The sequence below is a fragment of the Kosakonia sp. LAM2021 genome, assembly GCF_016620385.1.
Classification (GTDB): domain Bacteria; phylum Pseudomonadota; class Gammaproteobacteria; order Enterobacterales; family Enterobacteriaceae; genus Kosakonia; species Kosakonia sacchari.
Genome location: NZ_JAENHT010000004.1, coordinates 1 through 113,101, shown reverse-complemented (window position 1 = coordinate 113,101; position 113,101 = coordinate 1). Strand labels below are relative to the sequence as shown.

General features: G+C 52.2%; 112 protein-coding genes, 1 other RNA gene, 3 pseudogenes and 1 other annotated feature (1 of these 117 cut by a window edge). Of the genes and pseudogenes, 52 read left to right on the top strand and 64 right to left on the bottom strand.

Annotated elements, in window-relative coordinates; genetic code table 11:
• The 3 genes in view from sufC to sufA are tightly spaced (at most 17 nt apart) and all read right to left on the bottom strand, a layout consistent with a single transcriptional unit that may run on beyond the window.
• A protein-coding gene (gene sufC / locus JKP81_RS11305; RefSeq protein ID WP_017456578.1) for a Fe-S cluster assembly ATPase SufC crosses the window boundary here: on the bottom strand, positions 1 to 251 show its beginning. The gene continues 496 nt to the left of window position 1, outside the view; 251 of the gene's 747 nt are visible here — the first part of the coding sequence; its start codon is at positions 249 to 251; its stop codon lies beyond the left edge, outside the window.
• A gap of 17 nt (positions 252 to 268) precedes the next feature.
• Entirely contained in the window at positions 269 to 1,756 is a 1,488-nt protein-coding gene (sufB, locus tag JKP81_RS11300) for a Fe-S cluster assembly protein SufB (RefSeq protein ID WP_200551807.1), read from the bottom strand.
• 8 nt (positions 1,757 to 1,764) lie between these two features.
• A complete protein-coding gene (gene sufA, locus JKP81_RS11295) occupies positions 1,765 to 2,121 on the bottom strand; it encodes a Fe-S cluster assembly scaffold SufA (RefSeq protein ID WP_065368654.1) in 357 nt (118 codons plus the stop codon).
• A gap of 448 nt (positions 2,122 to 2,569) precedes the next feature.
• Here sufA and JKP81_RS11290 point away from each other — a divergent pair, with 448 nt between their 5' ends.
• The 3 genes from JKP81_RS11290 to JKP81_RS11280 all read left to right on the top strand — a co-directional run bounded on the left by JKP81_RS11290 (position 2,570) and on the right by JKP81_RS11280 (position 5,096).
• The gene (locus tag JKP81_RS11290) at positions 2,570 to 2,758 is read left to right on the top strand and encodes an Ecr family regulatory small membrane protein (protein ID WP_017456575.1); all 189 of its coding nucleotides are present in this window, start codon (positions 2,570 to 2,572) and stop codon (positions 2,756 to 2,758) included.
• Between the two features lie 159 nt (positions 2,759 to 2,917).
• The gene (locus JKP81_RS11285; RefSeq protein ID WP_200551806.1) at positions 2,918 to 3,709 is read left to right on the top strand and encodes an alpha/beta fold hydrolase; all 792 of its coding nucleotides are present in this window, start codon (positions 2,918 to 2,920) and stop codon (positions 3,707 to 3,709) included.
• A 646-nt stretch (positions 3,710 to 4,355) separates the two neighbouring features.
• Positions 4,356 to 5,096, top strand: a complete 741-nt coding sequence (locus JKP81_RS11280; RefSeq protein WP_200551805.1) for an EAL domain-containing protein — start codon at positions 4,356 to 4,358, stop codon at positions 5,094 to 5,096.
• Positions 5,097 to 5,161: 65 nt separating this feature from the next.
• Here JKP81_RS11280 and JKP81_RS11275 read toward each other — a convergent pair whose 3' ends face one another.
• The 4 genes from JKP81_RS11275 to JKP81_RS11260 all read right to left on the bottom strand — a co-directional run bounded on the left by JKP81_RS11275 (position 5,162) and on the right by JKP81_RS11260 (position 10,173).
• Positions 5,162 to 5,512: a hypothetical protein gene (locus JKP81_RS11275; RefSeq protein ID WP_234455609.1), complete on the bottom strand. Its 351-nt coding sequence runs from the start codon at positions 5,510 to 5,512 to the stop codon at positions 5,162 to 5,164.
• Positions 5,513 to 5,583: 71 nt separating this feature from the next.
• Positions 5,584 to 6,501, bottom strand: coding sequence for a kdo(2)-lipid IV(A) palmitoleoyltransferase (gene lpxP / locus JKP81_RS11270; RefSeq protein ID WP_175272412.1), 918 nt, complete (start codon positions 6,499 to 6,501; stop codon positions 5,584 to 5,586).
• A gap of 208 nt (positions 6,502 to 6,709) precedes the next feature.
• Positions 6,710 to 7,120, bottom strand: a complete 411-nt coding sequence (menI, locus tag JKP81_RS11265) for a 1,4-dihydroxy-2-naphthoyl-CoA hydrolase (protein ID WP_200551803.1) — start codon at positions 7,118 to 7,120, stop codon at positions 6,710 to 6,712.
• Positions 7,117 to 10,173, bottom strand: coding sequence for an FAD-binding and (Fe-S)-binding domain-containing protein (locus tag JKP81_RS11260; RefSeq protein WP_200551802.1), 3,057 nt, complete (start codon positions 10,171 to 10,173; stop codon positions 7,117 to 7,119). The genes menI and JKP81_RS11260 overlap by 4 nt, the downstream gene beginning before the upstream one ends.
• A 208-nt stretch (positions 10,174 to 10,381) precedes the next feature.
• On the opposite strand from JKP81_RS11260, the gene ydiK reads away from it, so the two are divergent.
• Both ydiK and rprA read left to right on the top strand, forming a co-directional pair.
• Positions 10,382 to 11,482, top strand: a complete 1,101-nt coding sequence (gene ydiK, locus JKP81_RS11255; RefSeq protein ID WP_200551801.1) for an AI-2E family transporter YdiK — start codon at positions 10,382 to 10,384, stop codon at positions 11,480 to 11,482.
• 199 nt (positions 11,483 to 11,681) lie between these two features.
• Positions 11,682 to 11,789: antisense sRNA RprA (rprA, locus tag JKP81_RS11250), an RNA gene on the top strand.
• A 19-nt stretch (positions 11,790 to 11,808) separates the two neighbouring features.
• On the opposite strand, the gene JKP81_RS11245 is transcribed toward rprA, so the two are convergent.
• The 5 genes from JKP81_RS11245 to ppsA all read right to left on the bottom strand — a co-directional run bounded on the left by JKP81_RS11245 (position 11,809) and on the right by ppsA (position 18,975).
• Positions 11,809 to 12,015, bottom strand: coding sequence for a hypothetical protein (locus JKP81_RS11245; protein WP_200551800.1), 207 nt, complete (start codon positions 12,013 to 12,015; stop codon positions 11,809 to 11,811).
• Positions 12,016 to 12,134: 119 nt separating this feature from the next.
• Positions 12,135 to 12,341: a hypothetical protein gene (locus JKP81_RS11240; RefSeq protein ID WP_200551799.1), complete on the bottom strand. Its 207-nt coding sequence runs from the start codon at positions 12,339 to 12,341 to the stop codon at positions 12,135 to 12,137.
• A gap of 259 nt (positions 12,342 to 12,600) precedes the next feature.
• Positions 12,601 to 14,973, bottom strand: coding sequence for a glycoside hydrolase family 3 N-terminal domain-containing protein (locus JKP81_RS11235; protein WP_200551798.1), 2,373 nt, complete (start codon positions 14,971 to 14,973; stop codon positions 12,601 to 12,603).
• Positions 14,970 to 16,379 (bottom strand): MFS transporter, encoded by a 1,410-nt coding sequence (locus JKP81_RS11230; RefSeq protein WP_200551797.1) that lies wholly within the window; start codon positions 16,377 to 16,379, stop codon positions 14,970 to 14,972. The genes JKP81_RS11235 and JKP81_RS11230 overlap by 4 nt, the downstream gene beginning before the upstream one ends.
• 217 nt (positions 16,380 to 16,596) lie before the next feature.
• Positions 16,597 to 18,975, bottom strand: a complete 2,379-nt coding sequence (gene ppsA, locus JKP81_RS11225) for a phosphoenolpyruvate synthase (RefSeq protein WP_200551796.1) — start codon at positions 18,973 to 18,975, stop codon at positions 16,597 to 16,599.
• Between the two features lie 331 nt (positions 18,976 to 19,306).
• Between ppsA and JKP81_RS11220 the strand changes: the two genes are divergently transcribed.
• From JKP81_RS11220 to hemP, 3 genes are all read left to right on the top strand, one after another.
• The gene (locus tag JKP81_RS11220; RefSeq protein ID WP_016496328.1) at positions 19,307 to 20,140 is read left to right on the top strand and encodes a pyruvate, water dikinase regulatory protein; all 834 of its coding nucleotides are present in this window, start codon (positions 19,307 to 19,309) and stop codon (positions 20,138 to 20,140) included.
• 154 nt (positions 20,141 to 20,294) lie between these two features.
• Positions 20,295 to 21,341, top strand: a complete 1,047-nt coding sequence (gene aroH, locus JKP81_RS11215) for a 3-deoxy-7-phosphoheptulonate synthase AroH (protein WP_200551795.1) — start codon at positions 20,295 to 20,297, stop codon at positions 21,339 to 21,341.
• A gap of 142 nt (positions 21,342 to 21,483) precedes the next feature.
• A complete protein-coding gene (hemP, locus tag JKP81_RS11210; protein WP_200551794.1) occupies positions 21,484 to 21,675 on the top strand; it encodes a hemin uptake protein HemP in 192 nt (63 codons plus the stop codon).
• Positions 21,676 to 21,682: 7 nt separating this feature from the next.
• On the opposite strand, the gene selO is transcribed toward hemP, so the two are convergent.
• The 15 genes from selO to fumD form a co-directional block, all read right to left on the bottom strand.
• Positions 21,683 to 23,125: a protein adenylyltransferase SelO gene (gene selO / locus JKP81_RS11205; RefSeq protein ID WP_200551793.1), complete on the bottom strand. Its 1,443-nt coding sequence runs from the start codon at positions 23,123 to 23,125 to the stop codon at positions 21,683 to 21,685.
• A 61-nt stretch (positions 23,126 to 23,186) separates the two neighbouring features.
• On the bottom strand, positions 23,187 to 23,900 hold the full coding sequence (locus JKP81_RS11200) for an EAL domain-containing protein (RefSeq protein ID WP_200551792.1): 714 nt from the start codon (positions 23,898 to 23,900) through the stop codon (positions 23,187 to 23,189).
• A 254-nt stretch (positions 23,901 to 24,154) separates the two neighbouring features.
• Positions 24,155 to 24,619, bottom strand: a complete 465-nt coding sequence (locus JKP81_RS11195) for a C40 family peptidase (RefSeq protein ID WP_200551791.1) — start codon at positions 24,617 to 24,619, stop codon at positions 24,155 to 24,157.
• Positions 24,620 to 24,697: 78 nt separating this feature from the next.
• Positions 24,698 to 25,447 carry a vitamin B12 ABC transporter ATP-binding protein BtuD gene (btuD, locus tag JKP81_RS11190; protein WP_200551790.1) on the bottom strand — a complete coding sequence of 250 codons (750 nt, stop codon included), beginning with the start codon at positions 25,445 to 25,447 and terminating at the stop codon, positions 24,698 to 24,700.
• Positions 25,447 to 25,998 carry a glutathione peroxidase gene (locus JKP81_RS11185; RefSeq protein WP_200551789.1) on the bottom strand — a complete coding sequence of 184 codons (552 nt, stop codon included), beginning with the start codon at positions 25,996 to 25,998 and terminating at the stop codon, positions 25,447 to 25,449. The genes btuD and JKP81_RS11185 overlap by 1 nt, the downstream gene beginning before the upstream one ends.
• Positions 25,999 to 26,032: 34 nt before the next feature.
• Complete coding sequence (btuC, locus tag JKP81_RS11180) at positions 26,033 to 27,013, bottom strand: vitamin B12 ABC transporter permease BtuC (RefSeq protein ID WP_200551788.1); 981 nt, start codon at positions 27,011 to 27,013, stop codon at positions 26,033 to 26,035.
• A gap of 100 nt (positions 27,014 to 27,113) precedes the next feature.
• Positions 27,114 to 27,413, bottom strand: coding sequence for an integration host factor subunit alpha (gene ihfA / locus JKP81_RS11175; protein WP_006820203.1), 300 nt, complete (start codon positions 27,411 to 27,413; stop codon positions 27,114 to 27,116).
• A gap of 4 nt (positions 27,414 to 27,417) precedes the next feature.
• Positions 27,418 to 29,805, bottom strand: coding sequence for a phenylalanine--tRNA ligase subunit beta (pheT, locus tag JKP81_RS11170; RefSeq protein ID WP_200551787.1), 2,388 nt, complete (start codon positions 29,803 to 29,805; stop codon positions 27,418 to 27,420).
• Positions 29,806 to 29,819: 14 nt separating this feature from the next.
• Positions 29,820 to 30,803 (bottom strand): phenylalanine--tRNA ligase subunit alpha, encoded by a 984-nt coding sequence (pheS, locus tag JKP81_RS11165; RefSeq protein WP_200551786.1) that lies wholly within the window; start codon positions 30,801 to 30,803, stop codon positions 29,820 to 29,822.
• Positions 30,804 to 30,842: 39 nt separating this feature from the next.
• Positions 30,843 to 30,967 (bottom strand) — a sequence feature (Phe leader region).
• Positions 30,918 to 30,962, bottom strand: coding sequence for a pheST operon leader peptide PheM (pheM, locus tag JKP81_RS11160; RefSeq protein WP_001386830.1), 45 nt, complete (start codon positions 30,960 to 30,962; stop codon positions 30,918 to 30,920). Its footprint overlaps the feature before it by 45 nt.
• 119 nt (positions 30,968 to 31,086) lie before the next feature.
• Positions 31,087 to 31,443 carry a 50S ribosomal protein L20 gene (gene rplT, locus JKP81_RS11155; RefSeq protein WP_013366084.1) on the bottom strand — a complete coding sequence of 119 codons (357 nt, stop codon included), beginning with the start codon at positions 31,441 to 31,443 and terminating at the stop codon, positions 31,087 to 31,089.
• 49 nt (positions 31,444 to 31,492) lie between these two features.
• Complete coding sequence (gene rpmI / locus JKP81_RS11150) at positions 31,493 to 31,690, bottom strand: 50S ribosomal protein L35 (protein ID WP_001124225.1); 198 nt, start codon at positions 31,688 to 31,690, stop codon at positions 31,493 to 31,495.
• Between the two features lie 92 nt (positions 31,691 to 31,782).
• Positions 31,783 to 32,325 (bottom strand): translation initiation factor IF-3, encoded by a 543-nt coding sequence (gene infC, locus JKP81_RS11145; RefSeq protein WP_071908164.1) that lies wholly within the window; start codon positions 32,323 to 32,325, stop codon positions 31,783 to 31,785.
• A gap of 3 nt (positions 32,326 to 32,328) precedes the next feature.
• Positions 32,329 to 34,257: a threonine--tRNA ligase gene (gene thrS / locus JKP81_RS11140; protein WP_200551785.1), complete on the bottom strand. Its 1,929-nt coding sequence runs from the start codon at positions 34,255 to 34,257 to the stop codon at positions 32,329 to 32,331.
• A 592-nt stretch (positions 34,258 to 34,849) separates the two neighbouring features.
• Positions 34,850 to 35,062: a fumarate hydratase FumD gene (gene fumD / locus JKP81_RS11135; RefSeq protein WP_200551784.1), complete on the bottom strand. Its 213-nt coding sequence runs from the start codon at positions 35,060 to 35,062 to the stop codon at positions 34,850 to 34,852.
• A gap of 278 nt (positions 35,063 to 35,340) precedes the next feature.
• On the opposite strand from fumD, the gene JKP81_RS11130 reads away from it, so the two are divergent.
• The gene (locus tag JKP81_RS11130; RefSeq protein ID WP_200551783.1) at positions 35,341 to 36,786 is read left to right on the top strand and encodes a flagellin; all 1,446 of its coding nucleotides are present in this window, start codon (positions 35,341 to 35,343) and stop codon (positions 36,784 to 36,786) included.
• Positions 36,787 to 36,950: 164 nt separating this feature from the next.
• On the opposite strand, the gene JKP81_RS11125 is transcribed toward JKP81_RS11130, so the two are convergent.
• On the bottom strand, positions 36,951 to 37,166 hold the full coding sequence (locus JKP81_RS11125) for a hypothetical protein (protein WP_017456549.1): 216 nt from the start codon (positions 37,164 to 37,166) through the stop codon (positions 36,951 to 36,953).
• 265 nt (positions 37,167 to 37,431) lie between these two features.
• A complete protein-coding gene (locus tag JKP81_RS11120) occupies positions 37,432 to 38,187 on the bottom strand; it encodes a YdiY family protein (protein WP_200551782.1) in 756 nt (251 codons plus the stop codon).
• Between the two features lie 291 nt (positions 38,188 to 38,478).
• Here JKP81_RS11120 and pfkB point away from each other — a divergent pair, with 291 nt between their 5' ends.
• The 3 genes from pfkB to JKP81_RS11105 all read left to right on the top strand — a co-directional run bounded on the left by pfkB (position 38,479) and on the right by JKP81_RS11105 (position 40,776).
• Positions 38,479 to 39,411 carry a 6-phosphofructokinase II gene (gene pfkB, locus JKP81_RS11115; protein ID WP_200551781.1) on the top strand — a complete coding sequence of 311 codons (933 nt, stop codon included), beginning with the start codon at positions 38,479 to 38,481 and terminating at the stop codon, positions 39,409 to 39,411.
• Between the two features lie 109 nt (positions 39,412 to 39,520).
• On the top strand, positions 39,521 to 39,811 hold the full coding sequence (gene ghoS / locus JKP81_RS11110) for a type V toxin-antitoxin system endoribonuclease antitoxin GhoS (RefSeq protein ID WP_200551780.1): 291 nt from the start codon (positions 39,521 to 39,523) through the stop codon (positions 39,809 to 39,811).
• A gap of 104 nt (positions 39,812 to 39,915) precedes the next feature.
• Positions 39,916 to 40,776 carry a fructosamine kinase family protein gene (locus tag JKP81_RS11105; RefSeq protein WP_200551779.1) on the top strand — a complete coding sequence of 287 codons (861 nt, stop codon included), beginning with the start codon at positions 39,916 to 39,918 and terminating at the stop codon, positions 40,774 to 40,776.
• A 44-nt stretch (positions 40,777 to 40,820) separates the two neighbouring features.
• Here JKP81_RS11105 and JKP81_RS11100 read toward each other — a convergent pair whose 3' ends face one another.
• Positions 40,821 to 41,357 carry a YniB family protein gene (locus JKP81_RS11100; RefSeq protein WP_200551984.1) on the bottom strand — a complete coding sequence of 179 codons (537 nt, stop codon included), beginning with the start codon at positions 41,355 to 41,357 and terminating at the stop codon, positions 40,821 to 40,823.
• Positions 41,358 to 41,501: 144 nt separating this feature from the next.
• Between JKP81_RS11100 and hxpB the strand changes: the two genes are divergently transcribed.
• The 4 genes from hxpB to JKP81_RS11080 all read left to right on the top strand — a co-directional run bounded on the left by hxpB (position 41,502) and on the right by JKP81_RS11080 (position 45,289).
• A complete protein-coding gene (gene hxpB, locus JKP81_RS11095) occupies positions 41,502 to 42,170 on the top strand; it encodes a hexitol phosphatase HxpB (protein ID WP_200551778.1) in 669 nt (222 codons plus the stop codon).
• A gap of 147 nt (positions 42,171 to 42,317) precedes the next feature.
• A complete protein-coding gene (gene kduD, locus JKP81_RS11090) occupies positions 42,318 to 43,079 on the top strand; it encodes a 2-dehydro-3-deoxy-D-gluconate 5-dehydrogenase KduD (RefSeq protein WP_200551777.1) in 762 nt (253 codons plus the stop codon).
• Between the two features lie 97 nt (positions 43,080 to 43,176).
• Positions 43,177 to 43,767 (top strand): metal-dependent hydrolase, encoded by a 591-nt coding sequence (locus JKP81_RS11085; RefSeq protein WP_200551776.1) that lies wholly within the window; start codon positions 43,177 to 43,179, stop codon positions 43,765 to 43,767.
• A gap of 130 nt (positions 43,768 to 43,897) precedes the next feature.
• Positions 43,898 to 45,289: an L-cystine transporter gene (locus JKP81_RS11080; protein ID WP_200551775.1), complete on the top strand. Its 1,392-nt coding sequence runs from the start codon at positions 43,898 to 43,900 to the stop codon at positions 45,287 to 45,289.
• 84 nt (positions 45,290 to 45,373) lie between these two features.
• On the opposite strand, the gene cedA is transcribed toward JKP81_RS11080, so the two are convergent.
• Complete coding sequence (gene cedA / locus JKP81_RS11075) at positions 45,374 to 45,616, bottom strand: cell division activator CedA (protein WP_200551774.1); 243 nt, start codon at positions 45,614 to 45,616, stop codon at positions 45,374 to 45,376.
• A 215-nt stretch (positions 45,617 to 45,831) separates the two neighbouring features.
• Between cedA and katE the strand changes: the two genes are divergently transcribed.
• The gene (katE, locus tag JKP81_RS11070) at positions 45,832 to 48,087 is read left to right on the top strand and encodes a catalase HPII (RefSeq protein WP_200551773.1); all 2,256 of its coding nucleotides are present in this window, start codon (positions 45,832 to 45,834) and stop codon (positions 48,085 to 48,087) included.
• A gap of 68 nt (positions 48,088 to 48,155) precedes the next feature.
• On the opposite strand, the gene osmE is transcribed toward katE, so the two are convergent.
• Positions 48,156 to 48,494, bottom strand: coding sequence for an osmotically-inducible lipoprotein OsmE (gene osmE, locus JKP81_RS11065; protein ID WP_017456537.1), 339 nt, complete (start codon positions 48,492 to 48,494; stop codon positions 48,156 to 48,158).
• Between the two features lie 253 nt (positions 48,495 to 48,747).
• On the opposite strand from osmE, the gene nadE reads away from it, so the two are divergent.
• Together nadE and cho are read left to right on the top strand one after the other, a co-directional pair.
• Positions 48,748 to 49,578, top strand: coding sequence for an ammonia-dependent NAD(+) synthetase (gene nadE, locus JKP81_RS11060; protein WP_200551772.1), 831 nt, complete (start codon positions 48,748 to 48,750; stop codon positions 49,576 to 49,578).
• 82 nt (positions 49,579 to 49,660) lie between these two features.
• Positions 49,661 to 50,524: an excinuclease Cho gene (gene cho / locus JKP81_RS11055; protein WP_200551771.1), complete on the top strand. Its 864-nt coding sequence runs from the start codon at positions 49,661 to 49,663 to the stop codon at positions 50,522 to 50,524.
• Here cho and ves read toward each other — a convergent pair.
• The 7 genes from ves to JKP81_RS11020 form a co-directional block, all read right to left on the bottom strand.
• A complete protein-coding gene (gene ves, locus JKP81_RS11050) occupies positions 50,521 to 51,078 on the bottom strand; it encodes an environmental stress-induced protein Ves (RefSeq protein ID WP_200551770.1) in 558 nt (185 codons plus the stop codon). The two genes, cho and ves, sit on opposite strands and share 4 nt — an antisense overlap.
• Before the next feature lie 309 nt (positions 51,079 to 51,387).
• On the bottom strand, positions 51,388 to 51,867 hold the full coding sequence (spy, locus tag JKP81_RS11045; protein ID WP_200551769.1) for an ATP-independent periplasmic protein-refolding chaperone Spy: 480 nt from the start codon (positions 51,865 to 51,867) through the stop codon (positions 51,388 to 51,390).
• A 314-nt stretch (positions 51,868 to 52,181) separates the two neighbouring features.
• Positions 52,182 to 53,147: a succinylglutamate desuccinylase gene (astE, locus tag JKP81_RS11040; protein ID WP_200551768.1), complete on the bottom strand. Its 966-nt coding sequence runs from the start codon at positions 53,145 to 53,147 to the stop codon at positions 52,182 to 52,184.
• 11 nt (positions 53,148 to 53,158) lie between these two features.
• Positions 53,159 to 54,484, bottom strand: a complete 1,326-nt coding sequence (gene astB / locus JKP81_RS11035; protein ID WP_200551767.1) for an N-succinylarginine dihydrolase — start codon at positions 54,482 to 54,484, stop codon at positions 53,159 to 53,161.
• On the bottom strand, positions 54,481 to 55,959 hold the full coding sequence (gene astD / locus JKP81_RS11030; RefSeq protein ID WP_200551766.1) for a succinylglutamate-semialdehyde dehydrogenase: 1,479 nt from the start codon (positions 55,957 to 55,959) through the stop codon (positions 54,481 to 54,483). The genes astB and astD overlap by 4 nt, the downstream gene beginning before the upstream one ends.
• Positions 55,956 to 57,005 (bottom strand): arginine N-succinyltransferase, encoded by a 1,050-nt coding sequence (astA, locus tag JKP81_RS11025; protein WP_200551765.1) that lies wholly within the window; start codon positions 57,003 to 57,005, stop codon positions 55,956 to 55,958. The genes astD and astA overlap by 4 nt, the downstream gene beginning before the upstream one ends.
• On the bottom strand, positions 57,002 to 58,222 hold the full coding sequence (locus JKP81_RS11020; protein WP_065368679.1) for an aspartate aminotransferase family protein: 1,221 nt from the start codon (positions 58,220 to 58,222) through the stop codon (positions 57,002 to 57,004). Before JKP81_RS11020 ends, astA begins: the two co-directional genes overlap by 4 nt.
• Before the next feature lie 434 nt (positions 58,223 to 58,656).
• Here JKP81_RS11020 and xthA point away from each other — a divergent pair, with 434 nt between their 5' ends.
• The 3 genes from xthA to JKP81_RS11005 are packed head-to-tail and all read left to right on the top strand — an operon-like array spanning position 58,657 to position 60,746.
• Positions 58,657 to 59,463, top strand: a complete 807-nt coding sequence (xthA, locus tag JKP81_RS11015; RefSeq protein WP_065368680.1) for an exodeoxyribonuclease III — start codon at positions 58,657 to 58,659, stop codon at positions 59,461 to 59,463.
• 3 nt (positions 59,464 to 59,466) lie between these two features.
• A complete protein-coding gene (locus tag JKP81_RS11010) occupies positions 59,467 to 60,330 on the top strand; it encodes a sulfurtransferase (RefSeq protein WP_200551764.1) in 864 nt (287 codons plus the stop codon).
• Positions 60,330 to 60,746, top strand: a complete 417-nt coding sequence (locus tag JKP81_RS11005) for a pyrimidine (deoxy)nucleoside triphosphate diphosphatase (RefSeq protein ID WP_305067925.1) — start codon at positions 60,330 to 60,332, stop codon at positions 60,744 to 60,746. The genes JKP81_RS11010 and JKP81_RS11005 overlap by 1 nt, the downstream gene beginning before the upstream one ends.
• Here the strand turns inward: JKP81_RS11005 and JKP81_RS11000 are convergent.
• Positions 60,712 to 60,999 (bottom strand): YnjH family protein, encoded by a 288-nt coding sequence (locus JKP81_RS11000; protein WP_200551763.1) that lies wholly within the window; start codon positions 60,997 to 60,999, stop codon positions 60,712 to 60,714. The genes JKP81_RS11005 and JKP81_RS11000 overlap by 35 nt on opposite strands.
• Before the next feature lie 235 nt (positions 61,000 to 61,234).
• Between JKP81_RS11000 and gdhA the strand changes: the two genes are divergently transcribed.
• Positions 61,235 to 62,578, top strand: coding sequence for an NADP-specific glutamate dehydrogenase (gdhA, locus tag JKP81_RS10995; RefSeq protein ID WP_200551762.1), 1,344 nt, complete (start codon positions 61,235 to 61,237; stop codon positions 62,576 to 62,578).
• 29 nt (positions 62,579 to 62,607) lie between these two features.
• Here the strand turns inward: gdhA and JKP81_RS10990 are convergent, their stop codons facing one another.
• Both JKP81_RS10990 and selD read right to left on the bottom strand, forming a co-directional pair.
• On the bottom strand, positions 62,608 to 64,563 hold the full coding sequence (locus JKP81_RS10990) for a DNA topoisomerase III (protein ID WP_200551761.1): 1,956 nt from the start codon (positions 64,561 to 64,563) through the stop codon (positions 62,608 to 62,610).
• A gap of 4 nt (positions 64,564 to 64,567) precedes the next feature.
• Positions 64,568 to 65,611, bottom strand: coding sequence for a selenide, water dikinase SelD (gene selD, locus JKP81_RS10985; protein ID WP_200551760.1), 1,044 nt, complete (start codon positions 65,609 to 65,611; stop codon positions 64,568 to 64,570).
• Between the two features lie 264 nt (positions 65,612 to 65,875).
• Between selD and phoC the strand changes: the two genes are divergently transcribed.
• Complete coding sequence (phoC, locus tag JKP81_RS10980; protein WP_065368686.1) at positions 65,876 to 66,622, top strand: acid phosphatase PhoC; 747 nt, start codon at positions 65,876 to 65,878, stop codon at positions 66,620 to 66,622.
• A gap of 126 nt (positions 66,623 to 66,748) precedes the next feature.
• On the opposite strand, the gene JKP81_RS10975 is transcribed toward phoC, so the two are convergent.
• Positions 66,749 to 67,300: an NAD(P)H nitroreductase gene (locus JKP81_RS10975; protein ID WP_200551759.1), complete on the bottom strand. Its 552-nt coding sequence runs from the start codon at positions 67,298 to 67,300 to the stop codon at positions 66,749 to 66,751.
• A gap of 162 nt (positions 67,301 to 67,462) precedes the next feature.
• Between JKP81_RS10975 and sppA the strand changes: the two genes are divergently transcribed.
• From sppA to pncA, 3 genes are all read left to right on the top strand, one after another.
• Positions 67,463 to 69,316, top strand: a complete 1,854-nt coding sequence (gene sppA, locus JKP81_RS10970) for a signal peptide peptidase SppA (protein ID WP_200551758.1) — start codon at positions 67,463 to 67,465, stop codon at positions 69,314 to 69,316.
• Between the two features lie 61 nt (positions 69,317 to 69,377).
• Entirely contained in the window at positions 69,378 to 70,394 is a 1,017-nt protein-coding gene (ansA, locus tag JKP81_RS10965) for an asparaginase (protein ID WP_200551757.1), read from the top strand.
• Between the two features lie 10 nt (positions 70,395 to 70,404).
• A complete protein-coding gene (pncA, locus tag JKP81_RS10960; RefSeq protein WP_200551756.1) occupies positions 70,405 to 71,046 on the top strand; it encodes a bifunctional nicotinamidase/pyrazinamidase in 642 nt (213 codons plus the stop codon).
• Positions 71,047 to 71,088: 42 nt separating this feature from the next.
• On the opposite strand, the gene JKP81_RS10955 is transcribed toward pncA, so the two are convergent.
• On the bottom strand, positions 71,089 to 71,364 hold the full coding sequence (locus JKP81_RS10955) for a YeaC family protein (RefSeq protein WP_200551755.1): 276 nt from the start codon (positions 71,362 to 71,364) through the stop codon (positions 71,089 to 71,091).
• 37 nt (positions 71,365 to 71,401) lie between these two features.
• Positions 71,402 to 71,815 carry a peptide-methionine (R)-S-oxide reductase MsrB gene (gene msrB / locus JKP81_RS10950; protein ID WP_017456514.1) on the bottom strand — a complete coding sequence of 138 codons (414 nt, stop codon included), beginning with the start codon at positions 71,813 to 71,815 and terminating at the stop codon, positions 71,402 to 71,404.
• 343 nt (positions 71,816 to 72,158) lie between these two features.
• On the opposite strand from msrB, the gene gapA reads away from it, so the two are divergent.
• On the top strand, positions 72,159 to 73,154 hold the full coding sequence (gene gapA / locus JKP81_RS10945) for a glyceraldehyde-3-phosphate dehydrogenase (protein ID WP_017456513.1): 996 nt from the start codon (positions 72,159 to 72,161) through the stop codon (positions 73,152 to 73,154).
• 75 nt (positions 73,155 to 73,229) lie between these two features.
• Positions 73,230 to 74,114 (top strand): D-hexose-6-phosphate mutarotase, encoded by an 885-nt coding sequence (locus tag JKP81_RS10940; RefSeq protein ID WP_200551754.1) that lies wholly within the window; start codon positions 73,230 to 73,232, stop codon positions 74,112 to 74,114.
• A 42-nt stretch (positions 74,115 to 74,156) separates the two neighbouring features.
• Here JKP81_RS10940 and JKP81_RS10935 read toward each other — a convergent pair whose 3' ends face one another.
• Together JKP81_RS10935 and JKP81_RS10930 are read right to left on the bottom strand one after the other, a co-directional pair.
• Entirely contained in the window at positions 74,157 to 75,014 is an 858-nt protein-coding gene (locus tag JKP81_RS10935; protein WP_200551753.1) for an aldo/keto reductase, read from the bottom strand.
• Positions 75,015 to 75,103: 89 nt separating this feature from the next.
• Positions 75,104 to 75,850, bottom strand: a complete 747-nt coding sequence (locus JKP81_RS10930) for a MipA/OmpV family protein (RefSeq protein ID WP_200551752.1) — start codon at positions 75,848 to 75,850, stop codon at positions 75,104 to 75,106.
• Positions 75,851 to 76,192: 342 nt separating this feature from the next.
• Here JKP81_RS10930 and JKP81_RS10925 point away from each other — a divergent pair, with 342 nt between their 5' ends.
• From JKP81_RS10925 to JKP81_RS10890, 8 genes are all read left to right on the top strand, one after another.
• Positions 76,193 to 77,332, top strand: coding sequence for a D-alanyl-lipoteichoic acid biosynthesis protein DltD (locus JKP81_RS10925; protein WP_200551751.1), 1,140 nt, complete (start codon positions 76,193 to 76,195; stop codon positions 77,330 to 77,332).
• A 126-nt stretch (positions 77,333 to 77,458) separates the two neighbouring features.
• Positions 77,459 to 78,577 (top strand): MBOAT family O-acyltransferase, encoded by a 1,119-nt coding sequence (locus tag JKP81_RS10920; protein ID WP_200551982.1) that lies wholly within the window; start codon positions 77,459 to 77,461, stop codon positions 78,575 to 78,577.
• Positions 78,574 to 80,007, top strand: coding sequence for an AMP-binding protein (locus tag JKP81_RS10915; RefSeq protein WP_200551750.1), 1,434 nt, complete (start codon positions 78,574 to 78,576; stop codon positions 80,005 to 80,007). The genes JKP81_RS10920 and JKP81_RS10915 overlap by 4 nt, the downstream gene beginning before the upstream one ends.
• Positions 80,008 to 80,023: 16 nt before the next feature.
• Positions 80,024 to 80,245 (top strand): acyl carrier protein, encoded by a 222-nt coding sequence (locus JKP81_RS10910; RefSeq protein WP_200551749.1) that lies wholly within the window; start codon positions 80,024 to 80,026, stop codon positions 80,243 to 80,245.
• 491 nt (positions 80,246 to 80,736) lie between these two features.
• Positions 80,737 to 82,671 (top strand): protein kinase YeaG, encoded by a 1,935-nt coding sequence (gene yeaG / locus JKP81_RS10905; protein ID WP_200551748.1) that lies wholly within the window; start codon positions 80,737 to 80,739, stop codon positions 82,669 to 82,671.
• 65 nt (positions 82,672 to 82,736) lie between these two features.
• Positions 82,737 to 84,017 (top strand): YeaH/YhbH family protein, encoded by a 1,281-nt coding sequence (locus tag JKP81_RS10900; RefSeq protein ID WP_200551747.1) that lies wholly within the window; start codon positions 82,737 to 82,739, stop codon positions 84,015 to 84,017.
• Between the two features lie 400 nt (positions 84,018 to 84,417).
• Complete coding sequence (locus JKP81_RS10895; protein WP_200551746.1) at positions 84,418 to 84,915, top strand: YbaK/prolyl-tRNA synthetase associated domain-containing protein; 498 nt, start codon at positions 84,418 to 84,420, stop codon at positions 84,913 to 84,915.
• Between the two features lie 314 nt (positions 84,916 to 85,229).
• On the top strand, positions 85,230 to 85,676 hold the full coding sequence (locus JKP81_RS10890; protein ID WP_020454039.1) for a DUF441 domain-containing protein: 447 nt from the start codon (positions 85,230 to 85,232) through the stop codon (positions 85,674 to 85,676).
• Here JKP81_RS10890 and JKP81_RS10885 read toward each other — a convergent pair.
• From JKP81_RS10885 to JKP81_RS10865, 5 genes are all read right to left on the bottom strand, one after another.
• Positions 85,659 to 86,351: an amino acid ABC transporter permease gene (locus JKP81_RS10885; protein WP_200551745.1), complete on the bottom strand. Its 693-nt coding sequence runs from the start codon at positions 86,349 to 86,351 to the stop codon at positions 85,659 to 85,661. The two genes, JKP81_RS10890 and JKP81_RS10885, sit on opposite strands and share 18 nt — an antisense overlap.
• Positions 86,341 to 87,099, bottom strand: coding sequence for an amino acid ABC transporter permease (locus JKP81_RS10880; protein WP_200551744.1), 759 nt, complete (start codon positions 87,097 to 87,099; stop codon positions 86,341 to 86,343). Before JKP81_RS10880 ends, JKP81_RS10885 begins: the two co-directional genes overlap by 11 nt.
• A complete protein-coding gene (locus JKP81_RS10875; RefSeq protein WP_234455606.1) occupies positions 87,099 to 87,920 on the bottom strand; it encodes an amino acid ABC transporter ATP-binding protein in 822 nt (273 codons plus the stop codon). The genes JKP81_RS10880 and JKP81_RS10875 overlap by 1 nt, the downstream gene beginning before the upstream one ends.
• Positions 87,921 to 87,922: 2 nt before the next feature.
• Positions 87,923 to 88,747 (bottom strand): ABC transporter substrate-binding protein, encoded by an 825-nt coding sequence (locus tag JKP81_RS10870; RefSeq protein WP_200551743.1) that lies wholly within the window; start codon positions 88,745 to 88,747, stop codon positions 87,923 to 87,925.
• 203 nt (positions 88,748 to 88,950) lie between these two features.
• Positions 88,951 to 89,736 (bottom strand): helix-turn-helix transcriptional regulator, encoded by a 786-nt coding sequence (locus tag JKP81_RS10865; RefSeq protein ID WP_200551742.1) that lies wholly within the window; start codon positions 89,734 to 89,736, stop codon positions 88,951 to 88,953.
• Between the two features lie 99 nt (positions 89,737 to 89,835).
• Here JKP81_RS10865 and JKP81_RS10860 point away from each other — a divergent pair, with 99 nt between their 5' ends.
• On the top strand, positions 89,836 to 91,017 hold the full coding sequence (locus tag JKP81_RS10860) for a CynX/NimT family MFS transporter (RefSeq protein WP_200551741.1): 1,182 nt from the start codon (positions 89,836 to 89,838) through the stop codon (positions 91,015 to 91,017).
• Positions 91,018 to 91,093: 76 nt separating this feature from the next.
• Here the strand turns inward: JKP81_RS10860 and JKP81_RS10855 are convergent, their stop codons facing one another.
• The gene (locus JKP81_RS10855) at positions 91,094 to 91,801 is read right to left on the bottom strand and encodes a CTP synthase (protein ID WP_200551740.1); all 708 of its coding nucleotides are present in this window, start codon (positions 91,799 to 91,801) and stop codon (positions 91,094 to 91,096) included.
• A gap of 154 nt (positions 91,802 to 91,955) precedes the next feature.
• Here JKP81_RS10855 and JKP81_RS10850 point away from each other — a divergent pair, with 154 nt between their 5' ends.
• Positions 91,956 to 92,453 (top strand): DUF523 domain-containing protein, encoded by a 498-nt coding sequence (locus JKP81_RS10850; protein ID WP_200551739.1) that lies wholly within the window; start codon positions 91,956 to 91,958, stop codon positions 92,451 to 92,453.
• A 2-nt stretch (positions 92,454 to 92,455) separates the two neighbouring features.
• The gene (locus tag JKP81_RS10845; protein ID WP_200551738.1) at positions 92,456 to 92,803 is read left to right on the top strand and encodes a DUF488 domain-containing protein; all 348 of its coding nucleotides are present in this window, start codon (positions 92,456 to 92,458) and stop codon (positions 92,801 to 92,803) included.
• Here JKP81_RS10845 and JKP81_RS10840 read toward each other — a convergent pair.
• Positions 92,800 to 93,105, bottom strand: coding sequence for a hypothetical protein (locus JKP81_RS10840; RefSeq protein WP_200551737.1), 306 nt, complete (start codon positions 93,103 to 93,105; stop codon positions 92,800 to 92,802). The genes JKP81_RS10845 and JKP81_RS10840 overlap by 4 nt on opposite strands.
• Before the next feature lie 92 nt (positions 93,106 to 93,197).
• Positions 93,198 to 93,431 (bottom strand): DUF333 domain-containing protein, encoded by a 234-nt coding sequence (locus tag JKP81_RS10835; protein WP_017456489.1) that lies wholly within the window; start codon positions 93,429 to 93,431, stop codon positions 93,198 to 93,200.
• A gap of 318 nt (positions 93,432 to 93,749) precedes the next feature.
• Between JKP81_RS10835 and JKP81_RS10830 the strand changes: the two genes are divergently transcribed.
• The 3 genes from JKP81_RS10830 (at position 93,750) to JKP81_RS10820 (ending at position 98,682) form a co-directional block, all read left to right on the top strand.
• A complete protein-coding gene (locus JKP81_RS10830) occupies positions 93,750 to 94,778 on the top strand; it encodes a sensor domain-containing diguanylate cyclase (protein ID WP_200551736.1) in 1,029 nt (342 codons plus the stop codon).
• Between the two features lie 270 nt (positions 94,779 to 95,048).
• Entirely contained in the window at positions 95,049 to 96,881 is a 1,833-nt protein-coding gene (locus tag JKP81_RS10825; RefSeq protein ID WP_200551735.1) for a sensor domain-containing phosphodiesterase, read from the top strand.
• 211 nt (positions 96,882 to 97,092) lie between these two features.
• A complete protein-coding gene (locus JKP81_RS10820; protein ID WP_200551734.1) occupies positions 97,093 to 98,682 on the top strand; it encodes a methyl-accepting chemotaxis protein in 1,590 nt (529 codons plus the stop codon).
• 239 nt (positions 98,683 to 98,921) lie between these two features.
• On the opposite strand, the gene JKP81_RS10815 is transcribed toward JKP81_RS10820, so the two are convergent.
• On the bottom strand, positions 98,922 to 99,776 hold the full coding sequence (locus JKP81_RS10815; protein ID WP_200551733.1) for a glycosyltransferase family 32 protein: 855 nt from the start codon (positions 99,774 to 99,776) through the stop codon (positions 98,922 to 98,924).
• Between the two features lie 302 nt (positions 99,777 to 100,078).
• Complete coding sequence (locus tag JKP81_RS10810; protein ID WP_200551732.1) at positions 100,079 to 100,333, bottom strand: hypothetical protein; 255 nt, start codon at positions 100,331 to 100,333, stop codon at positions 100,079 to 100,081.
• Positions 100,334 to 100,728: 395 nt separating this feature from the next.
• On the opposite strand from JKP81_RS10810, the gene JKP81_RS10805 reads away from it, so the two are divergent.
• The 3 genes from JKP81_RS10805 (at position 100,729) to JKP81_RS10795 (ending at position 103,223) form a co-directional block, all read left to right on the top strand.
• Positions 100,729 to 102,273: a PAS domain-containing methyl-accepting chemotaxis protein gene (locus JKP81_RS10805; RefSeq protein WP_200551731.1), complete on the top strand. Its 1,545-nt coding sequence runs from the start codon at positions 100,729 to 100,731 to the stop codon at positions 102,271 to 102,273.
• A 56-nt stretch (positions 102,274 to 102,329) separates the two neighbouring features.
• Entirely contained in the window at positions 102,330 to 102,800 is a 471-nt protein-coding gene (locus JKP81_RS10800) for a GNAT family N-acetyltransferase (RefSeq protein ID WP_234455605.1), read from the top strand.
• Positions 102,801 to 102,908: 108 nt separating this feature from the next.
• On the top strand, positions 102,909 to 103,223 hold the full coding sequence (locus tag JKP81_RS10795; protein WP_017456480.1) for a PTS sugar transporter subunit IIB: 315 nt from the start codon (positions 102,909 to 102,911) through the stop codon (positions 103,221 to 103,223).
• Between the two features lie 62 nt (positions 103,224 to 103,285).
• Here JKP81_RS10795 and JKP81_RS10790 read toward each other — a convergent pair whose 3' ends face one another.
• Positions 103,286 to 103,576 (bottom strand): hypothetical protein, encoded by a 291-nt coding sequence (locus JKP81_RS10790; RefSeq protein WP_200551730.1) that lies wholly within the window; start codon positions 103,574 to 103,576, stop codon positions 103,286 to 103,288.
• A gap of 17 nt (positions 103,577 to 103,593) precedes the next feature.
• A complete protein-coding gene (gene leuE / locus JKP81_RS10785) occupies positions 103,594 to 104,232 on the bottom strand; it encodes a leucine efflux protein LeuE (protein WP_200551729.1) in 639 nt (212 codons plus the stop codon).
• Between the two features lie 747 nt (positions 104,233 to 104,979).
• On the opposite strand from leuE, the gene JKP81_RS10780 reads away from it, so the two are divergent.
• Together JKP81_RS10780 and JKP81_RS10775 are read left to right on the top strand one after the other, a co-directional pair.
• Positions 104,980 to 106,140 (top strand): type I restriction endonuclease, encoded by a 1,161-nt coding sequence (locus tag JKP81_RS10780; RefSeq protein WP_200551728.1) that lies wholly within the window; start codon positions 104,980 to 104,982, stop codon positions 106,138 to 106,140.
• Between the two features lie 163 nt (positions 106,141 to 106,303).
• Complete coding sequence (locus JKP81_RS10775; RefSeq protein ID WP_020454063.1) at positions 106,304 to 106,543, top strand: DinI family protein; 240 nt, start codon at positions 106,304 to 106,306, stop codon at positions 106,541 to 106,543.
• Positions 106,544 to 106,614: 71 nt separating this feature from the next.
• On the opposite strand, the gene tolA is transcribed toward JKP81_RS10775, so the two are convergent.
• The 3 genes and pseudogenes from tolA to JKP81_RS10760 form a co-directional block, all read right to left on the bottom strand.
• Entirely contained in the window at positions 106,615 to 107,034 is a 420-nt protein-coding gene (gene tolA / locus JKP81_RS10770; protein ID WP_200551979.1) for a cell envelope integrity protein TolA, read from the bottom strand.
• 291 nt (positions 107,035 to 107,325) lie between these two features.
• Entirely contained in the window at positions 107,326 to 107,826 is a 501-nt protein-coding gene (locus tag JKP81_RS10765) for an anti-virulence regulator CigR family protein (RefSeq protein WP_200551727.1), read from the bottom strand.
• Positions 107,827 to 107,981: 155 nt separating this feature from the next.
• A pseudogene (locus JKP81_RS10760) lies at positions 107,982 to 108,146 on the bottom strand (NADP-dependent isocitrate dehydrogenase); the annotation flags it as partial.
• A gap of 577 nt (positions 108,147 to 108,723) precedes the next feature.
• Here JKP81_RS10760 and JKP81_RS23590 point away from each other — a divergent pair.
• The 4 genes and pseudogenes from JKP81_RS23590 to JKP81_RS10745 all read left to right on the top strand — a co-directional run.
• Positions 108,724 to 109,167 carry a hypothetical protein gene (locus JKP81_RS23590; protein WP_234455603.1) on the top strand — a complete coding sequence of 148 codons (444 nt, stop codon included), beginning with the start codon at positions 108,724 to 108,726 and terminating at the stop codon, positions 109,165 to 109,167.
• A 180-nt stretch (positions 109,168 to 109,347) separates the two neighbouring features.
• Positions 109,348 to 110,202, top strand: a complete 855-nt coding sequence (locus tag JKP81_RS23585; protein WP_340224937.1) for a phospholipase — start codon at positions 109,348 to 109,350, stop codon at positions 110,200 to 110,202.
• The gene (locus JKP81_RS10750) at positions 110,141 to 110,878 is read left to right on the top strand and encodes an ankyrin repeat domain-containing protein (RefSeq protein WP_200551725.1); all 738 of its coding nucleotides are present in this window, start codon (positions 110,141 to 110,143) and stop codon (positions 110,876 to 110,878) included. The genes JKP81_RS23585 and JKP81_RS10750 overlap by 62 nt, the downstream gene beginning before the upstream one ends.
• A 144-nt stretch (positions 110,879 to 111,022) precedes the next feature.
• Positions 111,023 to 111,127 (top strand): annotated as a pseudogene (locus JKP81_RS10745) (hypothetical protein); the annotation flags it as partial.
• An 88-nt stretch (positions 111,128 to 111,215) separates the two neighbouring features.
• Here JKP81_RS10745 and JKP81_RS10740 read toward each other — a convergent pair.
• Both JKP81_RS10740 and JKP81_RS10735 read right to left on the bottom strand, forming a co-directional pair.
• Positions 111,216 to 111,383, bottom strand: a pseudogene (locus JKP81_RS10740) (NADP-dependent isocitrate dehydrogenase); the annotation flags it as partial.
• An 849-nt stretch (positions 111,384 to 112,232) separates the two neighbouring features.
• On the bottom strand, positions 112,233 to 112,418 hold the full coding sequence (locus tag JKP81_RS10735; protein WP_045514394.1) for a hypothetical protein: 186 nt from the start codon (positions 112,416 to 112,418) through the stop codon (positions 112,233 to 112,235).
• Positions 112,419 to 113,101 lie beyond the last annotated feature (683 nt).

Genomic DNA, 113,101 nt, shown 5'->3' with positions numbered 1-113,101 from the left:
AACGCCATAAATACGCCTTCACCGGCACGGTCTTCCGGCGAAAGCTCCAGCAAATCTTTGCCTTTAAACTCGACGCTGCCGCCCACCACTTCGTAATCCTCTCGACCAGCCAGCGTCGCAGAAAGCGTACTTTTCCCGGAGCCGTTCGGCCCCATAATCGCGTGGACTTCACCGGGGCGCACCTCCAGGCTCAGACCACGCAGGATCTCTTTATCTTCAACGCTTACCTGCAAGTCTTTAATACTTAACATTTCTTATCCTTTAATCCTTAACCGACGCTGTGTTCAAGGCTGATAGCCAGCAGTTTTTGCGCTTCAACGGCAAACTCCAGCGGCAGTTCAGAGAAAACGTCTTTACAGAAACCGTTGACGATCATGGAAATGGCATCGTCTTCACTGATCCCGCGTTGCAGGCAATAGAAAAGCTGGTCTTCACCGATACGTGATGTCGTGGCTTCATGCTCAAGCTGCGCGCTGTTGTTACGGCACTCGACATACGGGAAAGTATGCGCCCCGCAATCCGGGCCAATCAGCATCGAATCGCACTGGGTGAAATTACGGGCATTAGTCGCCGTCGGCATGATTTTCACCAGCCCGCGATAGCTGTTCTGGCTATGCCCGGCGGAGATCCCTTTCGAAATAATCGTCGATTTGGTGTTCTTACCGATATGGATCATCTTGGTGCCGGTATCCGCCTGCTGATGCCCGCTGGTCAGCGCAACAGAGAAGAACTCACCGATGGAGTTATCGCCACGCAGAATACAGCTCGGGTATTTCCAGGTGATGGCGGAGCCCGTCTCAGACTGCGTCCACGACATTTTGCTGTTCTCGCCTTCGCACAGCGCACGCTTGGTCACGAAGTTGAGGATCCCGCCGGTGTTGTTATCCCCCGGGAACCAGTTCTGCACCGTGGAGTATTTCACTTCCGCATCTTTATGGATGATCACTTCCACCACTGCCGCGTGCAGTTGATAGCTGTCGCGTACTGGTGCGGAACACCCTTCGATATAGCTGACGTAACTCCCTTCATCCGCCACCAGAATGGTGCGCTCGAACTGGCCGGTTTTTTCCGCATTAATGCGGAAATAGGTCGACAGTTCCATCGGGCAACGCACGCCTTTCGGGATGTAGATAAAAGTGCCATCTGAGGCAACAGCAGCGTTAAGCGCGGCGAAAAAGTTGTCGTTAGAAGGCACCACCGTTCCGAGGTATTTTTTTACCAGTTCCGGATGATCATGTATCGCCTCACCGAACGAGCAGAAGATGATCCCCTGCTCTGATAATTTTTCCCGGTACGTCGTTGCCACGGAGACGGAGTCAAAAATAGCGTCGACCGCCACTTCTTTACCTTCACGCACCGGGACGCCAAGCTGGTTAAAGGCCTCTTCAACCTCTTCCGTTAGCCAGGCATTTGCGCCGGTCTGTTGCACCGCGCCAGGCTGCGAGGCGCACGTATCATCGCAATTGCCACAGGAAGGTGCGGAGTAATAACTGTAATCCTGATAATCCAGTTTTTCGTAATGGGCTTTCAGCCAGTGCGGTTCTTCCATCTCCAGCCACGCCCGGAAAGCGTTCAGGCGAAACTCGAGCATCCATTCAGGCTCGTTGCGCTTCGCTGAAATGGCCCGCACGACCTCTTCATTGATCCCTTTTGCCAGCTCGTCAGTGTTCAGCCGGGTAAAAAAGCCCTCTTTATAATTGAGGTTGCCACCGGTCCAGATTTTGACATCGTCAGTTGCTTCAGTATTACGAGACATAGTACCGCCTATACCCCGAAACTTTCGCCACAGCCGCATTCGTGCTGGGCTTTCGGGTTATGAAATTTGAAGATCTGATTTAAACCTTCACGCACGTAATCCACTTCGGTGCCGTCAATAAACGGCATTGCTTGCAGCGGTACGTAAAGGCGCGCGCCATCAGATTCGTAAAGCAAATCGTCTTCGCTCGGCTCCGTCACGGTATCGAGTACATAGCCAAAACCTGCGCAACCCGTCTGCTTGATACCAAGCCGTACACCGAGCACACCGGCCTGCTTACTGGCCAGCGCACGAATATGTTCTGCGGCAGCGGGTGTCATGGTTAGCCCCCGCCACGTAAAATCTTGCGGATTAAATGATTCCATCGTTTACCTCACATCAGCAGATCAAAGGCTCATAATGCTATGTTAGTGATAATGATTATCACTTCAACCTCTTTTCCGAAGGGTTATTAGCTACAAGCCCCTTTTTTCAGCACATGTTATAAGCATAGACTCTGTGCAAAGGCTTTACAGGTAAGTGAAAATTTGTTTAATAAATTGATAAATAATGACTTTAGAGGGCGTAGCGGCGACCAGACGGTGAAAAAAGAAAAGATGTATAGCCAATACCTATTATTGAGATAGGATTTTGAAATTTTTTAATGTTAAAAGGGACCCGCTTATCAAAACATTATCTTTTCGCAAAAAGCTGGCTTAAACGCGTAGCCCCAACTTCGGCGCTTTGCATTTTTGAAATTAATCTCCAGTGATATCAATAGTCAGCCAGTCGGCGGTAAAATAGTCATAGTAAAAAGTTGAACCGGATGCTGGAATGAGTGTCCGAAAACAAGAATTTTTTACCACATTTGAGCAAGTTATGGATAAAACGGCGTTGATTTTGCTGCTGCTCGCGGTGGTGGTTCTGGTGGTGGGTTTATGGTCAATATTCAGCGAAACGCTGTGGATAGTGGCCAGCTTCCTGGAAACGTTGCTTTACCCCACTATCTCCACACCGGAGTGACGTTATGGTGTTCTGGTCGCTATCGCATAAAGAGTATGGGATAAGAAAAAACGTTCGAAAAAGAAGAAATCCCCCGCTCATTTCTAAAATGAAGCCAGTTATGTTCGGTTTTTTGAAAATGTGCTCACGTCGCTGAGCCATCAAACAAGGAGAGTATTGATGAATGCAAAACCAATGATGTCTTTTTTAGATAGCGGGACGGGTTTTCCCGTGCTGCTGGGCCACAGCTATTTGTTTGATAAAGCGATGTGGTCGCCACAAATTGAAACGCTTAGCCAGCACTTTCGTGTGATAGCACCGGATTTATGGGGGCATGGTGAATCTCCGGCGTTGCCTGCCACGCCCACCTCTCTGGCCGATATTGCCGCCGACCATCTGGCTTTAATGGACTCGCTCGGGATCGATCAATTTGCCGTGGTCGGCTTGTCGGTCGGTGGAATGTGGGGAGCAGAACTCGCGGCCGCCGCACCTTCGCGGGTTAAGGCTGTGATGCTATTTGATACCTTTATCGGCGATGAAACGGATCTGGCGCGTGAGCGCTACTTCGCAATGCTCAACGCCATCGATGCAACCGGCACTATTCCCCCGGCGTTACTCGATTATATCGTCGGTCAATTTTATTCGCAGTTTGCCGCGCCTGCAGATATTCAGCAGCTCACCGCTTATCTTTCCTCGCTTTCAGCAGAGCAGCTTCGCAGCAGCATTGTGCCGCTCGGTAAATTGATTTTCGGCCGACCGGATCGTATGACCATTCTGGATTCGGTGGCTTGCCCGGCGCATGTGGCAACAGGCGAACTGGATCTGCCGCGCCCGCCAGTGGAAGGGCGACAGATGGCAAAAGCATTAGGCTGTGAATTCACGCTGATTCCAAATGCGGCGCATATCAGTAACCGGGAGAACCCTGAATATGTTTCGCAATTGATTGTCGACTTCCTGAAGCAACATTGTTGATTTGTCAGCACACTGCTAAACCAGGAAATTAGCACCCCGGCGATAGCCTGTTGCTAACCCTTTAATTAACCGAACGGGAAACTGGAGCAGACGATACGTTTCCCGTTCGTTCTTTTATTGCCAATCCGGTTATAACTGTCATAAAACTGTCATTATATCTTTATGTTCGTCAGTTTATTTTTAAACGTATCCTAAATACACCTTCAATACGCCTGTTACACATCAACCCCAAAGAAAGTAATAAAGGTTCTGGCTTATAAATACGCGCGTATTACCAACAAACATCTCACTTATGGTTAATATTGTTAATTAATTCGTGCTTTATTGCCGTAAGCCAAACTTCATGTAGAAGTTCGTTATGCCCACTCGCAGCCAATCGTCTTTATCCGTACAAAACAACGACCTAATGCAAACTAAAAACAAAAAACATAATCACAAAGCCAACAGAATATAAATATTAAGAATAATCTTCTTTGGTAATTTATAGATTTAAGCGATCATTTTCATGATAGTAATAGATACAGACTATCAAAATAAGATAATCGATCATTCAAAACAATTTTCAATAGTTATCCTGGCCTGTGTAGAATTGAAAATTGTTCATTAAGAATGTCCTGTTCTTTTGAGTAGGGGCCAAATCAGGAAAATGAAAATTAACACACTGGAAATAAAAGGCAGAAAATTCCTGATGACGGCAGAGTTTCACCCCATCATTAATCTCTCAGGAAAAAACATTTTCCGCTATCAAGCGATAGCGCAATTTTATAACACTGAGGATTTTCTCATTCCCGCAGAGCAAACAGCAACGCTGCTCGAAGAAACGGCGATCAGCAGAAAAGTAACCGATTTTATTTTTGAGGTTATTTGTCATGTACTAAAAATGAAGGAAACCATGACGGTGTCATTCATTTTATCGCCTCAGTTGCTTAATGATATGGATTATCTTACCCAGCTCATTGAACGCTGCCAGCACAATAATATTGCCCCGCAACGTATCGAAATTGAAGTTAGCGATAAAATCACTTATCCACAATTTATCAGTAGGTTACCAGCGTTAAAGAAAGCCAAAGAGTACGGCTTTATGGTTTCACTCGGTAAGTTTGGCCATGGGAATGAACATGCAGAGCGCCTGCAATTGTTTGCATTCAATACCATTAAAATCGATCGTTCTCTTGTTGATGGCATTGCCCGCCACCCGGCAAAACTTTCAACACTGCACCGTTTCATTGGCAGCGTGATACCTGCAGGTACGAACGTGATTTGCGAAGGCGTGGATAGCTCCGCCGACCTCGCTCTGCTTAACAGGTATCACGCTGGCGGTATTCAGGGGTATACCTTTTCCCGCCCGCTGACTTTTAAGCAACTCCAGCTACTGGAAGGGTTTTAAACTCGCATACAAGCCGCTGGCGGGTGATTGGGTGAACGTGCTACGTCAAGCTCACAGCGTGTGCACTATTCCTCTGCGTTTTCGCGTGTGCAGATGATCGCTTTATTGTTAATGTGCTTACTGTCCGCGTAGAAGAAGGCTTTTTTACCCGTTTCAATCTGCGTGATGATATGAATAGCCGCCCAGTTGGTATCCTTGTTTTGATCCTGGCTGTCGGTATAAATCAGCGAGCGCCCGGAATATTGATCGGAGATCTCATACGGCTTCTCCTGTGGATTCGTGTAATGCCGGCCATTGATAGTGAGCCCATCGGGTTCGACGCTGGCGCGGTATTCATCACACTGCAACGTGATACCCGCAGCAGACGAATACGCCGATAATAAGGCTAAACAGCCGCCCGCAATAAACTTGACCATAACCATCCCGTATACATTTTGTTGGCAACAGAATAATACAACGCCCCTGAGAAGGGGCGCGTTAACAAAGGTTAGTTATAAAGCGAAGGTTCGCCGACCGGGCGAGTTTTAAAACGCCGGTGGATCCAGAGATACTGCTCCGGTGCGCGCAGAATTTCGCGCTCGATCACTTTGTTCATATAGCTAGCGGCGGCAAACTCATCCTCAACCGGATAGTCATTCAGCGCCTGGCCGATATGCAGCGAATAACCGGAGAAATCCTCTTTGCGCACCATCGTTACCGTCAACATTTTTGCCCCGGAAAGGCGCGATAAAACGTATGTCCCGTTGGTCGTTGCCGCGTTTTGAACACTGAAGAACGGGGCGAAAATACTGCCTTTGCGCCCGTAATCCTGATCCGGTGCGAACCAAACGGCTTCACCTTGTTTCAGTGCATTGACCAGGCCTTTCAGGTTACGGCGATCAATCATCGATTTATTGGAACGCATACGCCCGCGCGTCTGCACCCATTCCATCAGCACATTATTGTGTGGACGATAGGTGGCCATCATTGGCTGGCAAAGCCCCATTACGCGCCCACCCAGCTCCAGTGACATAAAATGCACGCCGACCACCATCACGCCACGCTGGCTGGCCTGGGCGGCCTGCAAGTGCTGATAGCCTTCGACATCAAACCAGCGGCGTACACGCTTATCCGACCAAAACCATGCCATGCCGGTTTCAATCAACCCCATGCCCAACGACATAAAGTTTTTCGCAATCAGCCGCTCGCGAAGCTCATCACTCATATGGGGGAAACATAATTCGAGATTACGGCGAGCGATACGCTCGCGACGTTGCAGGAATCGACGCGATTGCCGACCCAGCCCCGCGCCGAGGCGGGCAAGAACAGGATAAGGAAGTTGAACGAGCAGCCAGAGCAAACCTAATCCGGCCCATGTCACCCAATGGCGTGGGTGTAAAAATGCAAGCTTGAACGATGTCATCATTGTTACCTAAAAGCCTCTATTCAGTAGCGCTTAAAGAGACAATGAATCGCTTCATCAGGTCATTACGCGTTACAGCCACTCGCTTCGGTTACAGACAACCGGGCGGTACATCCAGTGCCGGACAATATAGCACGAAGAGCTAAAATCTAATGCTCAGAATAATGAATAAAAAATGAAGATTTTTCGGCGGTTATACCGCCGAAAATGATTAAACCACTGCCGTGGTCAGCCGTGATGAACAGCAAAGACGGGATTGTTCGTCATAAATATCGATTTGCCAGACCTGATGCCGCCCACCCGTATGCAACGCCCGGCAAACACCGCGCACACGCCCGCTGCGCACCGAGCGCAAGTGGTTGGCGTTAACCTCCAGTCCAACCACTTTCTGCTCCCCTTCCGTACACAAATAGCCGGCAACAGAACCGAGCGTTTCCGCCAGCACCACCGACGCGCCACCGTGTAGCAGACCAAACGGCTGATGGGTCCGTTGGTCTACCGGCATGCTCGCCTCCAGCGCATCGTCACTGATGCGCTCAAAGCGAATATTCAGCAGCCCCACCATATTGCCATCACCCATTGCGTTAAGGGCCTCCAGCGTAACCGCACGTTTCCAGATCATCCCAAAATCTCCAGTAATGCCTGTAGTGGATGGCGCACGCCATTCCCTTCGATTCGTTTTACCTGGCTGCGACAAGAGTAGCCGGTCGCCAGGCAGCGATTACGCGGCAAACGCTGCATCGCCTGATGCCAGGAAAGCTCATAAATCCCCAGCGAGCTGGCATGGTTCTTCACTTCATGACCATAGGTTCCGGCCATACCGCAACAACCAACGCTGACATTTTCCAGTACCGCACCGAAACGCGCAAAAATCGACGCCCATTGCCCCGTAGCACCTGGTAGCGCGGTCACTTCTGTGCAGTGGCCGAACAGATACCATGGCTCGCCGCTGGGCACTCGCTCCCCGATATTATCCAACGCCGCTGGCAGCCATTCATGCACCAGTTGCACGTGAAATTCTCCACGCTTATCACCTAACGCCAGCTTGTACTCGTCGCGGTAGCAGAGCACCAAAGCCGGGTCGACACCGACCATCGGCATGCCCAGTTGCGCCACGCGATTAAGGAAATCTGCGGTTTTTTGCGCCGTTTTGGCAAAGCGATTCAGGAAACCTTTAATGTGTTGCGCCTTGCCGTTTGGCGAGAAAGGCAACACTACCGGCTCGAAGCCAAGCCGTTCGACCAGACGAACAAAATCGGCCACCACTTGCGCATCGTAATAGCTGGTGAATGGATCCTGCACCACCAGCACAGTTTTCGCTTTCTGCGCGGCGTTGAGTTGTTCAAGCTGCTCAAGCGTCATGTTCGCCGTGCGATGCCCGACCATCTGACGCTGCAATGACGGCACAGACAACAACGGTAAATCCACCATGCCGATATGCTTCGCAGAAAGGGAGCGCACCCACGGCTGGCTCATAAAGAAGTTAAATGTCTTCGGCGCGCGCGCCATTAATGGCGCATAGCTCTCGACCGTGGCGACCAGATGGTCGCGCACCGGACGCAGATAACGGCTGTGATAGAGCTGCAGAAAGCGTGACCGAAACTCCGGCACATCAATCTTGATCGGACACTGCGTTGAGCACGCTTTACAGGCCAGGCAGCCGGACATCGCCTCTTTTACTTCATGCGAAAAATCATACTCGCCGCGACGTGCATGCCAGCTATTGCGCGTACGCTCGATTAATGTGCGTAAACTAGCCCGCTTTTCCGGCAACTCTTTTTCCAGCTTCACCGGATCGATGCCACGATCGGCCAGCAGACGCAGCCATTCACGCACCAGCGTTGCCCGCCCTTTTGGCGAATGAATACGGTTCGCCGAGATTTTCATCGACGGACACATCGGGCTTTTCACATCGAAGTTAAAGCACAAGCCGTTACCGTTACACTCCATCGCGCCGCGCCATGATGAACGGACGGCGATAGGAATTTGCCGGTCAAACGTACCGCGTTTAACGTCATCCACCTTCTTCATCGGCGCATCAAGGCCTTCAGGCGGGCAGATTTTACCGGGGTTCAGACGGTTTTCCGGATCGAACGCCGCTTTGATTTTGCGTAACTCGCCATACAGCTGCTCGCCAAAAAAAGCCGGACTATATTCGGCGCGGAAACCTTTCCCGTGCTCGCCCCACAGCAAACCGCCATATTTCGCCGTCAACGCCACCACATCATCGGAAATGGATTTCATCAGCACTTCTTGCTGCGGGTCGCACATATCCAGCGCAGGTCGCACGTGCAGTACCCCTGCGTCAACGTGACCAAACATGCCGTAGCTCAGGCCGTGTCCATCAAGCAGCGCACGGAATTCAACGATGTAGTCCGCCAGATGTTCCGGCGGCACGCAGGTATCTTCTGCGAAGGGAATCGGCTTGGCCGCACCTTTCGCGTTCCCTAGTAACCCCACGGCCTTTTTACGCATGGCGTAAATGCGCTCGATTCCCGTCAGGTCATCGCACAATTGCCAACCAATCACGCCGCCTTCACCATTGACCATTAACGTATCAAGGCGCTGGCACAGCGACTGCACTTGCGCATCAATCAGCGGCTGATCGTCACCGGCAAACTCAACAATATTCAGGCCAAGCAGGTTTTTGTCCGGCACATCGGTAATCAACTCTTTCACCGAATGCCAGACGATGTCTTCCCGCGCCAGGTTGAGCACTTTCGAATCCACGGTTTCGACGGAGAGCGCCCGCGCGTCCACCATAAACGGCGCATTACGCAGCGCGGAATCAAACGAATCATATTTTACGTTCACCAGACGGCGAACTTTTGGCAGCGGCGTGATATCAAGGCGCGCTTCGGTAATAAACGCCAGCGTCCCTTCTGAGCCGGTCAGAATGCGGGTTAAATCAAATTCGGTCATCTCGTCATTGAATACATGACGCAAATCGTAACCGGTGAGAAAACGGTTCAGTTTGGGGAAGTTATCCATAATCAACTGGCGGTTATCACGACAGCGCTCCAGCACGGTTTTATAAATTCGCCCGATAGCGGTGCTGGCGTTACCCAGCGTTTCTGCCAGCGCCACCGGCATCGCCTGCGTATCGAGGATATCGCCGCCCAGCAACACAGCGCGGACACCGAGCACATGGTCGGAGGTTTTCCCGTACACCAGAGATCCTTGCCCGGAGGCGTCGGTGTTGATCATTCCCCCTAATGTCGCACGGTTGCTGGTCGACAGCTCTGGCGCGAAGAAGAAGCCATAAGGTTTCAAATACTGGTTGAGCTGATCTTTAATAACGCCCGCCTCAACGCGCACCCACCCCTCTTCGGGGTTAATTTCCATAATGCGGTTCATATAGCGGGACATATCAACGATGATGCCCTGGTTCAGCGCCTGGCCATTGGTGCCAGTACCGCCGCCGCGCGGAGTAAAGACCAGCGTGCGAAAACGCGGCTCGGCCGCGAGGCGTGTGATCAAGGCAACGTCGGACGTTGAACGAGGGAAAACGACGGCATCGGGTAATAGCTGGTAAATACTGTTGTCTGTCGCCATCGTTAGCCTGTCGGCATAGCTGGTGGCGGTATCACCGGTAAAACCTTGTTGCTCCAAAGCCTGCAAAAAATTCAGCACCAGTTGAACGACGCCCGGTGCCTGGGAAATCTGTGGGATCATTATGCTTGACCCTGCCTGACTGTTAGTGTTGTGAATAGTTAATCGTTTGCTTTAAGCATTCATCGTTGTATCACATTTTTTTCTTATGCGCCCATGAGAATTACAGGCAGAATCGGACTGTCCAAAACCGCTGAAATCATTAATCATTATCACTGGTGATTTCCAGAAACACCGAATTTTCAGCCACTCAATAAGGTGAGTAAATCGTATGGTTGATCTACGTCAGTCCAGGGATGTACCGCAAATCATGCTGTCGGTACTGTTTTTAGCAATCATGATTATCGCCTGTCTGTGGGTCGTCCAGCCCTTCATCCTCGGTTTTGCCTGGGCCGGGACGGTGGTGATCGCCACCTGGCCACTGCTGGTGCGCCTGCAACGCGTGCTGTTTGGTCGCCGTTCGCTGGCGGTGTTAGTGATGATGCTGCTGTTAATCCTGCTGTTTATTATTCCGGTCGCGCTACTGGTTAATAGCCTGGTGGACTCCAGCGGCCCGGTGATCCATGCCATCAGTACCGGCGCCATGTCTCCGCCGGATTTAGCCTGGCTAAACAGCGTTCCTTTCGTTGGTGAGAAACTCTACGCAGGCTGGCACAGCCTGCTGGATATGGGCGGCAGCGCCATTATGGCCAAACTGCGCCCTTATGTAGGCGCGACAACCACCTGGTTTGTCGGCCAGGCCGCGCATATTGGACGCTTTATGCTGCACTGCGGCCTGATGTTGCTGTTCAGCGCCCTGCTCTACTGGCGCGGTGAGCAAGTTGCCAGAGGGATCCGCCATTTCGCCATCCGCCTTGCCGGAAAACGTGGTGATGCCGCCGTGCTGCTGGCAGGCCAGGCTATCCGTGCCGTAGCGCTGGGCGTGGTGGTCACCGCGCTGGTGCAGGCCGTGCTTGGCGGCGTTGGCCTGGCCATTTCCGGCGTGCCTTACGCCACGTTGTTTACCGTGGTCATGCTGATGACCTGTCTGGTGCAGCTCGGGCCGTTACTGGTGCTGGTTCCGGCCATTATCTGGCTTTACTGGAGCGGAGATTCCACCTGGGGCACCGTGCTGCTGGTCTGGAGCTGCGTTGTCGCCACGCTGGATAACTTCATCCGCCCGGTACTGATCCGCATGGGCGCTGATTTACCGCTGATCCTTATTCTTTCGGGGGTCATTGGCGGACTGGTTGCTTTCGGCATGATTGGCCTGTTTATTGGCCCGGTATTACTGGCGGTCTCCTGGCGGCTATTCTCCGCGTGGGTAAATGAAGCGCCCGAACCGGCGGCGACAGATAATGCATTAAGCGAAGTCGACAATGAATGTAGATAACCCTTCCTGAAAATAATTAAGGCGGGGTAGCCCGCCTTAATTATTATTAAGCACTACTTATCATTTCAAACACGAAACCCCATTCAGATCCCTCTGAAAGCGAAATATTGCGCGATTTAGCCCATATATTCTTCACGTCCGTTTAACTAATGAGACGAATCTGATCGACGCAAAAAATCGACATGCCTACTATTAGCTCACGGTTATAAATCAACACCTTGATTTATAAGCATGGAAATCCCCTGAGTGAAACAACGAATTGCTGTGTGTAGTCTTTGCCCATCTCCCACGATGGGCTTTTTTTTCGCCGCTTTCCGTTCAGGCATTTATTTGCTGGCTACAGACGCGCTCCCATTGCTGCTCACCGCGCAGGCGCCATTATCAATAGCCGCACCAATCGGTAGATAATCGAATGCTAAATGCATCGTGCTCACATCGTGTCCGTCACAGGCACGAATATGATCGTTATAAGACGCACAGCCATTAAGACTCGCGCACGCCAGCACGATAAGCATGAATAAAAAACGTTTCATTTGAATAACCTCACAACTATTGCAGGCAAATAAAAGATATATGCCTTCCGCTACAGCGAAATAAAAACTGTAATAGTTAATAAATTAAAACCGAGAGAAAACGATCAATATAAATCCGCTTACGTATTTACCCGCCTGTTGCTGATAAGATGATGCTGAGACAGCACGTGATCAACGACGTTACGTAACCGTCCCTGCAGTGCCCTATAAATCCTGCGTTCACCCGCGTAGTTCACCCACTGGATACCGCCGGGTTCAACTTCGACAAACCCCGTCACGCCATTACAAATAAAATGGATATAGTGGCGCTCAGCTATTTTTCCCATTACGAAAAACCTCAATAGAATTGTTTCTGCAAACACAGAAGAAAATAGAAAACCACGAACAGATAAGTCACTGTGGAGAATTATATGCAGGGTAATTATCAATACAATAAATATATACCAGGGGCAGGCACGAATAGCTTACGATCACACAAATACCTTACTCAATTGTAAGGCATGCAGTGTGGTTGTTATTTCATCAGGTTTATTGTTGCCCGTTTGTGCAAAAAAATAGCCCATCGTTCGATGGGCTACGATTTTATCACTGGCTGACTTCGCACTGACTCACCATTTTCCAGTCGGTGGGAAGTTCGCGGATCTCGCCGTAAACATTCACCGTAAGCGTTGCGCGGATATCTGCCGATGAGGCACCGATTTGCAACTCAAACTCACCCGGTTCGACAATGCGTTGCCCGTCACGGCGCGTAAAGTTGAGCATATCCACCGGCACGATGAACGTCAGCGTCGCCGTCTCACCCGGTGACAATGCCACGCGCTGGAACGCTTTTAGCTCCTGTATCGGACGCACCATCGAGGCCACCTTATCCCGGACATACAGTTGCACCACCTCGCTGCCGCTGCGCTCGCCGGTATTTTTCACCTGCACCTGTACGTGAATATCGCCATCGATTGCTAAATTAGGTGTGAGCAGCACCGGGTTCACATACTTGAACTGCGTCCAGCTCTTCCCGTAGCCAAAGGGGTAAAGGGCGCCAAAATGGAAGGCAAACGGTGTACCACCGCTTTTCAGTTTGTGGTTGTAGTAATAGGGCATCGCACCGGCACTTTTCGGCACACTAACCACCAGACGCCCCTGCGGCTCTGCCCGCCCGGTCAATACATCGGCAATCGCCTGGCCGCCCTCCTGCCCCGGCGCCCACGCCATCAACCATGCGGCAACGCGCGACTCCAGCCCTTGCAGGTTATACGGACGTCCGCCGGTCATGACCACCACGACCGGTTTCCCGGTTGCCACTAACGCCTCCAGCAATTGTTGTTGCACACCCGGCAACGTCAGGCTATCCGTATCAGAACCTTCCCCCACCGTGCCGCTCTGGAACAGCCCGGCCAAATCGCCCACACAGGCAATGATCACCTCGCTTTCTTGCGCCACGCTTACCGCGTGCGGGATCAGGCTCACATCCATGGAGACCGGCGACTGCTGCATCGGTTTGCCCGAAGCGTCCCCAGGGAAAACGGGGGCTCCAGCCATACGTTTTTCAATAATATGGCAACCTTTGGCATAGCGGACGTTCCCCTCGCCCAGCGTCTGGCGCAGCGCCGCGAGCGGCGTAGTGACCTGCGTGGTTTCTTCCAGCATATCGCTAATGATCAAATGCACCGGGAAACTGTAGCCGCTGAGCAAAGCCAGCGGATCGTCAGCGGTCGGGCCGATTACCGCCACCTTCGGCGAGCCGTTCAATGGCAGGATGCCGTTATTTTCCAGCAGCGTCATTGAGCACGTAGCGACCTCGCGCGCTACCTGCCGCGTCTCAGCAGACTGCAGGTCGATACCCTGTTCATCGATATAAGGTTGTTCGAACAAACCGAGACGAAATTTCACTGTCAGCACGCGGGCGACAATTTCATCCACTTTTGCCATGGAAATAAGGCCGCGCTCAACGGCCTCTGCCAGATGGCGCGCGCAGTCATCTTTTGGTAACTCAACATCCAACCCGGCATTAAACGAAAGCGCAGCAGATTCTGCGGCATCGTGAGTCACGCCGTGATGCTGATGCAACAGGCTGACGCCGCCGTAATCGGCCACAATAATCCCTTCAAAGCCCCACTGTTCACGCAGCAGGGTGGTAAGCAAGAAATGGTCACTGTGACCCGGCTGATTATCAATGTCATGATAAGCCGGCATCACCGATCCCGCTTTCGCCAGCTTCACTGCCATCTCGAACGGCAGCAAAAAGGTGTCGTTCAGCTCGCAAAAGCCGAGGTGTACCGGAGCATGGTTACGTGCGCCTTCGCTGAATGAGTGGCCGACATAGTGTTTGAGCGTCGCCAGCATATCGCCCTTTTCACTCTGCAAACCATTCACGTACGCGCACGCCATCACCCCCACCAGCCACGGATCTTCGCCAAATGTCTCTTCCGTGCGACCCCAGCGTACATCGCGCGAAACATCCAGCACCGGAGCCAGCCCCTGTTTGCACCCGGTTGATCGCGCTTCCAGACCAATATGATGGGCGGCGCGTTGCACGAGTTGCGGATCCCATGTGGAGCCGTAGTTCAGCGAGGAGGGAAATAACGTCGCGTCTTTACACAATAAACCAACCAGGCACTCTTCATGGAACAGCGCAGGAATGCCCAACCGTGTCTCTTCTACTAACATTTTTTGTAGCCGATTCGCCGCGCGCACGCCGCGCTTCGCTTCCACAATATGCGTGCCCAGCGGACGGGTTATTTGCCCGACGCCCAGTTTAAGCCGCTGCGCCAGCGCCGCCTGCGCGCTGACACCGGCAAACTCATCGCTGAGATCGGTGCGCTCGCGGTGCTCACCCTCTTCTGAAAGCACCAGCCACAAAGCATGCATTTGCGCGAATTTCTCTTCCGGCGTCATCCGCGCCAGTAAATCCGCAACGCGTTCGGCCACGGGACGGTTTGCGTCCTGGTAGATAGCAGTCATCGGGTCACTCCTGTGTTGTTGAAATCCGGGGCGGTTTGCACTGCCGTGTCGCTTTCGCTGTCACCGCGTTTGCGTATCAGATCTTGCGCGATACTGTCGGCAACCTGGCTATTTAGTTTGTAGCGGGTCAGCAGCAGTACCATACAGATAAACAGCAGGCAGGGGATCAGCGTAAACAGCGCGTTAATGGTCGTCAGCACCGTCGCACTCTGGGCTGCCTGGTTCGGCGCATAGTCCACTGCGCCAAGCACCCAACCCACAACAGCGCCACCGAGCGCCAGGCCAAATTTAATGGCGAATAACGCGGTAGAGAACACCAGTCCGTCGAGGCGACGCCCGCTGCGGTGCTCTTCGTAATCCACCACGTCAGAGAACATGGTCCATTGCAGCGGCGTGGTCAGGTTCTGAATAAAGCTAAAAACGATATTGAGGCCAAAAATAAGCCACACTTGAGTCGGCGGGATAATAAAGATAAGCGCAGCGAAAACGACGAACGTAATAATTGTCCACTGGTAGGCGCGCACCCGGTCAAATTTTCCTAACAACCGTGCCGATAATAGCGCTCCGCTTAAGGCGGCAATCATGCCAGAAACAATAAAGGTAAACACCATATCCGGGCGCTGTAATACATATTTAACGTAATACATCGTGGCGGAACCACGCGTTACAACTGCGGTTAACAGCAAAATATTAAACACAAAAACAATGCGCCACTGCGTATTTCCCGCCAGCAATTTGAGATCGCTTAACAGCGAACCAGAGCTATCATTGCGCGGCGTAAAACGCTCGCGCGTCATAAAGAAGCAGCCAAAGAACAGAAAAATACCCAATACGCCCATCATACTCATGGCATAGAAATACCCTTTCTGATCGTTACCCGCCCCCAGATGTGCCACCAGCGGCAGAGCAATAACGGTCACGATCAGGCCGCCAATAAACGATAAACCAAAACGCCAGGACTGCAGCGAATGGCGCTCGTGCGGGTCCATCGTCAGCGCACCGGGCATCGCGCAGTAAGGTACGTTAATCGCAGAGTAGATAAAGCTAAGGATGGCGTAAGTGACGCAGGCATAGAGGATTTTTGCCGTTGCCCCGGCGTCCGGGACATAAAAGGTAATAATGCAGCTCACACCAAACGGTATGGCAAACCACAGCAGCCAGGGGCGAAAGCGCCCGTGTCGCGTTTGCGTGCGATCCACCAGTGCGCCGATGCAAGGATCGACAAAAGCATCCACCGCGCGCACGACCAAAAACATGGTTCCCATTATTGCTGCAGGTAACCCAAACACATCCGTATAGAAATAAGCAAGAAACAGCGTTGCGGTTTGCCAGACCAGGGCGCTTGCCATATCGCCCAGACCGTAACCTATTTTGTCTTTTGTACTCAGGACAGAGGAGATTGTCATTTTTATTAGCCTTGTGAGGTCAAAAAATATTTCAACATGGCGCGACAGATTAACGTCACGCTGCTCACTACAGGCTTAAGTATTGGAAGAAGCTTACGAGGGGACAATTGCAATAATTGCCAGGCTTTTTACGTTTTTTGGTTATTGTGATCGCCGCCGAGTTCGCGGCTGAAATAAAAAAATCCCCGACATTATGCCGGGGATTTCACTTTTGCCTTTATTTTTTCAGTTCGGCGAGGCTTAGCCAGGTCTGCACAACGGTGTCCGGATTGAGTGAGAGACTATCAATGCCCTCATCCATCAACCAGGCGGCAAAGTCTTCGTGATCCGAAGGTCCCTGTCCGCAGATACCGACATATTTGCCCTGCTTTTTCGCCGCACGGATCGCCATGGAAAGCAGCGCTTTTACCGCGTCGTTACGTTCGTCGAACAATTCAGAGACCACGCCTGAATCGCGGTCGAGACCCAGCGCCAGTTGAGTCATGTCGTTGGAGCCGATAGAGAAACCATCAAAATATTCGAGGAACTGCTCCGCCAGCAGCGCGTTGGACGGAATTTCGCACATCATGATGATTTTCAGCCCATTCTCACCGCGTTTCAGCCCCTGACGCGCCAGCTCATCAACCACCGCTTTTGCCTGTTCAACGGTACGCACAAACGGGACCATGATTTCCACGTTGGTCAGCCCCATGTCGTTACGCACGCGTTTTACCGCTTCGCATTCAAGCGCAAAGCAATCGCGGAAGCTGTCGGCCACGTAACGACCTGCGCCGCGGAAGCCGAGCATCGGGTTCTCCTCTTCCGGCTCGTAACGCTCACCGCCAACCAGATTGGCGTATTCGTTCGATTTAAAATCGGACAGACGCACAATCACGCGTTTTGGCCAGAATGCCGCGCCCAGTGTCGAAATGCCTTCCGTCAGGCGACCGACATAAAACTCAACCGGCGAATCGAAGCCTTTCATCATTTCGCAGATTTCGTTTTGTAATTTCGCGTCCTGCTCATCAAACTCCAGCAGCGCACGCGGATGCACGCCGATCATGCGGTTGATGATGAATTCCAGACGCGCAAGGCCCACGCCTTCATTTGGCAGGCAAGCAAAATCGAAGGCGCGATCCGGGTTGCCGACGTTCATCATGATCTTCAGCGGCAGATCCGGCATGGTGTCTACGCTTGAACTTTTCACGCTGAAATCCAGCAGATCGGCATACACATAACCGGTATCGCCTTCGGCGCAGGAGACCGTGACTTTCTCACCGGTTTTAATGCGTTCGGTCGCATCGCCGCAGCCCACCACCGCCGGAATACCTAACTCACGCGCAATGATCGCTGCGTGGCAGGTACGACCGCCGCGGTTGGTGACAATGGCCGCCGCTTTTTTCATGATCGGTTCCCAGTCCGGGTCGGTCATGTCGGTTACCAGCACATCACCCGGCTCGATCAGGTTCATCTCGCTGATATCGTGGATCACTTTTACTGTGCCCGCGCCAATGCGATGCCCAATGGCACGGCCTTCAGAGATAATGCGCCCCTGGGCATGCAGCGTGTAACGCTCCATCACCTGGCCACGCGAACGCACGGTTTCCGGACGCGCCTGTACGATAAACAATTTGCCGGTATGACCGTCTTTCGCCCATTCAATATCCATTGGACGGCCATAGTGTTTCTCGATTTGCACCGCCTGCTTCGCCAGCGCTTGTACTTCGTCGTCGGTCAGAGAGAAACGGTCACGCTCGGCCTGCGGAACATCTTCAATCTGCACCTGCTTGCCATGCTCTTGCGTCGGCGCATAGATCATGCGGATTTTCTTCGACCCCATGGTGCGACGCACAATGGCTGGACGATTGGCCGCAAGCGTTGGCTTATGCACGTAGAACTCATCAGGGTTAACGGCCCCCTGCACCACCATTTCGCCCAGCCCCCAGGCAGAGGTGATAAACACCACCTGATCAAAACCGGATTCCGTATCAATGGTGAACATCACGCCAGAAGAGCCGATATCCGAACGCACCATGCGCTGCACACCAGCAGAAAGCGCGACGCCGCGATGATCGTAGCCCTGATGTACGCGATAGGAGATAGCGCGATCGTTAAATAACGAGGCAAACACATGCTTCACCGCCACCAGCACGGCGTCATACCCTTGCACGTTGAGGAAGGTTTCCTGCTGACCGGCAAACGAGGCATCCGGCATATCTTCTGCTGTCGCAGAAGAACGCACCGCGAAAGAGGCTTCGGCGTCGTCTTCGGAGAGTTTGGCGTAGGCTTCGTGGACGGCTTTTTCCAGCTCAGGCGGGAACGGCGTGTCGACAATCCACTGGCGGATCTGCGCGCCGGCTTTTGCCAGTTCGGAAACATCATCGATGTCGGTTTTATCCAGTAATTCGTAAATGCGCTGATTTAGCCCGCTTTGTTCCAGAAACTGGTTAAACGCATCGGCCGTGGTCGCAAACCCATTCGGTACGGAAACCCCCATACCGGACAGATTAGTAATCATTTCACCAAGGGAGGCATTTTTGCCCCCAACTCTGTCTACATCATTCATGCCGAGTTGGTCATACCAAAGCACCAGCGGAGACGAGCCATTGTTGGACATCGAAACAATCCTTTTGTGATATATGAATGGGTAAAAACGTCGAACTACATTTTTATCCTGGCATAATTAATTCCGTTGAAAAAACGGTGAATCGTGTAAGCAATTACGATTTCTGGTTTTTCGGATAGATTCCCATCAATAAATCACCTTGAGTAATTTCTCATTTCTGTATCTCCTTATTTTTTATAGGGGAAACTAAAAAAACGAACCGTAGAGTTCATTAAAAATAAAAACACCATTTCATTTTAAAAATGAGAAAAAGGAGATACGCATGTTGAGGGTTTTAATTTATGCTTTCAGAGAATTACGCATGTCATTCAGGATGGGTTAAATGGACAGTTCAGTTGATCGCCACGTCTTTTATATTTCTGATGGAACCGCTATCACCGCTGAAGTATTAGGCCATGCGGTCATGTCGCAATTCCCGGTTGCCGTCAGCAGTATTACGCTGCCGTTTGTGGAAAACGAGAGCCGCGCCCGCGCCGTCAAAGAACAAATAGACGCCATTTATCAGCAAACCGGCAATCGTCCACTGGTGTTCTACTCCATTGTGATACCGGAAATTCGCGCCATTATTTTGCAAAGCGAAGGATTTTGTCAGGATATCGTCCAGGCGCTGGTTGCGCCGCTGCAGGAGGAATTAAAACTCGATCCTACCCCCATTGCGCACCGCACACATGGGCTTAATCCAGGTAATTTAACCAAATACGATGCACGTATCGCGGCAATTGATTACACTCTCGCGCACGATGACGGTATTTCTTTGCGCAATCTTGATCAGGCGCAGGTGATTTTACTGGGCGTTTCGCGCTGCGGAAAAACACCGACCAGTCTGTATCTGGCGATGCAATTTGGTATTCGCGCGGCAAATTATCCTTTTATTGCCGATGATATGGATAACCTCGTTCTCCCCGCTGCGTTAAAGCCACTGCAGCATAAATTATTTGGTCTGACCATTAATCCGGAGCGTCTTGCCGCCATTCGCGAAGAGCGCCGGGAAAATAGCCGCTACGCGTCGTTGCGCCAGTGCCGCATGGAAGTCGCAGAAGTGGAAGCGCTTTACCGCAAGAATCAAATCCCCTGCCTTAATAGCACCAACTACTCGGTAGAAGAAATCGCCACCAAGATGCTCGATATTATGGGGTTAAATCGCCGCATGTACTAACAAGCTAGTACACAGGTGCGAAGTGCGCTATGATATTGCCCGGAAACGTGATGTGCTTTGCAACCCCTCTTGAAATAAGCCGGGATTGGTTTAAGGTGTTGCGCATCACTTCCGGCATTCCTGCCGCTGAAGCACCTAATTTTTGAGATTCTTGATGAACAAAACTGATGAACTTCGCACTGCGCCTATCAGCAGCCTGGTGACACCAGCTGAACTTGCGCAGCGCTACCCTGTTACCTCAGAGGTAGCGGAGCATGTGACCGCATCCCGTCGGCGGATAGAAAAAATTCTGAATGGTGAAGATCGCCGCCTGTTGGTGATTATTGGTCCCTGCTCGATTCACGATCTTGACGCCGCCGTTGATTACGCGAGCCGCTTACAAGTATTACGTGAAAAACACCACGCGCAGCTCGAAATCGTTATGCGCACCTACTTCGAAAAACCGCGCACTGTTGTGGGCTGGAAAGGGTTGATTTCCGATCCGGATCTGAACGGCAGTTACCGCGTAAATCACGGTCTTGAACTGGCGCGTAAACTGCTGTTGCAGGTCAATGAGCTGGGCGTGCCCACCGCGACCGAATTCCTCGATATGGTGACCGGCCAGTTTATTGCCGATTTAATTAGTTGGGGAGCCATTGGCGCGCGCACCACGGAAAGCCAGATCCACCGGGAAATGGCCTCGGCGCTTTCCTGCCCGGTCGGTTTTAAAAATGGTACCGATGGCAATACACGTATCGCCGTTGACGCGATCCGCGCTTCACGCGCCAGCCATATGTTCCTCTCGCCGGATAAAAGCGGGCAAATGACCATTTATCAGACCAGCGGCAACCCGTACGGCCACATCATTATGCGTGGCGGTAAAAAACCGAATTACCATGCCGGAGATATCGCCAATGCGTGCGATACGCTGCGCGAATTTGGTTTGCCGGAGCATCTGGTGGTGGATTTCAGCCATGGCAACTGCCAGAAAGAGCACCGCCGCCAGTTGGATGTCTGTGACGACATTTGTACGCAAATTCGTAATGGTTCGATGGCGATCTCTGGCGTGATGGCGGAAAGTTTCCTGGAAGAAGGCACGCAAAAAATTGTCAGTGGCCAGCCGCTGGTATACGGGCAATCCATTACCGACCCATGCCTAAACTGGGAAGACAGTGAACTGCTGCTGGAAAAACTCGCAACCGCGGTTGCCACCCGTTTTTAACCGTTTCCTGCTGACTACCTCAGAACTACGCGTTCCCCCTACTTTTTCCTGGGGGAACTGCGGCTATGTAAACAATCGCCCTTGCGTCATATCACCATACTATTGATAATCATTATCATTGTTGGTTTGTCTTAAAACGGATATGTCGCAAATGGATAGCACGCCTGCATCACCCGTCACGCCTCAGGAAAAGCCCACGCACATCGCCCCAACCGATCGCCGTATTCACAGCCATTCACTGCTGGGGGATGAAGGACGCGTCGTTATTGAGCACAACGGGCAACAATATCTTCTGCGCCAGACGCACGCCGGAAAATTGATCCTGACAAAGTAGGCCGTTTTCAACTCGAGCAGCTTACTTCCAGCCGTTTGCCCCAGTCAGGCGGGCGGCTGACATAAACATCACTGCGATCAATAAATGGCTGTCGTAATGCCTCATGAAGTCGCTCCAGCTCGCTGTAATCGCCTTTCTCTGCGGCATCTATGGCGCGCTGCGCCAGCCAGTTTCGCAACACCATCGCCGGGTTAACCTGTTGCATATGTGCCTGCCGCTGTGCGTCATCGATATTTTCCTGCTGTAAGCGCGCCCGATATCGCGCAAACCAGTCATCAAATGCGCCGCGATCGATAAACTCATCGCGTAACGGCGACGCAGCACTTTGCTGTTCGGTCAGGCTGAGCATACGGAACGTACGCGTATAATCGCTGCCTTCGCGCGCCATCAGGGCAAACAGCGAATTCAGAAGATCGTTATCCCCTTGCTGGCGGGTGAAGAAGCCCAATTTGCTGCGCATCAACAGGCCATATTCAGTGAGTAACTGGTGCTGGTAATCATCCAGCGCGGCGTTTAGGCTCTCCGCAGCAATAAAGGGCGATAACGACTGCGCCAGGCGCTGGAGATTCCACAGCGCCACCGCCGGCTGGTTTTCAAAGCTGTACCTTCCCTGGTAATCAGAGTGGTTGCAGATAAAACCGGGCTGGTAATCATCAAGAAAACCGAACGGGCCATAGTCGATCGTTAAACCAAGGATCGACATGTTATCGGTATTCATTACACCGTGCGCGAACCCTACCGCTTGCCAGCGCGCTATCAACTGCGCGGTGCGCCGCACGACATCCCGAAACCAGGCGACATATTTATCGCTTTCGTTTTGCAATTCCGGCCAGTGATGACGGATAACAAAATCTGCCAGTTGACGGACTTTTTGCGGATCGCGCCGGTAGTAAAAATGTTCGAAATGACCAAACCGCACATGGCTTTCGGCAATACGCATCAGCATTGCGCCCTGCTCCTGCGTTTCGCGCATCACCGGCGTATCGCTGGTCACAATGCTCAATGCGCGCGTGGTCGGGATCCCCAGATAATGCATCGCTTCTGAAGCGAGGCTTTCGCGAATGGTCGAGCGCAACACCGCGCGGCCATCCCCCATGCGCGAATACGGCGTCAGCCCGGCGCCTTTCAAGTGCCAGTCCCGGGTTGTGCCGTCCGGGAGTTGCTGCTCACCGAGCAAAATCCCGCGCCCATCACCTAATTGTCCGGCCCAGACACCAAACTGATGTCCACTGTAGACCTGCGCCAGTGGAGACATGCCAGGCAACAGCGCTTCACCACCCCACACGCCTGCTCCCGAGGCGGGATGAAACAGAGCATCCGGTACATCCAGTGCATGTGCCAACGGCTCATTGCGCCACAGCAGCCGGGCGTTGTGCAGCGGCGTAGGGGATAATGCGGTATAAAAATCTGGCAATTCATCTCGCCAGTGGGTAGTAAAAGACAGGGTCATGGTTCCTCCTGCCTTTAGTGTAGTGCTAACTGTGGTGTTTAAACACCGGGCAAAAGCAGGGCTATGGCTGAACCAGGGAGGTTAACTGATCGACGGTGACAGGCGGCCACATTGCGCCAAACATGGCGCTAAAGGGAAAGGCCGAAGCCCGGTTGAGCGCCTGTTCATCATCGATGCCGGCAATCATCACTGCATCACAATAGGGCTCAAGCTGCGCAACAATCACCCGCATAAAAGGTTCGAATGAAGGTGACGCCAGCCGCTGATGAACAAAATTTTTATCCAATACCACGCGCTTAAATAAACCATCAAAAATGGCTTTTGTCGACGCGGTTCCAGCACCAAAATTAGCCAGCACCAGTGAATATTGTTTCGCCAATAGAGACAAGGGGTGATTATCTTTTCCCTTATTTAGATCGGGAAAATTCTCATTAATGGTAAATTCAAGAAAAGGAAATTTCCTAATGTTTGTCGCTAGCGTTTCATCTGCCAACAAGACATCAACCAAAGAGGGCGCAATATTAATCCAGGCCGTTAATTGATGTTGAATAAAAAAGAGTTGGCAGGCTTCAAGGAGTGCCAGTTGTTCAGTGAATAAAGCGAGTATTTCTTCAGGCGTAAGGCGCGGAATGACCAGCTCTGTAGGCGTGCGGACATTGCTGTCTGGCCCCACAAAGTTAACGATAATTTCCAGTCCCTGTAGCATTCCGTTACTTTTCCTCGCAGGCAGTAATAGAAGCTCAGAGCGATATGTGTCATCCAGCGATACTATCATTGCGCCAGCCCCGCATTAAGGGTGATATCCGGCATTGTCAAACACAGGTGAAGATATTTCAAATGTATTGTTTTAAATGAGATTAACTTCATTTTTTTCCCGTTTTATTTTTTGGCTGCTCCTTAACCTTTATTAGCCTGATAACGAATTGACGGATGTCCGGATCCCAATGTACACAGATCTTAATTAAGATAAACGTGATTATTTAGTGGAAATTTCCTGGTTTAAAAAAAGCCCTTGCGGGCTTTCTCATTCTAGATACGGCGCGCTTGCCAGAAATTTTTACGCCAGTAGACATTATCCAGAGAAGAACGCATCACTCCCCGACTGGTTGAGGCATGAATGAACTCATTATCCGTATCGTAAATACCAACGTGCAACCCGCTCTCTCCGGAACCGGTTTTAAAGAAAACCAGGTCGCCTGGCAGCAAATCATCTTTATCGATTTTCGTGCCGATTTCCGCTTGCTGGCGCGTCTCGCGCGGCAGTTGCAAAGAAAACTTATCGCGAAACGTCATCATAACGAAGCCGGAACAATCAACGCCGGAACGGCTCATGCCACCGTAGCGATACGGCGTACCATGCCACTGGCTAAGCTGATCATTCAGGCCAGCAATAACGGTTATCGAATCTGACAATCTTGGATTTGGCGGCGGCGCGCGATGAGAACTACATCCTGCAAGGAATAACGCCACTGCCAGCAAAAACCAGATACGCATCCTGGATCACGCCTCTTTATTTCTTTTTCTCGGAATAATCTACCGTGTGAATCAGATATGTGGCAAGTCACCTTTTCGTCACGTTGCGGGGATCAGCACGCGGTGACCTTCCACATCCAGTTGGCGAAAAGCCAAACCATACGCCGTCGCCAGATGAGATGGTGTCAGCACCTCGTCCTGCCGCCCGCTCATTAACAGTTTGCCGCCACTGAGCAGCCAGGCCTGGCGCGCATGGTGCAACGTATGGTTAAGATCGTGGCTACTCATCACCACGGTAATTCCTGCGGCAACCAGCTCGTTTAAAAGCTTGTCCAGTGCCGCCTGCTGGGCAACATCGAGGCTATTCATCGGCTCATCCAGCAATAAAAGCTCCCCGGAGGGGTTACCAGCCGGGTGAATTTGTAAAATTACCGCCGCTAAGCGTACCCGCTGCCACTCCCCACCTGACAGATGATTCACCGCCCGCCCCAGCTTATCGCTAAGGCCAAGCTTGCCCGCAATCTGTGCAAGCAGCGCGGTTTGTGTGTTATCGCACTGATGCAAGGACAAGTACTGCCAGACAGGCATAGCGAACGGTGGTGTCTGCTGCTGGGCCAGGTAAGCGCGGTGTTGCGCCAGCTGCGATGCTGGCCACTGTGTCAGCGAACGGGCATTAAACAGCACGCTTCCCTGCCCGCTTGATAACCCGGCAATGCGCGCCAGCAGTGTACTTTTCCCCGCACCATTCGGCCCGACAAGATGCAGGATTTCTCCCCGGCCGACCGATGCCGTTATCGGCCCAAGCCTTCCGGGTTCAGCCACATCCTGAAGCTGCAACAGCATTGACATTACTTCGCCAGCGCCTGTTTCACCGCGTCAACAAGAACCGGATCTTCCGGTGTCATATCCGGAGAGAAGCGTTGAATCACGTTGCCATCACGACCAATCAGGAATTTTTCAAAATTCCACAGAATATCGCCCGGCTCTTTCGGCGCTCGCCCCTTGCTCTCCATACGTTCGTAGAAACCGCTTCCCTCGGGCGCAACGGCCTTTGGCGCAGCGGCAATGAGCTTTTTATACAGCGGGTGACGTGCTTCACCATTCACATCGATTTTGCTGAACAGCGGAAATGTTATGCCATACGTGGTGCTACAGAAGGTTTTGATCTCCTCTTCTGAACCTGGTTCCTGGCCGAGAAACTGATTGCAGGGAAAACCGAGTACGGTAAAACCTTCACTTTCAAATTCTTTTTGCATCTGCTCCAGTTGTTCGTACTGCGGCGTCAGCCCACATTTAGAGGCGACGTTGACCAGCAGCAGTACCTTGCCGAGGTAACCTGCAAGCGTTGTCTGTTCACCATCGATAGTCTTAACTTCAGTATTCAGAATATCCTGTTGCATAGCGTCACCTTAATGAATGTTATGGTTTGCGGGCTCAACGCCCGGCTCTCAATAATAGCCAGATAAATACCGGCGCGCCCAGCGTCGACGTCACAACGCCTATTGGCAACTCGGCTGCACTGAGCGCCAGACGAGCTATCACATCGGCAAATAACAGTGCCACCGCCCCTGCCAGCGCGCAGCCTGGCAGCAATGCCCGATGATCGGTCAAACCGCACAGGCGTAAGATATGGGGAATGACCAGACCGATAAAACCAATTGAGCCCGCCAGCGCGACGCTTACGCCGACCAGCCAGCCCGTGGCTACTACCAGTACATTTCGCCATAGCCACATCGGTAACCCTAACTGGCGCGCGGAAATGTCTCCCAGCGCCAGCATATTCAGTGGCTGTGACTGGAAACAGACCCAAATGATGACTGGCACCAGCGCCGCCATGAGCCAACTTTGTTGCCAGTCCACCCCGCCGAAACCGCCCATCATCCAGTACATCAGCTGGCGCAAATCGAAAGAGGAAGAGAAATAGACGGCCCAGGTCATCAATGCGGTACAGATAATACCCAACGCGACACCAGCCAGCAGTAAACGGCTGGTAGAGATGTGGCGGCGCGCGAAACGCAGCAGGATCAGCGTCACAACGAGCGCGCCAGCGATCGCACAAACGCCGAGCGCCCAGCCAGGAAGCAATCCGCCGCCCAGCAATACAGCAGCAATGAGCCCAACACCCGCACCGCTTGAGACACCAAGCAATCCAGGTTCCGCAAGCGGGTTTTCGAACAGCGCCTGCATCACCGCACCGCACAATGCCAGTGCAGCCCCAACCAACAACACGGCCAGCGTACGTGGCAAGCGAATTTGCCAGACAAACAGTTGCCCATCCGGTGTAAACCAGTCGCCCGGAGAAATCCATTGATCGCCCGCGCAGAGACTAAACAGCAGCGCGAAGAGTAAGAGCAGCAGCAATCCACCCAGCCAGTGGCGGTTGCGTTGCTGTTGAAGATGAACGTATGCCAGCATGTTTTCCGTTTTATTGGTCAGCAAGGCCACTGATTCTAAGGTTGATGCCGGATGCTGAAAAGAAAAAAGGCCGCGATGCGGCCTTTTTAATTAGTTCATATCATTCAGCTTTGGGCGAAGCGTTTTCGACACGGCTCTTTAACTTCTGGCCGGGTCTGAAGGTCACCACGCGCCGGGCTGTAATGGGAATATCTTCGCCCGTTTTTGGATTACGACCCGGACGTTGATTTTTGTCGCGCAAATCGAAATTGCCAAAGCCGGAGAGTTTTACCTGCTCACCGTTTTCCAGAGCACGACGGATCTCTTCGAAAAACAGCTCTACCAGCTCTTTTGCGTCCCGTTTGCTAAGCCCAAGCTTATCAAACAGATATTCTGACATTTCAGCTTTTGTAAGCGCCATAGGTTCAATCCCTCAATGATGCCTGGAATCGCTCTTTTAATGCCTCTACACATCTGGCAACGGTAGCGGCAATCTCCTCTTCTTCGAGTGTACGGCTGGTATCCTGAAGGATCAGGCTAATGGCAAGGCTCTTATACCCTTCCGCTACACCCTTACCGCGGTACACGTCAAATAAGTTTACGCCAACTACCTGATTTACGCCAACTTTCTTACATTCGCCCAAAACATCTGCTGCAGGCACATTTTCTGCGACCACAACAGCGATATCACGACGGTTCGCCGGGAAGCGCGAAATCTCCTGAGCCTGAGGCACCACGCGGTCTGCAAGCGCGTTCCACTCCAGTTCAAATACCAGTGTGCGGCCGTTCAGATCAAGCTTACGTTCCAGTTCCGGGTGAACAACACCAATAAAACCAATGCGCTTATCTTTCAGATAAATCGCTGCAGATTGGCCTGGGTGCAGTGCAGGATTCGTTTCCGCGCGGAACTCAATGGCGGAAAGTTTACCTGTAAGTTCCAGCACGGACTCAAGATCGCCTTTTAAATCGAAGAAATCGACGCTTCCTTTCACCAGATCCCAGTGCTCATCATAACGGTTACCGCAAATCGCGCCTGCCAGCATCACATCCTGACGGATGCCAAGATTGGCTTGTGTATCAGGTACAAAGCGCAGGCCGGTTTCGAAAATACGTACACGGCTCTGCTGGCGATTCTGGTTATAGACGATAGTGCCGAGCAAACCGGTCCACAGAGAGAGGCGCATCGCCGACATCTCGCTGGAGATTGGGCTCGGCAGGATGAGAGCTTCCTCGCCCGGATGAATCAGTTGCTGCAGTTTCGGATCGACAAAGCTGTAAGTGATGACCTCCTGATAGCCTTTATCATTGAGCATGGTTTTCACACGCTTCATCGACAGGTTCGCTTCGCGGTGCTCACCCATAATCAGGCCAGCTTGCACCGGCTCATCAGGAATATTGTTGTAGCCATAAACGCGGGCAACTTCTTCGACCAGATCTTCTTCGATTTCCATGTCGAAACGCCAGCTCGGGGCTACCGCCAGCCACTCATCCTGTCCTTCAGTCACTTCGCAGCCCAGACGGTTCAGAATATCGCTGACCTGATCGTCGGCAATATGGTGGCCAATCAGGCGATCCAGCTTGCTACGGCGCAAACGGATGGTCGCACGTTTCGGCAGCGTGGCGTCGTTCGTGACATCAATTACCGGGCCGGCTTCACCGCCACAGATATCAAGCAGCAGACGCGTGGCGCGTTCCATCGCTTTGTATTGCAGTTGCGGATCGACACCACGCTCATAACGATGAGAAGCATCAGTATGCAAACCATGACGGCGCGCACGGCCGGTAATTGACAGCGGGTTGAAGAAAGCACATTCCAGCAGCACGTTCTGCGTTTCGCTGTTTACACCAGAGTGCTCACCACCGAAGATACCGCCCATTGCCAGCGCTTTGCTATGGTCGGCAATCACCAGCGTGTCTGCATTCAGTTTGGCTTCATTACCGTCCAGCAGCACCAGGGTTTCGCCCTCTTTTGCCATACGCACCACAATGCCGCCATCCAGACGGTCGCGGTCAAACGCATGCATCGGCTGCCCCAGCTCCAGCAGAACGTAGTTGGTCACATCCACAACGGCGTCAATCGAGCGAATGCCGCAACGGCGCAGCTTCTCTTTCATCCATAGCGGGGTTGGTGCTTTGACGTTGATACCTTTTACTACACGGCCAAGGTAGCGCGGACAGGCCTCGGCCGCTTCCACAGTAATCGGCAGCGTATCGGCGATGGTAGCGGCAACCGGTGCGATATCCGGCGCGGTCAGCGGAGATTTGTTGAGCACCGCAACATCACGCGCCACACCGATGATCCCGAGACAATCTGCACGGTTCGGCGTCACGCTGATTTCGATGGTGTTGTCATCGAGTTTTAAATATTCACGGATATCGGTACCGATCGGCGCATCCGATGGCAGTTCAATAATGCCGTTATGATCGTCGGAAATCCCCAGCTCGGAGAAAGAGCAGAGCATGCCTTCCGAAGGCTCGCCACGCAGTTTTGCCGCTTTGATTTTGAAATCGCCCGGCAGTACCGCACCGACAGTGGCGACCGCGACTTTGAGCCCAAGGCGACAGTTTGGCGCACCACAGACGATGTCCAGAAGACGCTCACCGCCCACGTTAACTTTCGTTACGCGCAGTTTATCGGCGTTCGGGTGCTGAGCGCACTCCATCACTTCGCCCACGACCACGCCGTGAAACGCACCGGCAACCGGTTCAACACCATCGACTTCAAGACCCGCCATGGTGATTTGCCCGGACAGCGCTTCGCTATCAATGGCTGGATTAACCCATTCGCGTAACCACAGTTCACTGAATTTCATTGTTTTGCCTGCCTTTATTTAAACTGTTTGAGGAAACGCAAATCGTTTTCGAAGAACGCGCGCAAGTCGGTGACACCGTAACGGAGCATTGTCAGGCGCTCCATACCCATACCGAATGCAAAACCTGAGTAAACTTCCGGATCAATACCGACGTTACGCAGTACATTTGGATGCACCATCCCGCAGCCGAGAACCTCAAGCCATTTGCCGTTTTTACCCATGACATCTACTTCCGCTGAGGGCTCAGTAAACGGGAAATAGGATGGACGGAAGCGGATCTGCAAATCTTCTTCAAAGAAGTTACGCAGGAAGTCGTGCAGCGTGCCTTTCAGATTGGTGAAGCTGATATTTTTATCAACGATCAGCCCTTCCATCTGATGGAACATCGGAGTGTGCGTCTGGTCGTAGTCGTTACGATATACGCGGCCCGGCGCAATAATGCGGATCGGCGGTTGCTGATTTTCCATCGTGCGGATCTGCACACCTGAAGTCTGGGTGCGCAGCAGACGGGTTGCGTCAAACCAGAAGGTGTCGTGATCAGCGCGCGCCGGGTGGTGGCCCGGGATGTTCAACGCATCGAAGTTATGATAATCATCTTCGATTTCCGGACCGGTGGCGACAGTAAAGCCAAGCTCACCAAAGAAGCTTTCAATGCGATCGATTGTGCGGGTCACCGGATGCAAACCGCCATTCTCCACACGACGCCCCGGCAACGACACATCAATAGTCTCGGCGGCCAGGCGTGCATTTAATGCAGCATTTTCAAGATCCGATTTACGCGCATTCAGCGCTTGTTGCACTTGCTCTTTCGCTTCGTTGATCACCGCCCCCGCAGCCGGGCGCTCTTCTGGCGGCAGCTCACGCAGGGTGGTCATCTGAAGGGTCAGGTGCCCTTTCTTGCCCAGATATTCGACGCGTACGTTGTCCAGCGCGGCGACATCTGAAGCATCGTTAATGGCTGCCTTCGCACCGGCAACCAGCTCTGCGAGATGTGACATGGTTTTCCTCGTTATATGACGATATTTACAAGCGGCAGATACAAAAAAGCCTCCACAAGGGAGGCTTTCTGGCGCTGTTTTCCGTTTCTTCTTTCACGCGCTAGCCTCCCGGATTCAGGTGCTAAAGTAAAAAAAGAAGCGGAAAATAGCAGCATTCATGCTTGCGTTACCTTAATAGGGTACGTGGCAGCGATGGCTTATTGAAAACGCATCACGGCAAAATGTCAATGCATTGATAATGTTAAAGCAAAAGAGGGAGCTAAGCTCCCTCTCTTAAACTGGCTTACGCCAGAGCTGCTTTCGCTTTTTCAACCAGGGCAGTAAATGCCACTTTGTCGAATACAGCGATGTCAGCCAGGATCTTACGGTCGATTTCAACAGAGGCTTTTTTCAGGCCGTTGATGAATTTGCTGTAAGAAATACCGTTCTGACGTGCTGCTGCGTTGATACGTGCAATCCACAGTTGACGGAACTGACGCTTTTTCTGACGACGGTCACGATAAGCGTACTGACCAGCTTTGATAACAGCCTGGAAGGCAACACGGTAAACGCGTGAACGCGCGCCGTAGTAACCTTTAGCTTGTTTCAAAATTTTCTTATGACGTGCACGTGCAATCACACCACGTTTTACGCGAGCCATATGCTCTCTCCTGTATCTATATTCTTAAAAAAGTTAAAAGGTTAACGACTTATGCGTACGGCAGGCACGCGATTACCAGGCCCAGATCGCCTTTGGAAACCATGGCTTTCGGACGCAGGTGACGTTTACGCTTGGTAGCTTTTTTGGTCAGAATATGACGCAGGTTAGCGTGCTTGTGCTTAAAACCACCTTTACCGGTTTTTTTGAAGCGCTTAGCAGCACCGCGTACGGTCTTAATTTTTGGCATTTTTTAACTTCCACTTCGCATTGTTAATAAACGAAACAAAGGCGAATCAAACCCGTGAGCTTATGGCCCACAGGTTTAATTACTTGATGGCCTTACTGTTTCTTCTTCGGAGCAAGCACCATGATCATCTGGCGGCCTTCGATCTTCGTTGGGAAGGATTCGACCACCGCCAGCTCGACCAGATCTTCTTTCACGCGATTAAGCACTTCCATACCGATCTGTTGGTGGGCCATCTCACGGCCGCGGAAACGCAGCGTGATTTTGGCCTTATCGCCCTCTTCGAGAAAGCGAATCAGGCTGCGGAGTTTTACCTGATAGTCGCCTTCATCTGTACCAGGTCGGAATTTGATTTCCTTAACCTGGATAACTTTTTGCTTCTTCTTCTGTTCCTTAGAAGATTTGCTCTTTTCATAGAGGAACTTGCCGTAATCCATTATACGGCAAACGGGCGGCTCGGCGTTAGGGCTAATTTCGACTAAATCGACCCCGGCTTCTTCAGCTTTTTCCAGAGCTTCTCTGAGACTCACAATGCCAAGCTGCTCGCCTTCCAGACCTGTTAAGCGAACTTCCGTGGCGCGAATCTCGCCATTAATACGATTGGGACGCGCCGTTTGAACTCGTTTTCCGCCTTTAATACCTTATTCCTCCAGTTGTTGAAGACTGCGGCTGCGAATCTCTTGTTGCAGCTTCTCGATAACATCATTTACGTCCAGGCTACCCAGGTCTTTACCGCGACGGGTACGCACAGCAACTTTGCCGGCTTCAACCTCTTTGTCACCACAAACCAGCATATAAGGGACACGACGTAAAGTGTGCTCGCGGATTTTAAAGCCAATCTTCTCGTTTCTCAAGTCTGCTTTTACACGAATGCCCGCATTTTGCAGTTTACGGGTCAATTCGTTAACGTATTCAGCCTGCGAATCAGTGATGTTCATCACAACTACCTGCACGGGGGCAAGCCAGGTTGGGAAGAAGCCCGCAAATTCCTCAGTCAGGATGCCGATAAAGCGCTCCAGAGAACCAAGAATTGCACGGTGAATCATCACTGGGACTTGTCGCTCGTTACTTTCGCCAACATAAGAGGCATTCAGACGAGACGGCAAGGAGAAGTCCAGCTGGACGGTACCGCACTGCCATGCACGATCGAGGCAGTCATACAGGGTAAATTCAATTTTCGGACCGTAGAATGCGCCTTCACCCAATTGATACTCAAATGGGATGTTATTCTCTTCCAGCGCCACAGCCAGGTCCGCCTCAGCACGATCCCACATCTCGTCGCTACCGATACGTTTTTCCGGACGAGTGGAGAGTTTGACGACGATCTTCTCGAAGCCAAAGGTGCTGTACATATCGTAGACCAAACGAATACAAGCGTTCACTTCATCACGCACCTGCTCTTCTGTACAGAAGATGTGGGCGTCATCCTGAGTGAAACCGCGTACGCGCATTAAGCCATGCAGAGCGCCTGATGGCTCGTTACGATGGCAACTACCGAACTCCGCCATACGTAACGGCAGATCGCGGTAAGATTTTAAGCCCTGGTTAAAGATCTGTACGTGACCCGGGCAGTTCATCGGCTTGATGCAATATTCACGGTTCTCAGAAGAAGTCGTAAACATGGCATCTTTGTAGTTGTCCCAGTGGCCGGTTTTTTCCCACAGCACACGGTCCATCATGAACGGGCCTTTTACTTCCTGGTACTGGTACTCTTTCAGTTTAGAACGTACAAAAGTTTCCAGTTCACGGAAGATAGTCCAGCCATCGTTATGCCAGAACACCATACCCGGCGCTTCTTCCTGCATGTGATACAGATCGAGCTGCTTACCGATTTTACGGTGATCGCGTTTTGCCGCTTCTTCCAGACGTTGCAGATACGCGTTCAGCGCTTTTTTATCTGCCCACGCAGTGCCATAGATACGCTGCAGCATTTTATTATTGCTGTCGCCGCGCCAGTAGGCACCTGCTGTTTTCATCAATTTGAAGTGATGGCAGAAACGCATGTTCGGCACGTGCGGACCACGGCACATGTCGACGTATTCCTGATGATGATACAAGCCAGGCTTGTCATCATGGGCAATATTTTCATCAAGGATTGAAACTTTATAGCTTTCACCGCGTTTAACAAACGTCTCGCGCGCCTCTTTCCAGCTTACTTTCTGCTTGATGACATCGTAGTTCGTTTCGGCGAGCTCATGCATACGCTTTTCGAGCGCGTCGATATCTTCCTGGGTCAGCGTATGGTCAAGATCAACGTCATAGTAGAAACCGTTATCAATAACCGGACCAATAGCCATTTTGGTGTTGGGCCAAAGTTGCTTAATCGCATGACCTAACAGATGCGCACAGGAGTGACGGATGATTTCCAGGCCGTCCTCATCTTTTGCGGTGATGATGGCAAGTTTGGCATCGTTGTCAATCACATCACATGCATCTACCAGTTCACCGTTGACGCGGCCAGCGATACAGGCTTTCGCCAGTCCCGGCCCGATATCCAGCGCAACATCCATTGGGCTTACAGCGTGGTCATAATGGCGTTGGCTGCCATCAGGAAGAGTAATTACAGGCATTTCATTTCCTTAATTTGCAGTGGTGCCCCACACGAAAGAGCACATACAAAATGAGAGATCAAAGATATAACAGCAGCGACGATAAGTTTTCTCGCTTCACTCTGCGGAATCTGTACAGCGTAGAGATCAACCACTACCTGATACCCTTACCTGCCGCTGTTAAGTACCCGGCAATAGTACACATTTGCGAAGGGGGTTGAAAGGATTAGTGTGACACAGCTCAATAGTGGTGCTTTATTGCGGATTCACAGTTCTGCATGGAAAAATGTTTCAAAAACAACCACTCACCCTGAGGATTTTCTGATTTTTTAGCAAAATCTTGACATGGTGGTATCTCAAGCCGTTTATTTGGCTACCCGTTAACGCCTAACCTACTGATAAAGCATGGTAATCCTTTACTCCATTGTTATTTTGGCGCTTCTCGCGATTATTATTTTTTCGTTTTATAAGCACCACAGCATGAAGTCGTCCCGCGCCCTTCCGGGCCGTTACAAGAAACGGCGTGGATAACGCCACCTTCTTTGACAAACCACGACTGTTCAGAAAGGCACGCAATGCTCGTGCCTTTCTTTATGATATCCACCCTGCTTTTTCAGGCGTTGTAGCCCAAAGCGCGAATCACAGTTTCCATCGCTTCTTGCGTTAACTCGGATCGCTTAATTTTCGTATTGGCCAGCATGGTTCTGACCACTCCGGCAATGACTATATGTTTCGGTTCTTGTCCGAGATCGCGCATTTCCAGCACGACTTTCCCCACTACACGGCACATTTCTTCATATAACGCTTCGTCTTTTGACGTCCCCATTTCACCTCCGGTAGCGATGGTTTTGATAAGCAGACTGCCTTACGAAGAAAGCGGCTTGCAACTATAAAAAGCGTCAGTAAAGCATATTGTTACTAACATCTGTACACTGCGTCTTTCCCCCTGACAGCATGAAGAGGCTACGCAAGTGGCTTTTTTTGTACGTCACTTATTTCCAGGCACTTGCACAAAGTTAAATTTGTCTGCGAATTTACCTTAAAGTTAATTAGCCCCTTGCCGATGATTAATTCATTAGCGGTTTGAATGAATCACTGACGATAATGCAGGCAATCAATCATAATGAGTTTATCGGGCTGAACCTCACCGCCCGAAAAAAAACGACCTCCACGCTACAAGAAAGCATTGAACGTCTGTCATCGGGGTTGCGCATTAATGGCGCGAAAGACGATGCTGCCGGGCAGTCTATTGCTAACCGCATGCGCTCTAACGCCAGCTCGGACAGAGTTGTGTCGCGCGGACTTGATGATGCTATCAGTATGGCGCAGACCGCAGATGGCAGCCTGAGCACTGTTAGCGAACTTTTGATCCGGGCGAAAAGCCTGGCTATACAATCCGGAAATAGCACGCTCTCAGAGAATGACCGACAGAGCATTCAGAACGAATATCAAAATATTCTTAACAATATTCAGTCAATCTCGGAGGGTACAGAGATTTTTGGACGCTACCCGCTGGCTACTGATTCACCAGAACTGCCACCGGAGCTGATTGGTGATGTGCCGCCCTTAAACGTAAAGTTTCCGGTTCAGGGAACCAATTATTCGTTCAGTTCAGGCATTGTCTCGCTGGCCTACATCCCTGCCGGTTCGACAAATATTGCTATTACTATTGATTCACTTGGCCTGGATGATGACATTCAATTATTCACGCGCGACGGCAAGCATCTGGCCGGTACACCGGTTAACGGTACAGCGCCGGACTATACATGGAAAAGCCGCGGTATAACGGATTCAGCGAAAGCGACCAGCCGTGTACTCACCGAAGCCAATGGTTTTGCGCATGGTGCAACCTACGACGATTCTTTACTAATTGAAGGAGGCGCATCGTGGGCGCTAAACGGTAGCGAGACGCTGAACTACAACGGTATGACTATCGCTTACAGCGGCGATGGCGACCGTTACGAACCGGGCAGCGCCTACAACGACGGTAGCAACGGTTCAAACCGACTCGAGCGGGTAAAGATCGATAACGTTACGGAAGATTTGGTGGTGATGATCGTGGGCAGTGGTTCTTTTACCAGCAATTTAACCTGGGGGACCCTGCCCAAACCAACGATAACTCCGGCGGAACCGCCGAAGCAGAGTCGTCCGTGGGAGGTCGTAACCAGTGCGAACGTTGGTGATGATATCCAATCCGTAACCATGCCAACCACGCCGGCTGATGTGAAATCACTGGGTTTAAACGCGACATCCTTACAAACGGCGGCATCGGCAGGCGCCGCAATGGGTGCGCTTGACAAAGCAGTGGATAAAGTAAGCGCCTGGCGTGCGCAATATGGCGCCTATATCAATCGTTTCGAATCGAATAAATCGGTACTGGCACAACAGAACGTTGCAACACAAGCGGCAAAGAGCCGGATTGAAGATGCGGATTACGCGCTGGAAATCAGTAAGGTGGCAAAAGCGCAGATATTACAGCAGAGCCAGGATATGGTGCTAAAAGTTGCTAACCAGTCGGCAGAGAATATTCTGGCGCTTCTTCGCAACTAACAAGGTATTTTCATTAAGTTTAATAACAGCACTTAATAACAAAACCCTTTACCACCCGCGACGAAATAACCTTATTTCACAGAATCCGCGTTGCGGCAAAAATAAAAAAACCGGTACGACTTAATCCGGTTTTTTCAAAGTTAATGAATTAACTTAGAATGTATTTAGTTCCACTCACCCGCGACCAGGGTGTGCGCATTAAACGCATTGTCATTTGAACCCTGAGTTGATTGAGACACCGGAACCATATTGGAACCCGCTTCAATATTGGTGATGTTAGTGTTAGTCTGGCTGGCAGTTGCTGCAGGCTGAGCCGCGAAAACGCCAAAAGAGAGTGCAGAAAGCACGACGGCGACCGCAGCGGTTTTGATTTTTTTCATAATTAAATTCTCATTATTGAATAATTACATTTACTGGCTGGGCGCTTGTTTGCCCGTGTTGTTAGTGTAGATCTGGATCACACTTTTGCACAGTCAATTTATTTATCCATTCGTGTCAAATAAACTGAATATGTAACCCAAATATTAATTGTGAGGAAATTATGAAGAGAAAAGAATACTTAAACGAAACTGAAAATTGAATGGTGGAATGAAAAGAGCACAAATTAACAAATAAAAGATGGGCCGATATTTTCGGCCCAACGAATTACATTTTATAGCCTAACGTTACCGTCGTTCTGCGATCGGTATGATCCGGCGCCGTTGACGGTGGCTGAGAGTTCCAGGTCAGGTTATACGCGACTTTCAGAGCAAAGTGCGCGTTAATCGCTACGTTCAGCGCTGTTTCTGAGTTCACGGTCGTATCGTCCGCACCAAATACGGAAACACCCTGGGTGAATTTCGTGGTATCGGTCATCTGCCAGGCGTAGGTACCGGAAGCATAACCGAGCCCGGTCGTTTTCGTGTTGCCGTCGGTGTACTTGTCATAACGAACACCAGGACCGAATTCAAAGCGCAGGCTGTGAACCGGACCATTCAGGAACTGACGACCATAACCAGCGGTCAGCACATCGCGATCGCTATAGCCGTTATAGCGGTCAGTTAACCAGCTCGCCTGACCAAACAGGTAATCGTAATCCGTCATGTTATAACGGCTACGGCCACCTACTGCGTATTTTTCAGACGAACGCACATCATTTGACGATGTATTGCTGGCGTTGCCCCACAAAGACCAGGCAGTAGTCTCGCCATACCAGGTCAAGGTGGAATCAGCAGTCAAAGAGGAGCTCTTTGTATTGCCGGACTGAGCCAGATAACCACCGTTTACACTGCCTTCAAACGGCGCTTTAGCGGTAGAGGGATCATCCATGACAGTAAAAACAGTATCATCTGCAAACGCGTGCATTGATACAAACACACCCGCCGCCATCACAAGCACGGGTACTGTCTTCAAAAGCTTCATTTATTTAGAGTCCGAACAGCAAAAAAAGAGACCAACACGGTCCCGGAAACTTTCATTAGGATCAATGACCAGCGGTCCAAAGAAAGGTAACAAATTATAAAAAGGCCGCTTAAACATATCAATGAAATCTTATTTGATTTTTTGAATAAGAGGGATCTTAAAACAGCACAAACGGTTATTAATCACCGCTGCGCATTAAATCAATATCATTTTGAAATCATGCTCTTAATTCCTTTCCCTTCTGCCTGAACAGTGCCAGGCTTACATCAGTCTGAGAAAAAGGAGGTCATCATGGCAGCTATATACACCCTTACGCTGGCGCCTTCGCTTGATAGTGCGACACTGACGCCACAAATTTATCCCGAAGGTAAACTGCGTTGTACGGCGCCCGTTTTTGAGCCTGGCGGCGGCGGTATTAATGTTGCCCGCGCAATTGCACATCTGGGCGGTAAAGCAACGGCAATATTTCCCACTGGTGGCGCAACGGGCGAGCATCTCACCGCATTGCTGGCAGATGAGAACGTACCGACCGTAACCGTAGACACCCAAGACTGGACGCGGCAGAACCTGCACGTTCATGTCGAGTCCAGCGGTGAGCAATACCGGTTTGTCATGCCCGGCGCCACGTTGAACGAAGATGAGTTTCGCCAGATAGAAGAGAAAGTCCTGATTATTGAACGTGGCGCGATTTTAGTGATAAGCGGCAGCCTGCCTCCTGGCGTTCAGGTTGAAAAACTGACACAGCTAATTAAAGCCGCGCAAAAACAGGGGATTCGCTGCATTGTCGATAGCTCGGGCGAGGCACTAACCGCAGCGCTCGCAATTGGCAATATCGAGCTGGTAAAGCCCAACCAGAAGGAGTTGAGCGCGCTGGTCGGTAGAGAGCTCACCCAGCCAGACGATGTGCGCAAAGCTGCGCAGGAGATCGTTCAAACGGGCAAAGCCTTGCGCGTGGTCGTCTCTCTTGGCCCGCAGGGAGCATTGGGCGTGGATGTCAATAATTGTGTTCAGGTCGTACCACCGCCGATGAAAAGCCAAAGCACGGTGGGCGCAGGTGATAGCATGGTTGGCGCAATGACGCTCAAACTTGCACAAGATGCGCCTTTTGATGACATGGTACGTTTCGGCGTCGCAGCCGGGAGTGCAGCCACCATCAACCAGGGTACTCGCTTGTGCGCGCGGGAAGATACGCAAAAGATCTACGACTATTTGTGCCATGCCTGACATACCCCCTTCCGGCAGGAAGGGGAAATATCAAATATCGCCGCGGTGGTCGACAAATGTCACTCACCGTCTATGCTAAAAAAACATCAAGATAACAACGAGGTGAAAGATGGGCAGCGATGGCATCACCCGCTACATAGTCGAGGTCAAATTTCATGACCAAACGCTGACAGACATCAACGAGATCAATAACCACTTTACACGCGCCGGCTTTCTCCTCACGATGGCGGATGATAACGGCAACGTACACGATCTTGGCACCAATACGTTCGGTTTCATCAGTGCGCTAAGTGAAAAGGATGTTCATGCGCTGGCAAGCGGGCTTGCTGAGAGCGCCGTGGACGAAGAGACGGAAATCACTGTCACCACCTGGGAAGCGTTCCAGAAGCAGGAACATTAAGTGCCTTTCCACCGTTGCGTATGCCGGGCGTGCGTTAAGTCGGATTTTTCAACAGCTGTAGTGCGCTAACCTTATGATCTGGCTGATTACATGGGAGAGACATCATGTGGCAAGCGATAAGTGGTCTGTTAAGCGAACAACTGGGTGAAGGCGAAATTGAACAACGCGATGAACTGCCCGGTGGCGAAATCCATGCCGCGTGGCACGTACGCTACGCCGGGCGCGATCTCTTCGTAAAGTGTGATGATCGCGCACTGCTCCCCATTTTTACGGCCGAAGCCGATCAGCTCGCCCTACTGGCACGCAGTAATACCGTACGTGTCCCTGAGGTTTGGGCGGTGGGAAGCGACCGCGACTACAGCTTTCTGGTCATGGAGTATCTTCCTGCCCGCCCGCTTGATGCGCACAGCGCGTTTCTGCTGGGTCAGCAGTTAGCGCGCCTGCACCAGTGGAGCGATCAGCCGCAGTTTGGCCTCGATTTCGACAACGATCTTTCCACCACGCCGCAGCCCAACGCCTGGCAGCGCCGCTGGTCAACGTTTTTTGCCGAGCAACGCATTGGCTGGCAGTTAGAACTGGCGGCGGAAAGAGGGCTGGAGTTTGGTAATATCGACGCGATTGTCGAACACGTTCAGCAACGGCTGAGTTCTCACCAGCCGCAACCCTCGTTATTGCATGGCGATCTTTGGTCGGCCAATTGCTCCCTTGGGCCTGACGGTCCTTACATCTACGACCCGGCTTGCTACTGGGGCGACCGTGAGTGTGACCTGGCGATGCTGCCGCTGCACCCGGACCAGCCGCCGCAAATCTATGACGGTTACCAGTCCATCTCCCCGCTTCCTCCAGATTTCCTCGATCGCCAACCCCTTTACCAGCTTTACACTTTGTTTAATCGGGCAATCTTATTCGGTGGCGAACATCTGGTGAATGCGCAAAAAGCGCTAGATCGTGTGCTGGCGGCGTGAGTGTTGTTCTCAGACCCGGGGCGCAACGCCTCGGGTTTGAGGCGTTACAGAAAACCGAGCAGCGTAAAGAAGAAATAGCCTGCAACAATGATTATCACCGGTAATACATAGAGCGGGAAAATTTGCAGAAAGATGGTGTGATGTGGCACCACAATGCGAGCTTCAATCTGCTCACGCGTTAACCCTTCCGTTCCTTTGGCTTTCTCGAGGATCATCTGGTTTTCCACGCCTTCACGCAGAAAACGCGCCTGACGACTCATGCGCGCACCGGACGCCTGCAGCGCCAGCCCGACAAAGATCAGTACATAGATAATCCAGAACATGATGTTCAGGCTTTGGTGGAAGTCAGGCGTTGGCGAGTTGTACCAAAAAAGATTCAGGAATGGCGTGTTAAAACGCATCATCTCAATGATCACATGGGCGAAATCAAGCATCACGGCATTGATGCCCGGCTGTTTTTCGCTGTGATCGTACATAAACTTCAGTACAGAAATAATTGTCGAAATGACGGCTGGAATAAAAATCACCCAACCCAGGACGCGTTTCAGCACGGCGATGCGTCCAGCTTGTTGATACGTCATGGATTCCCCTTGTAAGTGACGCATTGTTTGCGCCTTAGTCTACCTGCTGATAACCATTTTCGCCTGATCTTTAAAGGCAGTATGATGAATGCTTAACCATAATTTCGCTTTTATCCCCGCAAAATCCATGAATAGAGAGGTGTTATGTCTGCCCAGCGACAAATTCTTGCTGCCATTTTTGATATGGATGGATTACTCATCGACTCTGAACCACTATGGGATCGCGCCGAACTCGACGTTGTGGCAAGCCTTGGCGTCGACATTTCAAGGCGTAATGAGTTGCCGGATACGCTTGGCCTGCGCATCGATATGGTGGTTGAACTGTGGTATGCACAGCAGCCGTGGAATGGTCCGAGCCGTCAGGAAGTCACCGACAGAATCATTCAGCGCGCCATCTCACTGGTTGAAGAAAAGCGCCCGTTGCTGCCGGGCGTCCATGAAGCCATCACGCTGTGTAAGAACAGCGGACTGGCGGTTGGGCTGGCATCCGCATCGCCGCTGCACATGCTGGAAAAAGTGCTGACCATGTTCGATCTGCGCGACAGTTTCGATGCACTCGCTTCAGCGGAAAAGTTACCCTACAGCAAGCCGCACCCGCAGGTTTATCTGGACTGCGCGGCAAAACTGGGCGTCGACCCGCTCACGTGTGTGGCGCTGGAAGATTCAGTTAACGGCATGATTGCCAGCAAAGCGGCGCGAATGCGTTCCATCGTTGTGCCGGATGCCGAACATCGCGCTGACCCACGCTACGTGCTTGCTAACGCGAAACTAGAAAGTCTCGAACAGCTCACGCTCACACATCTTCGCGGTTAATTCTCCTGTGGGGTGATACAAATCACCCCTTTACCTCTCATATTTTGAAACGCCATTTCATTTTTATTTGTGTTTTCTTTATCCGCCTTCTATCCTGATCTTCAGGCGCAGATGCCCATGACAACAATTTAAAACGCCGGAGTAAATATGATACTGGAAGCCTTTAAGCTTGCGGGTAAAGTGGCTATCGTCACCGGGTGCGACACCGGGCTGGGTCAGGGAATGGCATTGGGGCTTGCTGAAGCGGGTTGCGATATCGTCGGCGTTGGCCGCAAAGTGCCGCAGGAAACCGCCTCCCGAGTGCAGGCGTTGGGACGCCGTTTCCATGCTATTCAGGCCGACCTTCGCCACCAGCACGGTCTTGATGAGGTGGTTAAGCAAGCCGTTGCGACATTTGGGCACATCAACATTCTGGTGAATAACGCGGGGACGATTCGCCGCTGCGATGCCATTGATTTCAGTGAGCAAGACTGGGATGACGTGATGAACCTGAACCTGAAAACGGTCTTTTTTCTCTCTCAGGCGGTGGCACGACAATTTATTGCCCAGGGGAATGGCGGGAAAATCATTAACATCGCTTCGATGCTCTCGTACCAGGGCGGCATCCGCGTGCCTTCATATACGGCATCCAAGAGCGGCGTCATGGGGTTGACGCGTTTGCTGGCAAACGAATGGGCACCACATCAGATTAACGTTAATGCGATCGCGCCCGGCTATATGGCGACCAATAACACGCAGCAACTGCGAGAAGATGCGGAGCGCAGTCAGGAGATCCTTGACCGTATTCCCGCCGGACGCTGGGGAGAACCAGAAGATCTGAAAGGCGCTGCGGTGTTTCTGGCCTCAAAAGCGGCGGATTATATTAATGGTTACACCCTTGCCGTCGATGGTGGCTGGCTGGCGCGTTAAACGTTCAGGATTGTGACAAAGAGTTACACCGTCACCTCTTCCGCCTACTGTACAAACATCCTATACTGTATGCATCGACAGTTGAGTGAGTTTGACCATGACGGCGGAAGGACACCTGCTTTTTTCCATTGCTTGCGCGGTGTTTTCCAAAAACGCTGAGTTAACGCCCGTCCTCGCCCAGGGTGACTGGTGGCATATTGTCCCGTCCGCTATTCTCACCTGCCTGCTGCCGGATATCGACCATCCGAAATCTTTTCTCGGGCAACGCCTGAAATGGATATCAAAACCTGTCGCCCGCGCTTTCGGGCATCGCGGATTTACGCATAGCCTGCTGGCGGTTTTTCTGGCACTGACGCTCTTTTATTTAAAAGTGCCAGAAAGCTGGATAGTGCCCGCCGATGCGCTACAGGGAATGGTGGTCGGTTATCTCAGCCATATTCTGGCGGATATGCTAACTCCTGCCGGCGTACCGCTGCTCTGGCCCTGTCGCTGGCGCTTTCGCCTGCCGCTGCTGGTGCCGCAAAAAGGTAACCAACTGGAGCGAGTATTATGTATGGCGCTATTTACTTATGCGGTATGGATGCCGCAAACATTGCCCGAAAACGGTGCAGTCCGCTGGTCATCACACATCATAACGTCGCTGCAAGAGCAGTTTAATCGCTTTATTCATCAGCAATCTGAACATTAAATCGTCACTTCTTTTCATTTCGATATAACCCATTCCATTTGGATATAAGCCCATTTCAGCACTTCTGCTAACCTTGCGCAACAGGAGCGGCCGAGAAGGCCGACCGAATAATGATATCAGGAGAACGGGGATGAATTTTCCACTCATCGCGAACGTTGTAGTGTTCGTGGCACTGCTGTTTTTGCTGGCGCAGACGCGTCACAAACAGTGGAGCCTGGCAAAAAAAGTACTGGTCGGTTTAGGCCTTGGCGTGATCTTCGGCCTTGCGCTGCAGGCTATCTATGGTGCTGATAACCCGGTACTGAAAGATTCCATCCAGTGGTTCAACGTCGTCGGCAATGGCTATGTCCAGTTGCTGCAAATGATTGTCATGCCGCTGGTTTTCGCCTCAATTTTGAGCGCCGTTGCGCGTCTGCATAACGCGTCACAACTGGGTAAGATCAGTTTCCTGACTATCGGCACATTGCTGTTCACCACGCTCATCGCCGCGCTGGTGGGCGTGCTGGTGACCAATCTGTTCGGTTTGACGGCAGAAGGTCTGGTGCAGGGAACGGCAGAAACCGCACGTTTGAACGCCATTCAGAGCAACTATGTCGGCAAAGTAGCCGATCTCACCGTGCCGCAGTTGCTGCTCTCTTTCGTACCGAAAAACCCGTTTGCCGACCTGACCGGCGCAAATCCAACGTCGATTATCAGCATCGTTATCTTCGCGGCTTTCCTTGGCGTTGCGGCACTGAAGCTGCTGAAAGATGATGCGCCGAAAGGCCAGCGCGTACTGACCGCTATCGATACGCTGCAAAGCTGGGTGATGAAACTGGTACGCCTTGTGATGCAACTGACGCCGTATGGCGTGCTGGCGCTGATGACCAAAGTTGTTGCCGGCTCTAACATTCAGGACATCATTAAGTTGGGCAGCTTCGTTATCGCCTCTTACCTTGGCCTGGGCATTATGTTTGTGGTGCACGGTCTGCTGCTTGGCGTGAACGGCGTGAGCCCGCTGAAATTCTTCCGTAAGGTATGGCCGGTACTGACATTTGCCTTCACCAGCCGCTCCAGCGCTGCATCCATTCCGCTGAACGTGGAAGCGCAAACGCGTCGCCTGGGCGTACCAGAATCCATCGCCAGCTTCTCTGCCTCTTTTGGTGCAACCATTGGGCAGAACGGCTGTGCGGGTCTTTACCCGGCAATGCTGGCAGTGATGGTAGCTCCGACCGTTGGTATCAACCCGTTGGATCCGCTGTGGATTGCCACCCTGGTAGGGATTGTCACCGTCAGTTCCGCAGGCGTAGCGGGTGTTGGCGGTGGTGCCACTTTTGCCGCGCTTATCGTCTTGCCTGCGCTGGGCCTGCCGGTAACGCTGGTGGCGCTGCTTATCTCCGTTGAACCGCTTATCGATATGGGCCGTACCGCCCTGAATGTCAGTGGTTCCATGACCGCCGGTACGCTGACCAGCCAGTGGCTGAAACAGACCGATAAAGCCGTGCTGGACAGTGAAGAGGACGCCGAGCTGGCGCACCGTTAATCACCCGGTAGGGAATAAACGATGCCACTCTCTTAGAGGGGCATTGATTGACAAGAAAGCCGCCTGCAATGTCAGGCGGCTTTTTTACTCTTCATCTATCTCACCTTCCTGACGCATTTGCAGCGCCCAGCGCTGAGCGGCTTCCGGTACGCTAAAGATCGGCGAGCGGCGAAACTTTTCCCCCATCAACACAAACGCCACATACTTGCCACGCAGCAACCAGACATCACGATAGCCATCCACTTTTGAGGCGTGATCGGGGGGAGCCGGTTCGACACGCGGGACATAGCTGATAATGGCTCGGTTTTGTTGGCGATAAGATTTCATAAGCAATGCGTTCTACAGACAAATTCTTCAAACATTAAAGACCTATCATAGCCGATTGTGAGCTTGTCCGTCGCGCCTGGAACCACTTTCTCTGATTTTTCATCCCCTTTCTGCCCGCTGATTAACCAGGTTAACGCAGCACGTTGTTCTATAGTTAGAAGGGTTTTAAGGAAACATCGACCATTTTTCAGCAATGAAAACAGGAGACGAGTTCAATGTCGCACAATGAGAAAGACCCTCACCATCACGCCCCGGTTCATGACGCTAACGAATCCCGCCCTGGGCTGGACTCGCTGGCACCTGAAGACAATTCTCACCGCCCTTCCCCGCGCCCGACAGCACCTGGCGAGCAACCGACCGCACCGGGGAGCATGAAAGCGCCGGATACGTCGAATGACAAACTGAACGCACTGGAGCCTTACCGTAAGGGCGGCGAGAATTATCCCCTGACCACTAACCAGGGCGTGCGCATCGCCGATGACCAAAACTCCCTGCGCGCGGGAAAACGCGGCCCAACACTGCTGGAAGACTTTATCCTGCGGGAGAAAATCACCCACTTCGACCATGAACGCATCCCGGAACGTATCGTGCATGCGCGCGGGTCGGCGGCGCATGGCTACTTTCAGCCTTATCGTAGCCTGAGTGATATTACCAAAGCGGATTTTCTCTCAGATGCGGAGAAAATCACCCCGGTATTTGTCCGTTTTTCCACGGTACAGGGCGGCGCGGGTTCAGCGGACACCGTGCGTGACATCCGTGGATTTGCCACCAAGTTCTACACCGAAGAAGGCATTTTTGACCTGGTCGGCAACAATACGCCGGTTTTCTTCATCCAGGATGCGCACAAATTCCCCGATTTTGTCCACGCGGTAAAACCGGAGCCGCACTGGGCGATCCCGCAAGGTCAAAGCGCACATGACACCTTCTGGGACTATGTTTCGTTGCAACCCGAAACCTTACACAACGTAATGTGGGCGATGTCCGATCGCGGCATTCCGCGCAGCTATCGCACAATGGAAGGTTTTGGCATCCACACGTTTCGCCTGATCAACGCCGAAGGCAAAGCCACGTTTGTTCGCTTCCACTGGAAACCGCTGGCAGGCAAAGCATCGCTGGTGTGGGACGAGTCGCAAAAACTGACCGGGCGCGATCCGGACTTCCACCGTCGCGAGTTGTGGGAAGCCATTGAGGCTGGCGATTACCCGGAATATGAACTGGGTTTACAACTGATCCCGGAAGAGGACGAATTCAAATTTGATTTCGACCTGCTGGACCCGACCAAACTTATTCCCGAAGAGCTGGTACCCGTGCAGCGCGTCGGTAAAATGGTGTTAAACCGTAACCCGGACAACTTCTTTGCCGAAAACGAACAGGCCGCGTTCCATCCAGGGCATATCGTTCCCGGTCTGGATTTTACCAACGACCCGCTGCTGCAGGGGCGTTTGTTCTCCTATACCGATACGCAAATCAGCCGACTTGGCGGGCCGAACTTCCATGAAATCCCTATCAACCGCCCAACTTGCCCGTACCATAATTTGCAGCGCGACGGCATGCACCGCATGGAGATTGACACCAATCCCGCTAACTATGAGCCGAACTCCATCAATGATAACTGGCCGCGGGAAACACCGCCCGGCCCGAAACGCGGTGGTTTCGAGACTTACCAGGAGCGCGTCGAAGGGGAAAAAATCCGCGAACGCAGCCCCTCATTTGGTGAGTATTACGCGCATCCGCGCCTGTTCTGGTTAAGCCAGACACCATTTGAACAGCGTCATATTATTGATGCTTTCAGCTTTGAGCTGAGCAAAGTGGTGCGCACGTATATTCGTGAACGCGTGGTGGATCACCTGGCGCACATTGACGTTCATCTGGCGCAAGGTGTGGCGGAAAATCTCGGTATCACCTTGAGCGATGATCAGTTAACTATCGCCCCGCCACCGGAAGTGAATGGATTGAAAAAAGATCCTTCGCTGAGTCTGTATGCCGTCCCGGATGGCAACGTGAAAGGCCGGGTAGTGGCAGTTTTACTGCATGATAAGGTCAGCGCAACGGATGTACTCAACGTATTGCAGGGACTGAAAGCCAAAGGTGTTCATAGCAAACTGCTCTATGCGCGAATGGGGCAAGTGACTGCGGATGATGGCTCCGAATTACCGATTGCCGCCACCTTCGCCGGATCGCCGTCGCTGACGGTAGATGGCGTCATTGTTCCCGGCGGCGATATCAGCGATATCCTGCAAAATGGCGACGCGAAATATTATCTGCTGGAAGCCTATAAACACCTGAAAACTATCGCGCTTGCGGGTGATGCGCGGCAGTTTAAGCGCTTATTGAATGTGGATGATCAGGGAGAGGACGGTATTGTCGAGGCGGATAACGCCACAGCGAATTTTGTCGATGATTTTCTGACGCATCTTGCGGCGCACCGCATCTGGTCGCGCATCAGTAAAATCGATAGCATCCCGGCGTAAGCGTTATGGTAGCCATAAAAAACCGGCCAACTGGCCGGTTTTTTATTTACTCAGGCTGAAAACCGAAATTACTGCTTAGCTTGCGGGTCAGTATCATACTCAGCGCAGGTCTGGTAGCCGGAGTTCATGACATGGCCAGTTTCATCCAGCGCAACGAAATAGGTTTCGGTTTTGCCGTCACGTTGACCCAGGATATAGGTCTGGCAAGTGCCGCGCGCATGGATCATCGTAACTTCAGAAGAAGGACGGCCAGCAACCTGCATAACCTGCTGGCGGCTCATGCCTTTTTTCACATCTTTCACGACCGGCTGAGAAACCTGATCTTTTGCACGATCGTAAGCCGTACAACCTGCCAGCATAGTCAGCACTGCAGCTGCGCCCAGAATTCCTGCGATGTTCTTATTCATATTCCATCCTCTTTGGTATCCGCTTGTGTATCAGCGTGTTATCTAAGCCTGGAATATAAAATTGCATTTTTCAACTAACAGACTGCATTGGCATAACTTTCGGAGAAATCTAATAAAAGTGAGATAAGCTGCTAAAACGTCGTAAATTGCGGCACTCAAATCTGTGATCCTTGTCGTTTTACCGCCAAAGGGTTAATTTGGCCCTATTATCTATTTGCACCCTGCAAAGCAGGACAACACAACGGAGGGGTAAATGACTCTGCAACAAGAGATTATTCAGGCGCTAGGCGTGAAGCCCACAGTCAACGCCGAAGAAGAAGTTCGCCGCAGCGTGGATTTCCTGAAAACCTATCTGAAAACCTATCCTTTTTTGCAAACGCTGGTGCTGGGCATTAGCGGCGGTCAGGATTCCACGCTGGCCGGGAAAATCAGCCAGATGGCAATCAGCGAACTGCGCCAGGAAACGGGCAATCAAGCCTATCAATTTATCGCCGTCCGTCTGCCTTACGGTAAGCAAGCGGATGAACAGGATTGCCAGGATGCCATCGCGTTTATTCAGCCGGATCGCGTTCTTACCGTCAATATCAAAGCCTCGGTGCTGGCAAGCGAGCAAGCGCTGCGTGAAACAGGCATCGAACTAAGCGATTTTGTGCGCGGCAATGAAAAAGCACGCGAACGTATGAAAGCGCAATACAGCATTGCGGGCATGACGAAAGGCGTAGTGGTTGGCACCGACCATGCCGCCGAAGCGGTGACCGGCTTCTTCACCAAATATGGCGATGGCGGCACCGACATCAACCCGCTTTTCCGTCTGAACAAACGCCAGGGTAAACAGTTGCTGGCTTACCTGGGCTGCCCGGAACATCTTTATAAAAAAGCGCCAACGGCCGATCTGGAAGACGATCGTCCTTCGCTGCCGGATGAAGCCGCACTGGGCGTAACTTACGAAAATATCGACGATTATCTGGAAGGGAAAACGCTGGATGCCAGTATCGCGAAAATCATTGAAGGCTGGTATGTGAAAACAGAGCACAAGCGCCGCCCGCCTATTACCGTATTCGACGATTTCTGGAAAAAGAAATAACCCTCAGGCGGCGCAAGCCGCCTCTTTTTTAGCCGCTTACAGACTGCTATACTGGATGGGTAAACAGTATCAGGAGTATTTTGTGGTCAGGCGTCAATCAGCCCCGCGTCTTGAATTCGAAGCGGCGGCAATCTATGAATATCCGGAACATCTTCGTCCGTGGCTGGAAGCAATGCCCAAACAGCCCGGCGTCTATATTTTTCACGGTGAAAGCGAGGCGATGCCGCTCTATATCGGTAAAAGCGTCAATATCCGCAGCCGTGTGTTGTCGCACCTGCGCACACCCGATGAAGCGGCGATGCTGCGTCAGGCGCGGCGTATTACCTGGATTTGCACCGCCGGTGAAATTGGCGCGCTGTTGCTCGAAGCGCGGCTGATTAAAGAACAGCAGCCGCTATTTAATAAGCGTCTGCGCCGTAATCGCCAGCTCTGCTCGCTGTGCCTTAGCGGTGAAAAGCCACAGGTGGTGTATGCCAAAGAGGTAGATTTCTCCTCCTCCCCCGATCTGTATGGTCTGTTTGCCAACCGTCGCGCCGCTTTGCAAGCGCTGCAGTCTATCGCTGATGACGAAAAGCTGTGTTATGGGCTGCTGGGTCTGGAATCGCTAAGCCGCGACCGGGCTTGTTTTCGATCCGCGTTACAGCGCTGTGCCGGGGCATGTTGTGGCAAAGAGACGCGTGAAGCACATGATGAGCGCTTCGCTGCCGCGATGGCGCGTTTGCAACTGGTTTGCTGGCCCTGGCGCGGTCCAATTGGGCTGAAAGAGAGCACAGCGGGAATGACGCAGTATCACATTATTCACAACTGGCTATGGTTAGGCTCAGTTGATGAACCCGCCGCTGCCGCGCAACTGCTGCGTTTACCGGCGGGGTTCGATCATGACGGCTACAAAATCCTCTGCAAGCCGTTGCTTTCCGGGGATTACGAAGTCATCGAACTGGATTAATGGCCGGGCAGCCAGGTGATTTCACTGAACAGTAATTGCCCTTCAGACTTTAGCAACCGCAGAGTTTGCCGCCCTTCCTGCCAGTAGGCGCCCTGATCGGCAGTTAACAATTTATCGCCTAATTGCCATGCTCCGCTCAGGACGAAAATAACGCCGCCGCGTGTACCAACAGTAGTAAAAGTGCGATCGGCGATACGGACTTTCGCCTGGCAGCGATCGCGCCGCGTCATTACGTTAAAATCCAGCGACATGCGCCCGTCGGAAAGCTCGGCTCTGACCGGCTGCTCACCGGCAAAAGTAAAGGGCTGATGATGTTTAAGCGTGTGGCTAAAAGCACCTCCCCCATTCAGCGTCACTTCGCCACCTTCAATCAGGGTTATTACCCGATCCACGCCGGGAAATTGCGGAAAATCACCGTTGCTGGCAAGCGAAGCGATACTGGCTCGCCAGTTAAAATCACGCGTTGCGGGCGGAAAACAGCAAATTTCTCGGGTTTCACCCGCCCCATTACGCCAGAGATTGACCGGCATTTTACGGATATCAAAGAATTCCATCATCACTCCTGAATGGCGCGGTGCTTCACCTGCGCCGCTGCCTCTTCGGGCAGACTGCATCATTGTTATTGTTTACTTTGCCATGTGTGAGTTATCGGCAGCCGACACGATTTGCCTTAGGCTACTATGCAATCAGACATGTAAAAAATCATAAATTTCAGATAAGTAACATCACCGCAAAACGGGATATAACGAGAATACCGCGCCAATGGCGGCTGGCAAGAGGGAAACAAGAAAAAACCGCCGGTTCTGCCCATCACGTAAAACAAGCGATGAGCAAAACCGGCGGTCTTAAGGAGGGTCGCTGAATTATTCAGCAGGTGCAGGAGGCATTTTACCTTCCGGCGCCGGATGTTCTGTCAGACGCTTCTCAAAATTCGCATTGAACTGCTTTTTCTGTTCCGGGGTCAGAATGTTGTAAATCTTGTTCTGCGTCTCCATACGTTTCAGCATACCTTCTTTATGCTGCTGTTCCATTTTGGTGATTTGCGCTTCGGCTTTCGCGCGGTCAAAGCTGTCGCTGGTAATGATGTCATGCATTGCGCGCATCTCTTCAACCGGCGGGCGTTTCATCTCTTCGCGCTGGCTTTTCATGATGTCGCGGACTTGCTGTTTCTGCGCATCGGTCAGATTCAGACCTTTGAACATCATGTCGTGCGGGCCTTTACCTTTGTGGTGCATCATAGGTTGCGCGTCAGCGGGTGCGGCGGTGGTATCCGCAGCATGAGCCAGACCTGCAGCGCCAAAAGCCAGGGTAGAGGCAACAAACAGAGCAGTCAATTTACGCATAATTTTATTCCTTACTTCGGTTTTACTTACGGCGGTTGCCGTGTTGACGCTATTCACTTTACTGGCTTTATCGTCAATTAATCAGAGCGACGGTAAAACAATGAAAGTGTAAATATCATTTTTACGCCAAATATGAAGGAAATAAGGAAAAACCATGAAGAGTGGAAAATTAAATATTCAATAGGCTGATTAGAAAGGGATTATGGAGAATCTTAAATCAACGTGATTTATTAATAAAGCGCTTCAACAGGATAATTCTGCAATTTATTTAAGAAAACTATAAAAATAAGCCCTGCGTTAACAGGGCTGGATGGTTAATTAATTTTTTCAAGCATTAGCCCGGCGCGTAAACCAATGGCCACATTCGGATTGGGAAACAAAACATACTCTTGCTCATGTTGCACCACATACCGCTCGCCGCGATCCTCTGCCAGCAAGATACCCGCGCTAAAGGCGGTAAAATTGAGTGTATCCGCACTCATGAAGAGTTTAAATTCTTCACTGTGGCGGGTCAGTTGCTGTACCACCCGATAGCGCAGCGGCGTGTTTTCCGTGTCTGGCGCAGGCTCACCCGCCAGTAACGCCGCCAGCGCCCACGCCGTACGCTGGAACTGGCTTAAATCGTTTTCACCAAAAGGCAGCGCTTTGCCAAGCTCCAGAGTGCAAGCCAGTGCGTTAAAATGCTCGCAACTGTAATGCGTAAACGTACCGCCTGGCGCCTGATGAAATACCAGCGCTTCCAGCCCGGCAGCACCCAACCACTCCAGAAACAGTTCATCCCATGGTTCTGCCCGCAGCGGCAACACACCAAAGCGCACATGGTGCGAACCGCGGATCGCAGTGTGTAAGTCCAGATGCCAGCGCACTTCATCGCCCGCCGCGAAGAAATGCGTTACCGCCCGTTCAAGCTGGGCGGCGCGCACCGTTTCATCGTTGGGCGGCAGTTGCTGCCAGCGCCCACCAAACATCCGGTTGAGATCGTTATGCACAAATCGCTTGTTTTGCGCCAGCGCCTGCGGGTTTCCAAGGATCACCAGCAGCCGCCAGGTGAGCGGTTGTTCGCCCGAAAAGACATTTTTAAGCAACAAATCCAGCATCTCCACTGGCGCGGTTTCATTACCGTGGATAGCACACGAGATGACCAACGATCGTCCAACGGATTGTTTCGGGATCAGTTCCAGAATCCCTTGTTCGTGCCACAACCAGTGAATACCGCCCGACTCCCCTGACATTTTTCGCGGGATATCGCCCGCAAGCGTTGCAGCAAGAAAGTTATCCATACGGCCTCCGGTTAACGCTGGAAGGGATACACCGATCCCAGATTCAACAACTGCGTTAATCGGTCCAGCGCTTCCCGCCCCTCTCGCAAAAGCTGCGGATCGGCTAAATCCGCTTGCGTCAGCCGATCGCGATAGTACCGATCCACCCAGTCATTGAGGGTGGCAAACAAACTGTCATTCATCATCACCGCCGGGTTAACGGCCCGCAGCTCCGCCTCGGTCAGCACGACACGCAAGCGCAGGCACGCCGGACCACCACCGTTCGCCATGCTTTCACGCAGGTCAAATACTTTAAGCTCACTGATTGGGTTATCCTGCGCCAGCAGCGTGTTCAAATAGCGCCACACACCAGCATGTTCCTGCGACTCCTGCGGCAGCACCAGCATCATGCTGCCATCATCCCGACTCAGCAGTTGGCTATTAAACAGATACGTTGCCACCGCATCGGTAACAGAAACGGCCTGCTGCGGAACTTCAATCGCCATAAACCCCGGTACTTTAGAGTGTAGCTCGGCCAGCACACTAGCCTGGTCGGCAAAAGCCAGTTCGTGACAAAAAAGGACTTGTCGGTTCGAAACGGCAATCACATCGTTATGAAACACGCCCAGGTCGATAACGTCCGGGTTTTGCCGGGCGAAAACCACCTGCTCCGCGCGCACCTGATTGATACGCGCCACCGCCTCGCTGGCTTCACGCGTCTGCCGCGCCGGATAGCGCGCCGGGGCATCGTGGCTTGCGTACTCCCGGCCATAAACGAAGAGTTGCACACCCGCTTCGCCGTAATCACCGCCAAAGCGGTTATGGTTCGCCGCACCTTCATCGCCAAACATCACAACCTGCGGCAGCGCCGGATGGACAGCAAACACCGTTTCATCGCGGAAGATGGCGCGCAGCACCGCTTCTGTGGTCGGGACTTCCATCGCGCGGTGGAATTTATTATTCAGATTGGCAACCGTGAAATGCACTTTGCCATCCAGCGCATCCGCCGACGGGCAGACGGTAGCCGCGTTTGCGACCCACATCGCCGATGCCGAGCTGGCAGCGGAGAGGATCTGCGGCGCTTGTGTGGCAGCTTTTGCTACCACCTGTTCATCGCTGCCGCTGAAACCAAGCTGGCGCAAGACCACGATATTGGGGCGCTCCTGCGGTGGGATCACCGCCTGCGGGAAACCCGCATCGGCGAGCGCTTTCATTTTCAGTAGCCCCTGTTTTGCCGCCAGTTTCGGGTTAGAAACCTGAAAGCGATGTTTGGTCGAGGCCTCATTACCAAAAGATAATCCGGCGTAATGGTGCGTTAGCCCTACCAGGCCATCGAAGTTAACCTCACGTGCTTTCATGGCTGCGCCTCGCGCGAGAAATCAAGCCCCGGGCTGAGCGTCTGCGGTAGCGCCAACGCGGGAGATTCAAGACTCGCCATCGGCCAGGCGCAGTAATCTGCGGCGTACCATGCGCTGGCGCGATGGTTACCCGACGCACCGACACCACCAAACGGCGCGGTACTGGCCGCGCCGGTCAACGGTTTGTTCCAGTTGACTATCCCGGCGCGCGCTTCCAGCAGAAGTTGATCAAATTTTTGCCGATCCGGGGAAATCAACCCGCAGGCCAGCCCGTAGCGCGTGTCGTTCGCCATACGGATTGCCTGATCAAAATCGTCATAGCGCCAGACACACAGCAGCGGGCCAAACACTTCTTCATCTGGCACTTCCGCAACGTCGGTCATCTCGATAATGCCCGGTGTCAGGAGCGAGGTTCCTTCCGCCAACAGCCTCGGTGCCAGAAAGGTTTTACCGCCGCGCGCTTCGTGCGCCTGCCAGGCCTGGTAAACTTGTTGCGCCGCGTGAGGTGAAATCAAACCACCGAAAAAGGGTGCAGGTTCCGCATCCCAGGCCTGCGGTTGCAGCCGCGCGCTCACTTCCACCAGCCGCGTCAGAAAGTCATCGCCCGCTTTAGAACGTTTAACCAGTAAGCGACGTGCGCAGGTGCAGCGCTGCCCGGCGGTAATAAATGCTGACTGGATCGTCAGATGGACAGCGGCATCGGTATCGTCAGGATCTTCAACAATTAGCGGGTTATTGCCACCCATCTCCAGTGCAAGAATTTTTTCTGGCTGCCCGGCAAGCTGGCGGTGAAGTTGATAACCCGTATTGGCGCTGCCGGTAAATAACAATCCGTCCAGCCCCGGTAATGCGCTCAGCACCTGGCCGGTTTCTCGCCCGCCTTGTACCAGATTGAGCACGCCTGCGGGCAAACCTGCTTGCTCCCAGAGTTTGACCACCGCTTCGCCGGTCCACGGCGTGAGTTCGCTGGGTTTAAAAATCAAAGTATTACCCGCGAGTAGCGCCGGGATAATATGCCCATTCGGCAGATGGCCGGGGAAGTTGTACGGTCCGAAAACAGCCAGCACCCCGTGCGGGCGATGGCGCAATGTCGCGGCACCATCAGCCATCTCTGTCTGTTGTTCCCCGGTGCGCGTGTGGTACGCCTTTACCGATATAGCGGCTTTGTTGATCATCGCCGTCACTTCGGTCGCCGCTTCCCAGCGCGGTTTACCGGTTTCACGGGCGATAATTTCTGCCAGCGCCGCTTTGTTGGTCTCCAGCAGCGCCGCGAATTTCTCAACAATGGCCTGGCGCTCCGTAAAAGTCTGCCGCGCCCACTGCGGGAAAGCGTCACGCGCGGCCTGATACGCCAGCGCCACTTGCTCGCTATCGGCATCAAAGCCGTGCCACAGCGCTTCGTGGCTTACCGGGTTGGTTTTGACACGGCGTTCGCCCTGGCCTGTTACCCAGTCACCTTTAATCCATAAACTCATTTTGCTTTCTCCTCGCCACTTTTCTCTTCGGCACACAGGCGCACCAGCCGCACGGTATCCCCCGGCTGGCACTTCAGCGCATCCAGTTCGGCTGCCGTTAATAACAAACGCTCGGTGTTTGGATCCGCGTAAATCAGCATGGCGCGAAATTGCTGGTACTGCTCATTGGAGACCATACACGCGGGCCATTCACCCGGGGCGCGCTGGCCTTCGCCCGCCGTAACCAGGCGGCTTTTGCGAATCGCCCGCACCCTGTCTACATCGCATTCGAGCGTCGGCCCGCCATCAAAAATGTCAACGTAGTTACGGTAGCGAAAGCCCTCTTTTTCCAGCACCGCACGGGCCGGTGCCGTTTGTGGATGCACCTCGCCGATCACCGCTTGCGCCTCTTGTGAAAGGAAGTGGGTATAAATAGGGTGCTTGGGCATCAGCTCCGCGATAAAGGCTTTTTGCCCGGTGCCGCACAGGTAATCCGCCCGGCTGAACTCCATCGAAAAGAAACGCTTGCCCAGACTCTCCCAGAACGGCGAATAACCGTGCTCGTCAATCACGCCGCGCATCTCGGCCACTACTTTCTCATTGAAGCGCTCGCGGAATGCCGCCATAAACAGAAAGCGGGATTTCGACAACAGATAACCGTTGCCCTCTTTGCGCCAGGCGGGATCGAGAAACAGTGTGCAGAGTTCGCTGCTGCCGGTGTGATCGTTACTGAGAAACAGCGTTGGCAGCGCGTTATAGACATTCAACTCTTTCGAGGCATGCACCTGTGTCCCGACCCGGTAGTTATACCAGGGATCGTTCAAACCCACCGCGACTTCAATGGCGCAAATCCCCGCCACCTCGCCGCTTTGCGTCTCTTCCAGCACAAAAACATACCCCTGCTCACCCTTCGGCAACTCGCCTTGCCAGGTAAGGCGTGAACGCTCAATACGCGCAGCAAGCGTTGCTTCATCAACCGGCAACGACGTCAGGCCGCCACCGGTTTTCCCGGCCAGCCGCATCAACGCCGGTAAATCGCCTTCGGCGACAGGACGGATCACCATCATGATGCGCTCTCCGCAATGAATTTTTCACAGGCGCGGGCAACGCGCGCAAGTCCGTCGCGGATCTCCTCTTCGCTGATATTCAACGCCGGAGCAAAGCGCAGCACATTGCCACCGGCAATCAGCACCATTGCGCCTTCCGCCGCCGCCAGTTGTGAAAGTTGTTTTGCTTTTCCTGCATACTCAGGAGCCAGTTGACAACCGATCAGCAACCCTAAGCCACGGATTTCACTGAACAGGTGATAACGGTCATTGATTGCCGAAAGCTGCTCCGTAAACCATTGATGGCGCTGCTTAACGCCAGTCAGGGTTTCGCGTGTGTTGACGATATCGAGCAACGCACCGGCCACCGCACCAGCCAGCGGGTTACCGCCGTAAGTCGTACCGTGGGTGCCGACATTCATCACTTTGCCAAACTGTTCGGTGGTCAGCATCGCGCCAATCGGGAAACCGCCGCCCAACGCTTTTGCCGTGGTTAGCGCATCCGGCGTCACGCCGTAATGCATATAGGCATACAGCTCGCCAGTGCGGCCAACGCCGGTTTGCACTTCATCAAAAATCAGCAGCGCGTTATGGCGGGTACACAGTTCGCGCAACCCTTGCAAAAACGCCTGGCTGGCAGGCACCACGCCGCCTTCACCCTGCATCGGCTCGACAATGACAGCGCAGGTGTCGTCATTAATTAATGCGCTGGCAGAGGCAAGATCGTTGAACTGCGCATGCTGGATTTGCGGCGGCAACGGCGCAAAATCTTGCGAATAAGCCGGTTGCCCGCCCGCGCTGACGGTAAATAAGGTGCGTCCATGGAACGCATTCTTGAAGGCAACAATGCCGCTTTTTTGCGGGCCGAATGTATCGTGGGCATATTTGCGCGCCAGCTTCAGCGCCGCTTCATTTGCCTCGGCACCGGAGTTACAAAAGAAGGCGCGATCGGCAAAGGTCGCGTCCAGCAGGCGTTTCGCCAGTTTCAGCACCGGCTCGTTGGTGTAACCGTTACCGGTATGCCAGAACTTCGCCGCCTGTTCGCTGAGCGCTTTACACAGCGCGGGATGCGCATGCCCCAGCGCATTCACCGCAATCCCACCAGCAAAGTCGACATACTCGTTACCCTGTTGATCCCACAGGCGGGAACCTTCACCGCGTACCGGAATAAAAGGCGCAGGCGCGTAGACAGGCAACATCCATTGATCAAAATTTTCACGCGTAATTGACAGAGACATAGCGACCTCATCCGGTAAATAAATAGTTGATAAAATGTTAACGAATATGAACGTTTTCGCTGTAAATGTAGATTGCACGGTTCGTGCCAGCCAGCGATAAAAATGCATAAACGGCTTACAGCAACGTAATTTCAACAACTTAAAACCTGTCGCCATTCACTTTATTTGCATAAAAAGTGAATAAATTGAGATCCAATTGCGGTGGAGAGCGAGTAAAGTCGCCTGTTTATGCAATTAGAAATTTTAATTATAGAACTGTGATCATCAGCGAAATTAATTTACATCCTGCGCCCTGTTTTAGTGCGCTTCGCCCTAAATAAGGGCGCGTATTGCGCCAATGCGCATCGGTGGCGGCAATATCAATAAGTGGCGGTGGTTAAATGTAAATTCTGCTAACATCTCTGCATCTTTCACTCTGCTAAATGGCTGCGACTATGAAATTCGTCTCTTTTAATATCAATGGCCTGCGCGCCCGCCCTCACCAGCTTGAAGCGCTGGTTGAGCAACATCAGCCGGACGTCATCGGCCTGCAGGAGACCAAAGTCCACGACGATATGTTTCCGCTCGAAGATGTCGCACGGCTGGGTTACAACGTTTTTTATCACGGACAGAAAGGCCACTACGGCGTGGCGTTGCTGACCAAAGAGACGCCGATTTCCGTGCGCCGCGGCTGGCCGAACGACGGCGAAGAAGCGCAGCGCCGCATTATCATGGCGGAGATCCCCTCGCCTATCGGCGATATCACGGTGATTAACGGTTATTTCCCGCAGGGCGAGAGCCGCGACCACCCGCTGAAATTCCCGGCGAAAGAGAAGTTCTACCAGGATTTGCAAACCTATCTCGATACAGAACTCGATAAAACAAAACCGGTGTTGATCATGGGTGATATGAACATCAGCCCGACAGATCTTGATATCGGTATTGGTGAAGAGAACCGCAAACGCTGGCTGCGCACCGGCAAATGCTCTTTCCTGCCGGAAGAGCGCGAATGGATGGAGCGCCTGAAAGGCTGGGGGCTGGTGGATACCTTCCGCGAAGCTAACCCGGAAACGCAGGATCGCTTCTCGTGGTTTGATTACCGCTCAAAAGGTTTCGATGATAACCGCGGACTGCGTATCGATCTGCTGCTGGCGAGCCAACCGCTGGCAGAGCGCTGTATTGAAACCGGTATTGATTACGACATTCGCAGCATGGAAAAACCGTCCGACCACGCACCGGTGTGGGCCAAATTTAAGGTCTGACGGATGACGCCCGCGCCTTCTCCGTGGGTTTGTGCAACCTGGCTGGCGGATATGCTGCAACACCGCCCGGTCAAGGCTACCCCGGAGGGCGAATGGCGGCTGCTGGAGGTGGGATGTGACGCTGAACACCTCTATCGCGCCGGGCATATTCCCGGCGCGGATTATATCGACACCCGCGAAGTAGAAAGCCTGCCGCTGTGGAATGTGCTCAAGCCAGAACAATTACGCCCGGTTCTGCTAAATCATGGCCTGCGAGCTGATAGTACCGTCATCCTTTACGGCCGCGGCAATTATGCGGCGGAACGGATGGCACATATTTTGTTATATGCCGGGATCAGGGATGTTCGCTTACTGGATGGCGGCTGGCAGAGCTGGCTGTGCGCCGGTTTAGCCTGGCAAACCGGTGCAGCGGCGGGCATAACCCCGTCATCGGATTTCGGCGTGAGTGTCCCGGCACAACCTCAGCTACTGCTCACTATGGCGCAAACCCAAAAGCGTTTAGCGCAGCCCGGTACGTTGCTGGTCAGTATCCGCAGTTGGCCTGAGTTTAGCGGTCAGACAAGCGGCTACGACTATATCGCCGCTGTCGGCGATATTCCCGGCGCCAACTGGGGGCAGGCAGCAGGCGACAGCCAATTGATTACCAACTTTCACAATGCAGACGGCACGGTGCGCAACCCGTCAGAGATCGCCGCACTCTGGCAACAACAGCACATCACTGGCGATAACCCGGTGATTTTTTATTGCGGTACCGGCTGGCGCGCCTCGTTTGCCTTTTTTATTGCCCGCGCGCTCGGCTGGGCAGATATCGCCGTGTATGATGGCGGCTGGTTCGAATGGAGCCAGCATACTCACGGAACGCAGTAATGACCCTTCTGAAAACTCTGGATGTCGTGGCCGCCATCATTGAGCGCGACGGCAAAATTTTACTGGCGCAGCGCCCCGACCATGCCGATCAGGCCGGTCTGTGGGAATTTGCCGGTGGCAAGGTTGAAGCCGGGGAAACACAGCCGCAGGCGCTAACGCGCGAGTTGCGGGAAGAGTTGGGTATTGACGCCGAGCCTGCGCGCTATGTTGCCAGCCATCAGCGGGAGATTTCCGGGCGGCTGATTCATTTGCACGCCTGGCATGTGGAGAATTTTCGCGGTGAACCGGTACGCCACTATCACCGGGCGTTGTTGTGGTGCTTACCCGCCGAAGCGCTAACACTGCCGCTGGCTCCGGCGGATATTCCGCTGCTGGAAGCGTTTATGGCTTCACGCGCCGCCACACCAGCGGGTTAGTGGAAATGGCTTTCTCATCGCGCTGGCATTGTAATAACACACCCTCAGTTTTGATAACCGCCCCTTCGCTGTAGTTTTGATTACCGTACACGCAGCATTGCATGCAGGGCTGCGTGGTCTGCGTTTGTCCACCGGAGCTGAACACTTCCGGCGGTACATTCACCTCAATCCCCGGCGACGGTAAACGTTCCGCCAGCGCGCTGGTTGACGCAGCGACCAGTAACGCTGCTGCTATCCACTTAATTCGGGTCATAATTTGTCCTTTCTGATTGACGCCACTCATTACTATAACGGATCTCTGCGTCAGGACTTTAATTTCGCCGATCATCGTTTTTAGTTATGACATGTTGCCAATTATTAATTTGCCTGGTGTGCGGATTTTTCCCTTGCAGCATGCAACCTTGCGAATGTTATAGTCCAAAAGTGCCTGCTTTTTGCGCACCACCATCACAACAAATTCACCACAACAATAAGAGACACTTATATCTATGGATCAGACGCACTCTCTTGCATCATTTCTCCAGTATGTTGAACAGCGCGACCCGCACCAGCCGGAGTTCTCCCAGGCCGTTCGTGAAGTGATGTCCACCCTCTGGCCCTTCCTTGAAGCTCACCCGCGTTACTGCCAGATGTCGTTACTTGAACGCCTTGTTGAACCGGAGCGCGTGATTCAGTTTCGCGTCGCCTGGGTTGATGACCGTAATCAGGTACAGGTTAACCGCGCCTGGCGCGTACAGTTCAGTTCGGCCATTGGCCCCTACAAAGGTGGCATGCGTTTTCACCCGTCGGTGAATTTGTCGATCCTCAAATTCCTCGGCTTCGAACAAACGTTCAAAAATGCGCTCACTACCCTGCCGATGGGCGGTGGCAAAGGCGGCAGTGATTTCGATCCGAAAGGCAAAAGCGATGGCGAAGTGATGCGCTTCTGCCAGGCGCTGATAAGCGAACTGTATCGTCATCTTGGCGCGGATACCGATGTGCCCGCCGGGGATATTGGCGTCGGCGCACGCGAAGTCGGTTTTATGGCCGGGATGATGAAAAAGCTCTCCAACAATACCGCTTGTGTGTTTACCGGCAAGGGACTGTCGTTTGGCGGCAGTCTGATCCGCCCGGAGGCGACTGGTTACGGCCTGGTCTATTTCACCGAAGCGATGCTCAAGCGTCACGGTCTTAGCTTTGAAGGGATGCGCGTCGCGGTTTCCGGCTCCGGCAACGTGGCGCAATACGCGATTGAAAAAGCGATGGCCTTCGGTGCACGGGTGATCACCGCGTCGGACTCTGCCGGTACCGTGGTGGATGAAGCCGGGTTTAACCACGAAAAACTCGCCCGCCTGTGCGAAATCAAAGCCAGCCGCGACGGCCGTATCGCAGATTACGCGCGGGAATTTGGTCTGACATACCTCGAAGGCAAGCAGCCATGGTCAGTGCCGGTTGACATCGCGCTGCCGTGCGCCACGCAAAATGAGCTGGATACCGACGCGGCGCGCGCGTTGATTGCCAATGGCGTAAAAGCGGTGGCGGAAGGCGCAAATATGCCCACCACCATTGATGCCACCGAACTGTTCCTCGAAGCGGGCGTGCTGTTCGCGCCGGGGAAAGCGGCGAATGCAGGCGGGGTTGCCACCTCCGGTCTGGAGATGGCGCAGAATGCCGCGCGTATGGGCTGGAAAGCGGAAAAAGTGGATGCGCGTCTGCACCACATCATGCTGGATATTCACCAGGCTTGCGTTGAGTACGGCGGCGAAGGCAAACAGACGCACTATGTGCGCGGTGCCAACATTGCGGGCTTCGTGAAAGTCGCCGACGCGATGCTGGCGCAGGGCGTAATTTGATGTGCAGGCCGGGTAACAGCGAAAACGCGTTATCCGGCCGGAGACGCCGCGTCACCGCCCGCCTCTGCTGATGGCGGGCGTTTTTTACCCCGTCCCTTGGCAAACGATTTTTTCTTCTCGCCGCCCGGTGCCACCAGCCCACGGAACTGACGCACCGGCGTGTTGCGCGCCTGGTGAATCAGTTCGTGCAGCGTACCGACCAGCGGCTGCATAAAGTCCTGATAACGGCACTCTTTCTCACTGATTTGCGTCAGCACCGACTCCCAGTGCGCGGTCATATCGGGGCGCGCCGCCATCTCCGGCAACGAGTGGATCAACGCCCGGCCCGGTTCGGTCGAGTGGATGTAGCGCCCTTTCTTCACCAGAAAACTGCGCTTAAACAGCAGTTCGATAATCCCGGCGCGCGTTGCCTCGGTGCCCAGACCATCGGTGGCACGCAGAATTTTCTTTAGATCTTTATCCTGCACGAACCGCGCAATCCCGGTCATTGCCGACAGCAATGTTGCATCGGTAAAGTGGCGCGGCGGCTGGGTCTGACGCGCGACTACTTCGCCTTTTTCGCACAGCAATTCGTCGCCTTTTGCCACCACCGGCAGCGGTGTGCCGTCGTTCTCTTCATCGCGCTCTTTCGAACCAAGCAGCGTGCGCCATCCGGCCTCCGCCAGAAAACGCGCTTTGGCGATAAACTTGCCGTTGGCGATATCAAGATCGATCTGGCATTTGCGGAACACCGCATCCGGACAAAACTGCATCAAATACTGGCGAGCGATCAGGTTATAAACATTGGCTTCGTTATCGCTGAGATTGACCTTCGAGGCGCGGGCCGTCGGGATAATCGCATGGTGCGCATCGACTTTTTTATCGTCCCAGCAGCGGTTGCGCGTGTCCGGGTTCACCACCGGCTGCGGCAACAGATCCGGAGCATGCGCGCCAATCGCATTCATCACCGCGTGTCGCCCGGCGAAGTGCTCTTCCGGTAAATAGCGGCAATCAGAACGCGGATAGGTGATCAGCTTGTGGGTTTCGTAGAGTTTCTGGCAAATATCGAGCACGTTCTGCGCACTGAGACCATAACGTTTTGCCGCTTCAATTTGCAGTGCGGAAAGCGAAAATGGCAGCGGCGCGAGTTCTGATTCCCGTTTATCGTTATAGGCCGTTACCAGCGCCGGTTGGCCGCTAATGCGGTTCACAACATGCTCCGCCAGCGGGCGATGCAACAGGCGCCCTTCATCGTCCTGATAAGGCTCACACGCTTCGCTCGGCTGCCACAGGGCAGTAAAGCGCTCCCCGGCAGGCGTGACGATATGCGCTTTCACCTCGAAGAAATCTTTTGCCACGAAGTTCTCAATCTCTTCGTCGCGACGCACCACCAGCCCCAGCACCGGCGTCTGCACGCGCCCCACGGAGAGCACGCCCTGATAACCGGCGTTGCGCCCCAGCAGCGTATACGCGCGGGTCATATTAATGCCATAGAGCCAGTCGGCACGGGCACGGGCCAGCGCCGACACGCACAACGGAATAAATTCGCTATTTGCCCGCAGGCGCTCAATCGCCCGCTCCACCGCCTGCGGATTGAGATCGTTAATCAGGCAACGCTGCACCTGCTGGCGTTTTTCGGCTGGCAGTTGCAGGTAATCAATCACTTCATCAACCAGTAACTGCCCTTCACGATCCGGGTCACCGGCATGCACCACCTGTTCGGCATCGGCGAGCAGGCGTTTAATGACATTGATTTGCTTCAGCACCGACGGGCGCGGCTGCAACTGCCACTTATCCGGCACGATCGGAAGATCGGCCAGGTTCCAGCGCGCATAGCGGCTGTCATAGGCATCCGGCTGAGCCTGCTCAAGCAGGTGACCAATGCACCAGGTCACCACCTGACCATTACCGCACTCAATATAGCCGTCGCCTTTGCGATGCGGCTTCGGCAGCACATCGGCAATGGCACGCGCCAGACTGGGCTTTTCGGCAATAAATAACCGCATAGGATTAACGGATCTCAATCATCGGGCGACCGCCGCGCGCACCAACCAGCTCACCAATCGCGCTCAGTTGAATTCCATATTCCGCAGCCGTGGCTTTGACTTCCTCTTCCGAACCCGGTGCCACCGCCAGCAGCAAGCCGCCGGACGTTTGCGGATCGCACAGCAAATCGCGCACCGCCGTCGGCATCTCGCCCATCAGGTGACCATAGCTGGCGAAGTTACGCTGGGTACCGCCCGGCACGGCGCCCTGGGCGATGTACTCTTCCACACATGGTAATTTCGGCACATCCTGATACCAGACCTGCGCCTGCACGCCAGCGCCCTGACACATTTCGCTCAGGTGACCGAGCAGGCCAAAGCCAGTGACATCTGTCATCGCTTTTACGCCATCGATCCCGGCAAAAGCGGCACCAGCAAGGTTCATGCGACACATCACTTCCGTTGCCAGACCAATGTGTTCCGGTTTAAGCAGCGATTTTTTCTCCGCCGTGGTTAATACGCCAATACCCAGCGGCTTGGTAAGGAACAGTTTGCAGCCCGCCTGGGCGGTGCTGTTTTTCTTCACGCGTTCGGTTGGCACCACACCGGTTACGGCAAGGCCAAAAATCGGCTCCGGCGCGTCGATTGAGTGCCCGCCCGCCAGCGCAATCCCAGCCTGCTGGCAGGCAAAACGCCCACCGTCGATCACCTCACGCGCGATTTCCGGTGCCAGTTTGTCGAGTGGCCAGCCCAGAATGGCAATCGCCATAATCGGTTTGCCGCCCATCGCGAAAACATCGCTAATGGCGTTGGTCGCGGCAATGCGGCCAAAATCGAAGGGGTTATCGACAATCGGCATAAAGAAGTCGGTGGTGCTGATAATGCAAGTGCCGTTACCCAAATCGTAAACGGCGGCGTCATCACGCGTTTCGTTGCCGACAAGCAGGTTCGGGTCGAGAAACTTCGCCTGTTCGCTATGCAGAATGGTATCCAGCACTTTGGGGGAAATTTTACAACCGCAACCGGCTCCGTGGCTGTATTGCGTTAAACGAATGGCTTGCTCGCTCATGGACATCTCCTGTCATTGCAATCGCGCTATGGTAGCGCCCAAATGCTGAGCTGGTAAGTCTGGCAATCTGATTTCGCGCGTTATTGCTCATTAAGCAAACGAAACAGACATCACGTGCGATGATTTTTTGCCCGTAAACATCATCTCGATAACTACATCGGCCATTTTGCGAGTCACCGCAATGTTCTTTTTGGCATTTTATGACAGAAATATGACAGCAGCCACTGAGGGCTACGGACGATTTTTTACACAAAGGAACCGCTCATGAAAAAAAATATCATCGCGTTTTGTCTTGCTAGTTTGCTCTCTACCAGCGCTTTTGCTCTGGTTCCATCCGGGAATGACGCCACCACCAAACCTGATCTTTACTACCTGAAAAATGCGCAGGCGATTGATAGCCTGGCGCTGTTACCACCGCCGCCGGAAGTGGGTAGCATCGCGTTTTTAAACGATCAGGCTATGTACGAACAGGGCCGCTTGCTGCGTAGCACCGAACGCGGCAAACAGGCAGCGGAAGACGCCAACCTGAGCAGCGGCGGCGTGGCAAACGCCTTCTCCGGCGCATTTGGCTCACCCATCACCGAGAAAGACTCCCCGCAGTTGCATAAACTGTTGACCAATATGATCGAAGATGCGGGCGATCTGGCAACGCGCGGCGCGAAGCAAAAATATATGCGTATCCGCCCGTTTGCCTTCTACGGCGTCCCAACCTGCAACACCAAAGAGCAGGATTCACTGGCGAAAAACGGCTCTTATCCGTCCGGTCATACCTCGATCGGTTGGGCGACCGCACTGGTACTGGCAGAGATTAATCCACAGCGTCAGGATCAGATCCTCAAACGCGGCTACGACCTGGGTCAAAGCCGGGTGATCTGCGGCTATCACTGGCAAAGTGACGTGGACGCGGCGCGCATTGTCGGTTCTGCTGTCGTTGCCACTTTGCATACCAACCCGGCGTTCCAGCAACAATTGCAGAAAGCCAAAGACGAGTTTGCCGCACAGCGTAAATAAACAGTGCGCCCGGATGGGCAAGCTTTCGCTGTGATCCTTTCGCGTTGTTATCGGCGAAATCAAACTAGACATGAAAAGAAAACGGCTGCGGCAGAGTTGTCGCAGCCGTCCGATATCAGGCAGAGCTTAGAAACGTGTCACAAACGGCGTGGTATCCGGTACGGTGACAGTGGTCGAGGCTTTCAACTGCGGTGTGCCGAGGTACAAAAAGCCGACAATTTTATCCTGTTCGCGGCAGTCAAACGCCTGGCGAACCACCGGGCTATCGGTCAGCGGGCCTGTGCGCCAGATTCCGTTAAACCCCTGCGCCAGCGCCGCCATCTGCATTGCCATTACCGCGCAGCCGGCAGAGAGCAACTGCTCCCATTGTGGGACTTTATGGTGCGCTTCGCATTTCGCTACCACCGCGATGATCAACGGCGCGCGAAAAGGCGATGTACGCGCTTTTTCGATACCTTTTTCATCCTGGCCTGCGGCAATCGCAGCCTGCTCCAGCATCTGACTGAACCGTTCGCGCCCTTCCCCTTCGATGACAAAAAAATGCCACGGCTGCAGCGTACCGTGATCCGGCGCGCGCATGCCCGCACGCACAATGTTATCCAGTTGTTCACCTGCCGGGGCCGGTTCTGCCAGCCGGGATGCGCTACGACGATTGACGAGCAGCTCAAGTGCGTCCATTAGTTAAACTCCTGTATTGAAATTTGTTCACAAAATTAACACGGGCGTAGAAATTGTTACAGCGCCGAAGGCGATTCCTGCTGACAAGTGGCGGCGGGGTAATTAGGATAACCACACTTTGCCGCTCGGGCAGCGGTGGTCGTTAACTACCAGGGAGAATACATGCGAACCCTTTGGCGTATTATTGCCGGTTTTTTTAAGTGGAGCTGGCGATTGCTGAACTTTATCCGCAAGCTGGTGCTGAATCTTTTCTTTATTTTGTTGGTGCTGGTTGTCGCTGGCGTGTGGATGCAAATGAGCGACAGTAAAACCAGCAGCAACAGTCGGGGCGCATTGCTGCTGGATATTTCCGGCGTAGTGGTCGACAAAACCTCCGCCAGTAGCCGGCTTGGCGCACTGGGTCGCCAGTTGTTCGGCGCCAGTTCGGATCGCCTGCAGGAAAACTCACTGTTTGACATCGTCGACACCATTCGCCAGGCGCAGCATGACCGGAATATCACCGGGATTGTGATGGATCTGAAAAATTTTGCCGGTGCCGATCAACCGTCGATGCAGTATATCGGCAAAGCGCTTCGCGAGTTCCGCGACAGCGGTAAGCCGGTTTATGCCGTTGGCGATAACTATAGTCAGGGCCAGTATTACCTTGCCAGCTTCGCCAACAAGATCTGGCTGTCGCCGCAGGGCGTGGTTGATCTGCATGGTTTTGCCACCAATGGCCTCTACTACAAGTCACTGCTTGATAAGCTGAAAGTCACCACCCACGTATTCCGCGTCGGGACCTATAAATCCGCCGTTGAGCCGTTTATTCGCGATGATATGTCCCCGGCTGCCCGCGATGCCGATAGCCGCTGGATTAATGAGTTGTGGCAGAACTACCTCAACACCGTTGCCGCTAACCGCCAAATCACCGCGCAGCAAGTTTTCCCTGGCGCACAAGCGATGCTGGATGGCCTGCGTAAAGTAGATGGCGACACGGCGAAGTATGCGCTGGACAACAAACTGGTGGATGAACTGGGTTCCGCCACCGATGCGGAAAAAGCGATGGTTAAACAGTTTGGCTGGAGCACGGAGGATAAGAACTTCCGCGCGGTCAGCATGTATGATTACCAGGCGAAAAAACCGAGCGATGTTGGCGATACCGTGGCGGTAATTTTCGCTAACGGCGCGATTATGGATGGCGAGGAAACCCCAGGGAACGTAGGCGGCGATACCACTGCCGCGCAGATCCGCGATGCACGTCTCGATCCAAAAGTAAAAGCCATTGTGCTGCGCGTCAACAGCCCTGGCGGCAGCGTCAGCGCATCGGAAGTTATCCGCTCCGAGCTGGCGGCAGCCCGCGCGGCAGGTAAACCGGTCGTGGTTTCGATGGGCGGCATGGCGGCCTCTGGCGGTTACTGGATCTCAACACCGGCGAATTACATTGTTGCCAGTGCCAGCACGCTGACCGGCTCGATTGGTATCTTCGGTGTTATCAACACGCTGGAAAACAGCCTTGACAGCATCGGCGTGCATACTGATGGCGTAGCAACCTCGCCGCTGGCAGATGTCAGCATGACCAAAGCGCTGCCGGACGAAGTTTCGCAAATGATGCAGTTGAGCATCGAGAATGGCTACAAACGCTTTATCACGCTGGTGGCTCAGTCGCGCAACAGCACGCCTGAGCAGGTCGATAAAATCGCCCAGGGCCACGTCTGGACCGGACAGGATGCGAAAAATAACGGGCTGGTCGATGCATTGGGCGATTTCGACGACGCGCTGGCGAAAGCGGCTGAGCTTGCGAAACTGAAACAGTGGCATATCGATTACTACGAGGAAGAGCCAACTTTCTTTGATCGGCTAATGGATAGCATGTCCGGTTCGGTAAGCGCCATGCTGCCAAAGGCATTGCAGGCATACCTGCCCGCGCCGCTGGCGAGCGCTGCGCTGGAGATGAAAGCTGAAACTGACAAACTGGCGGTATTTAACGATCCGCAAAATCGTTATGCGCTCTGTCTGAACTGCGCCAATATCCGCTAAAATTACCTGACCACGTCCCCTCCACCGGAGGGGATTTTTTTGATGAAGCCAGAATATAACTATGCAAAAAAAATCCATTTACGTTGCCTACACGGGCGGGACTATCGGTATGCAACGCTCAGAACACGGCTATGTGCCGGTTTCCGGTCACCTGCAACGTCAACTGGCGCTGATGCCTGAGTTCCATCGCCCCGAAATGCCTGATTTCACAATCCATGAATATGAGCCGCTGATGGATTCGTCCGATATGACGCCGGAAGACTGGCAACATATCGCAGACGATGTGAAAGCACACTACGACGATTACGATGGTTTTGTGATTTTGCACGGTACGGACACGATGGCCTACACCGCGTCGGCACTGTCGTTTATGCTGGAAAACTTAGGCAAACCGGTCATTGTGACAGGGTCACAAATTCCGCTCGCCGAACTGCGTTCCGATGGGCAGATCAACCTGCTAAATGCGTTATATGTGGCGGCTAATTTCCCGATTAATGAAGTGACGCTGTTCTTTAATAACCGTCTGTATCGCGGCAACCGCACCACCAAAGCACACGCTGATGGTTTCGACGCGTTCGCTTCGCCTAACCTTGCGCCACTACTGGAAGCGGGGATCCATATTCGCCGTCTGGGCACGCCGCCCGCGCCGCATACCACTGGCGAACTGGTTGTCCACCCGATCACCCCGCAGCCGATTGGCGTGGTAACGATTTATCCAGGTATTTCCGCCGATGTGGTGCGTAACTTCCTGCGTCAGCCGGTAAAAGCGCTGATCCTTCGTTCTTACGGCGTGGGTAATGCGCCGCAAAACGGTGAGTTTCTGAAAGAGCTACAGGAAGCCAGCGCCCGCGGCATCGTAGTGGTCAACCTGACACAATGTATGTCCGGCAAGGTCAACATGGGCGGCTATGCCACCGGCAACGCCCTCGCCCACGCAGGCGTGATTGGCGGCGCAGACATGACGGTGGAAGCGACGTTGACAAAGCTTCACTACCTGTTAAGCCAGGAGCTGGACGCTGATGCCATTCGCACCGCAATGACACAGAACCTGCGCGGTGAACTGACGCCGGATGAATGAGGAGGCTTGTATGACGCAACGCGCATTGCTGCTGGTCGATATTCAGAATGATTTTTGCGCTGGCGGCGCGCTGGCAGTGGCGGAAGGTGACAGCACGGTCGATATTGCTAATGCCATGATGACGTGGTGTAAAACACGCGGTGATGCCATCGTGGCAAGCCAGGACTGGCATCCGGCGGGACATGGCAGTTTCGCCAGTCAGCACCACGTCGCGCCGTTCACAGCCGGTAAACTGGCTGGGTTAGCCCAAACGTTTTGGCCCGATCACTGTGTACAAAATAGCGAGGGCGCGGCGCTGCACCCATTGCTAAACCAGAAAGCTATCGACGCAGTGTTTTACAAAGGCGAAAACCCGCTGATTGACAGTTATAGCGCGTTTTTCGATAACGGCCATCGTCAGGAAACCGCCCTGCACACCTGGTTGCAGCAGCACGGCATCCGCGAACTGGTAATACTCGGTTTAGCCACCGATTACTGCGTGAAATTTACCGTGCTGGATGCGCTACAACTGGGATATCAGGTGAATGTCATTACCGATGGTTGCCGTGGCGTGAACCTGAATCCGCAGGACAGTACGCAGGCGTTTATGGAGATGTCAGCGGCTGGCGCGACGCTCTATACGCTCGCGGACTGGCAGGAGACACACGCCTGATAATGCCCATGCCGGCTGGCATTGCGCTTCCGGCATGGCGATTTACGATTTAAACGTCGCGATCGGCTTTGGCGAAATGCCAAAATCCTCTTTTAATTGCTGCTTACTTTTCATCACCATCTGGCCGTTGGTATCAATGGTCATGTGCTGCGCCTGCGTGTTATTGCGCGCCTGCCACAGCATCACCAGTTGCAAACTGTTCTCTTTTTGCTCTGGTGTTAGCGCAACGCCATCCGGCCATTTCCCTAACTCAACGGCCGTTACCAGGCGCTGGTAGATCTCCTGCGTCATGCTGTTAACGATTTGATCGAGATTCATCTTGAAAACTCCGTGGAATAATTGCTGAATCGTTTTTTCAACCCTGAGAACGATCGCCATTTTCGTCATCGGTAAAGCTCAGGGAGGCAGAGTTGACGCAATACCGTTCGCCAGTCGGTTGTGGGCCATCGGGGAAGACGTGACCCAGGTGCGCATCACATTTTCCACAGCGGATTTCCACACGCTGCATGCCATGCGAATAATCGTTGATATAGCGGATAGCATCTTCGCTTACCGGCTCAAAGAAACTTGGCCAGCCGCAGCCAGAATCATACTTGGTTTGCGAATTGAACAACGCGGCGTCACACACCAGACAGTGATAAATCCCGTCGCGTTTGTTATGCAGAAAACGCCCGGTGAACGGCGGCTCAGTGCCGTGATTCTGCGTCACGTAAAACTGCATTTCAGTCAGTGTCTTTTTCAGGTCGTCTTCAGAAGAATTATGCGCCATTTGCTCACGCCTCACGGTAAAAACTCGACAACTTTTCAGCCTGATTCTAACAAAACATTAACACTGCGGCGTTAACTTTTGTTCTAAACTTATTTGTTGCGGTAAAGCAGCCGGCGAATTGTGATTGATCTCACATTTTTATCCTGTCTGACCTTTAAAATTCCAGGCGGCGCCCCTATATGGGGAGCATGCTCAAAGGAAGAGTGAGGCGAGTCAGTCGAACAAAGGTTATGCGGAGGATTGATTTGTCGCAATGATTGACACGATTCCGCTTGACGCTGCGTAAGGTTTTTGTAATTTTACAGCCAACCTTTTATTCACTAACAAATAGCTGGTGGAATATATGACTATCAAAGTAGGTATCAACGGTTTTGGCCGTATCGGTCGCATTGTTTTCCGTGCTGCTCAGGAACGTTCTGACATCGAAATCGTTGGTATCAACGATCTGTTGGACGCTGAATACATGGCGTACATGCTGAAGTATGACTCCACTCACGGTCGTTTCAACGGTACCGTAGAAGTGAAAGACGGCCACCTGGTTGTTAACGGCAAAACCATCCGTGTTACTGCTGAGAAAGACCCGGCTAACCTGAAATGGAACGAAATCGGCGTTGACGTAGTTGCTGAAGCTACCGGTATCTTCCTGACCGACGAAACCGCTCGTAAACACATCACCGCTGGCGCGAAAAAAGTTGTTCTGACTGGCCCGTCCAAAGACAACACCCCGATGTTCGTACGTGGCGCTAACTTCGACAAATATGCTGGCCAGGACATCGTTTCCAACGCTTCCTGCACCACTAACTGCCTGGCTCCGCTGGCAAAAGTTATCAACGACAACTTCGGCATCATCGAAGGTCTGATGACCACTGTTCACGCGACCACCGCAACGCAGAAAACCGTTGATGGCCCGTCTCACAAAGACTGGCGCGGCGGCCGCGGCGCATCCCAGAACATCATCCCGTCCTCTACCGGTGCTGCTAAAGCTGTAGGTAAAGTACTGCCGGAACTGAACGGCAAACTGACTGGTATGGCGTTCCGCGTTCCGACTCCGAACGTATCCGTTGTTGACCTGACCGTTCGTCTGGAAAAAGCAGCGTCCTACGAAGAAATCAAGAAAGCCATCAAAGCCGCTTCTGAAGGCCCGATGAAAGGCGTTCTGGGTTACACCGAAGACGACGTGGTTTCTACCGATTTCAACGGCGAAGTTTGCACTTCCGTGTTCGATGCTAAAGCCGGTATCGCACTGAACGACAACTTCGTGAAACTGGTTTCCTGGTACGACAACGAAACTGGTTACTCCAACAAAGTTCTGGACCTGATCGCTCACATCTCCAAATAAGTTGAGATGAGAACATGATCTGAAAGAGCGACTTCGGTCGCTCTTTTTTTGTTTTGAAGACAGAGGATTGCGTTAATGATTAATAAAATTTTTGCACTTCCGGTAGTCGAACAAATTACCCCTATTCTCTCCCTGCGCAAAATGGACGAGCTGGACGTTATCGTCGTCGACCATCCGCAGGTTAAAGGTTCATTCGCCTTACAGGGCGCTCATCTGCTTTCCTGGAAACCGCAGGGTGAAGAAGACGTTCTGTGGCTGAGCGGCAACACACCGTTTAAAGATGGCGTCGCGCTGCGCGGCGGCGTGCCGGTTTGCTGGCCGTGGTTCGGCCCGGCAAAACAACAAGGCCTGCCAGCGCATGGTTTTGCGCGCAATCTGCCGTGGGCGCTGAAAGCGCATAACGAAGACGCCAGCGGCGTAGTGCTGACCTTTGAACTGCAGAGCAGCGATGCATCGCGCAGATTCTGGCCGCACGACTTTACGGTATATGCCCGCTACAAACTGGGTGCGACCTGCGAAATGGAACTGGAAGCCCACGGTGAGTTTGAAACCACCTCGGCACTGCACACCTATTTCAACGTCGGTGATATCGCAGCCGTAAAAGTGAGTGGTCTTGGCGATCGCTTTATCGACAAAGTGAACGATGCGAAAGAAGATGTGCTGGCTGATGGTGTGCAGACGTTCCCGGATCGCACCGACCGCGTCTATCTGAATGCGGAAGCCTGCAGCCTGATCCACGACAGCGCGCTTAACCGCACCATAGAAGTCATCCACAGCCATAACGCAAATGTCGTGGCGTGGAACCCCGGCCCGGCACTCTCCGTCAGCATGGCTGACATGCCGGATGACGGCTACAAAACGTTTGTCTGTGTGGAATCGGTTAACGCGACCGTGCCGCAGAAAACCACTGAAGAGAAGCCGTCCCGCCTGGCGCAGACTATCCGCGTCGTTAAACGCTGATCCTGCCGACCCTCTCCCGACAGGAGAGGGTTATTATTCCTGTCATACCACGTTGAGTGGCGTTTTACGACCCGGTGCCGGGAAAGCGTTGTCAAGCCGCGCTAATTCGTCGCTGCTCAACGTGATATTCAATGCCGCCGCATTTTCCTGCACATGCGCCACGCTGGACGCTTTGGGAATGGCAATCACGCCCTGGTGGCTAATCACCCATGCCAGTAAAATTTGCGCAGCACTCACCCCATGAGCTGCGGCAATCTCACGCACCGTGCTGTTTTCCAGCAAACCATCGCGCAGGCGGCCAGCCTGAGCCAGCGGACAATAGGCCATCACTGGCATTTCCTGTTGCTGGCACCACGGCAGCAGATCATATTCAATGCCGCGAGAACCAAGATGATACAGCACCTGATTTGTCGCACAGGCGTCTCCGCCGCGTACGCCCATCAGCTCCTGCATATCGCTGTGATCCAGATTTGAAACGCCCCAGCGGCGTATTTTGCCCTGCGCGATCAGCGTTTCCATCACCTCGACGGTTTCAGCGAGGGAGTAGTTACCACGCCAGTGCAGCAGATAGAGATCGAGAACCTCTGTTTTCAGGCGACGCAGGCTGGCTTCGCAAGCGGCGATTGCCTTCTTGCCGCCGGCATTCCACGGATAAACTTTGGAAACCAGGAACACCTTGTCACGCAAACCGCCCTGTAAGGCTTCGCCGACCACCTCTTCCGCTCCGCCGTCGGCATACATTTCCGCCGTATCAATCAACGTTAATCCCAGATCGACACCCGCGCGCAGCGCATCCACTTCTTTCTGACGCAGCCGCGCGTTTTCCCCCATGTACCAGGTGCCCTGGCCAATGGCGGGCTGCGAAACCTGGCCTGCAAAAACCACTTTTTTGTCTGCCATCTTCTCCTCCTGCTAAACGTTTCACCGTAAAGCAAAACAGGGCCAATGGCCCTGTTTTATTGCACAGATCGCGCTATTCAACTGCACAATCAGAAGCGGTACGTCACCCCGGTAGACAATATCCCGCCCCAGGATTTGTCCACCATCGGGCTGTCTTTGATCTCATCCGACAGATGGGTGTAACGGCCCGAGCCGTACACGGTCCAGCTGTCCGTCAGACGGTAGCTGACCGTAAGCTCAAGGTACGGGCTCCAGCCATTATCCGGATCGTAGCTTTTCAGCCCGCTGCGACGCGCTTCATCGCGCGACACACCGTAGTAGTATTGGTTCAGATTATCGCTGGCCCACTCAACACCAATGCCTGGCGTAACGCTCAGCGCACCGTTGTTGTAGTTGTACAACCAGCCGATGTCCCACAGAACGCCGTTGCTGTTATCCAGCACATCGCCCGCAAGGGTAGTGCGCAGGAAACCGTAATCGGTATTGTGGATGTAGGAAAGCCCCGCCATCATCGTCGCTTTACGGCGATCCAACTGACGCAACTGGTTGTTATCACTGTCTTTTGGTTTGAATTCCCATGGGAAGTAAAACGCGGTGATGGAGAGTTTATCCGCCTGGTCATTCCACAGGTAATAACCGCCGCCTAAGCCGCGAAACCAGAAATTATCACTCTCATAGGTGATAACAGGAACCGGCAGGACACGTTTATCATACTGTTTATACGGGGATTCAACGACGCCCACGCCAGCGCCCAGTGAAAAGGTATTTTCTGCATTTGCTGCAAAAGCGCAGGACGCGGTCAGCACGCCCAGTGCCACGAGTTTGATTTTGGTCACAGTCCTTTCTTTCCTGTAGTCAAATAATTGGCGCAAGAAGTTTAACCGCCCGCGCCAGCCTACCCAAATTTTTTTACCTAAACATTACAAAAAATCGCAAATTATGTATGCCGATTACCCTGCCGCAACGAGTGCGGAAAAATGCTTTCGCGCCCCGTTCATCAAGCCTCTTCGACCCTTTCCGGTAATAAATGACACGCTGTACATACCGTTACACGGCAGTGCTCATCATCCGTCATAAGGCTGGTATATAGTGTCGCGGAGACAGAGATCAAATTTGTCTGTTACGTTAAAAAACAACATATTTTAAACAAATGAATATCAAGTAATTTTAATTTTATAATGAAAATCAAAAATACTTTCTGCCTACATTTTTTGATGGCGCTTCTCGCCGTCCTGTTCCTTTGCGTTCATCCGCTGGTGACCCGCTTTGATCCGCCGCTTAAATTCCAGCCGCTGATTAAAGCAATGGACGGCACGGCAAAAGAGCAGGCGGAAAAAATAGCCACTATTTCTCATGCCCTGCAGGGTAATGCGATTTTTTTCATTGGCGCATCGGAAGTCGCCACCTCAGAAGATGAACCTTACGCTGTATATAATTACCTTAATAATGATTTACATCGTAATGTAGTCGCATTTGGCGACAGTTTTGATGACAGCGTCACCCATTTTCTTCTGCTGTCTCGCTTTAAGAATGACCTTAACGCAAACAGTAAAGTCGTTTTGCTACTGGCGCCCGATAGTTTTTATTCAACCGGCGTACCTCCTGCTATTTTTGCGAATAATTTTCCGGCACCAGTTTTTAATCCGTTAATGCAGGATGAACAAACACGCCCATTCCTCGTCAACTACTTACGTCATATCAATAAAAAAGAGACCAGCCATTTAACCTTTGCACAAATGAAAATTTCTGGCTGGGACCTGGACAACATCTGGCAAGAAGTCAGTTACGAATTTGCTAATTTCTGCACACTGATTAAAAACGACTGGCTGGCGATGCTGGATGTTGAAGCGTCGCCTGCACGCCCCTGGCCTGTGCAACCCGCCGTCGACATCACACCGAACTGGGAACACGAACTGGCCCACGCCCGCGAGCTGAACGAGGTGCGCCAGGAAAGCGCAGACACCTTGTGGATGGACAAAACGGTTTATCAACCCGGCGAAAAGCCAGAAGTATGGGACGATTCGCCCGTTGAGCCGGAACAGTTGAAAGCGTTTCGCGCCATGATTACGTTGCTCAAAGAGCGCCACGTTCAGGTGGTGGTGATTATCGATGCGATAAACCGCCGTGCGGTGCAAAACCCTGAACTGGTGCAACCTGCGGTAACGCAAACCACCGCCATCCTGAAAGAAAACCAGATCCCCTATTTTGATATGTACTCCATGCCCTATCAGGACGGCTGGAACTGGGATCGTCTGCATCCCACCGATCTGGCATGGGTACCGATGGACCGCTTTATTCTTGAGAGTTTTAAACGATGAAATACGCTATTCGCCTGTTTTCCCTTTATCTCTTACTGGCGGTCACCGTTATCGCGTGGTCCTCTGTTGATGAAAGCATGAATTTAAAAGTGCACTTTGAATATCAAAAGTTCTGAGGAATGAATGATGTACAGCTCCGGAACCTTTTTCTTTTTTCTCTTTTTTTCGGCGTTATTGTTTGCGCTGGTTAACCGCGTGCTGCGCTATCGGTTAACTTACTTATCCGCTTTTTCCGTGCTGGCGGCATTTGGCTGGGGATATATATTTCAGGGCGACTATATTGTTCCCGTTGCGGTTTTTATCAGCTTTTATCTTCTCGTCACCTTAAAAGAGAAAGGCTGGTTAAAAACCTGGCAGGCGGTGAGTTTAACGTTAGTTCCTCTGTTTGCAGTGAAATTACATCTTAATAACCACTGGGGCATGATCGGCTTATCTTTTATGACCTTCCGCGCCATTGACGTTTTGCTCTATCGCAATAAAAAAGATGGCAACAATGTTTTGCACTATTTCTGTTACCTGTTTATGCCGTTTATTATTCTGGCCGGCCCGATGTACCGCTGGCGGACATGGATAACGGATATTAATAAACCGGTATTCACGCTCACGCGTGAGCAATTTCTCATTGCCACAGAGCAAATCTTCACCGGTATCGTGCAGAAGTTTTTATTCGCCATGCTGATCGATAACCTGGTGATCCAGGACTGGAGCCACCGCCCGTTTACATTCAGTGTGGGCGTCGTGATGTCGCTGGCCTACAGCGCTTATCTCTATTTTGATTTCGCCGGTTACAGCAATATGGCTATCGGTGCCGCTCGCCTGTTTGGCCTTAATGTTCCGGTAAACTTTAATATGCCGATTCTGGCGAAAAACCCGCAGGATTTCTGGCGTCGTTTCCACATCAGCCTTTCAGAGTGGCTGCGCGATGTGGTGTTCATGCCGATTTATATGAATTTAATGAAGCTCGACTTTTTCCGTCAGAACAAAACGCTGGCGCAGAATATCGGTATTTTCTGCACGCTGTTTTGTATGGGGGCATGGAACGGGCTCGAACGGCACTATGTGATTAGCGGCGCGCTGTTTGGCGCTATTTCTGTGGCACACAACATGCTGCTGTGGTCAGCCAAACGTAGCCCGGCGCTGAACCGCTGGCTGCAATATTCCACGATCCTCTTTTTGGGACGCCTGTTAACGCTGGCAAGCGCTGCGGCCTCTCTTTACATTTTTAGCGGAATGTCACCCCTATGAACCTACACTCTGACCTCCAGGCGCTGCAGGACTTCCTGCGTGCGGCATTACTCGATCCCGCCCGCCCGCATCAGTTAGCAATAAGCGGCAGCGACGAAGCACTCAACTGGCAACAGCTCTCTGTCGCGGTGACAGACTGGGCCAAACGCTATCAGCGCTGTCAGCCTTCGCTGGCGACGCCAGTAGTGTTATACGGCCACCAGCAGGCGGAATTCGCCGTCGCCATCTATAGCTGCCTGCTGCATAACATTCCCTATATTCCGGTAGATTGCATCTACCCGCAGGAACGGCTGAAAGAGATTTGCCATCTCGCCAGCGCGCCATATTACTACGACGTCGCGACACGTCAGTTTGTGCCGACCGGAGAAACCGGCCAGCCACTGGCGGAGCCGGATCTCGCCTATATCATGTTCACCTCTGGCAGTACGGGGAAACCGAAAGGCGTGCAGATCGGCCGTGAAAGTGTATGGCATTTTATGCAGTGGGTACGTCAGGATTTCGCCTTGCCGGAAGTGCCTGTGCTGATGAACCACGCGGTGTTCAGCTTTGATCTTTCACTGATTCCCTTGCTGGCAAATCTGGCGACCGGCGGGCATATCGTGCTGAATGCCAAAGAGGATATCGCCGCGGAAAACTGGCTTGACCGTCTGAAAAGTAACGCGGTCTCGGTGTGGGTTTCCACCCCCTCTTTCGCTTACCAAAAGTTGCTCTCACCGCAATTCAACAGTGATTATTTACCCGCACTCAGCGTGTTTGTATTTATCGGCGAAGTGCTCAACAAAGCGCTGGTCAAACAGCTTCGCCGCCGCTTCCCGCAGGCTAAGATCCTCAATTCCTATGGCCCAACCGAAGCGACTATCGCCACCACGGTGGTCGAAATCACCGACGAAATTCTCGCCAGCAACAACGATCTTCTGCCCGTCGGCACCATGATGCCAGAGAGCAGAATGGAGATTACCGCCGACGGAGAGCTGATTATTTGGGGCAAAAACGTGATGCGCGGTTATCTTGGCCTGCCGCAAGAGAACGCGGCAAAACTGTTGCACCGCGAGGGAGAAATCTGGCGCGGCTACAAAACCGGTGATCTGGGTTACGAAGATGGGCTTATTTACTGCCAGGGCCGCAACGACAGCCAGATTAAGCTCAACGGTTATCGCATCGAAATTAACGAGATTGAAAACCGCCTGCTGGCGATGTCCGGCATTCGTGAAGCGGTGGTATTACCGCTAATGAAAGCGGGCGGCGGCGTGCTGCGTATCGCGGCGTTCTGCGTCACCAATCTGGCGCCGGACGCGATTAAACACTCACTTTCACAGGTGGTGCCGCCGTACATGGTACCGTCGCAAATCATTATCCAGGAGGCTTTGCCGCTGAACCCTAACGGCAAAATCGACCGTAAACTGCTGGACACCCATGCCCGCAGCAACTGAGTACACAGGAAAAATCATGGAACAAGAAATTCTCGCGCTGTTTGAAAAGATTTTATCCCGCAAAGTGGGCTTTCATGATGAGCTGATTGAGTCCGATATTCTCGACTCCATCCTCGCCGTCGATATGGTGCTGGAAGTGCAGGACGTTTACGGCTGCATGATCCCACCAACGGAAGTCGCCAGCGTGCTGAAAACCCCCGCGGATCTCACGCAATACATTGAAGAGCACCGCAGCTAACATGTCATTTTACGGTGCCTGGCATTGTCGCCTGGCACCGCGTCTTTCGTTTTGCTGGCGACAAGCACCATGGAAATCTTGCCTGTCATCATCCTTTAACACAGCTCGCGTACTTCTGTTGTCGATTATCGTTCTGCTCCGATGAAGTGACCATGACGGCGTCACTTTTTCCAGACTTGCGATCCCGCACATCCTGTAAAAATTTACCAACATTCGCCCGAGGTAAAATGTTGGCATTTTCCAGCGCAGAAACCCCATATCAAATATAAAAAATCTGTATAAATTCCATTAAATAGATATTTAATCCAAATACAGGCTGAAAAAAGCCCCTCAGCCATCAGAATCTTCTTCAGTGATAACTTGATCAAAGCTGGATACACGCTCATAACAAATAGGACGGAGCATAATTTTTATCCCGTTGGTTTGCGACGCTAAAAGTGGAAAAACTGATAGCTGTACTGTTCCCACAGATTACGAAAGGACGGCATGCCATGAATATATTCGATCACTATCGCCAGCGTTATGAAGCTGCCAAGGACGAAGAGTTCACTCTGCAGGAGTTTCTTGCCATCTGTAAGCAAGATCGCAGCGCCTATGCGAATGCTGCTGAAAGGCTGCTGATGGCCATAGGGGAACCTGTGATGGTAGACACTGCCCAGGAGCCACGGCTTTCCCGTCTCTTTTCGAACCGGGTTATCGGACGCTACCCCGCGTTCGAAGAATTTTATGGAATGGAAGAGGCGATTGAGCAAATCGTCTCGTACCTCAAACACGCGGCTCAGGGTCTGGAAGAGAAGAAACAGATCCTCTATCTGCTCGGCCCGGTGGGCGGTGGTAAATCGTCGCTGGCCGAACGCCTGAAATCCTTAATGCAGCGGGTGCCAATTTACGTGCTGAGCGCCAACGGCGAGCGCAGCCCGGTTAACGACCACCCGTTGTGCCTGTTTAATCCGCAGGAAGATGCCCAGATCCTCGAAAAAGAGTACAGCGTCCCGCGCCGTTATCTCGGCACGATCATGTCGCCATGGGCCGCCAAACGCCTGCACGACTTCGGTGGTGATATCAGCAAATTCCGCGTGGTAAAAGTCTGGCCGTCGATTCTGGAACAGATTGCGATTGCCAAAACGGAACCGGGCGATGAGAACAACCAGGACATTTCGGCGCTGGTCGGCAAAGTGGATATCCGCAAACTGGAAAACCATGCGCAAAACGATCCGGACGCCTATGGTTACTCCGGTGCGTTGTGCCGGGCAAACCAGGGCATCATGGAATTCGTCGAAATGTTTAAAGCGCCGATCAAGGTGCTGCACCCCCTGCTGACCGCCACGCAGGAGGGCAACTACAACGGTACTGAAGGCATCTCTGCTCTGCCGTTTAATGGCATCATCCTCGCCCACTCGAACGAATCCGAATGGGTGCAGTTCCGTAACAACAAAAACAACGAGGCGTTCCTTGACCGTGTTTACATCGTCAAAGTGCCTTATTGCTTGCGCATCTCGGAAGAGATGAAAATTTATGAAAAACTGCTCAACCACAGTGAGCTCTCCCATGCGCCATGCGCACCGGGAACACTCGAAACGCTGGCTCGCTTCTCGATTCTGTCGCGTCTGAAAGAGCCGGAAAACTCCAGCGTCTACTCGAAAATGCGCGTCTACGACGGTGAAAGCCTGAAAGACACCGATCCGAAAGCGAAGTCCTACCAGGAATACCGCGACTATGCCGGTGTCGATGAGGGGATGAACGGTCTGTCGACACGTTTTGCCTTTAAGATCCTCTCGCGCGTGTTCAACTTCGACCATGTCGAAGTGGCAGCCAACCCGGTACATCTGTTCTACGTACTGGAACAACAAATTGAGCGTGAGCAGTTCCCGCAAGAGCTGGCTGAACGTTACCTGGAATTCCTGAAAGGCTATCTGATCCCGAAATACGCCGAGTTTATCGGCAAAGAGATCCAGACGGCCTACCTCGAATCCTATTCCGAATATGGGCAGAACATCTTCGATCGTTATGTCACCTATGCGGATTTCTGGATTCAAGATCAGGAGTATCGCGACCCGGATACCGGCCAGTTGTTTGACCGTGAATCCCTGAACGCGGAACTGGAAAAAATTGAAAAACCGGCCGGGATCAGCAACCCGAAAGATTTTCGTAATGAGATCGTTAATTTCGTGCTGCGCGCCCGCGCTAATAACAACGGACGCAACCCGAACTGGACCAGCTACGAAAAACTGCGCACGGTAATCGAGAAAAAAATGTTCTCGAACACCGAAGAGCTGTTGCCGGTGATTTCGTTCAACGCCAAAACCTCTACCGACGAGCAGAAAAAGCACGACGATTTTGTCGACCGTATGATGGAGAAAGGCTACACCCGCAAACAGGTTCGCCTGTTGTGCGAATGGTATCTGCGTGTACGTAAATCATCATAACAACGCGCAGGCCGCGCCCTGCGCGCGGCCTGTTGCAACGTTGGCATACGCAGCGGGAGGGAACTATGACCTGGTTCATTGACCGGCGTTTGAACGGTAAAAATAAAAGCACGGTTAACCGCCAGCGATTTTTACGCCGTTATAAAGCGCAAATAAAGCAGTCGATCTCCGAAGCGATCAACAAGCGTTCGGTAACCGACGTAGAGAATGGCGAATCCGTCTCCATCCCGACGGAGGATATCAGCGAACCGATGTTCCATCAGGGGCGTGGCGGCCTGCGCCACCGCGTACATCCGGGAAACGACCATTTTGTGCAAAATGACCGCATTGAGCGCCCGCAAGGCGGCGGTGGCGGTGGCGGCGGTGGTCAGGGCGAAGCCAGCCCTGACGGCGAAGGTCAGGATGAGTTTGTTTTCCAGATCTCCAAAGATGAGTACCTCGATTTGCTGTTTGAGGATCTGGCACTGCCGAACCTGAAAAAGAACCAGCAACGGCAGCTTAATGAGTTCAAAACGCACCGCGCGGGCTACACCGCTAACGGCGTACCGGCGAATATCAGCGTTGTACGTTCGTTGCAAAACTCGCTGGCGCGCCGCACTGCCATGACGGCAGGAAAACGTCGTGAGCTGCGCGAACTGGAAAGCAGCCTCGAAACGGTGGCAAAAAGCGAACCTGCACAATTACTTGAAGAGGAGCGTCTGCGTAAAGAGATTGCCGAACTGCGGGCAAAAATTGAGCGTGTGCCGTTTATCGACACCTTTGACTTACGCTACAAAAACTACGAAAAACGACCGGAACCCTCCAGCCAGGCGGTGATGTTCTGCCTGATGGATGTTTCGGGATCCATGGATCAAGCGACCAAAGATATGGCCAAGCGTTTTTACATTCTGCTCTATCTGTTCTTGAGCCGAACCTATAAAAACGTCGAAGTGGTCTATATCCGCCATCATACGCAGGCGAAAGAGGTGGACGAACATGAGTTCTTCTACTCGCAGGAAACAGGCGGCACCATCGTTTCCAGCGCGCTGAAACTGATGGATGAAGTGGTGAAAGATCGTTACGACCCGGCGCAGTGGAATATCTACGCCGCACAGGCGTCGGACGGCGATAACTGGGCGGACGATTCACCGCTGTGTCACGAAATCCTGGCGAAGAAAATCTTGCCGGTGGTGCGTTACTACAGCTATATCGAAATCACCCGTCGGGCGCACCAGACGTTATGGCGCGAGTACGAACACCTGCAAACGATGTTCGATAATTTCGCCATTCAGCATATTCGCGATCAGGAGGATATCTACCCGGTATTCCGCGAACTGTTTCATAAACAGACGACATCTACCAGCTAACCTTCCGCAGCCGGGAACCCTTTCCGGCTGCCTCTCTTTATTGCGCATCTGCATAAAAAAACCACATTTCGCCGGGCTAATGGCTGAATTGCCGTACAAAATAGCGGCTATTTACCCTCTTGCCCGCGCGTAAATGTGGCACAGTAATCCCATCGAAACATTTGTGGCACGGCGGGCGTGAATAACGTTTTCGTCGGTGCTGTTGCGCTCAGTTCATCCTGATGAACACATTGAGTCTGGTAGCGTATGGCTACCTTTTGAAAAGAAACTAACAGTACACACAAAAAGCGTTGTTTGTAGTGCTTGTATTTTTTCGCCGCCTCTTTAAGGCGGCTTTTTTATTTTCATCTCCCGGTGCGTGAATTATTCTTAAGCTTCAACGTCTTCATCGGGAGTGAACATGTCTGAAATTGCCAGCCGTAACGTCCACCAGCATTTGATAAACCTGCTTGAACAACACGACGCGCGCTTTCGCGTTGTTGAACACGAGGCCGTCGGCAAATGCGAGGCCGTCAGTGAAATTCGCGGTACCGCGCTGGGTCAGGGCGCGAAAGCGCTGCTGTGTAAGGTCAAAGGTAACGGGGTGAAAAAGCATGTGCTGGCGATCCTGGCCGCCGACTTACAGGCCGACCTGTCCCGCTTAGCGCTGCATTTTGGTGGCAGTAAAGCCTCGCTGGCAAGCCCGGCGGAAGTGGATGCGTTAACGGCGTGCGTATTTGGCGCAATTCCCCCGTTCAGCTTTCACCCGGATCTGCACCTGGTTGCCGACCCGGTACTGTTTCAGCGCTTTGATGACATCGCGTTTAACGCCGGGTTACTGGAGAAATCGGTGATCATGAATACCGGCGACTACCTGCGTATCGCCAGGCCGGAACTGGTGGATTTTCGCCGCGAATAACGCGCTTGTCCGGCTTACCAGCCGCTTCTTTCCAGAATCAACACGGAAATCACCAGCCCAGCGGCCAGCGTGAAGAACAGCGCGGTGATAATCAACACATCTGAAGGCATGATGGTAACTCGCAAAGGCCTGGCAGTGACTAATTCATATCTCCGAATTATGAATCGTTGATGACAATTCACCTGACTTTTGATTAAAAACCGCCCTTCGCTTCTGGCAACTGCCTGAAATTGTCTGGCTGCATGAAAAAAGTCTGTTTCATCACTGCGTTATGCGTAGAGTAAACAGGTTTCTTTGTTGGCAAGGAATTTCTGATGTTTGATACCACGCTGTTTATTCTGCTGGCGCTCGCGGCGCTGGGTTTTGTCAGCCATAACACCACCGTTGCAGTCTCCATTCTGGTGCTGATCATTGTGCGCATTACCCCGCTCAATACCTTCTTCCCATGGATTGAAAAGCAGGGGCTCACCGTTGGCATAATTATCCTCACCATTGGCGTGATGGCGCCGATTGCCAGCGGCTCATTACCGCCCTCGACGCTGCTGCATTCGTTTGTGAACTGGAAATCGCTGGTGGCGATTGCGGTTGGTGTTTTTGTCTCGTGGCTGGGTGGTCGCGGCGTAACGTTGATGAGTTCGCAACCGTCGCTGGTGGCGGGATTACTGGTCGGTACGGTATTGGGTGTGGCCCTGTTCCGGGGCGTTCCGGTCGGGCCACTGATTGCAGCAGGGTTAGTTTCTCTGCTAATTGGCCGGCAGTGAGTGGCGCCGCTGCCACAGTTTGACGGTGAACTCCAGCGCGCTGCACAGCAGGTAATAGACCAGGCCGGTAAAGACAAACAGCGCGGCGGGATACACCTGCAACCGGTTATTGACCTGACCTGCGACAGTCGTCAGCTCCGGTACGTTGACAATAAATGCCAGCGAGGTGTCTTTCAGCAGCGCAATAAGCAAACCAATATACGACGGCAGCGCGTTGCGTAACGCCTGCGGCAACAGCACCAGCCGCAGGATTTGCGCACTGCCAAACCCGCTACTAAGCGCGGCTTCATATTGCCCTTTCGGCAGCGCCCCGAGCGCGGCAAGGGTCGAATACATCACCGACGCCGAGGTAAACCACGCCAGCGCCAGCGTCACGGTCACCGCACCGGGAAGATCGGCGCCGGTTAACCAGGGCAGTAAAAACCACAGCCAGAAGATAACGAAGATCAGCGGAATACCGCGAATCAACTCCGCCCAAAGAAAGAGCACTTTGCGTGGCCAGCCGCGAAAGCGCCATGCGCAGCACGCCAGCAGTACGCCGCCGGGAAACGCCAGAATCGCCGCACCGACGGTCATCAGCAGCGATAACAGTACCCCGCCAGGCTCACCCTGCGCTGCTCGCCCCCACAGTAAATAGTCGAGGTTATCGGTGATCACGGTGATATTAGCGATCATGTTGCACCTCCGTTGCACGGCGCAGCGCCCGCCAGTTACGCGGCAGGTTAAACAACACGCTCATCACCAGCCCCAGCAGCAAATAGAGTGCGCTGCCGATGGCAAACGCTTCCAGCGCGTGGGCGTTAAAACTCTCGATCTGCCGGGTCTGATAGGTTAATTCTCCCAGCCCGATACCAGTCGCCAGCGAAGAGAGCTTCATTAGATTCAAATACTGCCCCACCACCGGCTGCCAGGCATTCTGTAACCCCTGCGGCAATAGCACCCAGCGGAACAGCGCCAGCGGGCTAAAGCCCTGCGATTGCGCGGCTTCAATCTGTCCACGCGGCACCGCGTGCAGACCCGCCTGGATCTCTTCAACCAGAAATGCTGCGGTAAACAACCCCAGCGCCCAGGCCGACGAGAGAAACTCTGGCGTCAACCACCAGACATCGCCCGGCAAAATGCTGAATGCATGGTCGTCGTTAACGTACTGGCGGAAACTCTGCGGCAGCACATTCCAGGCAGCGAAATACCAGAACAACAACTGCACCAGAAGCGGCGTATTGCGAAACAGCGATACCCACGCCGCCACCGCGCCGCGCCCGGCCTTGCCACCGGCCAGACGCAGCGCCAGCAGCAGCACCGTCAATACAGTCGCCAGTACGGTTCCCGCCACGGTTACCCAGATGGTGGTAAGAAAACCGGAAGTGATCCATTGGGCGGGTTGCCCGGTAAGCACGCCCGCCCAGTCGAGATGCAGCGCCATCACAACTCCTTGCTATCTGCGTGTAGCGGGTTGAGCACTTTCTGTAAAAAGCGCTGCGCGCGCGGATGCTGCGGAGCAGAGAAGAATTGCGCCGGTGCAGCCTGCTCAAGGATTTCTCCACCGTCAATGAAAATCACACGGTCGGCAATTTCGCGGGCAAACTGCATTTCATGGGTCACCACAATCAGCGTAATGCCGCTGTGCGCCAGCGATTTCATCACCTGCAACACTTCGCCGATCATCTCTGGATCAAGCGCCGAAGTTGGCTCATCAAACAGAATGATATGCGGGTCGGCAGCCAGGGTGCGGGCGATTGCCACGCGTTGCTGCTGCCCGCCGGAAAGCTGCGCCGGATAGTGATGCGCTTTCTCCTGCAAACCCACGCGCGCCAGCAGCGCCAGCGCGATGGTCTGTGCCTCGGCGGCGGTTTTGCCGTGAATACGGCGTAACGCCAGCGTAATGTTATCCAGCGCGTTAAGGTGGGCATAAAGATTAAATTGCTGAAAGACGAAACCGACATGACGGCGCAACTCACGAAGCTGGCGCCCTTTCAGGGTACTGGTCGGCTGGCCGTCAACATAGATCTCCCCGCCGCTCAGGGTTTCGAGCTGGTTAATCAAACGGATAAGGGTTGATTTACCGGAACCCGACGGCCCGCACACCGCCAGCACCTCGCCGGCGGCAACCTGTAAATCAATCGACTTTAATACCACGTTGTCGCCATAGCGTTTGCTCGCCTGGCGAAACTCCACCGTGCCTTTCGCCACGGGCAAAGCCTCTGTGGCATCCGCCACAGAGGTAGAAAAAAGACCTGCCAGCATAGTTACTTCGCTTCTATGGTAAAGCTGCGTGGAGCGGGCGTTTTGGTTTGCGGGCCAAACCAGGTGTCGTAAATTTTTGCCGCGTCGCCGTTTTTCTCAAGGTTGACCAGCTCAGCATTGACTGCGTTAAGCAATGCGGTTTCGCCTTTGCTGACGCCGACGCCAATCTCCTCTTTTGACAACAGCTCCGGCAGGATTTTGAATTTTGCTTTATCCGGCGCTTCCGCCAGCAGCCCGGCCAGAATGGTGCTGTCCTGGGTAATCGCCTGCACATTACCGTTACGCAACGCGGTCAGCGCCAGTGGGATATCGTCATAAGCCAGCACGCGAGATTGCGGGAAACGCTGGTGCAGCGTCTGCTCGCCGGTGGTGCCTTTAACCGCGCCGATGCGCGCTTTGCTGTAGGCATCCAGCTTGTCGGCCGCAGAAGCCGGTACGAGGAATTGCTGACCGGTGACAAAATACGGCGTGGAGAAGTCGATCACCTGCGCGCGTTCCGGGGTGATGGTGATATCCGCAACGATCAAATCCACTTTGCCGGATTGCAGCAGCGGAATGCGGTTGGCCGGGTTCGTCGCCACCAGCTGCAGTTTTACGCCGAGGCTTTTTGCCAGCGCTTTGGCAAAATCGACGTCATAACCCACGATATCATGGGATTTAGGATCGATAGCGCCGAACGGCGGATTAGCGTCAAACGTCGCCACTTTGACGACACCCGCGGCTTTGATATCCGCCAGTTTGTCCGCGTGAGCGGAAAAGGAGAGCGCTGAAAGCAGCGCCAGTGCGCTGATTGCGCCTGTTTTTTTCGTGTGTAATGAGGTTGCCATGCTAATCCTTATGCCCTGTTATTGTGTTAATTGAGCGCTAAAGTCACATAACCTTATTCATCAGACAAATATCAAAAAGTGCATTGATTATCTGAAAAAGTTATTAAAAACAAACCTCCCATACTTACTGCTTATCTTCTCCGCACTGCCAGAACAAATACATCAAGCCCACATAAAAACAACGGAATAGAGAGCAGAAAATGTCACGCTTCGCCGAGCGCCGCCAGATAACGCCCCGGCGTCTGTCCAAGCCCCTTTTTAAACATGGTGATAAAGGCGGTCGTCGAGTCATACCCTAGCGCCTGCGCTATGTGCTGCACCGGGTGGCCGTCAATTAATAACCGTAGCGCGAGGATCAGCTGCATCTGATGCCGCCAGCGACGAAAGCTTAGCCCGGTTTCTTTCACCACCAGCCGCGCCAGATTGCGCTCGCTCATGGCAAACACCTGCGCCCACTGCGCCAGTGTTTGCCTGTCTGCCGGATTGCTTTCCATACTGTCGACCATCTGGCGGATCTTCGGATGTGCGGAAACCGGTAACTGCAAGTGCATTTGCGGCTGTGCCGGCAGTTCATCAAACAGCACCTGCACCAACCGCCGGGTGGCGGGCTGTCGGCGCTGAGCAGGCGTGCGCGCGGCTAATGTGAGGATCAACTCGCGTACCAGTGCCGAAACTTTGAGCGTACAACAGTGCTCCGGCATCACCACCGACCAGGGTTCAACAAACAGGAAACAGAGCTGCGCATTCGCCGTGGCGCGGTTGCTGTGCGGAACCTGCCCCGGAAGCCACATCGCATGGTGCGGCGGCACCATCCAGCGGGCATGTTCGACCTCGCAGGTGATTGCGCCTTTCAATGCCAGAATGAGTTGCCCTTTGCGATGGTGATGCGCCGGGATCAATTGTTCACTCTCTTCAACGGTGATGCTGAACGCCACCGCCATTTCCTGCTGGCTGTCCGGATCGTAGCCACCGAGCCCAAGTCCGTGCATTAATTTGTCCGAATTTAGCGATAAAGTGTCATTCTAGCTTGATTCAAACAGCGGCAAAAACCGTTATCGTAGCGGCCTGTTATTTTTTCCGAGAACACCATGACTAACAGCCTTCCTTCCCGTGGTAAGCAAAGCGTGCTGCTGATTGCCGGGATCCTGATGATTGCCACCACGCTGCGTGTCACCTTTACTGGCGCAGCGCCGCTGCTGGATGCGATTCGCGCGGAATATGGGTTAACCACTGCGCAAACCGGCATGCTCACCACTCTGCCGCTGCTGGCTTTTGCGTTGATATCGCCGCTGGCGGCCGGTGTGGCGCGCCGTTTCGGCATGGAACGCAGCCTGTTCGCGGCGATGGTGCTGATTTGCTTTGGCATCGCCCTTCGTTCCCTGCCCTCCGCACTGCTGCTGTTTACGGGTACGGCGATCATTGGCTGCGGGATCGCGCTCGGCAACGTGCTGCTACCAGGAATAATAAAACGCGACTTCGCCCGGCATGTGGCGAAACTGACGGGCGCTTACTCACTCACCATGGGGGCAGCGGCGGCGCTCGGCTCGTCGGTCGTGGTGCCGCTGGCACAATACGGTGCAGGCTGGCATGGCGCACTATTGATGCTGATGATCTTTCCGTTACTGGCGTTATTGCTGTGGCTACCCAGATTGCGCCACGGCGCACCTGCGGCACTCAGTAACGCCGGCGCGCTGCATAGCCGCAAGATCTGGCGCTCCTGGCTTGCCTGGCAGGTCACGCTGTTTCTGGGGATCAACTCATTAATCTATTACATCGTGATTGGCTGGCTGCCGTCGATTCTGATAGCGCAAGGTTTTAGTGAAGCGCAGGCGGGTTCTGTACACGGCATTTTGCAACTGGCGACGGCATTGCCGGGTCTGCTGGTGCCACTGGTTTTGCACCGGCTGAAAGATCAGCGCGGTATCGCCGTCGTGGTCGCGCTGCTGTGCGCCGTCGGTTCGCTGGGATTGTGGCTGGTGCCGGACCATGCCACGCTCTGGACCCTTGTTTTTGGCTTTGGCTCCGGTGCGACGATGATCCTCGGGTTAACGTTTATTGGGCTGCGTTCCGGCACCGCTCATCAGGCTGCCGCACTTTCCGGTATGGCGCAATCGGTCGGCTATCTGCTGGCAGCTTGCGGGCCGCCGCTAATGGGGAAAATTCATGATGCCAGCGGCGACTGGCATCTTCCGCTGCTGGCGTGTGCTGTGTTATCGGTCGTGATGGCGGTGTGCGGAGCATTCGCCGGGCGCGATCGCGAAGTGGTGTAATACGTGCAAATCACTCCCCCCTCTCCTGGAGAGGTTTAGGGGGTACAAACAAAAACAGGCCCGCAGGCCTGTTTTTTTATTCACATGCCGCGCGCAGCATCGCCTGAACCAGCGGCACCGGACGCCCGGCGAGCGCCGCGCGTTCATGCTGGAACAAGGTGGCGACAAAAAACGGGTGTGTCACCAGCTCAACGGCACGGATTTCTCCATCTTCATCCCAACCGGTAACCCGCAGATCGCCGCTTTCCAGCTCGCGGGCAAACTCTTCTGCTACGCCAAAGCTGCACCGGTAGGTTTCCTCAATCACCTCGCGACCATAAGCGCGGGCAATTAACGTATTAGGACGCAGCTCGATAGCACCGTTTTGCTCCACCAGCGCGCAGGTCAGCGGTGTGATCACCATCCGGCCAATGTTTTCCGTTTCGGCGTGCGCCGCATCTGCCCAGCCCAGCACATTGCGGGCATATTCAATGACCGCATGCTGGAAGCCGCCGCAGGTCCCGAGGAACGGCACCGCGTTTTCACGTGCGTATTTGATGGCAATAAACGCGCCATTGGCGTTTTTATAGGGGCTTCCCGGCACAACCCAGATGGCATCATAGCCAACCAGATCTTCATCGCTGTTGATTTCGCTGGTGGGTAACCAGTCGTAATCCGCAGTAATTTCCAGCACGGCGGCAGCATCGTCAATCGCCAGCGGGATCGCCTGATGCGCGACAACGTCGTGGCTGTAATCGCCGACCAACGCGATGCGTAATGTTTTTTTCGGAGGAATGTGATGCATGAAAGTGTCCTTATGCCGGAGCGGATAACGAATAACATAAGGAATATCACATTAGCTGTCTTTTAATGTAATCACAACACCTTAAAATCAGCAGGCATATATCATGCAAAATTATGAAAAAATATATTTCCGGCAAGGCATTAAGGCGAACGCTATGCACCAAACCAAAATTCTTGTCAGTGCATGTCTGATGGGCTTCAACGTGCGTTATAACGGCAGTGCAAAAGCGCTTATGCAGGAGACGCTGCGACGCTGGCAGCAGGAAGATCGTCTGGTGATCCACTGCCCGGAACTGGCCGCTGGTTTACCCGTGCCGCGAAGACCGGCAGAGATTGTCGCAGGTCATGGCGCAGACGTGATGCGCGAACAGGCGCGGATTGTCGAAAACGATGGGCGGGACGTTACCGCACACTATCAGTTAGCCGCCTGGCTGGCGCTACAGGCTGCGCAAAACGCGGGCTGTCGCGCAGCGCTGCTCACCGATGGCAGCCCCACCTGCGGCAGCCAGTTTATCTATAATGGAACTTTCAGCGGCACGCGGCGAAAAGGTATGGGCGTAGCGACTGCGTTGCTGGAAGAACACGGCATTCGCGTCTTTTCCGACGAGCAATTACCGGCGCTGGTGGCGTGGATTGAAGAGAGGGAGAGATAACCATGATCCAGTGCAAACGGGTATATGATCCCGCCGCCGATGACGACGGCTATCGTGTGTTAGTCGACAGGCTCTGGCCGCGTGGTATTAAGAAAAGCGATTTACCCTGTGATGACTGGAATAAAACGCTGGCACCGTCAACGGAGCTGCGCAAAGCGTTTCACGGCGACGCCATTGATTTCGCCGCGTTCAGTGAAAGCTACCGTCAGGAACTTGCCGCGCAGGAAGCGGAAGGGAAAAAGCTGGCGGCACGCGGAAAGAAAAGTACCGTCACGCTGTTATACGCGGCAAAAAACACGGAGCAAAACCACGCGCTGGTGCTGGCGCAATGGCTTCGCTCACTGGTTTAGCCGATCACGCGCTCGCGCACAGCCTGCGGTTCGCTGTCCGGTTGCAGCGGCATCAAATGTTCAGCGCGCACAAACGCGAACCCGTGCTGACCATCAAAGGCGGTCACATCGCCGGTCACCAGCCACAGCGCACGCGCCGCATTACGCGGCATTTCTGTTACCACGCCATTCACCGGGTTAAGAAAACGCTCGCCGGGCTGACACAGCCCAAAAAGCTCAACGGATTTGCCAATATTGCTGCGGCCATTGGCGGTTTGGGCGCCGATAATTAAAGCCGGGCTGCCCGGACGTAACTGGAACATGCTTCTCTCGTGCGCTCCCGCGCCAGCTAAAAATAGGATAATTCTGAGTAAGAAGTGTACCCTGGCGACCCGGCGATTGTCACGTGGTGCCATTACGGGTGGTCTCGCCGCCACAGCGCCCATTCATCGATCACTTCGCCGCCCGGCAATTTGCACTCCGTGCGAACACCCTGCGGGCTTTGCACCGGTACGCGCTCTCCCCCCCGCTGCTGACAATAAACCGCCGCCGGGTTAGCCATACCAATTTGTGGGTGGCGGGGAGATTCAGGTTGTGTGGAAGAACACGCCGCGAGAACAACAGGTAACGCCAGTAACCAATAACGCATCTTTTTTTCCTTAAATCGCCTGTAAACCGCTTTCCAGCATAGCCACGCGACAGAGATATCTCCATGATTTCTCCATTCTTACTGCACTTTGAGCGGGTATAGTTAGCCTCGTTCTCACCCATGACCAGAGAACATCATTCCGTAATCAATGAGTTTTTGCCCCGCTTCATCAACGGGGCTTTTTTTTCGTTCCCGCCTGCTACTTTTTACTGCCATCTCGCTACGATATGTAAATCACTCTTCTTTCATGATTTAATGACGCGCCATAAATTCTTCAGCTTTAATGTCCATATCACCAGGACACAGGAGTAAAAAGTCATGTCCGATTTCATTCTCGCCCGTGTCTCTGAAGCGCTTTCAAAAGAGCAGTCGCTTGAAGGTTTAGTTCGCCAGTTTCTGGAAATGCTGGAAATGGTGACGGATATGGAATCGACGTACTTAACAACCATTACTGACAATCCCCGCCTGCAGCATATTGTCTACTCGCGCAACAGCAAACAGCTTGATATCCCGGAAGGTTTCTCCCTGCCGTGGGGGGATAGTCTGTGCAAGCGCGCGCTGGATGACGACTGTCCGTTCAGCAATGACGTTGCCAACCGCTGGAAAGATTGCGAAGCAGCGCAGGCGCTGGGCATCACCACCTATTTAAGTACCCCGGTTCATCTGACCGATGGTTCGCTTTATGGCACGCTGTGCGCCGCCAGTCATGCCAAAAAATCGCTGAGCGTGCGTGGTAAACAGGTACTGCGACTGTTTGCCGGGCTGATTGCGCAATTCATTGAAAAAGAGAGTCTCGTTGATCAGTTACGCGAAGCGAACGCGGCGCTGATCGCTTACTCCTACACCGATGCGCTGACGGGTTTACCCAACCGTCGCGCTATTTTCGAGAACCTCGCCACGCTGTTTTCCCTCGCCCGCCATCTGGAAATGCACGTGATTATTGCGTTTATCGATCTTGATAATTTCAAAGGCATTAATGACCAGTTGGGACATGAGGCTGGCGATCAGTTTCTGATTGACGTTGGCAAACGGCTGGCGACGGATCGCGGTAAAGACGATATTGTCGGGCGTCTTGGCGGGGATGAGTTTTTACTCGCTTGCCTTGGCAGGCCGCTGAAGCAGGCGGAAGGCATGCATTTGATGTCGCTGAAAAAGAGTCTCGATAAACGCATTACCGGCGAATATCGGCTCGGGGAAAAACGGATTTTCTACCCAGGCGCCAGCGTGGGCGTCATCGAAATCAACCCGCAACTGACCGATGCTGACGGTGCGTTACAAGCGGCTGATGAAGCGATGTATCACGTGAAGAAGAATAAAGAAAAAAAACCCTTTATTCGTCTCGATTAAGTGAATCTCTGTGACGTGAAGGCTTGAGAAAAATCTCATTTTCTTCTATTTCTTATACAATTGATTTCTGGCGATTATCGCCAGCCAAGGAGTTTTCGTGAGAAAGACAACCATCATTATGCTCATCGTGGCGGTTATTGCTGTGGCCGGAACCCAATTCGGTTGGTGGTAATTGCGCGTCAGGATTTTTATTAAGCCGTAAGCCTAAGCGCATGATGGAGTCATCTGAACAGAACACCACCAACTCATTGATTTGGGCAGGAGCTCGCTATGTTCACTGGTCTCAAAAAAAGCGAAAGCAAACGGCTTGCCGCGCTGGAGCTGCTGAGTAAGGAAGACAAGTCCCGCGATGCAGCGCTAGCCGAATTTGCGCGTCTGGCATGTGAAGTGATGGGTGTCGAAGGATGTTTTATCACAACATTCGATGACGAATATCAATATATTAAATATGTTAAGAATATCCCCATTGAGCACGTCAAAATCCGTATCGAACAGACCATGTGCCAATATTCGCTGCACGGTTGCCAGACCGTCATTAGTTCTGATACCCGTCTCGATGAACGATTTAATTATCAACCGTTGGTAAAAAGCGGAAATATTCTTTTTTACGCTTCAGCACCAATGATAAATAAAGAAGGCACGGTGCTGGGCACGTTATGTGTCAGTCATCCTGAAATCTATACGCCGACATCCCGCCAGATAACCAATTTCCACCGCGTCGCCGCGCTCGCCACTGTTTATCTTGAATCCTGCTATACCATTGGCTTAATCGATGCCCTCACCGGCTTACCGAATCGTCAGTTTCTGGTGAAAGAGATGGAGCGGCTGACGCTGGAAAAAGCGAGCGGCAGCTACGCCCTGATGATTTTTGACTGTATTGATATGCCGCGCGCGTATGAATTATCCCGCTACCTGGGCGTGGAGGCGCTGGAAAAAATGCTGCGCAGTTTCGGACCACTGCTGCGTTTGCGTTTAAGGCTAAAAGAAGAGACCACGTTGTATGCTTTCACCACCGGGCGCTATGCGGTGCTGGTGGATATGGACTATGCGCTGACGCTGGCGAAACGGGCGGAGAAATTGCCTGGCATAAAGGCGAAAATCACCGGCGACATCGATATCAATCTGACAATTCACGCAGGCTATGTGAAATTTTCACCGCAGGACGATAACGTGCAGGAGATTGTGCGTCAGGGCATCAGCGCGCTGCATGAATCGATTCGCGAAAAGATTCGGGTGTTGCAGTTCAACCCGATTCTCGACCACAAGCGGAATAAAGATTTTAAACTGCTCTACGATCTCAGCGAGGCAATCAAAGCCACCGATCAGCTCTACCTCGTTTTTCAACCTAAAATTTCGCTGCGTTCCGGCAAAACCGAAGGCGTGGAAGCGCTGTTACGCTGGAAGCACCCGGAACTGGGACAGATCTCACCGGCAGTGATTGTGGCGCTGGCTGAAAAAACCACGTTGATGTCTGATTTGACGCAGTGGGTGATTAAGTCGGTGATTTCTCAGCTTAAACAGTGGAAACAGCAAGGCATTATGCTACCGGTGTCAATTAACGTTACGGTCAGTGATTTTTCGCGTCCGGGATTTGCCGATGAGCTGGAACAGAACGTGCTGGCCGCCGGGCTGTTCACCTCGGATGTGCGCATTGAATGCCTGGAGACGGAGAAAGTGCTGGAAAGTGATCCGGCACTGGAAGAACTTGACCGTTTAAAATTGCTCGGCTTTACCATTTTGCTGGATGATTTTGGCGCTGGCTACAGCAATATCAGTTACTTAAGACGCATCCCCATTGATGTGATTAAGCTCGATCGTTCGCTGGTTAGCCAGGTCACCACCGACACCGGTAGCCGGATTATTGCCCGCAACGTCATTATGATGCTCAAAGAGTTGCATTATGTGGTGCTGGCGGAAGGGATTGAAGATCTGGAAACCGCGCGAATGCTTGCCGAGTACGGCTGCGATGAAGCCCAGGGCTATCTCTTCTCACGTCCATTGTCGCCCGAGGAGATCCCGGCCTGGCTCGCAGATAACAAACCGTTCCGCTTGTTGTCGAAGATCGCAACAGAGCCACAGCAGCAACATTTGTACGGTTCGTAATGCCGACAAATGAGCCTGACTGTTGTATTTCGCAACAGTCAGGCCATGTCACGAAAATGTCATAAAACATCGATTACATTCCGCTTCAAATAGTTAAGCCAAATTCTGCTTGTTTACTGCCCTTTTCCCCATTAAAGCTGCGCTTAAACCCGTCGATATTGCTGGTGTGCGCTCTTTTTTGCGCCTCACTGACTATGGGAAGTATCGATTAATGAAGCTCAACCATCTCACTATCGGGCAACGGCTCGGTTTCCTGGCGGCCATTCTTTTACTGGCAACGCTGTTTATGGGTATTCGCGGGTTGTCGATTAACGCCAGCGGATTAGTACAAAACCAACAGATCATGGCCACGGAGAAGGTGGTTGCGGAGAGTATTGATACGGCCCGCAACGCGCAGGTGCAGTTTAAGATTCAGGTGCAGGAGTGGAAAAACACCCTGCTGCGCGGCACACAAGGAGAACAAGCGTTCGACAAGTATAAAAACACCTTTGTCGAACAGAGCCAGAAAACCCAGGCACTATTGAAAACGCTCAGCGAACTGCTGCCACAAATTGGCCTCGCCAATACCGAGGCCATCAAGACCATCAATTTACACGCTGAACTGGAAAGCCATTATCTGGCTGCACTGCAACAATACAATGTTCAGGACACCACCAGCGCCCAGCGTGTCGATCACCTGGTGACGGGAATCGATCGCGAGCCGACACGGATGATTGATGAGATGGTCGCCAGCACGCTGAAACAAGCGGAGCTTATCCGTGCGCAGACCGACGCGAGTAATCATGAGCATTACCAGCAGACACGCCTGATGCTGATGCTGGTGATGGCGTTCACATTGATGGTTGGCATGCTGATCACCTGGTGGCTGATCCGCAGTATCACTCACCCGCTGGCGCAGGCAGTTTCGGTTGCCCGCAATGTCGCAGCCGGTGATTTACAGTCTGCTATCGTGGTGTCCGGGCGCGATGAAACCGCCGAGCTGATGCACGCCCTGCAGGAGATGAACGGCAACCTGACGCGCATCGTGACCGGCGTGCGTTCCGGCACCGAAACGATCGCCGGTGCGTCACAGCAAATCGCCAGCGGCAGCCGTGAGCTTTCATCGCGTAATGAAGCGCAGGCCAGCGCGCTGGAACAAACGGCGGCGTCGATGGAAGAGCTCACGTCGGTAGTAAAAAACAACGCCGAGAATTCGCGTGTTGCCAGCGCTATCACCCGGGAAGCGACCCGTGTGGCAAACCAGGGCGGCGAAGTGGTGGAACACGTTGTCACTACGATGAGTGAAATTAATCTGCTCTCTGGCGAAATCAACAACATTATTGGCGTTATCGACAGTATCGCCTTCCAGACCAATATTCTGGCGCTGAACGCCGCCGTTGAAGCCGCACGCGCAGGAACCGAAGGCCGCGGCTTTGCGGTTGTCGCCGCAGAAGTTCGGGCGCTGGCGCAACGCTCCGCGACAGCGGCAAAAGAGATCAGCGCGCTGATCCAGCGCTCAGTCAGCCGTATTGATGAAGGTAATAAACTGGTGAAAAACGCCGGTAACGCCATGGAAGAGATCATGCAAAGCGTGGGACGCGTCAGCCAGTTAGTGGAGACAATTTCGCTGGCCAGTAATGAGCAAAGCACGGGTATAGATCAAGTGCATATCGCCATTACCCAGATGGATGCCGCCACACAGCAGAACGCTACGCTGTCGCAGGAATCGTCAGCCGCCGCGCACGCGATGCAGCAGCAGGCAGAGAATCTGTTAGAGATGGTGCAAATTTTCAAACTGCATGAGCAGCGCAACCCGGCATAGCGTCTTATGACCAGTTCCTGACATGTTGCAGGGGCTGGTCAATCAGCAATAGTGATGAATTAATACTCGGATCATAAATTTTATCAATCCAACCGCAGAAAAATTTGCGTTTGCGCACTTTATGCCAACAGGTTATAAAGTGCGCAAGTGATGGATATACGCTTTAACAATGTCAAAAATCTTCGCTGGCAGTTTTGATGTCGAAACTGCCATCTTTCTTTTGGTTTTCTCTCTTCCCTTCAGATACATCTCGACTTCAGCTTACTCAGCACCTTTTTGCTCTCATTAATTGTATTTTTCTTCAAACGCCAGAACGGAAAAACGAAAGCCCGCCAGAGCAAATAATAGAAATGATCGGCTCCGGTCAGGTTAACAACAGGCGATCGTAACTTGCTATAGTGGCTGACATTAAATTGCTTAATGACTTTTTTACTGACATTGCGATAGACCAGCCCCACGTCACGGTGGTTTTCCTGCTGGCGAAAACGCTCGCACTTACGCACTTTTTCAATACCCAACGTAAACGGGATCGGCCCGGTGGTATTTAACACCCCTCGCATTCCGACACCATAGCGCCACGGTTTATAGCGTTTAAGTCGATCAACGACCTCATCAATAACGGCTTTAATATAGGGTGAAGCCGGTGCGACAATAATATTCCATTGCTGGTACTCTCCGTTTTTGAGGAAAGCGAGCTCTTCATGCTTGCCCATATTATTATCGCAACCCTGCGGTTTATTATCCCAGTTACATAATAATATTTCGCAATCTGGCGGAATCACTTCGCTAAACGGCACAGTACAAGAACTTTTGATATCTAAATAAACGCCACCTTCGCGATACATTAATAAATAGCGAAAAAAATCCGCGCGCGCAGCGCCATATTGCGGGTTTATTTTTTCATATAATGCCAGCATCTCCTGACCATAGTGCTCATGCATATAGGCCAGCATTTTTTTCTCGTCATAAAAATAATATTCCCAGCCGGGATTTAACTGCCTGAGTCTGTCGATGGAGGCATGCACTTCGGTTGGTAGCGCTGCCAGCCCCCTGGTGTAGACCTGATGGATCTTATGCGGGATCGTATTCATCATCTATCCTAAGCTCATTAACTTTAAATACCTGAAAGGTAAAAACATAAAAATTCTAAAGTATGAGAAAAAAGATAATGCGTTAATCTGACATTAGCATTACGCACAGTCGGATAATTGTCTTGCAGAATCGTCTGCAACTGCCCTTGCGTATTCCTCAGTCAATGGACAGGGAATTTAGCTTAAGGTTCTGCATGGCAACAGAAAAACGTCTTTTCCAGAGAAAAAATTGCCCGGCCCGGATAAAAATGTGAAGGCTATCGTCAACTCGCCCGCAAGGGGCGAGCCGCACATACTGACGCGGTTTAATGAGTACGCAGGATATAGCTTATCGCATCCTGCTCCGATAGCCCGTACCCCTTCATAAAAACATCCATCGACTCATCTTGCGTCTCATTGAATAGCGTTCCGCCGCCGCTGGTCTGCAGCTCGCCGGACACGACATCGCCCCTTTCGACATCGTAGCTCCCCAGTAGCTCCGCGACAGCAAACTCTCCATTCTCGTCGCGGATAACAATAAACCCAATGCGGTGTTCGTGATGAACGACAGTAGCTTTCATATGAACAATCCTTTCGTTGTTGTTCATTTCAGATTAGCTGAATCCGTGCGCAGCGGAAATGCTCATTGCTGGTTTTAGTGAGCCAGAGAACGATTCAGCTATTTCTTTATGCGCCTTATCTTAAATATTCGTCAGCACACTAACTATCTGGCGTGTTCACAAACGACTTTTCTGACCAGGCGCTAAAAATTCCAGATATATAATGTTTTCTCTACCCAATCATAATTAAAGCACATTTATTTTGTATGGCTATGTTTATGGCGTAAAACCTCTTTTTGTTTTACGGTTATCAGAGGCGTGTCAAAAAATATAAAGCTCTGAGTGAACCATGCCGTAAATAGATATAAGAATTTAGAAATATCCAACGCCCTTCCTTTTTCCCGAGAATACTCACTATGCGCAACAATGAGCCCGTTACACAGCAAGAGTACGTTTTCGATAATGATGCAACGTTAATGTCCACCACCGATCCGGATAGTTACATCAATTATGCCAACGATGCATTTATTGATGTCAGCGGCTTCTCGCTGGAGGAGATCAAAGGCCAGCCGCACAATCTGGTGCGCCATCCGGATATGCCAAAGCAGGCGTTTGCCGATATGTGGTCGACATTGCAACAAGGGGAACCCTGGACAGCGCTGGTAAAAAACCGCCGCAGTAATGGCGATCATTACTGGGTACGCGCTAACGCGATTCCGGTCATTCGCGAGGGCAAAGTGAAGGGCTACATGTCGGTACGTACCCGACCAGCGGCAGAGGAAGTTACTGCCGCCGAAGAAGTTTATCGCCAGTTTCGTGAAGGCCAGGCGAGCGGCCGGCGTTTTCATAAAGGGCTGATTATCCGCACGGGTCTGATGCGCTGGCGCTCCCTGTTTGTCACTATGCCTCTGCGCTGGCGGCTACGTTCTGCGCTGATCATCGCGCTGCTATTCAGCCTTGCCGCTGCCTGGGGACATGACCTGACGCCCGGTCAACTGGGTAGTTTCGCCAGTTTTATGGCACTCCTGCTGCTGTTTATTAATATCTGGCTGGAACTGCAAATTGTCCGCCCGATCGAGCGCTTGTGCCGCCAGGCTTTACAGGTAGCAAGCGGCGAGGCACATCAAGTGGATCAACTCAATCGGGTTGATGAAGTCGGTATGACATTGCGTGCGATAAGCCAACTTGGGCTGATGTTCCGTTGGCTGGTCAACGACGTTAGCGGCCAGGCGATGACCGTCCTGAAAGCCTCAGAATCTCTGCGACAAGGTAATGACGACCTGAGCCGCCAGACAGAACAGGCGGCGGCGAACGTTGAACAAACGGCCGCGACGATGAACGAATTAACCGCCACGGTAAAAAGTAACCGGGAAACTGCCGCCGAAGTCACTGCTTTGTCGCAAGGTACACGCGATGCCGCACGGCAAGGTGGTCAGGTGATGCACCAGATGATAGAAATGATGTCGGCGATTGCGGAAAGCTCACGGCAAATCGCCAGTATCACCAGTATTATCGACAGCATCGCCTTTCAGACCAACATTCTGGCGCTGAACGCGGCGGTTGAGGCAGCGCGAGCGGGTGAGCAAGGTAAAGGATTTGCCGTCGTCGCAGGAGAAGTACGCAGTCTGGCGCAGCGCAGTGCGCGTGCCGCCAGCGAAATCAAAGAGTTGATTGAGAACAGCGTTACGCATGTTAACTCCGGTAGCCAACTGGCGGACGACGCGGGAAAAACCATGAAGGAAATTGTTGAGCAGGTGCAAAATGTGACCTCGCTGATAGCACAGATCAGCGCGGCAACCGCCGAGCAGGCTACGGCGTTGAGTGAAGCCAGCCTGGCGGTGGAGGATCTGGATAAGATCACCCATCAGAATGCACAACGAGTACAAGAAGGAGCGGAAGCGACCGGTCGCATGAACCAGCAGGCCATTCGCCTGGCGGAAGCGATATCGGTGTTTCGCTAACCCTTTGCGAAGAGCTCTCCGGGCAAAAACGCCCGGAGAATACATTGAGGTCAAAAATGATTCGGCTACGTCCCATGTCAGCGGCTGAATTCGCTGATTTTGTTGCTTATTTTATCCCTGATTATGCGACAGAAATTGCAGCAAATTACCGTTTATCCCTCGACGAGGCGACAGAACAAGCCAGGCGAGAAATCGAAACCAGTTTGCCCGCGGCGCAGAAAACGCCAGGCCATTCATTGACGAGCATTACGCTTGTCGACAACGGCGTTACGCAGATTGTGGGATCGCTGTGGTACAGAGCCGATTTCATCGATAAATCCGCTTTTATTTATGATTTTTTCCTGCGGCCTGCCTTTCGCGGCAAAGGTTTGGGAAGCCAGGCAATGCAATCTCTGGAATCCAGTCTTAGCGCGGCGGGAATTCGGCAAATTAAACTTCGCGTGGCGGTCGAAAACGAACATGCCAGGAAAGTTTATGAGGCGAATGGTTACCAGATTACCGGCTATAACATGAATAAACTGCTTTGAATCATGCCCGCATAAACTTTCGTATGACGTGGTGTAAACCTGGATATTGCGCTCATTTTCTCGCCAACAGTGGGCATAGTGTGGTCGCAATTACCACAGGAGGCACCTATGAAAAAACTATTAATATGTTGTCTTTTTGGCAATACCGCCACATCACTGGCCAAAAAGATGCAAAAAGCGGCTAATGAGCACGGTTATCCCCTGCTCGTCAGCGCTGTCGGCCTGGATAATTTCGCCAGCGTCGCCCCTGCTTTTGACTGTTTTTTGGTTGCGCCGCACATCCAGTACAAACTTGATGAACTCAAACGCCATATTGCTGAAGAAGCACCGATTGCCATCATTGAAAGCTATCCTTTCGCATCGATGGATGGAGAGAAGGTGTTGAAATTTGTGATGGATCATATGCCTGAATTAACGCAGTGAGCGTGTTAAAACCACGTCTTCGGACGTGGTTTTTCAGCAATCAGGCCATTGCACCGGAATAATTATTTGCGACAAAAATAAGCGACCACCATTTTCATAAGCAGGATAACCACGGGCAGCAAGACGATAACCTGGAAAAAATGAACGGCATAAATTGAAAATTGCATCACGCCTGGCGCGGTTAAGTAATTTATCACTGGTGTATAAATCACCACTTGCCACGCCAACAGATACAGCCCCATCAATAGCGCAAAAACCCCGATGCTATAAAGCAGAAATTTGGCCAGTTGTTTCCCGCTCAAGGTATGGCGTCGGCGGAAAGCATTTCGGTAAGTCTCGATGTAGAAACGCATCTCTATTGCCCCTGGGTTCAGGATTGCAGCGTCGCCAGGCGCGCGGCGAAACCAACAAAAACCAGCCCCAGCAGTGAGTTACCCAACCGGGTGAGCTTCTTCCTGGTTTTTACCCACTGTGTGAGATACGAACCGGAAACGATCAGGAAACTGAAATAGAAGAAACTGATCAGCTCCAGCGTGCTGGCGAGAATAAAGAATGACATTCCAGGCCTTGCATAGGTAATGTCGATAAATTGCACAAAGAAGGAGACATAAAACAAAATCGCTTTCGGATTCGTCAGGCTTAATATCAGCGCCCGCTTGAAGATATCGCCTTTATGCACGTCATGATCGCCCTCTTCTTTCGCGCCGCGTTTAAGCGTGGTGTACAACATTTTGATACCAAGGTAGAGCAGATAAAACGCCCCCAGATAACGAACAATATTGAATAATACCGGCGTGGTTTTAATCAGTGTGGCAACGCCTGCATAGGCCAGAAACATCAAGACCGCATCACCAATAAACACGGCGCTTGCTGCAACGTAGCCATTTCGTAATCCATGGGCAACACTGGTTTTCAATACAAAAAAGGTATTCGGCCCTGGCAATAAAATGATGAAAATGGCCCCAATAAAATAGGACCAGTAACTGAGAACTCCATATTCGGCAAACACAACAACTCCTGTAAAATAATACATACCGCTTATAGGTACAACAGTACCACACCCCAGCAGCAGCGCACAGGAGTAAGCACGAAATGCGGCTAAATCGCAGATTAGCTCAGCCGATAATGTCTCTATGTGTCTGGCGAAAGCAGGCTTTAAGTAAAATTAATTAAGCTAATACTCATCTTCATTATTGAGCGGGTAAATATCTTTATCACCGGGCTGTGATGAGGGCAACCTCAGGGGTGATCGATGAAAATGCGACCATGCCCGACATGAACCAGATCGCTAAAAATAGTGTGCTTCATGGCTTGTTTGCTGTGGCCGCTATTGGCACAGGGTTACCCGGTTTTTAAACAATCGAGCATTGGAACTGGCCCGCGCTAAAATATATCGACCTGATGATGAGATATTTCTTCCACGGGTATTCAATCCACATTCAAATTTGTTAACTCGCAAACATTATCGCGATCGAAATAAAGATTCGCGTTGACTCATCTGTCAATGATGATCTGGATCATGGAGTATCCAGGCGCTTGGTGAGATTACTTATTTCCTGCGCAATGAAATCATAGGAAATGAATTACTTTCAGCATCAGTAAACGCCGACGAAAAAAAGATAAGAGAGTTGTAACCATTTAAGCATTGAGTTAATTCGTTCCAGACTGAAATAGCAGCTACATGCGGACAGGTATTATTAACCCGAAATCGTTGATTCTGTTTGAGTACTACACACTCTAAGGTTATGGGAAAAAAATGGAAAACTTCAAACTCAGACTTAAAAACCATATTGAACATGTCAAAAACGTTGGCATTCACTGCACAACGGAAGAAACCACCAAACAAGCGCTGATCCTGCCTTTTTTAGATATTCTTGGCTTCAATGCTTACGACCCGCAAAAAGTCAGAGCGGAATATGGCGCCGACTTTCCCGGTGTTAAAGCGGGCGAACGCGTTGATTATGCGTTGTTTTGCCAGGGTGTCCCCGTCATGTTCATCGAAGCAAAACCGTATAAAGAGAAAATCGATAACCACTGCCCACAGCTTTCCCGATACTTTAACTGCACGCCGGAAGTGACAATTTCCGCGATAACGAATGGCCAGGAGTGGCGTTTTTTTACCGATCTGCAGGAAAAAAACATTATGGATCCCACGCCATTTTTGCGCATTCGCATGGACGATATTACCGACGCAGATGCCGAACAACTCTTCCGCTTTCGCCACGACAAATTCAAACCGGAAGCATTACGAACGCTTGCTGAAGAGAGCGTCTATATCTCTTCATTCTCTAAAGTTATCGCCGCCAGCCTGAAAGAGGTGGATTCAGAATTTGTTCGGTATGTCGCCTCACGCGCCAATATTGGTCGACAGCTCAATCAGCGATTTATTGATGCGATCACCCCGCTGGTCAGAGAGGCGGTTCAGCGTTCCGTCAGCGCTATGGTAGTCTCCGGACTTACCGCCCATCAGCCGATCCGGGAAGAGCTGGCAAACCAGGGCATCGACGAAGCGGTATCAATTGATGAAAAAGCGGATCATATCGATCCGGACAATCCCAACATTATTACGACGCATAATGAACGCGCGCTATATGAAAAAATTGTCTCAATTATTGGGCCGGAAAAAGATCTGCAACCAAAAGATACCGAGTCGTATTACAGCGTGCTTTATCAGGGAAAAACCAACCGTTGGATTGTTCGTTATTTTGATAAGAAAAATCGCTCATCTATTCAGTTGCCCATCGAATTGACGCCTATTGCTTTAAATGAAGTGGCACGCGCTGGGCTGGAGCATGATGGCACGCGAATCTATCTCGACCATCCCGAAGATGTATTACGGATCTCAGGCTTGATACTGGATTCGTTCCAGCATGTGATAAACGACGAGAACTTTAAAAAGAAAAAGAGCGGTAATTAAACTCGCCTGACCATCCCGCCTTGTGCGGGATTCTTTTGTGCAACGCCTTCCATCATGGCCCAAATATCTCACCTTCGTTGAACGAAAAAGGATTCTTCGCTTGAATACTGGCTTTTCATCCAGTATAAGTGCTGTACGAAAAAACAGTGAAAAGGGCTGCCTTGTGTTTGTTGAACTGGTTTATGACAAGCGTAATGTTGCGGGTTTACCCGGCGCTAAAGAGATTATCCTCGAAGAACTGACTAAACGTGTGCACCGCATCTTTCCTGATGCTGATGTGCGCGTAAAACCGATGCAGGCCAATGGCCTCAATAGCGACGCCAGCAAAAGCGATCGTGAAAAGCTCAACCGTATGCTTGAGGAGATGTTTGAAGAGTCGGACATGTGGCTGGTGCAGGAGTAATTTTTCCCCCTTGCACAGGCAGGCAATAGGGAAAAAGTGTGTCGCTTATCTATCCGCTCCTGCATTACCCATTAGAGCTTGAACTCCAGCGTCGCGTTTTTGAAGGCAGAATAAGCAGCCGGGGAAGGCGGTTTCGGGAGTCTCGCTAGCCTGATAGCGATAATAGCCGCGCGGCAAAGTGCAGGATCGCCGCCTGTCGGCTGCGCATCTTCTAATGCGCCATTCTCAGCAAGCCTGATTTGCAGCGTACAGGATTTTCCGGCGTAACGACCCGCTTCAAAAAGGTGACTCTCAATTGCCGATTTGATCTGGCCTGCATAGCGGTTGATATCGCTTTCCGCTGCAGTTGCCTGTGTCCCTTTGTACCCGGCAAACATGTTATTAACTTCAGCGTTTGCCTCTGCGCGCTGCGTTGCAGAACCGGTCAGTGTACAACCTGAGAGTAATAATGACGTCACCAATAGCAACGCATGTCCGGCGTTAATTTTCATCATCTTCCTTTTGTAAGGCTTGTCTTATAAACGAGGACAATCTAACAAATAGCGACTGGTAATTATATTCCGGCGACCTGGATTTACCTTAAGTCTAAAAAATATTTCACTCGTCTGTCATCCCGCTAAACGTAGCGCTCACTGAGCAGCAGAAGATAGTTTCAATCGTTGCCTTTTCTTCTGGCAAATGCCACGACCTTATTAAACATACACAGAATTCACGACTTTCTTTTTTTGCGTATAAAAAAGCCCCGCATATTGCGAGGCTTTGAATGTATAACGTGGGCCGTGTTAATCAAAAACACCGTTGATGATCGCGGTAACAATAGCGGTGCTCAGCGCGACCAGAACCAGATCATCTCCGACAATGCGCCACTCATAACCGGGATAATAAGGCAACTGACCAAGCATGGATGCCGGTACTGCTTTTTTCGCAACTCCTGGAGGCAAAGGTTTGCCACGGGCAAGATTTTTCGCAATCCCCGGCGGGAGAGACTGATAACCGGTCAGGCCGTAGTTAACTGCAAGGGATCGGGCGCGCGCGACACTGATATCTGACTCAACATGGTCCGGCTTTCCATAGTTTTTACGGTTAACCTGCTCATCAGAGGAAGGATTATTACCTTTATTAGCATGGTTACCGCTATTGCCATGATTGCCACTACTGTTGCCATGGCCGCCGCCGTTTCCATTACCATTTCCGTTTCCCGGATTTGCGAACACAGGCGCGGAAAATACGGCCAACGAAATCACCGCCGCAAGTGCAGCATTAAGAGTGCGACGTTTAAACATGATCTTTATACCTCAAAAGTGAGCACACATTATTAGAATAAATAATGTTTATTACCTCAACCATATAGCGGATTCTTATTTTTAATTAGGCTGATATATAACCATAAAAAACGGGAACCCTTAGGCTCCCGTTGTTGTACAACCCGCAAGGCGGATTACATGTTCGCGATAATCGCGTCGCCAAACTCTGAACATTTCAGCAGCTTAGCGCCTTCCATCAGACGTTCGAAATCGTAGGTCACGGTTTTGGCGTTGATCGCGCCGCTCATGCCTTTAACGATCAGGTCAGCCGCTTCAACCCAGACCATATGACGATATAGTGGTTAATAAGCTCATTGTTATTGTATTGATAAACTTAACAAATAATCGATTTTTGCTTGTGATACGTTGAATTTGTGCTGACTGATAACCCGTGATTGTTAAACGTTGTTTTTGGGGTTTGATAGCCACTTTTTGGCACTACATAGCCTGTCGCTTATGCGTCGGGTTTGACCAACATGCGCTTATAAACCAGTGCATAAGCCTGCGATAACACGACTTATCGTAAGTAGCTGTTCACTTCGAGGGAGTCCGTTTAACCCATTTTCATGGGGTCTGGCGCGAGGACTCAAATTCTTCCGAGCCGACCAAACGTCCCCATGACACTTACCGGGAAATAGCCGAACCAGATACTGATGCTGTTTGCGTGTATGAGGATCCCTCGTATCCATACCCACTGGTCTTGGTAGGCGACTTTTGGCGTCATTACTGTAAATTTCGAATTTATATTTCTTTATCTGACCAGGCAGGAGTTTGCCAGCGACCAGACTGCGGGCTCCGTCCCGCAGAGCAGTTATTTCTCTTCTGGAGAACAATGCATACCCGTAAATGGAATGGCGTGAACCGGGAGTCGACATCATGACAAATTACATGTCATTGACATATATTTTTGAAGAAAAAGTCGCTCCGTGGCGATTTTCATTCATTATCCACCCTCAACATGCATTGCAAAGAATCAGAACGATGCCTCCCTCTTCGGTAAGCGCGATGCTAAGCCGTCAGGACACGCTTCGTTCACGTAACGGCGCAAATCCCAATCAGTCAGGCCGGGATATACGTACTGCCGCTGCAGTGGATCTTGAACGTGGCACTATGGTGGCTATTGATGACAGTTTCCGTTTGTGGTCCCCGGTGACGGCCCTGTTCTTTATTGATAATGAAGGACGCCTTCAGCTTTTTTCGGCGAGTCTGTCCGTTACTTATCCGGTTAGCTCTATCACCCGGCGATATGAAGAAATGGTCAGTACATTCGGAAAACGCCCCTCCAACAGATATTCCTCAAGGGCAATTTACGCGCACTAATTCACCCATGCGAGGTGAAGAACCCAGCTCAGGTGGCGGCCATCGTAGCCGAATGGATGAGCCCGCTCGCCCACTCACAAAAGCCGAGCGTTGGCAGGAGAGAAAAAATCTCATCAGTAAAGGCCAGCGTAGCGTGTATCCCGATGCGCAGACCGCACTAACCGGTTGGCAGAAAATAATGTGGCAGTTGAAAAGGCTAAGCTTGCACAGAATATTTATGGACGTGCGGGACAGCCCATAAATGCTCTCGAATCTATGCCGGATGTTCCTGAGGGGTGGGTTGATATAAGTAATGATGAGAACGCATTGTCCTCTCTTGGCTTAAAACGCGAGATGTTGTTTGACGAGTCGGTTGACCCCAATTTTTTTAGTCGCGTTTATGCCCCTGACAAATATGTCTTTGGAGATGATATGAATCCAACAGTTGTTTTCAGAGGGACGCGACCAGATAAAATGGCCGACTGGGGCAATAACTTTGCTCAGGGAGCAGGCTTTAACTCATCGTATTATGAAAAAGCAGTAAATATTGGTCGCATGATTGCAGAAAATGCTAGCAAAATTGACATAGCTGGTCATTCTCTTGGCGGTGGACTAGCTTCTGCTGCCGGGATGGCCAGCGGTCAGCAAACGTGGACATTCAACGCCGCAGGGCTCAATCACGATACGGTTGAAAAATATGGTGCCCAACTTATGGGTGATGGCTCTGCAATATCCGCCTATAGAGTTAATGGGGAGATGCTGACTAAAATTCAGGAAGCGAGCATTGAGGATCTGGCAGATGCGAATTTTGACACATCCCTTTTTGCACTAAAAGCAGGCGTTTCAAATATGTTCCCAAATGCGATAGGTAAACCCACCGGGCTTGCTGGCGGTACTGGAAGCATGCTGGACAAACACGGTATGGTACAGGTAATAGACTGCATTGAGGCGCAAAAGGATGAGGATATTGGAATCATTAAAAGTAGGGTTTTGCATGAAAAAACTCGCATCCGTGATGCTTTTTTCTTTTCTGTTTGTTTTTTTATCGGCGTGTAATGATATGAAAAAGGTAGAACCTGAAAAATATTTTTCTGGCCCGCAACTGATTCTGGCTAAGGCTATCCAGGCTGCAGACAGTGGATCAGTTCTTCGACTGTCAAAAGTGACCGATCTGAACACCCCAGGAAATGAACAACTGACTCTGCTTTTTTTTGCTCTGAATGAGGCCATGTATAACGGCAACGCTCAAAAAAGGTTAGATATTGTCACCGAGCTTGTACGCGCTGGTGCAGATCCCCAGCAAGCTCAACCGAATATGCCAGGTACTCCTGCACAAATGATGGCTATGGGAGATAAAGATATCTGGCTTAAAGCGCTTATCGACGGCGGGCTTGACCCAAATTCTCGCGATAAATTACTAAATGTTCCTCTTATTTTCTCAGCATTAAATTCAAAAAACACAGGCACGCTTGCATTGCTAATAGCACGGGGTGCCGATGTAAATATCCGAGATACCTTGGGTAACACTCCGCTTGTTGACGCTTTTTTTAAAGCCGATTTGGATAAGGTTGACTTTTTGCTGGAGCACGGAGCTAACCCTAACCCAGTGAATAAGCAAGGGCGTTCCTTCAGTCAGATGGTTGATAGACATCTGCAGCAGATTAAGCAAGGTACTGAATACTACAATAAAATACTGGAATTAAGAGAGAAACTTAACAGCATGCCTCAATGATTTGCAGGCAAGTTCCAAATGTATGGTGTTGGGTCCTGCAGGGTGAGGGAAATTCCCACTGATCGTGCGATTCTAACAGCACTTCTTATCTCGCATCTGGTAACGCACTGGTGAGAAATATAATCCGGATTTTGGTCATAAGAACTCTGTACAAACAATTTATTGGGTCATAAATCAAGAAAAATGACCGATAAATATAATGACGATCGCGGTAAAGACTGGACAATTGTCAGTACGAAAAGGGATTAATTTCTGTCCAGCTTTGGGGAAGATTTTTTGCAGCCCATAAAAAACGGGAACCAACCGGCTCCCGTTCTTGTTTAACCAGCGAGGCGGATTACATGTTCGCGATAATCGCGTCGCCAAACTCTGAGCATTTCAGCAGCTTAGCGCCTTCCATCAGACGTTCGAAATCGTAGGTCACGGTTTTGGCGTTGATCGCGCCGCTCATGCCTTTAACGATCAGGTCAGCCGCTTCAACCCAGCCCATATGACGCAACAGTAGTTATTAGAATTACGCATAAGTAATTGATAAATATTTTGAATGCGTGGTTTTTGATGTTGGTGTGGTTGTTTTGAACCGGTTTCTAAGTCCATGATTATCAAAAGTTGTTTTTGAGTTTTGATAACCGCTTTTGGCACGGAGCGGACAGAAATCAAGATCACAAGGTCCGCTACGAGCGATCTGCGGAAATTTATTGACTGTAGACTGCCCCCATAAGAGTGTTTATATAAACAGCCGCAGTTCAGAAATTTAATATCTCATTTATCTATAAGCGAATTTCGTAGCTACAAACTTGCCTTCAAATGGCATTCTAGGTAAGGAATTAGTTGTTTCATAAAATCATTATTGGTTTGGGTTAAGGCGAGCTCTTCCCAGCCATCTGTGGAAAGTATGAAAACCGTTGAGAGGACGATAGTCATTTTCCTTGCGCGGAATGATGATCTGTATCCATCGACTTTGAATACACCTATTTCAGTATGAATTCTACTGATTTTAAAAGGTAAAAGTGATTCTGACTGTTGCTTCATTAAACACCCTTCAAAGCTTTAAAATCGACAGGCAAGGTAAGCGATATACCACCTTTACCATTGAATTATATAAAACGTTGACAATGTCCGCTCTTGGCACGAAAGAGTCGATCAGGGGGCAGACATGTCTGCTCAGAGCGAGAAGCAGAAGTTCGAGATTGTCTCATAGCCAGTTATCCCTGATTGCGGCTGGATCATATTCAGGTTCAGGGTCAAATAAAGACACTACTAACATTGCAGTGTGTTAATCACCGGGGAGAAGGTCACCCGACTTGCTACATTGAGTTACTTATAACCTGGCTTATCATCATCAAACTAACCATCAGGTTTCCTGTTCACTCATTGATTCCAACAAACGCTTTATCGCTTCCAGTTTTGCTGTCTGGCGACGCATTTCTAGCAACCTGAGAGCATTGAAAACATCGCCTTCATTAAATTGAGCACGACTCAGTTTGCCCATATCCTGATTCAGTAATTCCAGTTCATCATCAGTTATTGGTGGTCTCATTTTGTTCCCCAGATCATTATTGATTTAAAAATAGATTATGAAAATGTTGTATGGTAGAAAATCTGTTAAGGCAAGAAAATACTTATCGGTGTGTTGACCAGCTCCCCGTTAATCAACACAAACTGATGTCAGCAACGTCTGTTCCTGGCACGAAAGAGTCGATCAGGGGGCAGACATGTCTGCTCAGAGCGAACAGAGGGCATTGCTAACAGCATTCCGTGTGAATCAACGAGGAGCTGGTTATCAGTGCACTTGAGATGTGCTGGAAGCCGGGCATTAAAGAGGCGATGCTGACAATTCGCAAAAATTGTATCTGTCTTAGCCATCCGTTTAGACCGTTGTAAAACTTTTCCGGCATTTTTCGTTACAGTTTTCTCCAGTGACGCCCACAATTTTTAAAATGCATAATAGTAAAAAAATTTGTTGACGCATCAAGGGATAGGGGAGCGTTTATGAGTAGTAGAAAAAGCTACATACCGCATATTATGCGGATAGATTCCACTCTGGGGGAGTGTGGCAACAACAAGCCAGAAGAAGTTTTGTGGTTTCAGCAAACACTTAGTGTGAATCGCCACGGGTTTAACAGACACCTCAGAGTCATTTAAGATGGCTTAAAGAGAGGTGCCCATGAGCGGTAAGCGTTATCCCGAAGAGTTTAAAACTGAAGCAGTCAAACAGGTTGT

What these genes read in the sequence shown, in the direction of transcription:
- JKP81_RS11020 (WP_065368679.1), bottom strand. Translation starts at nt 58,222, where the DNA reads ATGTCTCTGTCAATTACGCGTGAAAATTTTGATCAATGGATGTTGCCT.
- msrB (WP_017456514.1), bottom strand. Translation starts at nt 71,815, where the DNA reads ATGGCGCATAATTCTTCTGAAGACGACCTGAAAAAGACACTGACTGAA.
- sufA (WP_065368654.1), bottom strand. Translation starts at nt 2,121, where the DNA reads ATGGAATCATTTAATCCGCAAGATTTTACGTGGCGGGGGCTAACCATG.
- gapA (WP_017456513.1), top strand. Translation starts at nt 72,159, where the DNA reads ATGACTATCAAAGTAGGTATCAACGGTTTTGGCCGTATCGGTCGCATT.
- JKP81_RS11245 (WP_200551800.1), bottom strand. Translation starts at nt 12,015, where the DNA reads ATGAAACGTTTTTTATTCATGCTTATCGTGCTGGCGTGCGCGAGTCTT.
- JKP81_RS11235 (WP_200551798.1), bottom strand. Translation starts at nt 14,973, where the DNA reads ATGACTGCTATCTACCAGGACGCAAACCGTCCCGTGGCCGAACGCGTT.
- JKP81_RS10955 (WP_200551755.1), bottom strand. Translation starts at nt 71,364, where the DNA reads ATGAATCTCGATCAAATCGTTAACAGCATGACGCAGGAGATCTACCAG.
- JKP81_RS10805 (WP_200551731.1), top strand. Translation starts at nt 100,729, where the DNA reads ATGCGCAACAATGAGCCCGTTACACAGCAAGAGTACGTTTTCGATAAT.
- sufB (WP_200551807.1), bottom strand. Translation starts at nt 1,756, where the DNA reads ATGTCTCGTAATACTGAAGCAACTGACGATGTCAAAATCTGGACCGGT.
- JKP81_RS10975 (WP_200551759.1), bottom strand. Translation starts at nt 67,300, where the DNA reads ATGGACGCACTTGAGCTGCTCGTCAATCGTCGTAGCGCATCCCGGCTG.
- sppA (WP_200551758.1), top strand. Translation starts at nt 67,463, where the DNA reads ATGCGAACCCTTTGGCGTATTATTGCCGGTTTTTTTAAGTGGAGCTGG.
- JKP81_RS11280 (WP_200551805.1), top strand. Translation starts at nt 4,356, where the DNA reads ATGAAAATTAACACACTGGAAATAAAAGGCAGAAAATTCCTGATGACG.
- selO (WP_200551793.1), bottom strand. Translation starts at nt 23,125, where the DNA reads ATGACCCTGTCTTTTACTACCCACTGGCGAGATGAATTGCCAGATTTT.
- JKP81_RS10895 (WP_200551746.1), top strand. Translation starts at nt 84,418, where the DNA reads ATGTCTGAAATTGCCAGCCGTAACGTCCACCAGCATTTGATAAACCTG.
- JKP81_RS10910 (WP_200551749.1), top strand. Translation starts at nt 80,024, where the DNA reads ATGGAACAAGAAATTCTCGCGCTGTTTGAAAAGATTTTATCCCGCAAA.
- JKP81_RS10735 (WP_045514394.1), bottom strand. Translation starts at nt 112,418, where the DNA reads ATGAGACCACCAATAACTGATGATGAACTGGAATTACTGAATCAGGAT.
- hemP (WP_200551794.1), top strand. Translation starts at nt 21,484, where the DNA reads ATGTCGCAAATGGATAGCACGCCTGCATCACCCGTCACGCCTCAGGAA.
- JKP81_RS11285 (WP_200551806.1), top strand. Translation starts at nt 2,918, where the DNA reads ATGAATGCAAAACCAATGATGTCTTTTTTAGATAGCGGGACGGGTTTT.
- JKP81_RS11120 (WP_200551782.1), bottom strand. Translation starts at nt 38,187, where the DNA reads ATGAAGCTTTTGAAGACAGTACCCGTGCTTGTGATGGCGGCGGGTGTG.
- JKP81_RS10880 (WP_200551744.1), bottom strand. Translation starts at nt 87,099, where the DNA reads ATGGCGCTGCATCTCGACTGGGCGGGCGTGCTTACCGGGCAACCCGCC.
- JKP81_RS10865 (WP_200551742.1), bottom strand. Translation starts at nt 89,736, where the DNA reads ATGCACGGACTTGGGCTCGGTGGCTACGATCCGGACAGCCAGCAGGAA.
- lpxP (WP_175272412.1), bottom strand. Translation starts at nt 6,501, where the DNA reads ATGATGACATCGTTCAAGCTTGCATTTTTACACCCACGCCATTGGGTG.
- gdhA (WP_200551762.1), top strand. Translation starts at nt 61,235, where the DNA reads ATGGATCAGACGCACTCTCTTGCATCATTTCTCCAGTATGTTGAACAG.
- JKP81_RS11130 (WP_200551783.1), top strand. Translation starts at nt 35,341, where the DNA reads ATGCAGGCAATCAATCATAATGAGTTTATCGGGCTGAACCTCACCGCC.
- tolA (WP_200551979.1), bottom strand. Translation starts at nt 107,034, where the DNA reads ATGAAAATTAACGCCGGACATGCGTTGCTATTGGTGACGTCATTATTA.
- JKP81_RS11195 (WP_200551791.1), bottom strand. Translation starts at nt 24,619, where the DNA reads ATGCGTATCTGGTTTTTGCTGGCAGTGGCGTTATTCCTTGCAGGATGT.
- JKP81_RS11100 (WP_200551984.1), bottom strand. Translation starts at nt 41,357, where the DNA reads ATGACGTATCAACAAGCTGGACGCATCGCCGTGCTGAAACGCGTCCTG.
- thrS (WP_200551785.1), bottom strand. Translation starts at nt 34,257, where the DNA reads ATGCCTGTAATTACTCTTCCTGATGGCAGCCAACGCCATTATGACCAC.
- JKP81_RS11080 (WP_200551775.1), top strand. Translation starts at nt 43,898, where the DNA reads ATGAATTTTCCACTCATCGCGAACGTTGTAGTGTTCGTGGCACTGCTG.
- JKP81_RS11125 (WP_017456549.1), bottom strand. Translation starts at nt 37,166, where the DNA reads ATGAAAAAAATCAAAACCGCTGCGGTCGCCGTCGTGCTTTCTGCACTC.
- JKP81_RS10795 (WP_017456480.1), top strand. Translation starts at nt 102,909, where the DNA reads ATGAAAAAACTATTAATATGTTGTCTTTTTGGCAATACCGCCACATCA.
- JKP81_RS10815 (WP_200551733.1), bottom strand. Translation starts at nt 99,776, where the DNA reads ATGATGAATACGATCCCGCATAAGATCCATCAGGTCTACACCAGGGGG.
- pncA (WP_200551756.1), top strand. Translation starts at nt 70,405, where the DNA reads ATGACGCAACGCGCATTGCTGCTGGTCGATATTCAGAATGATTTTTGC.
- JKP81_RS10790 (WP_200551730.1), bottom strand. Translation starts at nt 103,576, where the DNA reads ATGCGTTTCTACATCGAGACTTACCGAAATGCTTTCCGCCGACGCCAT.
- JKP81_RS10800 (WP_234455605.1), top strand. Translation starts at nt 102,330, where the DNA reads ATGATTCGGCTACGTCCCATGTCAGCGGCTGAATTCGCTGATTTTGTT.
- astD (WP_200551766.1), bottom strand. Translation starts at nt 55,959, where the DNA reads ATGAGTTTATGGATTAAAGGTGACTGGGTAACAGGCCAGGGCGAACGC.
- cedA (WP_200551774.1), bottom strand. Translation starts at nt 45,616, where the DNA reads ATGAAATCTTATCGCCAACAAAACCGAGCCATTATCAGCTATGTCCCG.
- JKP81_RS10835 (WP_017456489.1), bottom strand. Translation starts at nt 93,431, where the DNA reads ATGCGTTATTGGTTACTGGCGTTACCTGTTGTTCTCGCGGCGTGTTCT.
- aroH (WP_200551795.1), top strand. Translation starts at nt 20,295, where the DNA reads ATGAACAAAACTGATGAACTTCGCACTGCGCCTATCAGCAGCCTGGTG.
- JKP81_RS10810 (WP_200551732.1), bottom strand. Translation starts at nt 100,333, where the DNA reads ATGAAAGCTACTGTCGTTCATCACGAACACCGCATTGGGTTTATTGTT.
- rplT (WP_013366084.1), bottom strand. Translation starts at nt 31,443, where the DNA reads ATGGCTCGCGTAAAACGTGGTGTGATTGCACGTGCACGTCATAAGAAA.
- yeaG (WP_200551748.1), top strand. Translation starts at nt 80,737, where the DNA reads ATGAATATATTCGATCACTATCGCCAGCGTTATGAAGCTGCCAAGGAC.
- JKP81_RS10925 (WP_200551751.1), top strand. Translation starts at nt 76,193, where the DNA reads ATGAAAATCAAAAATACTTTCTGCCTACATTTTTTGATGGCGCTTCTC.
- JKP81_RS11000 (WP_200551763.1), bottom strand. Translation starts at nt 60,999, where the DNA reads ATGACCCGAATTAAGTGGATAGCAGCAGCGTTACTGGTCGCTGCGTCA.
- JKP81_RS10870 (WP_200551743.1), bottom strand. Translation starts at nt 88,747, where the DNA reads ATGGCAACCTCATTACACACGAAAAAAACAGGCGCAATCAGCGCACTG.
- ydiK (WP_200551801.1), top strand. Translation starts at nt 10,382, where the DNA reads ATGGTTGATCTACGTCAGTCCAGGGATGTACCGCAAATCATGCTGTCG.
- ppsA (WP_200551796.1), bottom strand. Translation starts at nt 18,975, where the DNA reads ATGTCCAACAATGGCTCGTCTCCGCTGGTGCTTTGGTATGACCAACTC.
- kduD (WP_200551777.1), top strand. Translation starts at nt 42,318, where the DNA reads ATGATACTGGAAGCCTTTAAGCTTGCGGGTAAAGTGGCTATCGTCACC.
- JKP81_RS11260 (WP_200551802.1), bottom strand. Translation starts at nt 10,173, where the DNA reads ATGATCCCACAGATTTCCCAGGCACCGGGCGTCGTTCAACTGGTGCTG.
- JKP81_RS10825 (WP_200551735.1), top strand. Translation starts at nt 95,049, where the DNA reads ATGTTCACTGGTCTCAAAAAAAGCGAAAGCAAACGGCTTGCCGCGCTG.
- nadE (WP_200551772.1), top strand. Translation starts at nt 48,748, where the DNA reads ATGACTCTGCAACAAGAGATTATTCAGGCGCTAGGCGTGAAGCCCACA.
- JKP81_RS10885 (WP_200551745.1), bottom strand. Translation starts at nt 86,351, where the DNA reads ATGATCGCTAATATCACCGTGATCACCGATAACCTCGACTATTTACTG.
- JKP81_RS11275 (WP_234455609.1), bottom strand. Translation starts at nt 5,512, where the DNA reads ATGGTCAAGTTTATTGCGGGCGGCTGTTTAGCCTTATTATCGGCGTAT.
- ghoS (WP_200551780.1), top strand. Translation starts at nt 39,521, where the DNA reads ATGGGCAGCGATGGCATCACCCGCTACATAGTCGAGGTCAAATTTCAT.
- JKP81_RS10920 (WP_200551982.1), top strand. Translation starts at nt 77,459, where the DNA reads ATGTACAGCTCCGGAACCTTTTTCTTTTTTCTCTTTTTTTCGGCGTTA.
- JKP81_RS10750 (WP_200551725.1), top strand. Translation starts at nt 110,141, where the DNA reads ATGAAAAAACTCGCATCCGTGATGCTTTTTTCTTTTCTGTTTGTTTTT.
- btuD (WP_200551790.1), bottom strand. Translation starts at nt 25,447, where the DNA reads ATGTCAATGCTGTTGCAGCTTCAGGATGTGGCTGAACCCGGAAGGCTT.
- btuC (WP_200551788.1), bottom strand. Translation starts at nt 27,013, where the DNA reads ATGCTGGCATACGTTCATCTTCAACAGCAACGCAACCGCCACTGGCTG.
- fumD (WP_200551784.1), bottom strand. Translation starts at nt 35,062, where the DNA reads ATGGGGACGTCAAAAGACGAAGCGTTATATGAAGAAATGTGCCGTGTA.
- JKP81_RS11105 (WP_200551779.1), top strand. Translation starts at nt 39,916, where the DNA reads ATGTGGCAAGCGATAAGTGGTCTGTTAAGCGAACAACTGGGTGAAGGC.
- osmE (WP_017456537.1), bottom strand. Translation starts at nt 48,494, where the DNA reads ATGAATAAGAACATCGCAGGAATTCTGGGCGCAGCTGCAGTGCTGACT.
- JKP81_RS10890 (WP_020454039.1), top strand. Translation starts at nt 85,230, where the DNA reads ATGTTTGATACCACGCTGTTTATTCTGCTGGCGCTCGCGGCGCTGGGT.
- JKP81_RS10875 (WP_234455606.1), bottom strand. Translation starts at nt 87,920, where the DNA reads ATGCTGGCAGGTCTTTTTTCTACCTCTGTGGCGGATGCCACAGAGGCT.
- JKP81_RS11005 (WP_305067925.1), top strand. Translation starts at nt 60,330, where the DNA reads ATGACCCTTCTGAAAACTCTGGATGTCGTGGCCGCCATCATTGAGCGC.
- ihfA (WP_006820203.1), bottom strand. Translation starts at nt 27,413, where the DNA reads ATGGCGCTTACAAAAGCTGAAATGTCAGAATATCTGTTTGATAAGCTT.
- pfkB (WP_200551781.1), top strand. Translation starts at nt 38,479, where the DNA reads ATGGCAGCTATATACACCCTTACGCTGGCGCCTTCGCTTGATAGTGCG.
- menI (WP_200551803.1), bottom strand. Translation starts at nt 7,120, where the DNA reads ATGATCTGGAAACGTGCGGTTACGCTGGAGGCCCTTAACGCAATGGGT.
- astB (WP_200551767.1), bottom strand. Translation starts at nt 54,484, where the DNA reads ATGAAAGCACGTGAGGTTAACTTCGATGGCCTGGTAGGGCTAACGCAC.
- JKP81_RS10830 (WP_200551736.1), top strand. Translation starts at nt 93,750, where the DNA reads ATGTCCGATTTCATTCTCGCCCGTGTCTCTGAAGCGCTTTCAAAAGAG.
- JKP81_RS10915 (WP_200551750.1), top strand. Translation starts at nt 78,574, where the DNA reads ATGAACCTACACTCTGACCTCCAGGCGCTGCAGGACTTCCTGCGTGCG.
- JKP81_RS10990 (WP_200551761.1), bottom strand. Translation starts at nt 64,563, where the DNA reads ATGCGGTTATTTATTGCCGAAAAGCCCAGTCTGGCGCGTGCCATTGCC.
- phoC (WP_065368686.1), top strand. Translation starts at nt 65,876, where the DNA reads ATGAAAAAAAATATCATCGCGTTTTGTCTTGCTAGTTTGCTCTCTACC.
- ansA (WP_200551757.1), top strand. Translation starts at nt 69,378, where the DNA reads ATGCAAAAAAAATCCATTTACGTTGCCTACACGGGCGGGACTATCGGT.
- JKP81_RS11010 (WP_200551764.1), top strand. Translation starts at nt 59,467, where the DNA reads ATGACGCCCGCGCCTTCTCCGTGGGTTTGTGCAACCTGGCTGGCGGAT.
- xthA (WP_065368680.1), top strand. Translation starts at nt 58,657, where the DNA reads ATGAAATTCGTCTCTTTTAATATCAATGGCCTGCGCGCCCGCCCTCAC.
- rpmI (WP_001124225.1), bottom strand. Translation starts at nt 31,690, where the DNA reads ATGCCAAAAATTAAGACCGTACGCGGTGCTGCTAAGCGCTTCAAAAAA.
- spy (WP_200551769.1), bottom strand. Translation starts at nt 51,867, where the DNA reads ATGCGTAAATTGACTGCTCTGTTTGTTGCCTCTACCCTGGCTTTTGGC.
- katE (WP_200551773.1), top strand. Translation starts at nt 45,832, where the DNA reads ATGTCGCACAATGAGAAAGACCCTCACCATCACGCCCCGGTTCATGAC.
- JKP81_RS10940 (WP_200551754.1), top strand. Translation starts at nt 73,230, where the DNA reads ATGATTAATAAAATTTTTGCACTTCCGGTAGTCGAACAAATTACCCCT.
- selD (WP_200551760.1), bottom strand. Translation starts at nt 65,611, where the DNA reads ATGAGCGAGCAAGCCATTCGTTTAACGCAATACAGCCACGGAGCCGGT.
- JKP81_RS11220 (WP_016496328.1), top strand. Translation starts at nt 19,307, where the DNA reads ATGGACAGTTCAGTTGATCGCCACGTCTTTTATATTTCTGATGGAACC.
- JKP81_RS10850 (WP_200551739.1), top strand. Translation starts at nt 91,956, where the DNA reads ATGCACCAAACCAAAATTCTTGTCAGTGCATGTCTGATGGGCTTCAAC.
- JKP81_RS11085 (WP_200551776.1), top strand. Translation starts at nt 43,177, where the DNA reads ATGACGGCGGAAGGACACCTGCTTTTTTCCATTGCTTGCGCGGTGTTT.
- JKP81_RS10935 (WP_200551753.1), bottom strand. Translation starts at nt 75,014, where the DNA reads ATGGCAGACAAAAAAGTGGTTTTTGCAGGCCAGGTTTCGCAGCCCGCC.
- hxpB (WP_200551778.1), top strand. Translation starts at nt 41,502, where the DNA reads ATGTCTGCCCAGCGACAAATTCTTGCTGCCATTTTTGATATGGATGGA.
- JKP81_RS11185 (WP_200551789.1), bottom strand. Translation starts at nt 25,998, where the DNA reads ATGCAACAGGATATTCTGAATACTGAAGTTAAGACTATCGATGGTGAA.
- pheT (WP_200551787.1), bottom strand. Translation starts at nt 29,805, where the DNA reads ATGAAATTCAGTGAACTGTGGTTACGCGAATGGGTTAATCCAGCCATT.
- JKP81_RS11230 (WP_200551797.1), bottom strand. Translation starts at nt 16,379, where the DNA reads ATGACAATCTCCTCTGTCCTGAGTACAAAAGACAAAATAGGTTACGGT.
- JKP81_RS10765 (WP_200551727.1), bottom strand. Translation starts at nt 107,826, where the DNA reads ATGTTTAAACGTCGCACTCTTAATGCTGCACTTGCGGCGGTGATTTCG.
- JKP81_RS10840 (WP_200551737.1), bottom strand. Translation starts at nt 93,105, where the DNA reads ATGTTCCAGTTACGTCCGGGCAGCCCGGCTTTAATTATCGGCGCCCAA.
- JKP81_RS11290 (WP_017456575.1), top strand. Translation starts at nt 2,570, where the DNA reads ATGAGTGTCCGAAAACAAGAATTTTTTACCACATTTGAGCAAGTTATG.
- JKP81_RS23590 (WP_234455603.1), top strand. Translation starts at nt 108,724, where the DNA reads ATGACAAATTACATGTCATTGACATATATTTTTGAAGAAAAAGTCGCT.
- JKP81_RS11200 (WP_200551792.1), bottom strand. Translation starts at nt 23,900, where the DNA reads ATGATAGTATCGCTGGATGACACATATCGCTCTGAGCTTCTATTACTG.
- JKP81_RS10845 (WP_200551738.1), top strand. Translation starts at nt 92,456, where the DNA reads ATGATCCAGTGCAAACGGGTATATGATCCCGCCGCCGATGACGACGGC.
- JKP81_RS10900 (WP_200551747.1), top strand. Translation starts at nt 82,737, where the DNA reads ATGACCTGGTTCATTGACCGGCGTTTGAACGGTAAAAATAAAAGCACG.
- JKP81_RS10855 (WP_200551740.1), bottom strand. Translation starts at nt 91,801, where the DNA reads ATGCATCACATTCCTCCGAAAAAAACATTACGCATCGCGTTGGTCGGC.
- JKP81_RS10860 (WP_200551741.1), top strand. Translation starts at nt 89,836, where the DNA reads ATGACTAACAGCCTTCCTTCCCGTGGTAAGCAAAGCGTGCTGCTGATT.
- pheS (WP_200551786.1), bottom strand. Translation starts at nt 30,803, where the DNA reads ATGTCACATCTCGCAGAGCTGGTTGCCGGTGCGAAGGCAGCCATTAAC.
- astE (WP_200551768.1), bottom strand. Translation starts at nt 53,147, where the DNA reads ATGGATAACTTTCTTGCTGCAACGCTTGCGGGCGATATCCCGCGAAAA.
- astA (WP_200551765.1), bottom strand. Translation starts at nt 57,005, where the DNA reads ATGATGGTGATCCGTCCTGTCGCCGAAGGCGATTTACCGGCGTTGATG.
- ves (WP_200551770.1), bottom strand. Translation starts at nt 51,078, where the DNA reads ATGGAATTCTTTGATATCCGTAAAATGCCGGTCAATCTCTGGCGTAAT.
- JKP81_RS11240 (WP_200551799.1), bottom strand. Translation starts at nt 12,341, where the DNA reads ATGGGAAAAATAGCTGAGCGCCACTATATCCATTTTATTTGTAATGGC.
- JKP81_RS10780 (WP_200551728.1), top strand. Translation starts at nt 104,980, where the DNA reads ATGGAAAACTTCAAACTCAGACTTAAAAACCATATTGAACATGTCAAA.
- JKP81_RS10820 (WP_200551734.1), top strand. Translation starts at nt 97,093, where the DNA reads ATGAAGCTCAACCATCTCACTATCGGGCAACGGCTCGGTTTCCTGGCG.